The organism is Streptomyces sp. NPDC048420 (assembly GCF_040651535.1).
Lineage (GTDB): Bacteria > Actinomycetota > Actinomycetes > Streptomycetales > Streptomycetaceae > Streptomyces.
In genome coordinates this window covers 282492-397834 of the sequence record NZ_JBEZKG010000010.1, presented here as the reverse complement: position 1 = coordinate 397834, position 115343 = coordinate 282492, and the positions used below count along the sequence as shown (strand labels likewise).

96 protein-coding genes and 1 pseudogene (2 of these 97 cut by a window edge) are annotated in these 115343 nt (G+C 70.5%); 62 read left to right on the top strand and 35 right to left on the bottom strand.

Annotated features, from left to right (window positions below; genetic code table 11):
* From AB0D34_RS21075 to AB0D34_RS21055, 5 genes are all read left to right on the top strand, one after another.
* On the top strand, positions 1–474 hold the 3' end of the coding sequence (locus tag AB0D34_RS21075) for an ABC transporter substrate-binding protein (protein ID WP_362663486.1). 1317 nt of this gene lie to the left of the window's left edge; 474 of the gene's 1791 nt are visible here — the last part of the coding sequence; the start codon falls outside the window, past its left edge; the stop codon is at positions 472–474.
* Positions 475–584: 110 nt separating this feature from the next.
* Positions 585–1583, top strand: coding sequence for an ABC transporter permease (locus tag AB0D34_RS21070; protein ID WP_362663484.1), 999 nt, complete (start codon positions 585–587; stop codon positions 1581–1583).
* Entirely contained in the window at positions 1580–2677 is a 1098-nt protein-coding gene (locus AB0D34_RS21065; RefSeq protein ID WP_362663482.1) for an ABC transporter ATP-binding protein, read from the top strand. Before AB0D34_RS21070 ends, AB0D34_RS21065 begins: the two co-directional genes overlap by 4 nt.
* Positions 2674–3876, top strand: a complete 1203-nt coding sequence (locus tag AB0D34_RS21060) for a dipeptide ABC transporter ATP-binding protein (protein ID WP_362663480.1) — start codon at positions 2674–2676, stop codon at positions 3874–3876. Before AB0D34_RS21065 ends, AB0D34_RS21060 begins: the two co-directional genes overlap by 4 nt.
* Positions 3877–4092: 216 nt before the next feature.
* The gene (locus AB0D34_RS21055; RefSeq protein WP_362663478.1) at positions 4093–4749 is read left to right on the top strand and encodes a trimeric intracellular cation channel family protein; all 657 of its coding nucleotides are present in this window, start codon (positions 4093–4095) and stop codon (positions 4747–4749) included.
* Here the strand turns inward: AB0D34_RS21055 and AB0D34_RS21050 are convergent.
* The 5 genes from AB0D34_RS21050 to AB0D34_RS21030 form a co-directional block, all read right to left on the bottom strand.
* On the bottom strand, positions 4658–5878 hold the full coding sequence (locus tag AB0D34_RS21050) for an alpha/beta hydrolase-fold protein (protein ID WP_362663476.1): 1221 nt from the start codon (positions 5876–5878) through the stop codon (positions 4658–4660). The two genes, AB0D34_RS21055 and AB0D34_RS21050, sit on opposite strands and share 92 nt — an antisense overlap.
* Positions 5879–5956: 78 nt before the next feature.
* A complete protein-coding gene (locus tag AB0D34_RS21045; RefSeq protein WP_362663474.1) occupies positions 5957–7384 on the bottom strand; it encodes a LuxR C-terminal-related transcriptional regulator in 1428 nt (475 codons plus the stop codon).
* A 282-nt stretch (positions 7385–7666) separates the two neighbouring features.
* A complete protein-coding gene (locus AB0D34_RS21040; RefSeq protein ID WP_362663472.1) occupies positions 7667–8890 on the bottom strand; it encodes an MFS transporter in 1224 nt (407 codons plus the stop codon).
* A gap of 22 nt (positions 8891–8912) precedes the next feature.
* Entirely contained in the window at positions 8913–10247 is a 1335-nt protein-coding gene (locus tag AB0D34_RS21035; protein ID WP_362663470.1) for a peptide ligase PGM1-related protein, read from the bottom strand.
* Between the two features lie 17 nt (positions 10248–10264).
* Entirely contained in the window at positions 10265–12208 is a 1944-nt protein-coding gene (locus tag AB0D34_RS21030; protein WP_362663468.1) for an anthranilate synthase family protein, read from the bottom strand.
* A gap of 277 nt (positions 12209–12485) precedes the next feature.
* Here AB0D34_RS21030 and AB0D34_RS21025 point away from each other — a divergent pair.
* The 6 genes and pseudogenes from AB0D34_RS21025 to AB0D34_RS21000 form a co-directional block, all read left to right on the top strand.
* Positions 12486–13640, top strand: a pseudogene (locus tag AB0D34_RS21025) (malic enzyme-like NAD(P)-binding protein); the annotation flags it as partial.
* A 164-nt stretch (positions 13641–13804) separates the two neighbouring features.
* Entirely contained in the window at positions 13805–14971 is a 1167-nt protein-coding gene (locus AB0D34_RS21020) for a 3-deoxy-7-phosphoheptulonate synthase (protein ID WP_362663522.1), read from the top strand.
* 58 nt (positions 14972–15029) lie between these two features.
* Entirely contained in the window at positions 15030–15653 is a 624-nt protein-coding gene (locus AB0D34_RS21015) for an isochorismatase family protein (protein WP_362663466.1), read from the top strand.
* Between the two features lie 25 nt (positions 15654–15678).
* Entirely contained in the window at positions 15679–16533 is an 855-nt protein-coding gene (locus AB0D34_RS21010; RefSeq protein WP_362663464.1) for a thioesterase family protein, read from the top strand.
* 24 nt (positions 16534–16557) lie between these two features.
* Positions 16558–17529, top strand: a complete 972-nt coding sequence (locus tag AB0D34_RS21005; RefSeq protein WP_362663462.1) for a YafY family protein — start codon at positions 16558–16560, stop codon at positions 17527–17529.
* A 114-nt stretch (positions 17530–17643) separates the two neighbouring features.
* The gene (locus AB0D34_RS21000) at positions 17644–18111 is read left to right on the top strand and encodes a hypothetical protein (RefSeq protein WP_362663460.1); all 468 of its coding nucleotides are present in this window, start codon (positions 17644–17646) and stop codon (positions 18109–18111) included.
* 45 nt (positions 18112–18156) lie between these two features.
* Here the strand turns inward: AB0D34_RS21000 and AB0D34_RS20995 are convergent, their stop codons facing one another.
* A complete protein-coding gene (locus AB0D34_RS20995; protein ID WP_362663458.1) occupies positions 18157–18783 on the bottom strand; it encodes a TetR family transcriptional regulator in 627 nt (208 codons plus the stop codon).
* Between the two features lie 145 nt (positions 18784–18928).
* Here AB0D34_RS20995 and AB0D34_RS20990 point away from each other — a divergent pair, with 145 nt between their 5' ends.
* From AB0D34_RS20990 to AB0D34_RS20975, 4 genes are all read left to right on the top strand, one after another.
* Positions 18929–19093, top strand: coding sequence for a hypothetical protein (locus tag AB0D34_RS20990; RefSeq protein WP_362663456.1), 165 nt, complete (start codon positions 18929–18931; stop codon positions 19091–19093).
* Between the two features lie 35 nt (positions 19094–19128).
* Positions 19129–19401: a DUF4190 domain-containing protein gene (locus tag AB0D34_RS20985; RefSeq protein WP_362663454.1), complete on the top strand. Its 273-nt coding sequence runs from the start codon at positions 19129–19131 to the stop codon at positions 19399–19401.
* Positions 19402–19479: 78 nt separating this feature from the next.
* Entirely contained in the window at positions 19480–20649 is a 1170-nt protein-coding gene (locus AB0D34_RS20980; protein WP_362663452.1) for a cysteine desulfurase family protein, read from the top strand.
* A gap of 26 nt (positions 20650–20675) precedes the next feature.
* Complete coding sequence (locus AB0D34_RS20975) at positions 20676–21053, top strand: DUF1304 family protein (protein ID WP_362663450.1); 378 nt, start codon at positions 20676–20678, stop codon at positions 21051–21053.
* A gap of 16 nt (positions 21054–21069) precedes the next feature.
* Here AB0D34_RS20975 and AB0D34_RS20970 read toward each other — a convergent pair whose 3' ends face one another.
* Complete coding sequence (locus tag AB0D34_RS20970) at positions 21070–21741, bottom strand: N-acetylmuramoyl-L-alanine amidase (protein WP_362663448.1); 672 nt, start codon at positions 21739–21741, stop codon at positions 21070–21072.
* 60 nt (positions 21742–21801) lie between these two features.
* Between AB0D34_RS20970 and mnmA the strand changes: the two genes are divergently transcribed.
* Positions 21802–22926: a tRNA 2-thiouridine(34) synthase MnmA gene (gene mnmA, locus AB0D34_RS20965; protein ID WP_362663446.1), complete on the top strand. Its 1125-nt coding sequence runs from the start codon at positions 21802–21804 to the stop codon at positions 22924–22926.
* A gap of 438 nt (positions 22927–23364) precedes the next feature.
* On the opposite strand, the gene AB0D34_RS20960 is transcribed toward mnmA, so the two are convergent.
* Together AB0D34_RS20960 and AB0D34_RS20955 are read right to left on the bottom strand one after the other, a co-directional pair.
* Positions 23365–24147 carry an alpha/beta hydrolase gene (locus AB0D34_RS20960; protein WP_362663444.1) on the bottom strand — a complete coding sequence of 261 codons (783 nt, stop codon included), beginning with the start codon at positions 24145–24147 and terminating at the stop codon, positions 23365–23367.
* A gap of 37 nt (positions 24148–24184) precedes the next feature.
* Complete coding sequence (locus AB0D34_RS20955; protein WP_362663442.1) at positions 24185–24514, bottom strand: DUF427 domain-containing protein; 330 nt, start codon at positions 24512–24514, stop codon at positions 24185–24187.
* A 50-nt stretch (positions 24515–24564) separates the two neighbouring features.
* Here AB0D34_RS20955 and AB0D34_RS20950 point away from each other — a divergent pair, with 50 nt between their 5' ends.
* The 9 genes from AB0D34_RS20950 (at position 24565) to gatB (ending at position 35282) form a co-directional block, all read left to right on the top strand.
* Positions 24565–25104 carry a TIGR00730 family Rossman fold protein gene (locus AB0D34_RS20950; protein ID WP_362663440.1) on the top strand — a complete coding sequence of 180 codons (540 nt, stop codon included), beginning with the start codon at positions 24565–24567 and terminating at the stop codon, positions 25102–25104.
* Positions 25105–25127: 23 nt separating this feature from the next.
* The gene (locus AB0D34_RS20945) at positions 25128–25817 is read left to right on the top strand and encodes an SDR family oxidoreductase (protein WP_362663438.1); all 690 of its coding nucleotides are present in this window, start codon (positions 25128–25130) and stop codon (positions 25815–25817) included.
* 50 nt (positions 25818–25867) lie between these two features.
* Positions 25868–26869: a methionine synthase gene (locus AB0D34_RS20940; RefSeq protein WP_362663436.1), complete on the top strand. Its 1002-nt coding sequence runs from the start codon at positions 25868–25870 to the stop codon at positions 26867–26869.
* 15 nt (positions 26870–26884) lie between these two features.
* Positions 26885–29077, top strand: coding sequence for an NAD-dependent DNA ligase LigA (gene ligA, locus AB0D34_RS20935; protein WP_362663434.1), 2193 nt, complete (start codon positions 26885–26887; stop codon positions 29075–29077).
* Between the two features lie 272 nt (positions 29078–29349).
* The gene (locus AB0D34_RS20930; RefSeq protein WP_362663432.1) at positions 29350–31584 is read left to right on the top strand and encodes a bifunctional diguanylate cyclase/phosphodiesterase; all 2235 of its coding nucleotides are present in this window, start codon (positions 29350–29352) and stop codon (positions 31582–31584) included.
* 135 nt (positions 31585–31719) lie between these two features.
* Positions 31720–32016 (top strand): Asp-tRNA(Asn)/Glu-tRNA(Gln) amidotransferase subunit GatC, encoded by a 297-nt coding sequence (gatC, locus tag AB0D34_RS20925; protein WP_007384860.1) that lies wholly within the window; start codon positions 31720–31722, stop codon positions 32014–32016.
* A gap of 6 nt (positions 32017–32022) precedes the next feature.
* Positions 32023–33516, top strand: coding sequence for an Asp-tRNA(Asn)/Glu-tRNA(Gln) amidotransferase subunit GatA (gatA, locus tag AB0D34_RS20920; protein WP_362663430.1), 1494 nt, complete (start codon positions 32023–32025; stop codon positions 33514–33516).
* Positions 33513–33752: a hypothetical protein gene (locus AB0D34_RS20915; RefSeq protein ID WP_031051298.1), complete on the top strand. Its 240-nt coding sequence runs from the start codon at positions 33513–33515 to the stop codon at positions 33750–33752. Before gatA ends, AB0D34_RS20915 begins: the two co-directional genes overlap by 4 nt.
* A gap of 15 nt (positions 33753–33767) precedes the next feature.
* Positions 33768–35282 carry an Asp-tRNA(Asn)/Glu-tRNA(Gln) amidotransferase subunit GatB gene (gene gatB / locus AB0D34_RS20910; protein ID WP_362663428.1) on the top strand — a complete coding sequence of 505 codons (1515 nt, stop codon included), beginning with the start codon at positions 33768–33770 and terminating at the stop codon, positions 35280–35282.
* Between the two features lie 51 nt (positions 35283–35333).
* Here the strand turns inward: gatB and AB0D34_RS20905 are convergent, their stop codons facing one another.
* The gene (locus AB0D34_RS20905; RefSeq protein ID WP_362663426.1) at positions 35334–36140 is read right to left on the bottom strand and encodes a methyltransferase domain-containing protein; all 807 of its coding nucleotides are present in this window, start codon (positions 36138–36140) and stop codon (positions 35334–35336) included.
* Between the two features lie 139 nt (positions 36141–36279).
* Between AB0D34_RS20905 and AB0D34_RS20900 the strand changes: the two genes are divergently transcribed.
* The 7 genes from AB0D34_RS20900 to AB0D34_RS20870 all read left to right on the top strand — a co-directional run bounded on the left by AB0D34_RS20900 (position 36280) and on the right by AB0D34_RS20870 (position 44020).
* Complete coding sequence (locus tag AB0D34_RS20900) at positions 36280–36585, top strand: hypothetical protein (RefSeq protein WP_362663424.1); 306 nt, start codon at positions 36280–36282, stop codon at positions 36583–36585.
* Between the two features lie 191 nt (positions 36586–36776).
* Complete coding sequence (locus AB0D34_RS20895) at positions 36777–39020, top strand: MMPL family transporter (protein ID WP_362663422.1); 2244 nt, start codon at positions 36777–36779, stop codon at positions 39018–39020.
* Positions 38998–39570 carry a GNAT family protein gene (locus tag AB0D34_RS20890; RefSeq protein WP_362663420.1) on the top strand — a complete coding sequence of 191 codons (573 nt, stop codon included), beginning with the start codon at positions 38998–39000 and terminating at the stop codon, positions 39568–39570. Before AB0D34_RS20895 ends, AB0D34_RS20890 begins: the two co-directional genes overlap by 23 nt.
* Before the next feature lie 35 nt (positions 39571–39605).
* Positions 39606–40193: a hypothetical protein gene (locus AB0D34_RS20885; protein WP_362663418.1), complete on the top strand. Its 588-nt coding sequence runs from the start codon at positions 39606–39608 to the stop codon at positions 40191–40193.
* Positions 40194–40389: 196 nt separating this feature from the next.
* Positions 40390–40578, top strand: a complete 189-nt coding sequence (locus AB0D34_RS20880; RefSeq protein ID WP_362663416.1) for a hypothetical protein — start codon at positions 40390–40392, stop codon at positions 40576–40578.
* 140 nt (positions 40579–40718) lie between these two features.
* Positions 40719–43778, top strand: a complete 3060-nt coding sequence (locus AB0D34_RS20875) for an AAA family ATPase (RefSeq protein WP_362663520.1) — start codon at positions 40719–40721, stop codon at positions 43776–43778.
* Between the two features lie 35 nt (positions 43779–43813).
* Entirely contained in the window at positions 43814–44020 is a 207-nt protein-coding gene (locus AB0D34_RS20870; protein WP_362663414.1) for a DUF6191 domain-containing protein, read from the top strand.
* Here AB0D34_RS20870 and AB0D34_RS20865 read toward each other — a convergent pair.
* On the bottom strand, positions 44013–45197 hold the full coding sequence (locus tag AB0D34_RS20865; RefSeq protein ID WP_362663412.1) for a PQQ-dependent sugar dehydrogenase: 1185 nt from the start codon (positions 45195–45197) through the stop codon (positions 44013–44015). The two genes, AB0D34_RS20870 and AB0D34_RS20865, sit on opposite strands and share 8 nt — an antisense overlap.
* Positions 45198–45319: 122 nt before the next feature.
* Entirely contained in the window at positions 45320–46318 is a 999-nt protein-coding gene (locus AB0D34_RS20860) for an aldo/keto reductase (protein WP_362663410.1), read from the bottom strand.
* Positions 46319–46392: 74 nt separating this feature from the next.
* Here AB0D34_RS20860 and AB0D34_RS20855 point away from each other — a divergent pair, with 74 nt between their 5' ends.
* The 6 genes from AB0D34_RS20855 to serA all read left to right on the top strand — a co-directional run bounded on the left by AB0D34_RS20855 (position 46393) and on the right by serA (position 56311).
* On the top strand, positions 46393–47355 hold the full coding sequence (locus tag AB0D34_RS20855) for a 2-hydroxyacid dehydrogenase (protein ID WP_362663408.1): 963 nt from the start codon (positions 46393–46395) through the stop codon (positions 47353–47355).
* 431 nt (positions 47356–47786) lie between these two features.
* On the top strand, positions 47787–50774 hold the full coding sequence (locus tag AB0D34_RS20850) for an EAL domain-containing protein (RefSeq protein ID WP_362663406.1): 2988 nt from the start codon (positions 47787–47789) through the stop codon (positions 50772–50774).
* A gap of 207 nt (positions 50775–50981) precedes the next feature.
* A complete protein-coding gene (locus AB0D34_RS20845; protein ID WP_362663404.1) occupies positions 50982–52826 on the top strand; it encodes an acetolactate synthase large subunit in 1845 nt (614 codons plus the stop codon).
* Positions 52827–52847: 21 nt separating this feature from the next.
* Positions 52848–53375: an acetolactate synthase small subunit gene (gene ilvN, locus AB0D34_RS20840; RefSeq protein ID WP_257540274.1), complete on the top strand. Its 528-nt coding sequence runs from the start codon at positions 52848–52850 to the stop codon at positions 53373–53375.
* Positions 53376–53492: 117 nt separating this feature from the next.
* Entirely contained in the window at positions 53493–54491 is a 999-nt protein-coding gene (gene ilvC, locus AB0D34_RS20835) for a ketol-acid reductoisomerase (RefSeq protein WP_362663402.1), read from the top strand.
* A gap of 230 nt (positions 54492–54721) precedes the next feature.
* The gene (gene serA / locus AB0D34_RS20830) at positions 54722–56311 is read left to right on the top strand and encodes a phosphoglycerate dehydrogenase (RefSeq protein ID WP_362663400.1); all 1590 of its coding nucleotides are present in this window, start codon (positions 54722–54724) and stop codon (positions 56309–56311) included.
* An 8-nt stretch (positions 56312–56319) separates the two neighbouring features.
* On the opposite strand, the gene AB0D34_RS20825 is transcribed toward serA, so the two are convergent.
* Positions 56320–57849 (bottom strand): MFS transporter, encoded by a 1530-nt coding sequence (locus tag AB0D34_RS20825; protein ID WP_362663398.1) that lies wholly within the window; start codon positions 57847–57849, stop codon positions 56320–56322.
* 76 nt (positions 57850–57925) lie between these two features.
* On the opposite strand from AB0D34_RS20825, the gene AB0D34_RS20820 reads away from it, so the two are divergent.
* The gene (locus AB0D34_RS20820) at positions 57926–58507 is read left to right on the top strand and encodes a TetR/AcrR family transcriptional regulator (RefSeq protein ID WP_362663396.1); all 582 of its coding nucleotides are present in this window, start codon (positions 57926–57928) and stop codon (positions 58505–58507) included.
* On the opposite strand, the gene AB0D34_RS20815 is transcribed toward AB0D34_RS20820, so the two are convergent.
* From AB0D34_RS20815 to AB0D34_RS20790, 6 genes are all read right to left on the bottom strand, one after another.
* Complete coding sequence (locus tag AB0D34_RS20815) at positions 58482–59168, bottom strand: dipeptide/oligopeptide/nickel ABC transporter ATP-binding protein (protein WP_362663394.1); 687 nt, start codon at positions 59166–59168, stop codon at positions 58482–58484. The genes AB0D34_RS20820 and AB0D34_RS20815 overlap by 26 nt on opposite strands.
* Complete coding sequence (locus tag AB0D34_RS20810) at positions 59165–60085, bottom strand: ABC transporter ATP-binding protein (protein WP_362663392.1); 921 nt, start codon at positions 60083–60085, stop codon at positions 59165–59167. The genes AB0D34_RS20815 and AB0D34_RS20810 overlap by 4 nt, the downstream gene beginning before the upstream one ends.
* Positions 60075–61805, bottom strand: coding sequence for an ABC transporter permease subunit (locus tag AB0D34_RS20805; RefSeq protein ID WP_362663391.1), 1731 nt, complete (start codon positions 61803–61805; stop codon positions 60075–60077). Before AB0D34_RS20805 ends, AB0D34_RS20810 begins: the two co-directional genes overlap by 11 nt.
* Positions 61802–63292, bottom strand: coding sequence for an ABC transporter substrate-binding protein (locus AB0D34_RS20800; protein ID WP_362663389.1), 1491 nt, complete (start codon positions 63290–63292; stop codon positions 61802–61804). The genes AB0D34_RS20805 and AB0D34_RS20800 overlap by 4 nt, the downstream gene beginning before the upstream one ends.
* A 102-nt stretch (positions 63293–63394) precedes the next feature.
* Positions 63395–64027, bottom strand: coding sequence for an HAD family hydrolase (locus AB0D34_RS20795; protein WP_362663387.1), 633 nt, complete (start codon positions 64025–64027; stop codon positions 63395–63397).
* Positions 64028–64086: 59 nt separating this feature from the next.
* The gene (locus tag AB0D34_RS20790; protein WP_362663385.1) at positions 64087–65877 is read right to left on the bottom strand and encodes a helix-turn-helix domain-containing protein; all 1791 of its coding nucleotides are present in this window, start codon (positions 65875–65877) and stop codon (positions 64087–64089) included.
* A 145-nt stretch (positions 65878–66022) separates the two neighbouring features.
* Between AB0D34_RS20790 and AB0D34_RS20785 the strand changes: the two genes are divergently transcribed.
* The 3 genes from AB0D34_RS20785 to AB0D34_RS20775 all read left to right on the top strand — a co-directional run bounded on the left by AB0D34_RS20785 (position 66023) and on the right by AB0D34_RS20775 (position 69207).
* Positions 66023–66949, top strand: coding sequence for a proline dehydrogenase family protein (locus tag AB0D34_RS20785; protein WP_362663383.1), 927 nt, complete (start codon positions 66023–66025; stop codon positions 66947–66949).
* A 198-nt stretch (positions 66950–67147) separates the two neighbouring features.
* A complete protein-coding gene (gene pruA / locus AB0D34_RS20780) occupies positions 67148–68779 on the top strand; it encodes an L-glutamate gamma-semialdehyde dehydrogenase (protein WP_362663381.1) in 1632 nt (543 codons plus the stop codon).
* Positions 68780–69075: 296 nt separating this feature from the next.
* Entirely contained in the window at positions 69076–69207 is a 132-nt protein-coding gene (locus AB0D34_RS20775; protein ID WP_107056436.1) for a hypothetical protein, read from the top strand.
* 75 nt (positions 69208–69282) lie between these two features.
* Here AB0D34_RS20775 and AB0D34_RS20770 read toward each other — a convergent pair whose 3' ends face one another.
* Positions 69283–70839: a metallophosphoesterase family protein gene (locus AB0D34_RS20770; RefSeq protein ID WP_362663378.1), complete on the bottom strand. Its 1557-nt coding sequence runs from the start codon at positions 70837–70839 to the stop codon at positions 69283–69285.
* 142 nt (positions 70840–70981) lie between these two features.
* Between AB0D34_RS20770 and AB0D34_RS20765 the strand changes: the two genes are divergently transcribed.
* The 9 genes from AB0D34_RS20765 to cimA all read left to right on the top strand — a co-directional run bounded on the left by AB0D34_RS20765 (position 70982) and on the right by cimA (position 82513).
* Positions 70982–72025: a 3-isopropylmalate dehydrogenase gene (locus AB0D34_RS20765; RefSeq protein ID WP_362663377.1), complete on the top strand. Its 1044-nt coding sequence runs from the start codon at positions 70982–70984 to the stop codon at positions 72023–72025.
* A 255-nt stretch (positions 72026–72280) separates the two neighbouring features.
* Entirely contained in the window at positions 72281–73369 is a 1089-nt protein-coding gene (locus AB0D34_RS20760) for a branched-chain amino acid aminotransferase (protein ID WP_362663375.1), read from the top strand.
* Between the two features lie 122 nt (positions 73370–73491).
* Complete coding sequence (locus AB0D34_RS20755) at positions 73492–74562, top strand: hypothetical protein (RefSeq protein ID WP_362663373.1); 1071 nt, start codon at positions 73492–73494, stop codon at positions 74560–74562.
* Between the two features lie 14 nt (positions 74563–74576).
* Positions 74577–75899 carry a lysine 2,3-aminomutase gene (locus AB0D34_RS20750; RefSeq protein WP_362663371.1) on the top strand — a complete coding sequence of 441 codons (1323 nt, stop codon included), beginning with the start codon at positions 74577–74579 and terminating at the stop codon, positions 75897–75899.
* 3 nt (positions 75900–75902) lie between these two features.
* Positions 75903–76085, top strand: a complete 183-nt coding sequence (locus AB0D34_RS20745; protein WP_362663369.1) for a hypothetical protein — start codon at positions 75903–75905, stop codon at positions 76083–76085.
* Between the two features lie 156 nt (positions 76086–76241).
* Positions 76242–77276 (top strand): protein TolB, encoded by a 1035-nt coding sequence (locus tag AB0D34_RS20740; protein WP_362663367.1) that lies wholly within the window; start codon positions 76242–76244, stop codon positions 77274–77276.
* Positions 77276–79306, top strand: a complete 2031-nt coding sequence (locus AB0D34_RS20735; RefSeq protein WP_362663365.1) for a hypothetical protein — start codon at positions 77276–77278, stop codon at positions 79304–79306. Before AB0D34_RS20740 ends, AB0D34_RS20735 begins: the two co-directional genes overlap by 1 nt.
* Before the next feature lie 26 nt (positions 79307–79332).
* Positions 79333–80598, top strand: coding sequence for a hypothetical protein (locus AB0D34_RS20730; protein ID WP_362663363.1), 1266 nt, complete (start codon positions 79333–79335; stop codon positions 80596–80598).
* A 310-nt stretch (positions 80599–80908) separates the two neighbouring features.
* Positions 80909–82513: a citramalate synthase gene (gene cimA, locus AB0D34_RS20725; protein ID WP_362663361.1), complete on the top strand. Its 1605-nt coding sequence runs from the start codon at positions 80909–80911 to the stop codon at positions 82511–82513.
* Between the two features lie 4 nt (positions 82514–82517).
* Here cimA and AB0D34_RS20720 read toward each other — a convergent pair whose 3' ends face one another.
* Positions 82518–83006, bottom strand: a complete 489-nt coding sequence (locus tag AB0D34_RS20720; protein ID WP_362663359.1) for a hypothetical protein — start codon at positions 83004–83006, stop codon at positions 82518–82520.
* A 182-nt stretch (positions 83007–83188) separates the two neighbouring features.
* Between AB0D34_RS20720 and AB0D34_RS20715 the strand changes: the two genes are divergently transcribed.
* Both AB0D34_RS20715 and AB0D34_RS20710 read left to right on the top strand, forming a co-directional pair.
* Complete coding sequence (locus tag AB0D34_RS20715; protein WP_362663357.1) at positions 83189–86188, top strand: glycoside hydrolase family 3 N-terminal domain-containing protein; 3000 nt, start codon at positions 83189–83191, stop codon at positions 86186–86188.
* A 38-nt stretch (positions 86189–86226) separates the two neighbouring features.
* On the top strand, positions 86227–87597 hold the full coding sequence (locus AB0D34_RS20710) for a hypothetical protein (protein ID WP_362663355.1): 1371 nt from the start codon (positions 86227–86229) through the stop codon (positions 87595–87597).
* A gap of 217 nt (positions 87598–87814) precedes the next feature.
* Here AB0D34_RS20710 and AB0D34_RS20705 read toward each other — a convergent pair whose 3' ends face one another.
* Positions 87815–88597, bottom strand: a complete 783-nt coding sequence (locus tag AB0D34_RS20705) for a serine protease (protein WP_362663354.1) — start codon at positions 88595–88597, stop codon at positions 87815–87817.
* 144 nt (positions 88598–88741) lie between these two features.
* Entirely contained in the window at positions 88742–89173 is a 432-nt protein-coding gene (locus tag AB0D34_RS20700; RefSeq protein ID WP_362663352.1) for a MarR family transcriptional regulator, read from the bottom strand.
* Positions 89174–89234: 61 nt separating this feature from the next.
* On the opposite strand from AB0D34_RS20700, the gene AB0D34_RS20695 reads away from it, so the two are divergent.
* Together AB0D34_RS20695 and AB0D34_RS20690 are read left to right on the top strand one after the other, a co-directional pair.
* A complete protein-coding gene (locus AB0D34_RS20695) occupies positions 89235–90293 on the top strand; it encodes an FUSC family protein (protein WP_362663350.1) in 1059 nt (352 codons plus the stop codon).
* A gap of 55 nt (positions 90294–90348) precedes the next feature.
* Positions 90349–90912: a YdeI/OmpD-associated family protein gene (locus AB0D34_RS20690; RefSeq protein WP_362663348.1), complete on the top strand. Its 564-nt coding sequence runs from the start codon at positions 90349–90351 to the stop codon at positions 90910–90912.
* A gap of 36 nt (positions 90913–90948) precedes the next feature.
* Here AB0D34_RS20690 and AB0D34_RS20685 read toward each other — a convergent pair whose 3' ends face one another.
* A complete protein-coding gene (locus tag AB0D34_RS20685) occupies positions 90949–91503 on the bottom strand; it encodes a YceI family protein (protein WP_362663346.1) in 555 nt (184 codons plus the stop codon).
* Positions 91504–91637: 134 nt separating this feature from the next.
* On the opposite strand from AB0D34_RS20685, the gene AB0D34_RS20680 reads away from it, so the two are divergent.
* The 3 genes from AB0D34_RS20680 (at position 91638) to AB0D34_RS20670 (ending at position 95954) form a co-directional block, all read left to right on the top strand.
* The gene (locus AB0D34_RS20680; protein WP_362663344.1) at positions 91638–93962 is read left to right on the top strand and encodes a polysaccharide lyase 8 family protein; all 2325 of its coding nucleotides are present in this window, start codon (positions 91638–91640) and stop codon (positions 93960–93962) included.
* A gap of 232 nt (positions 93963–94194) precedes the next feature.
* Complete coding sequence (locus AB0D34_RS20675) at positions 94195–95727, top strand: acyl-CoA carboxylase subunit beta (RefSeq protein ID WP_362663518.1); 1533 nt, start codon at positions 94195–94197, stop codon at positions 95725–95727.
* A gap of 35 nt (positions 95728–95762) precedes the next feature.
* Complete coding sequence (locus AB0D34_RS20670; RefSeq protein WP_020121024.1) at positions 95763–95954, top strand: acyl-CoA carboxylase subunit epsilon; 192 nt, start codon at positions 95763–95765, stop codon at positions 95952–95954.
* 75 nt (positions 95955–96029) lie between these two features.
* On the opposite strand, the gene AB0D34_RS20665 is transcribed toward AB0D34_RS20670, so the two are convergent.
* From AB0D34_RS20665 to AB0D34_RS20625, 9 genes are all read right to left on the bottom strand, one after another.
* Positions 96030–99053, bottom strand: a complete 3024-nt coding sequence (locus AB0D34_RS20665) for an NACHT domain-containing protein (RefSeq protein WP_362663342.1) — start codon at positions 99051–99053, stop codon at positions 96030–96032.
* A gap of 83 nt (positions 99054–99136) precedes the next feature.
* Positions 99137–99718 (bottom strand): ATP/GTP-binding protein, encoded by a 582-nt coding sequence (locus AB0D34_RS20660; RefSeq protein ID WP_009314218.1) that lies wholly within the window; start codon positions 99716–99718, stop codon positions 99137–99139.
* A complete protein-coding gene (locus AB0D34_RS20655) occupies positions 99699–100286 on the bottom strand; it encodes a DUF742 domain-containing protein (RefSeq protein ID WP_362663341.1) in 588 nt (195 codons plus the stop codon). Before AB0D34_RS20655 ends, AB0D34_RS20660 begins: the two co-directional genes overlap by 20 nt.
* A gap of 101 nt (positions 100287–100387) precedes the next feature.
* Positions 100388–100801 (bottom strand): roadblock/LC7 domain-containing protein, encoded by a 414-nt coding sequence (locus tag AB0D34_RS20650; protein ID WP_007384910.1) that lies wholly within the window; start codon positions 100799–100801, stop codon positions 100388–100390.
* Between the two features lie 10 nt (positions 100802–100811).
* Positions 100812–104096, bottom strand: a complete 3285-nt coding sequence (locus tag AB0D34_RS20645) for a nitrate- and nitrite sensing domain-containing protein (protein WP_362663339.1) — start codon at positions 104094–104096, stop codon at positions 100812–100814.
* A 380-nt stretch (positions 104097–104476) separates the two neighbouring features.
* On the bottom strand, positions 104477–105052 hold the full coding sequence (locus AB0D34_RS20640; protein ID WP_007384912.1) for an ATP/GTP-binding protein: 576 nt from the start codon (positions 105050–105052) through the stop codon (positions 104477–104479).
* Positions 105033–105431: a DUF742 domain-containing protein gene (locus tag AB0D34_RS20635; protein WP_003973454.1), complete on the bottom strand. Its 399-nt coding sequence runs from the start codon at positions 105429–105431 to the stop codon at positions 105033–105035. Before AB0D34_RS20635 ends, AB0D34_RS20640 begins: the two co-directional genes overlap by 20 nt.
* 111 nt (positions 105432–105542) lie before the next feature.
* Entirely contained in the window at positions 105543–105956 is a 414-nt protein-coding gene (locus AB0D34_RS20630; protein ID WP_003993189.1) for a roadblock/LC7 domain-containing protein, read from the bottom strand.
* A gap of 9 nt (positions 105957–105965) precedes the next feature.
* Positions 105966–109808, bottom strand: a complete 3843-nt coding sequence (locus tag AB0D34_RS20625) for a nitrate- and nitrite sensing domain-containing protein (protein WP_362663337.1) — start codon at positions 109806–109808, stop codon at positions 105966–105968.
* A gap of 550 nt (positions 109809–110358) precedes the next feature.
* Here AB0D34_RS20625 and AB0D34_RS20620 point away from each other — a divergent pair.
* A complete protein-coding gene (locus AB0D34_RS20620; protein WP_362663335.1) occupies positions 110359–110544 on the top strand; it encodes a hypothetical protein in 186 nt (61 codons plus the stop codon).
* A 65-nt stretch (positions 110545–110609) separates the two neighbouring features.
* Here AB0D34_RS20620 and AB0D34_RS20615 read toward each other — a convergent pair whose 3' ends face one another.
* On the bottom strand, positions 110610–111281 hold the full coding sequence (locus AB0D34_RS20615) for a hypothetical protein (protein ID WP_362663333.1): 672 nt from the start codon (positions 111279–111281) through the stop codon (positions 110610–110612).
* 350 nt (positions 111282–111631) lie between these two features.
* On the bottom strand, positions 111632–112003 hold the full coding sequence (locus tag AB0D34_RS20610; protein ID WP_362663331.1) for a peptidase inhibitor family I36 protein: 372 nt from the start codon (positions 112001–112003) through the stop codon (positions 111632–111634).
* Positions 112004–112325: 322 nt separating this feature from the next.
* On the opposite strand from AB0D34_RS20610, the gene AB0D34_RS20605 reads away from it, so the two are divergent.
* The 3 genes from AB0D34_RS20605 to AB0D34_RS20595 all read left to right on the top strand — a co-directional run.
* Entirely contained in the window at positions 112326–113111 is a 786-nt protein-coding gene (locus AB0D34_RS20605; RefSeq protein WP_362663329.1) for a fumarylacetoacetate hydrolase family protein, read from the top strand.
* Positions 113095–114579 (top strand): glutamate--tRNA ligase, encoded by a 1485-nt coding sequence (gene gltX / locus AB0D34_RS20600; protein ID WP_362663327.1) that lies wholly within the window; start codon positions 113095–113097, stop codon positions 114577–114579. Before AB0D34_RS20605 ends, gltX begins: the two co-directional genes overlap by 17 nt.
* Before the next feature lie 118 nt (positions 114580–114697).
* On the top strand, positions 114698–115343 hold the 5' portion of the coding sequence (locus AB0D34_RS20595) for a DUF4241 domain-containing protein (RefSeq protein WP_362663325.1). 32 nt of this gene lie beyond the right edge of the window; the window shows 646 of its 678 coding nt (coding positions 1–646); its start codon is at positions 114698–114700; its stop codon lies beyond the right edge, outside the window.

Genomic DNA, 115343 nt, shown 5'->3' with positions numbered 1-115343 from the left:
ACGGCCACGTCCCTGCAGGCGTCGCTGAAGAAGGTCGGGATCACCGCCGACATCTACCAGTACGACGGTTCGCAGAGCTCCGGCATCATCGGCAGCCCCTCGAACGTCGAGAAGAAGAAGCTCGGCATCATCATCATGGGCTGGGGGCCGGACTTCCCGTCGGTCCAGGGCTACGGCATTCCGCTGTGGAGCAGCAAGTACATCCTGCAGAGCGGTAACAACAACTTCGCCATGATCAACGACAAGTCGATCGACGGCCTGTTCGACCAGTACAACGCCGAACTGGACGACGCGAAGAAGACGCAGATCGCCACGGAGATCAACCACAAGGTCAGCGAGGGCGCCTACTACCTGCCCTTCACCTTCGAGCGGCTCCTCAACTGGCGCTCCTCGCGGCTGGCCAACGTGTACACGACGGACGCGTACAGCGGCTACTACGACTTCGTCAACCTCGGTCTGAAGTCCACGAAGTAATCCCGGCACACCCGCCGAACGGCACGAAAGGCAGGTGAAGGCCGGCGCGGCGTGACCGTGGGCCGCCGGAAGACCTCCGGCGGCCCCTGGTTCGCAGCGGGCCGTTAGCTGTGCTCGCTTATCTCCTCAGGCGGCTCTTCGCCGCCGCAGTGATGCTGGTGGTCATCATTCTGGTGGTCTTCAGCATCTTCTTCCTCGTCCCCAAGTGGGCGGGCGTGGACATCGCCACGAGCTTCGTGGGCAAGCAGGCCGACCCCGCGGCGGTGGAGGCGGTGCGGACGAAGCTGGGTCTCAGCGACCCGGTGTTCGTGCAAGTGTGGCACTTCTTCAAGGGCATCTTCGTGGGCCGCACCTATGCGGCCGGCGGCGACGTCACTCACTGCTCCGCGCCGTGCTTCGGTTACTCCTTCCGCAGCGAGCAGGCCGTCTGGCCGGTGCTCACCGACCGCTTCCCGGTGACCCTGGGTCTCGCGCTCGGTGCCGCCGTGCTGTGGCTGATCCTCGGTGTCTCGGCAGGTGTGCTCTCCGCCCTCAAGCGGGGCAGCATCTGGGACCGCGGTGCGATGGTCGTCGCCCTCAGCGGTGTCTCCCTGCCCATCTACTTCACGGGTCTGCTCTCACTGGCGATCTTCAGCTATGGACTGGGCTGGATCGACGGCCAGTACGTGCCTCTCAGTGACAGCTTCACCGGCTGGCTGGGCGGCATGATCCTCCCCTGGATCACCCTGGCGTTCCTGTACGCGGCGATGTACGCGCGCATCACCAGAGCCACCATGCTCGAGATCCTCGGTGAGGACTACATCCGTACCGCCCGGGCAAAGGGCCTCAAGGAGCAGGTCGTCATCCGCAAGCACGCCATGCGCTCCACGCTGACGCCCATCCTGACCATGCTCGGCATGGACCTCGGCGCCCTCATCGGCGGCGCGATCCTGACCGAGACGACGTTCAGCCTTCCCGGCCTCGGCCAGGCCGTGCTGAACGGCATCAAGAACCAGGACCTGCCCATCATCCTGGGCGTCACCCTGATCACTTCTCTCGCGGTGCTGATCGCCAACCTCGTGGTGGACGTCCTGTACGCCGTGATCGACCCCCGAGTGAGGCTCTCATGACCGAACTCAGCAAGACCGGAGCGGCTGTGGGCGAGCCTACGAGCGCTTCGCCCGCGCCGACCGCCTTCCTGGAAGTACGCGACCTCAAGGTGCACTTCCCGACCGACGACGGCCTGGTCAAGTCCGTCGACGGGCTCTCCTTCAAGCTGGAGAAGGGCAAGACCCTCGGCATCGTGGGCGAGTCGGGCTCCGGCAAGTCGGTGACCTCGCTGGGCATCATGGGCCTGCACACCGCCGGCCAGTACGGCAAGCGCAAGGCCCAGATCTCCGGTGAGATCTGGCTGGACGGCACCGAACTGCTGACCGCCGACCCGGACGAGGTACGCAAGCTGCGTGGCCGCGAGATGGCGATGATCTTCCAGGACCCGCTGTCCGCGCTGCACCCGTACTACACGATCGGTCAGCAGATCGTGGAGGCGTACCGGATCCACCACGACGTGGACAAGAAGACCGCGAAGAAGCGCGCGATCGAGATGCTCGACCGAGTCGGCATCCCGCAGCCGGACAAACGGGTCGACAGCCACCCGCACGAGTTCTCCGGCGGTATGCGCCAGCGCGCGATGATCGCGATGGCGCTGGTCAACAACCCCGAGCTGCTCATCGCGGACGAGCCGACGACCGCCCTGGACGTGACCGTGCAGGCGCAGATCCTCGACCTCCTGCGCGACCTGCAGAAGGAGTTCGGCTCGGCGATCATCGTCATCACCCACGACCTGGGCGTCGTCGCCGAACTCGCGGACGACATCCTGGTGATGTACGGCGGCCGTTGCGTCGAGCGCGGCCCGGCCGAGAAGGTGTTCTACGAGCCGCGCCACCCCTACACCTGGGGTCTGCTCGGTTCGATGCCCCGCCTGGACCGCGAGCAGCAGGAGCGTCTGATCCCGGTCAAGGGCTCCCCGCCCTCCCTGATCAACATCCCGTCCGGCTGCGCCTTCAACCCGCGGTGCCCGTATGCCGACATCCCCAAGGACAACGTGACCCGCACGGTCCGCCCCGAGCTGACCGAGGTCGGCAGCCAGCACTGGGCCGCCTGCCACATGAGCACGGAGCAGCGGGAGCGTATCTGGACCGAAGAGATTGCGCCGAAGCTGTGAGTAACGAGAAAGCCGGGACGAAACCCGCGCAGAGCGAGACCAACCCCGCCAACGGCGAGGTGCTGCTGAAGGTCACCGGCCTGCAGAAGCACTTCCCGATCAGGAAGGGGCTGCTCCAGCGGCAGGTGGGCGCGGTGCACGCCGTCGACGGCCTCGACTTCGAGGTGTGCTCGGGCGAGACCCTGGGCGTGGTGGGCGAGTCGGGCTGCGGCAAGTCGACCATGGGCCGGCTGATCACGCGGCTGCTCGAACCGACCGGCGGCAAGGTCGAGTTCGAGGGCAGGGACGTCACGCATCTCGGTGTGGGCGGCATGCGTCCGCTGCGCCGCGACGTCCAGATGATCTTCCAGGACCCGTACTCCTCGCTGAACCCGCGCCACACCATCGGCACGATCATCGGGGCTCCCTTCAAGCTGCAGGGCGTCGAGCCCGAGGGCGGCATCAAGAAGGAGGTCCAGCGGCTGCTGTCCGTCGTGGGCCTGAACCCCGAGCACTACAACCGTTATCCGCACGAGTTCTCCGGCGGCCAGCGGCAGCGCATCGGCATCGCCCGCGCGCTGGCGCTCAAGCCCAAGCTGGTGGTGGCGGACGAGCCGGTCTCCGCGCTGGACGTGTCGATCCAGGCCCAGGTCGTGAACCTGCTGGACGACCTCCAGGAAGAGCTCGGCCTGACGTACGTGATCATCGCGCACGACCTTTCGGTGGTGCGGCACGTCTCGGACCGGATCGCGGTGATGTACCTCGGCAAGATCGTCGAGCTGGCCGACCGCGAGGCGCTGTACAAGGCGCCGATGCACCCGTACACCAAGGCGCTCATGTCGGCGGTGCCGATCCCGGACCCGAGGCGCAGGAACGCCAAGAGCGAGCGCATCCTGCTCAAGGGTGACGTGCCCTCGCCGATCTCCCCGCCGAGCGGCTGCCGCTTCCACACGCGCTGCTGGAAGGCGACGGAGATCTGCAAGACCGTGGAGCCGCCACTGATCGAACTCCGCCCCGGCCAGCGCGTGGCCTGCCACCACCCGGAGAACTTCGAGGACCAGGCCCCCCAGGACACCGTGCTCCTGACGGTGGCCAAGGAGGCGGCGGAGCTGGTCGCCGACGAGGTACTGGCCGAGTCGGCGGAGACGTCGGCGGCGGTGGCGGCGGAGGTGGCCGCGCCGGAACCGGAATCCACTGGTCAGGAGTCAACTGACAAGTAATGCATGACAGGTTGGCAACGTCATGTACATGTCCGAACGGGAGAGTGAAGAGTCGTCCGTGTCCGACTTGTCGGTACACGCCCGAAAGGGCCGGCACGGCACCTTGAGACTCTCCCGTTCGGCACGCTCAGGGACAGCAGCTGGGGACCTGTTCCGGACCCGGCTCTCCACGACGGGCAAACCCGCCCTGTAGCAGCCCCTGCGCAAGAATGCGGTGTGCTCCAGCAACTGTTCAGCCCCTCCGTCCAGCACACGCTCGACCTCGTCGGCATCTTCGTCTTCGCCATCTCCGGCGCGCTGCTGGCCGTCCGCAAGAACTTCGACATCTTCGGCATCGCCGTGCTCGCCGAGGTCACCGCGCTGGGCGGAGGGCTGTTCCGGGACCTGATCATCGGCGCGGTTCCGCCCGCCGCCTTCACGGACCTCGGGTACTTCCTCACCCCGCTGCTCGCCGCCCTCCTCGTCTTCTTCCTGCACCCGCACGTGGAGCGCATCCAGGTCGGCGTGAACGTCTTCGACGCGGCGGGCCTCGGCCTGTTCTGCGTCGCCGGGACGACGAAGGCGTACGAGTACGGGCTCGGCCTCACCCAGTCCGCCACCCTCGGCCTCGCCACCGCCGTCGGCGGCGGTGTCCTCAGGGACGTGCTCGCCAACGAGGTGCCCTCGCTGCTGCGCTGGGACCGCGACCTGTACGCGGTCCCGGCGATCGTCGGCGCCACCATGGTCGTCCTGTGCATCCGCTACGACGCCCTCACCCCGTTCACCAGCGGACTGGCGGCGCTCACGGCTTTCGTACTGCGCCTGCTCGCGATGCGGTTCCACTGGCGAGCTCCGCGGGCGTGGAACCGGCGCTCGACCGTGCGTGAGGAGTAGCGCCCGCCCGGCCGTGCAGCAGCCCCATCTCCTCGGTCAGCCAGACGAAGGAGGGCACCACCTGCGGCCGCCACAGCGCCATGTTGTGCCCGCCCGCGCTCTTCGGGATGTAGACCGTGTGCACGGTCGTCGGCGCCTTCGCGATCTGTTCGAGGCCCATGGCCGCCTCATAGCCGTCGCCCGGCTGACCGGACTCGTAGAGCGCGATCGCGGGCGGGGTGCGGGCCTCGCGCAGCAGCAGGTAGGGGTTGTTGGCGCGGCGCAGGGCGGGGGTCTCGGAGGCCAGCGAGTTGCGTTCGCCGATCGGGTCGTTGTACCCGGACATGCTGACCGCGGCCCGGTAGCGGTCGGGGTGGGCGACGGCGAGCTTGGTCGCGCAGTGCCCGCCCGCCGAGTACCCGGCAACCGCCCAGCCCGCGGGACCGGCCTGGGCGCGGAAGTTGTCGGTGACCATCTTGGGCACGTCGACGCTGAGCCAGGTGTCGGCGTTGACCGTGCCGGTGATGTTGGCGCACCCGGTGTCCACCCCGGCCAGCAGGTTCATGCGCGGGGCGACCAGGATGAACGGGGCCACCCGGCCGCTCCGCATGAGCGGTGCCAGCTGGTTCACCGCGTGCAGCGAGCCGAACCAGGCCTTCGCGGAACCCGGGTAGCCCGACAGCAGCTCCACCACGGGGAACTTGTGGTGCCGGTAGGCGGGCTTGCCGTACTGCGGTGGCAGCCAGGCGTAGACCTCGGCGTTCACCCCCGAGACCCGGCCCTTGAGCTGGGTCACCCGCACGCCCTTCATGCCGGGTCCGGAGGCGTTCGTGAAGTGCTGCTTCACCTTGGGCAGCCGTTTCAGCGAGATGCCGCCGGTGCCGTCGGCGCCCAGGTTCGCGGCCTGCTGGACGTGGTCGCCGGTGCCGAGCAGGTCGGCCCAGTTGTCGTACAGGTTGTTCTGGTTGTTGACCAGGACGAAGACGAGGGCGACGGCGGTGCCCTGGGCGAACAGCACCATCAGCAGCCGGCCCGTGGTGCGCAGGGCCTGCGGCCCTCTGATCCGCGACCACAGGGCGAGCGGAAGCGCGACGGCGACGACGGACAGCACGATCAGCGTGTAGAGGAACGCGGTCCCGGTGAGGCTCATGTCCCTACAGAGGGGCGGACGACGGGATCGGTTTACGGATGTGTACGGACACTTACCTGGAAATTGCCCTGGTCTCACCTACAGGCGAGTGTGGCGGGCGAGTTCGACGCGGGAGCCGATGGCCAGCTTCCGGAAGATGTTGCGCAGGTGGTAGTTGACGGTGTGCGGTGAGCGGCGGAGGCGGAAGGCGACCTGCTGGTTGGTCAGGCCCTCGCTGACCAGTCGGGCCACCGCTAGTTCCACGTCGGTAAGAGTCTCCGGCGGCGCGACTTCCGCGGGGCGGTCCGGGGACGGGGGACGACGTGACCGGGTGTCGAGGAGCTTCGCGAGGTCTTCGGCGGCGGTCGTCCTGGCCCAGTGGTCGCCATGTTCGGTCGCCGCCCGGACCAGCCCGTCCGGATCGCCCCGGAGCAGGCTGTCGACGTGCAGCGCTGCCGTGGCGAGGGTGGGAACGCCCGGGTTGCGCTCGGCCAGGCGCCGGGCGGTCGTGGCGGCGAGCGTGGCCCAGCGGATGTCGCCCGCCGCGAGGGCGGTACGTACGAACCAGGCGGCGGCGTCGGGGTGGCGTACGAAGAGGGCGGCGCGCTGGTCCGGTGTCGCGTAGTGGCGGTTCATCGGCTGCAGCGCCCCATGTGCCCCGTGCCGGGCGGCGGTGAGCTGGAGTTCGACCCAGTCGTAGGCCGTGGAGGGAACGTGCCCGGCCGAGGTGCCGAGTGCCTCGCGGTAGCGGCGGACGTACGTGGTCGCGCCGTTGATGTCACCGAACCGCAGGGCGAACTGACCGAGCGCGGCAAGCAGAGGTGGTACGTAGAGTCGGGCGCCGCGGCCCACGGCTGTCGCCAGGGCTTGGTGGGCCTCGTCGCGGGCCTCCGCCAGTCGGCCCTGGTGGCTGAGCAGCCGTGTTCTCAAGTGCGCGAAGACCAGGTCCACACCGTCGTCGTTCAGTGCGCCGACGTCCGCCCTCGCGGCCTGCACGACCCGCTCGGCCTCTTCGCAGGCACCCGCGTCGACGAGCCGTTCGGCCAGCATCATCTGGAGGTAGGCCCGCCAGAGCGGCGACGGCATCTGAGGTGCGGTGGCCGCGGCGGCCCGTACGAGGCGCAGCCCTTCCGCGACGCGCCCGTCGGAGAACACCGCATCGGACAACACCGCGGCGGCGGCCGGCACTTCGGCGCCTGCGTCGATCCGCCCGCCGTGGGCGCTCAGGACGGCCTCGGCGTGCCTGCGCCCCTCGGCGGCGTTCTGGAAGTACCGGCCGAACATCCGGCCGGCGGTGACGGCGCCATGCACCGAGGGCGGCGCCTCGGTGCCGAGGATGTCCTCGGCCGTGGCGAGCGCGTGCGGCACGTCACCGCCCGCCATCCGCAACTCGACCAGCAGACAGCTCAACCGGGCAGTCAGGTCCGTCGGAAGTCCCAGAGTGAGTGCTGTTTCGACGAGTTCCACCGCTCGCTCGACGGAACCGATCGACGCCAACGCCCGTACGAGTCCCAGAGGTTCGGTCACAACGGCCCGCAACAAGGCGGTGAGCTGGTCGACGCTGCCTTGTGAGGCGAGCAGAGACGCGGAACTCAGGAGTGTCGAGTTCCCGTTCCTTAATTCCAACGACAATGGGTTCACACCGCTTTCCCGCGCTGGTTCACCATTTCTTCCGGAACCGGTCCATGCCCCGGACATCGCAGGGATTCTATCGGCGTGTAACCATTGATCCGTAAACGGTGTATGAAATGGCTGCGCTGAGCGTTCTTCGGCCGAAAGTAGTGGGTGCGGCTTGCGGGCGGGGCTCGGTCATGCGATACGGGGGCGGCGTTCGGCCAGCGCGCTGACGAGGGTGAGCACGAGAGTGAGTGCCGCACCGCTGAGGACGGCGGCCGCGGGCTCCGCGTGGGCGAGGACCGCGGCGGCCAGCGAGGCGGTGAGGCTGTAACCGACGCCTTGTACCGCGTACATGACGGAGTAGCCGGCCGCGAGCATCGAGGACGGCACGCGCTCGCGCAGGGACAGGTTCCGGGTGACCATGACCCCTGACTTGAAGGCGCCGGCCAGCAGCAGGGCGACGGCCGTTCCGACGAGGCCCGGCAGTACCGCGATCAGCGCGACGAACGTCGCCATCACGACCAGCAGCACCAGACTCTGCGCCCGTGCTCCGCCCGGCCACTGCCGCGCTCCGTACAGCAGGCCACCCACGACGCTGGCGACGGAGAAGGCTGTCAGCAGTGGTCCCGACCAGGTCACGGGCAGGCCGCGGGACTCCAGCAGGGCCGGCAGCACCAGTTCGGCCGTGGCCAGCAGCGCCATGGCGGCGGCGCTGGTGAGGTAAACCGGCCAGCCTGCGGCCAACGCCCGGCTGCGTGAGGGTGGTTCGCCGGTGGCGTGCCCGGCCGGGTCCACCTCCGTCGTGTCCAGCCGCGGCAGAGCTCGTACACCGAGCGCGGCCAGGGCCGCGCAGCAGGCCGCCAGGAGCAGCGGGGCGCCCGGGGCCGCGCCCAGCGCCAGGAAGGCCACCGCGGCCGGTGCGACAGCCCAGACGCCCTGGGTGAGTGTGGTCTCGATGCTCAGCGCCCGCGCCACCGCCTCCTCCGGTACGGCGCCCACGAGCAGCGCGCGCAGCCCGCCGGCGTGCGCGGCGGGAGCCGCTCCGGCGAGGAACGCCAGGACGATCGTGAGCGGCTGGGGCGCCGTGGCGCAGAACGCCAGCCCCGCGAAGGCGGCGGCGCCCACCAGGAGACCGGCGGCGAGCTCCCGGCCGAGGCGCGCCCCGGTCAGCCGGGCGCCGAGCACCGGGGCACCGACGACCTCGCCGACGACGTACGCTCCGCCGAGCACCGCGCCCAGCGCGTACCCGCCCGGGGTCTCGCGCACCAGGAAGACCAGTGCCAGCGGTGCCATCGCGACGGGCAGTTTGGCCGCCAAGGTGACCAGCAGCCAGGGCCGCACCCCGGGCCGGGCGAACAACGCCCGGTAGTTCAGGGGCCTTTCGCCGTCCTGCTGCCGTTTCGTACTCTCCCTCACGGTCGCTCCCGTGCCGTCGTCGTCACTCACTCGCGTCCCCGAACAGCGCGTCCACTTCCTGCTCCAGCCGCCGAACGGCGGTCTCGTCCTCGGCGATCAGGCAGCTTCCGCCGAAGCCGCCGGTGCGACCGTTGTCGTGGACCGTGACCACGACGCCGGTGCGGCGGGCCGGGTCGTAGGCGAGGCCCGCGCCGACGAGCTTGTCCAGGGTCGTGCGGAAGTCGGGGAAGGCCACGCGGCGCTTCTCGATCAGGACGCGTTCGCGGGCATAGTCCTCGCCCACGAGTTCCTCGCCGATGCGGTGGATGTGCGCGGAGCCGACGACGCGCCCGTTGATCTCGTTGACGAGGATCCGCTCGTCGGGCGTGACGATGGCATCCACGCTGAGGCTACCCCGGTAACCGATCCTGTGAAGGGTCTCGGACAGCCGCCGGGAGTCGTCGAGGAAGGAGGCGAAGGCCGCCAGCCGCTGCGAAGGCGCGGGCACGATCAGCCCGTTGATCACCGGCTTCATGCGCATCTCGCCGTGGCCGACGAGCCGGACGGCATCGTCGGTGACCAGCAGCTCGGAGTAGATGGCCGGCGATTCGGGTGTGTAGTGCTCCAGCACCACCCGGCCCCGGTGCGGGCCGGTGTAGTGCGCCCAGCGCCGGTCCAGGTGGTCGGTGAGGGCGGCCCGGTCGGTGATCAACTCGGTGCCGGTCGCGCCGATGGGGCGGATGCCCGGAACGGGGCTGACGATCTCGTTGCCGATGCCGCCCACGTGGAAGTCCTGCTTGACGATGACCGGTTGACCGTCGTCCAGCGCCTGCCACAGGAACTCCTCGGCCTCCGACCGGTCGTCGGTGACCGTGCCGTACGGCACCGGAATGCCGTGGCCGACCGCCAGCGCGCGGAAGGCGGCCTTGCTGTTTAGCAGCGCGGTGCCGCTCTGGGCGGCGAAGGGGAAGCCGGGCGTGTGCGCGTCGAGGCCGAGGGTGCGGGCCAGCCGGACGCTGACCCGGTCGAAGTGGAAGGGCAGCACGGTGCGCACATCGTGCTCGCGCACGGCGATGCGCAGCCGGTCGACGAACTCGGGGTCCTCGAGCCGGTCCCGGGAGAGCACGTCCTCGCCCAGACGGCCGACGGGAGGGACGACGACGGTCCAGGAGGCGCGGTCGATGCCCTTCAGGCGGGCGACGTAGGAGAGGAACTCCTCGTCCAGCTCGACCGGGAGGACGAACACGTCGCCGGGATCGGCGAGCCAGATCATGCGCTGCGCCTGGCCGGCCACGTAGCGCCGGTACTCGGGGGGCAGGGTCCCCAGGTCACCGATCATCTCGTCGGTGCGCTGGTTGCTCACGATCAGTTTCGGCACGGGGTCTCCCTGGGGGATCAGGCGCTCTGGGCGGCGGCCGGGACAGTGAGCAGGTCGGTCACCGACGCGTGCAGCACGTCGAAGCCGTGGGTGCTCAGGACGGATTCGGGGTGGAACTGCAGCGAGTGGAAGTGCGAGCCGCGCAGGGCGTGCACCTCGTTCGTCGACGCGTCCCGGCTGGCCTCGACGGGCTGCGCGTCCGGGCCCGGCGGGGTGAAGAGGTCGTGGTCGGCGAGTGCGGCAAAGCTGTTGTAGAACCCGACGCGGCGGCGTCGGCCGAACAGGTCGATGACCCGCTGCCGGCCCTGGTGCGGGCGGGGTTTGCGGACCAGCCGCAGGCCGAGTTCACCGGCGAGCACCTGGTGGCCGAGGCAGACGGAGAGGAAGGGGCGGCCCGCGTCCAGGAGTCCACGGGTGAGGGTGCGCAGGGCGGCGATCTTCGGATCGGTCAGGGCGCGGGGGTCGCCGGGACCGGGTCCGACGACCACGAGTTCGTACCGATCGGGTTCCTCGGTGCCGACCACCTCGTCCCAGCGGCGTATGCGGGGTGTCAGGCCGAGGGCGGCGAGCTGGTGACCGAGCATCGCGGTGAAGGTGTCCTCCGCGTCGACGAGCAGCACGTCACCCCGCACCGGGCCGGGTCGGTCGTCGCGCCGGGCCAGCCAGAAGGAGGCGAGGTGGGCGTTCCGGCGGGCAAGGGTGGCGTGGACACGGGGGTCGGCGGCCCAGTCGGGGAGGGCGGTCCGGGCCGCCACACCGCTCCGGTCATGTCCTTCGGCGCCCTGGATCGCCGCCAGCAGGCCCGCGGCCTTGGCGTGTGTCTCGGCGACCTCCGCCTCCGGGTCGGAGTGACGTACAAGGGTGGCGCCCACGCCGATGCGTACCCGGCCGGCGGCATCGATCTGCGCGGTGCGGATCAGGATGGTGGAGTCGAGGCAGCGCCCGCCTGCCGCGTCCCTGCCCACCAGCGCCAGTACGCCGCTGTAGTGGCCGCGGCCGGACGGCTCGTAGCGGCTGATCACCTCGCAGGCGCTCTCCAGCGGGCTGCCGGTCACCGTCGGCGCGAACAGTGTCTCGCGCAGGACGTCGGGCACGGGCCGGGTGCTGTGCCCCTTGATGAGGTACTCGGTGTGGGCGAGTCGGGCCATCGGTTTCAGGTAGGGGCCCTCGACGTGGCCGCCCAGCTCGCAGATCCGGCCCATCATCTTCAGCTCCTCGTCCACCACCATGAGCAGCTCGTCGGTCTCCTTGCGGTCCGCCAGGAACGACAGCAGACCGGGCACGGTCGGGCCGTCGGGCGGGTAGCGGTAGGTGCCGCTGATGGGGTTCATCACCACTTCCCCGCCTGCGGCGCTGACATGTCGTTCCGGGGAGGCGCCGACGAAGGTGCGGTCGCCCGCCTTGACGAGGAACGTCCAGTAGGTGCCGCGCTCCTGGAGCAGCAGTCGGCGGAACACGGACAGCGCCGCCCGCGGTCCGAAGGAGTCGATCTCGGCGACGAAGGGCCGCTCGATGACGAAGTTGGCGCCCCGGCCGCGGCCGATCTCCTCGGTCAGCACGGTCCGCACGAGGTCGGCGTAGGCCGCGTCGTCCAGGGCGAATCCGGCGTCACGGAGGGTGAGCCGGTCATCGGGCAACAGCCGCAGCGCATCGGCGAGGCCGACGGTCTCCTGGTCGGTGATCCGCAGCGCGAGCAGCGGCGCCCCGTCGTCGGGAGCGGCGAAACCGCGCTCGGCGAGCTGTCGGAACGGGACGAGGGCCAGCAGCTCGTGCCGTGCGCCGGTATTGCGGACGGATCCCGTTGCGGCCTCGAGCGGCAGGTCGGCCAGGGAAGCCGACTCGGTCACCTCGCCCACGACCACCTCCACCCGGTGGGGCGCACCGCTCTCCGGTCGGTGCAGCAGTGCGTAGGAAGGGGGCTCACGGCCGGGGACGAGCAGCGTGCCGAGCAGACCGGTCATGGCAACTCCTTGGAATTCAGGTCCATTTCTCAGGCAGCGGAAAAATTCTGGCAAAGAGAAAGAAAAAGACGGTGAGGGGGAGGTGCCGACGAGGATTCCGTACGCCCCGTTCCCTATGCAACTACTTGAACGGGTGGGCCTGTTGCGGCTGCCTCGGGAAGCGGGTGCGCGGCAGAAGCGGAATGGAGGCCGGCCCACTCTGTCGAGTAGTTCCGCGTGTCCCCCGAGCGCGGCTAGCGTCGAATGCGATCACCCGCTCCCCGAGGAAGGGACGCTCGTGTCGCTCGCACACCGAACCCGCGCCGGACAGCTCGGCGAGGCCGAGATATTCCGGGCCCATCTGGGCGGAAAGATCAGGACCCATGTCCCGCTGACCCCGCTCGACGCCCATGCGCTGTCCGCGATCTCCACTCCCGGGGTCGCCCACGTCAGCCGGGCCATCGCCGAGGACGGTCGGTTGGCCGCCCGGTACACCTGGGCGCACCGCCTGGTAGCGGTCGTCAGCGACGGCACCGCGGTCCTGGGGCTGGGCGACGTCGGGCCGGCGGCTGCCCTGCCGGTGATGGAGGGCAAGGCGGCGCTCTTCAAGGCACTGGGCGGGCTGGACTCCATCCCGCTGGTGCTGGACACCCAGGACGTGGACGAGATCGTGGAGACGCTCGCCCGACTGCGCCCGTCCTTCGGGGCGGTCAATCTGGAGGACGTGGCCGCGCCCCGCTGCTTCGAGCTGGAGCGGGCGCTCGACGAGGCACTGGACTGCCCGGTGATGCACAACGACCAGCACGGCACGGCCATCGTGGTGCTGGCGGCACTGCGCGGCTCCGCCGAACTGCTCGGCAAGCCAGTCGACTCGATGCGGGTGGTGGTGTCCGGGGCCGGAGCCGCGGGCACCGCCTGTGCGCGGATGCTGGTGGCCGCGGGCGTCGGCGAGGTGACGGTCCTGGACTCGCGGGGTGTCGTCCACCGGGACCGACCGGGGCTGACCCCGGCGAAGGCCCGGCTGGCCGAGCTGACCGACCGATCCGGTGTGCGCGGCGGGTTGGCGGATGTCCTGCCGGGCGCCGATGTCTTCGTCGGGGTGTCGTCGGCGGCCGTGCCGGAGGAGCTGATCGCCGCCATGGCGCCCGGCGCGGTGGTCTTCGCCCTGTCCAACCCGACCCCGGAGATCGCGCCGGAGCTCGCCGCCCGGCACGCGGCCGTGGTCGCCACCGGCCGCAGCGACCACCCCAACCAGATCAGCAATCTGCTGGCCTGCCCCGGCATATTCCGCGGCGCCCTCGACTCGGGCGCCTCCCGCATCACCGAGCCGATGATGCTGGCCGCCGCCGACGCGATCGTCGCACTTGCCGCGGAGGACCTGGCCGCGGACCGGGTGGTCCCGCATGTCCTCGATCCCCGGGTGGCGCCCGAGGTCGCGGCGGCGGTGGCCGCCGTGGCGGACGACGCCACGGCGGAGGCCGGGCCGCGCACCCTTGGGCGGGAACGCCCCGGTCACGCCCCGTTCTCCCCTTCGCACCACCAGGAGCATCAGTGATCAGCCCGGCCGGCACGTTCGCCGCACCCGATCTGTTCCGGTCGCCGCCGACCGAGCACGAGATGGCCCGCTACCTGCGTCTGCCCGCCGGGCAGCAGCCGGACTGGGGGGACGCCTGGCTCGTCGAGAAGGTACGGGCGGATCTGGCCGCCCTGCCCGGTCTCGTCGGCTGGGACGAGGTACGGCGGTTGCGGGCGCTGCTCGCCGAGGCCGCGGCCGGCCGGTTGCTCATCGTGCAGGCCGGTGACTGCGCGGAAGACCCCGCCGAGTGCACCGCTGAGGTCGTCGACCGCAAGGTCGGACTCCTGGACGCGCTCGCCGGTGTCGTCAGGATGAGGACCGGGCTGCCGGTCCTACGGGTGGGACGGATCGCCGGGCAGTTCGCCAAGCCGCGCTCGCGCCCCACCGAACTGGTCGACGGTGTCGAACTGCCCGTCTTCCGGGGCCTCGTGGTCAACGACACCAAACCCGAGCCGATGGCCCGCCGTGCCGACCCACTGCGCCTGATCACCGGCTACCGGGCCGCCGCCGTGGCGATGCACCGGTTGCGCCGGCAGTCCGGTACCTGGACCCCGCTGCCGGAGCCGGGGGTGTGGACGAGTCACGAGGCGCTGCTGCTCGACTACGAGCTACCGTCGCTGCGCCGCTCCGACGACGGTCGGCAGCTGCTCACCTCCACGCACTGGCCGTGGATCGGCGAGCGCACCCGCGACCCGGCGGGCGCCCATGTGCGGCTGCTCGCCGATGTCGTCAACCCCGTCGCCTGCAAGGTCGGCCCGAACTGCACGCCGGCGCAACTGCTGGAGCTGTGCGCCGCCCTCGACCCGGACCGCGAACCGGGCCGGCTCACCCTCATCGCCCGCTTCGGCGCGGGCCGGCTCGCCGACGGACTGACCGACCTGGTTTCGGCCGTACGGCAGGCCGGGCATCCGGTGATCTGGCTGTGCGACCCACTGCACGGCAACACGGTGACCACCCCGGGCGGTGTCAAGACACGGCTGCTGACCGCCGTACTGCGGGAGGTCGGTGAGTTCCTCACGGCGGTGCGCCGGGGCGGGGGCACGGCCGGCGGACTCCATCTGGAAGCGACGCCCGACCCGGTGGCCGAATGCGCCGCCGACGACGAGGACATGGCCGGTGTCGGCCGCAGCGGCACGTACACCACCTTGTGCGATCCCCGGCTCAACCCGGGACAGGCCCTCTCCGTCGCCGCGGCCTGGCGCTCCTGACCGCAACTCCCTTTCCTGAGAGGCCCCCTTGAGTATCAGCCCGATCCCGTCGTACCCCATGCCCACGGAGCGCGACCTGCCGGAGAGCCTGGTGCCGTGGACCCCGGACCCCGAGCGCGCCGTCCTCCTCGTCCACGACATGCAGGAGTACTTCCTGCGACCCTTCGCCCCCGACCTCCCTCCGGCCGACGAACTCCTGCACAACTGCGGCCTGTTGCGCACCCGCTGTGCCCAACTCGGGGTGCCGGTCGCCTACACGGCCCAGCCGGGCGACATGAGCGACACCGACCGCGGGCTGCTGAAGGACTTCTGGGGCTCCGGCATGCGCGCGGAGCCTGAGGACCGCCGGATCGTCGAGCCCCTGGCGCCGCACTCCTGCGACCACGTCTTCACCAAGTGGCGCTACAGCGCGCTGTTCCGCTCGGGTCTGCTGGACCTGCTGCGCGAGACCGGTCGCGACCAGCTGATCCTGTGTGGGGTGTACGCCCACGTGGGCGTCCTGATGACGGCGGTGGACGCCTTCTCGAACGACGTGCAGCCGTTCCTCATCGCCGACGCGGTCGCCGACTTCTCCCTCGACCGGCACCGGCTGGCCCTCACCTACGCCGCGCACAATTGCGCAGCCGTCACCACCACGCGGGACGTGCTGCTGGCTCTGGGCGCCTCCAAAGCTACCGCTTAGTAGTTGGTTGTTGTACCGTTCAGCCATGCCAGAAGCAGCCTCCGCCACACGCGCCACGATCGGGGACAGCGAGTTCGACCGGGACACCGCGGTCACCCGCCGCGCACCCGGCGTCTACGACATCGACCTCTCCGCGGGCTGGACCATCATCAGCGCCGTCAACGGCGGCTATCTGCTGGCGGTCCTGGGCCGCGCTCTCGCGGACGCGCTGCCGCACGCCGACCCGTTCACGATCTCCGCGCACTACCTCACCGCGTCCCAGCCCGGACCCGCGGTGATCCGAACGGACGTGGTCCGCACCGGCCGCACCCTCTCCACCGGCCAGGCCTCGCTCTTCCAGTACGACGAGCAGGGCGCCGAGGTCGAACGCATCCGCGTCCTCGCCTCCTACGGCGACCTCGACTCGCTCCCCGAGGACGTCCGTACGACGGCGAAGCCGCCCGTGTTCCCGCCGATGGACCAGTGCTTCGGCCCCGAGGACGGCCCTGCGCCGGTGGACGGCAGCTCGGCCATCACCGAGCGGCTGATGCTCAAGCTGGACCCCTCGACCCTGGGCTGGGCCCTCGGCGCCCCGTCCGGCAAGGGGGAGATGCGCTCGTGGTTCGGCCTCGCCGACGGCCGCGACGCCGACCCCTTCTCACTCCTCCTGGCGGTGGACGCGCTACCGCCGACCGCGTTCGAGATCGGCCTGAAGGGCTGGGTCCCGACGGTCGAACTGACGGTGCACGTCAGGTCCCGCCCGGCCCCCGGCCCCCTGCGCGTCTCCATCACCACCCGCAATCTCGCCGGCGGCTTCCTGGAGGAGGACGCGGAGGTCTGGGACAGCGAGGACCGGCTGGTCGCACAGTCGCGGCAGCTGGCGCGGGTCAGGCTGGGCTGAGGGCGGTCCTGGGATCCTGGTGGGGTGAAGTCCGACCGCCTCCTGTCGATCCTGCTGCTCCTGCAGACCCGTGGCCGGGTGCCCGCGCACGAGCTCGCCGCCCGTCTCGAGGTGTCGGTGCGCACCATCTACCGGGACGTGGAGGCGCTGTCCGCCTCCGGCGTCCCCGTCTACGCCGAGCGCGGGCGGCACGGCGGCATCGAACTGCTCGCCGGCTTCCGTACCGATGTCACGGGCCTGACCGTCGACGAGTCCCGCGCGCTGTTCGTCCTGGCGGCCCAGGGCGCCCACGCGGCCCTGGGCCTGGACTCCGCCCTCGGCTCGGCCCTGCGCAAGGTGATGGCCGCGCTGCCCGCCCCGCACCGCCCGGCCGCCGAGGTGGCCTCCCGCCGCATCCTGGTCGACGCCACCCGCTGGAAGAGCGGTCCCCAGCGGTCCGTGGACCTGGCGACCCTTCAGGACGCGGTCTTCGCCGACCGCCGGCTGCGGCTGCGCTACCGGCACAGCGGGGAGCGGGAGACCCGGACGTACACCGTCGACCCGTACGGCCTCGTCGCCAAGGCGGGCATCTGGTACCTGGTCGCCGACCGGCGCGGTCTGCCCCGGCTGTTCCGCGCCGACCGGGTGCACTCCGCGACAGTCCTGGCGCAGCCGGTCGGGCGCCGGGCAGGCCTTGAACTCGCCGACGTCTGGGAGGTGTTGCGCCGCCAGGTCGAGGAGCGTCCCGGCGGCATCGACGTCACCGTGCGGGTCCGCCGCGACCGACTCGACCTGTTCCTGCGCCTGATGGCGCCGTACCTCGCCGAACTCCCCGAGGACGACGGCGAGAACGCATGGGTGACGGCCCGGCTGTCGCTCGGCGAGGTCGGCGAGGCCCGCCAACTCCTGCAGTTCTCCGACCGGGTGGAGGTCCTCGCGCCGCCCGAGGTGCGCGAGGAGGTGGCGCGCGCGGCCGCCTCTGTCACGGGCCTGTACAGGTCGGATCGGCTCCTTTAGGGGGCCTTTGCCTTGCGCACAGGCGGGGGACAGTGCGGACTCAAGGAAGCCCTATGCGCCGTTGCGAGAGTTCCCGACCTCAGGACTTCCTCATCTTCCCTGGAGTTGTCTCTCATGAAGCGTGTGCGTCTGCTCCCCGCCGTGGCCCTGTTGGCGCTCTCGCCCCTCGCCCTGGTGGCCTGCGGCTCGGGCGACTCGTGGTCGACCTCGGACAGCGGCAACTCGGGTCAGCCGCAGACCTGCCAGGCACCCACCGGCAACGCCTCCGGTAGGCCGAGCGGTGCCCCCACCGGTACCGCCTCCGGTAGGCCGAGCGGTGCCCCCACCGGTACCGCCTCCGGTAGGCCGAGCGGTGCCCCCACCGGCAACATGACCGCCCGGCCGTCGGGCGCCCCCAGCGGCAACCCCTCGGGCATGCCGAGCGGCGGGCCCGGCGGCGGTCAAGGCGGTCAGGGCGGCCCCGGTGGCGGCATGGGCGGTGGCTGCGGCGGCCCAGGCGGCGGCGCGGGCGGTACGGCCCCGAGCGGTGCTCCCAGCGGTGCTCCCAGCGGTGCGCCGAGCGCGGCGGCCACGAAGAGCTGACCCGGCGTAGGGCGCCGTAGGACTTCGTACGGCATGGGCGTTCGGCTAGTCCAGCCAGTGTTGGCGGCCGACGCTGATGAGCCGCATCTGCCGCTCCGCCACCTGGCAGACCCGATCGCGTTCCTCCTCGTCGGCCTCCAGGGCCTCCAGGAACAGCGAGGCCGTGATCAGCATCTGGTCGACGTACAGGTTGGCCAGCATGAGCAGGTCGTCCTCGCTCCAGCCCTCGGACACCGGGTCCTTGGCCAGTTCGTCCTTCACCTCCTGCCCGAACCGGGCCAGTTGGTCCCGGATGGCCTCCCGGACCGGCTGGACCCCGCCATGCCGTTCGCGGGCGATGAAGCGGACGTGAGCGGGGTACGCGTCCACATGACCGGCGATCAGCCCGATGGCGCGCTTGATGCGCTGGTCGTGGTCGTCGGCCGAGGCCACCGTCGTGCGGATCATCGGGTGCAGGCTGCCCAGCGCCTCCTCGACCAGCGCCACGCCGAGGTCCGCGATGGAGCGGAAGTGCCGGTAGAAGGCGGTCGGAGCGACGCCGACGGCGCGGGTGACCTCGCGCAGGCCCAGGCTGCTCAGGCTCTGCTCCTCCAGCAGACCGAGCGCCGCGTCCAGGAGCGACTGCCGGGTCTTCTGCTTCTGTGCCTGCCGGATACCGAGGGTGTGACTCATGTCATCCAGTTAACAACTGTTCTCCGTAATTGGAAAGCCGTGGCACACGCTAGACTCTGGAGTCAGTGAACAACTGTAACCACAACTGTTCACCCAAACGTAACGACCCACGTAACGACAGCCGTATCGGAGGGGGATCCGTCCCATGCTGTTCCTCGTCGCCGCACTCATGCTGCTCGGCGTCGTCCTGGGCACCGTCGCCCACGCGCCGATCACCTTCACCGCCGTCGCCGCCGCCGTGATCGCCGTCTGGCTGGGCGTCTTCGCGCTCCGCGAGCGCCACGCCCGCCGCCACACTCCGTCCCACTGACTCCCGCCGCACCGTCCCCAGGAGCACTGATCACCATGCAGCTCACCGCGCAGGCCACCCCCGCCACCCGCAGCGGCGCCCGTGACGCCGACGGCATGGCCGTGGCGTCCTTCGTCCTCGGCCTCCTCGGCCTTCTCGTCCTCAACGTCTTCCTCGGCCCCATCGCCATCGTCCTGGCCTCGGTGGCCCTGTGGCGCGGTACCGCCCGCCGCGGCCGCGCGTACCTGGGCCTCGGTCTCGGCGTGGCCGACCTGCTGGTCCTGGTCGCGTTCATGCAGCTGGACAGCACCGTGTCCTGGAACCTCTGAGCCCCGCCGCAGCGCCCGCACCGCAGGTCGGTCCTGGCCCGAGGCCGCCCGGGCACGCCCCGTAGAATCGGCGTCACCATGGCATACCTCGACCACGCCGCGACCACCCCGATGCTTCCCGAGGCGGTCGAGGCACTCAGCGCCCACCTCGGCGCCACCGGCAACGCCTCTTCCCTCCACGCATCCGGCCGCAAGGCCCGCCGCACGGTCGAGGAATCCCGCGAGACCCTCGCGGAGGCGCTCGGCGCCCGCCCCAGCGAGATCGTCTTCACCTCCGGCGGCACGGAGGCCGACAACCTCGCCGTGAAGGGCCTGTACTGGTCCCGGCGCGACGCGGACCCCGCAAGGACGCGGGTTCTCGCGAGCCCCGTCGAACACCACGCCGTCCTCGACGCCGTCCACTGGCTCGGCGAACACGAGGGCGCCACCGTCGAGTACCTCCCCGTCGACCCGTACGGCCGGGTCCACCCCGACGCCCTGCGCGAGGCCATCGCCCGCAACCCCGGCGACGTCGCCCTGGCCACGGTCATGTGGGCCAACAACGAGATCGGCACGATCCTGCCGGTCCGCGAACTCGCCGACGTCGCCGCCGAGTTCGGCGTCCCGCTGCACGCCGACGCGGTCCAGGCCTTCGGCCAGGTCCCGGTCGACTTCGCCGCCTCCGGCCTCGCCGCGATGACCGTCTCCGGCCACAAGATCGGCGGCCCGTACGGCATCGGCGCGCTGATCCTCGGCCGTGAGTGGACCCCGGTCCCCGTCCTGCACGGCGGCGGCCAGGAGCGCCATGTCCGCTCCGGCACCCTCGACGTCCCCGCCATCGCCTCCTTCGCGGTGGCCGGCCACCTCGCCGCCGAACAGCGCGAATGGTTCGCCTCGGAGATCGGCACCCTGCGCGACGCCCTGGTCGAGGCGGTCCGTACGGCGGTCCCGGACGCGATCCTCGGCGGCGACCCGGCACCGGGCGGCCGCCTTCCGGCCAACGCCCACTTCACCTTCCCGGGCTGCGAGGGCGACTCCCTGCTCCTGCTCCTGGACGCCCAGGGCATCGAGTGCTCCACCGGATCCGCCTGCACCGCCGGTGTCGCCCAGCCCAGCCACGTCCTGCTGGCCACCGGCACCGACCCCGACCTCGCCCGCGGCACCCTGCGCTTCTCCCTCGGCCACACCTCCACCGAGGCGGACGTCGAGGCGGTCGCCAAGGCCATAGGTCCGGCGGTGGAACGAGCCCGCGCGGCGGGGCTGACGTGAGGGCCCCGTAGCGGGACACTCCGGGCGTGAACCTCGTCTCGCAGGTCCTCGCCCTGCTCGCGGCCCTGACCCATCTCGTCGTCGGCACCCTGGAACGCTTCTTCTACGACCGCACGGCCGTCCGCGTCTTCCTCACCACCTCCCCCGCCGACGCCCCCGAGGTCACCCTGTGGCGCTCGGGCGTCGCCGTCTACAACATCCTGCTCGGCCTCGGCCTGATCGCCGGGGTCGTCACGCTCCACGCCGGTGAACCCACGGCAGGCCGCACTCTGATCCTCTCCTTCTGCGCGTTCCTCATCGCCTCGGCACTCGCCTTCGCCGCGTCGTTCCCGAGACTGTGGCGCGGTGCGCTCGGCCAGGGGCTGCCGCCGGCCCTCGCCCTGCTGGCGGCGGCAGCCTGGTGACGAAGCCGCCGGAAGTTCATACCTGGGCGGGGGCACTCCGCGCCCTGCGCACCAGCTTCATGTACCGGTCCCAGTCCCAGTGCTTGCCCGGGTCGGTGTGATCCGTCCCCGGCACCTCCACATGGCCGATGATGTGCTCGCGGTCGACGGGTATGTCGTACCGCGTGCATATCCCCGCGGTGAGCCGCGCCGAGGCCTCGTACATCTTGTCCGTGAAGTCCTCGGGACGGTCCACGAAACCCTCGTGCTCGATGCCGACACTGCGTTCGTTGTAGGCGCGGTTGCCCGCGTGGTACGCCACGTCCAGCTCGCGGATCATCTGCGTGACATGCCCGTCCTTGCGGACGATGTAGTGCGCGGCGGCCTGGTGCCCCGGATCCTGGAAGGCCTTCACCGCGCTGTCGAAACTGCCCTGGGTGACATGGATGATCACCATGTCTATGCCGTAGTCGTCGGGCCGGTCCGCGCGCCGCCAGTTCGCGTCGGACGCCGCCACCCACTGCGCACCGCGGAAGTCCACCGCGCCCTCGACGCGCGGTTTCTCCACCCCCGGAGCCCGCCACCACAACCGCGCCAGCTCGTCGCGGGCCAGCACGGCCGAGCCCACCGCGGCCGCCGTCCCTCCGACGATCAGAGCACGGCGACCGATGCGCCGGTCGCCGTCCTCGGATGCCTGTTTCTCCCCCATGCGATCGTCAACGGATACTCGTGGGCTTCGGTTCCCGCGCCCCCGTACTCTTGAAGGGTTATGACTGACACCACGCCTCGCCCTCTTCGTGTACTCGCCGCCATGTCCGGAGGAGTGGACTCCGCCGTCGCCGCCGCCCGCGCCGCCGAAGCCGGCCATGACGTGACCGGCGTCCACCTCGCGCTCTCCGCGAACCCGCAATCGTTCCGCACGGGCGCGCGTGGCTGTTGCACCATCGAGGACTCCCGCGACGCCCGCCGCGCCGCCGACGTCATCGGCATCCCGTTCTACGTCTGGGACCTCGCCGACCGCTTCCGCGAGGACGTCGTCGAGGACTTCGTCGCCGAGTACGAGGCCGGCCGCACCCCCAACCCCTGCCTGCGCTGCAACGAGAAGATCAAGTTCGCCGCGCTCCTCGACAAGGCGCTCGCGCTGGGCTTCGACGCGGTGTGCACGGGGCACTACGCGAAGGTGCTGGTGGGGGAGGACGGCTCCCGGGAGCTGCACCGCGCCTCCGACATGGCGAAGGACCAGTCGTACGTCCTCGGCGTCCTGGACGAGAAGCAGCTGGCGCACGCCCTGTTCCCGCTCGGCGACACCGTCACCACCAAGGACGAGATCCGCGCCGAGGCCGAGCGCCGCGGCCTCGCGGTCGCCAAGAAGCCCGACTCCCACGACATCTGCTTCATCGCCGACGGCGACACCCAGGGCTTCCTCGCCTCCCGCCTCGGCAGGGCGGAGGGCGACATCGTCGACGAGTCCGGCGCGAAGATCGGCACCCACGAGGGCGCGTACGGCTTCACCATCGGCCAGCGCAAGGGGCTTCGGATCGGCACCCCGGCCGCCGACGGCAAGCCGCGCTACGTCCTCGACATCTCGCCGGTGAACAACACGGTGACGGTCGGCCCGGCCGCCGCGCTCGACGTGACCGCCCTGAGCGCCATCAAGCCCCGCTGGTGCGGCGCCGCCCCCGTGGGCGCCGGCACCTACACCGCCCAGCTCCGCGCCCACGGCGGCGAGACCGAGGTCACAGCAGAGCTGGTGGACGGCGAGTTGCGCGTGTCGTTCACGGAACCCGTCCGCGGAGTGGCCCCCGGCCAGGCGATCGTCCTGTACGACGACACACGCGTGGTGGGCTCGGCGACGATCGCGTCCACGGTGCGGGTGGCGGCGGGCGTGGCCTGAACCGCCGGTTGGCGGTCGGCGGTCGGGGATCCGTGGGTGGCGTTCGGCGGGTGGCAGGGGGCCGGCTTGCGGGCCGGGACCGGCGTGTGGGCTGGGTGACGCGGCCACGCGCGCGTGCCCGTGGGATCAACGTGCGGGTGTCCGGCGGTGCGTACCCGCGCACCGAACCGCGGCGCTGTGCTCGCGGGCGCGCACAGGAGACTCATGGGCGTGTGCCGCGTAGGGCCGCGCGATGTACGTCCGGAGGGTGAGCACCCGTGCGGGTCACGGGATCGCACTGCTGTGGCCGGGGCCTCGCCGGGGTGCGTGACGGGGCCGCAGGCGTGCACGTGGGCCGGCGGGCCACGTGTGTGTGCGTGTCGGACGGGCCACGCGTGTGTGTATCGGACGGGGCCGCGGGCGCGTGCGTGTCCGACGGGCCTCGCGCGCACTCGGCCGTCACATCGCGAAGAACTCCGCCAGCACCGGTGCGAGGGCGACCGGGTCCACCATGTGGGTCTGGCCCTCCAGGACGCGGTACGAGCCGTTCGGGGCCGTTTCCGCGACCGCTCTGGTGCCCGCGCGCATCCACTCGGGGCTCGCGCCGCCCGCCACGGCCAGTACCGGGACCGTGATCGAGGCCAGGCGGTCCCGGGGGACGAGGCCACCTGCCATGACCGCGTTGTCGTAGGCGAGCGTCGGTGCGACGGACTCCATTCCGGGCCACATGGGGGACTGTCGGGCGCCCTGGATCATCTCCTCGGCCATGCCGGTGAGCCGCAGGAAGAGCTGCACCGCGTCCCCACGCCGACCCTCGGAGAGCGCGGCCGTCAACTGCTCGGTGTACTCGGCGTTCTGCTCGGCGCCGCCGTCCAGGAAGTCGGCGTACGGCGTCTCGTAGACGGCGACCCGGCGCACCGGGAGCCCGCTTGCCGCGGCCTCCAGGACCAGCGCGCCGCCCGACGAGATGCCGCACAGGCACGCCTCGCCGCCCGCCGCCTCGATGAGCGCGGCGAGGTCCTCGACCTCACGGGCCACCGCGTAGGGGGCCGTGTCGCCGCTCTCACCGCGGCCCCGGCGGTCGTACACGAGGACGCTGTACCGCTCCGACAGCGGCACGGCCAGGGGTGCGACCGTGCCGCCCGTGGACATCGCGCCGCTGACGAGGATGACCGCCGGGCCCTGCCCGGTCTGTTCGTACGCGATCGACGTGCCGTCGCGCGAGAGGGTCTTCTTGTCCATGTCTGAGGAGACTGCCGCAGAACACGGGATTCATCGGTCAGGACACGTCGACCTCGACCTCGTAGAAGCAGAGGTGGTCCTTGATCTCGGCGACGGCTGGCTTCGGCTCGGGGTAGGACCACACCAGGTCGGGCGCGTCCGGCACGGACCAGTAGGACGCGGTGCCCTTGAACGGACAGTAGGTGTGGGTGTCGGAGGGGGTCAGGAGGTCGAGTCGTACGTCCTCGGCGGGGAGGTAGTACCGGACGGGACAGCCCGTCTCCCTGAGGACCAGCGGTCGGTCGCTCTCCGCCAGGACCTGGTCGCCGTGCACCACGCGCACGTGCCGGTCGACCTGCTCGATGGTGATCGTGTGTCCTTCAGCCATACCGGAAAAGCGCTCGCGGACCCCCGGTTCTTCCCGCGTACGGTGACCTCATGCGAATCTGCGTCTTCCTCTCCGCCGCCGACCTCGACGACCGTTACACGCGCCCCGCGCGGGAGTTCGCGAAGCTGCTGGGCAAGGGCGGCCACACGCTCGTGTGGGGCGGCTCCGACGTCGGGTTGATGAAGGTCGTCGCGGACGGTGTGCAGGAGGCGGGCGGACGGCTCGTCGGGGTCTCGGTGGAGTTCCTGGCCGCCAAGGTCCGTCCGGGCGTCGACGAGATGGTGATCGCGAAGGACCTCGCCGAGCGCAAGAAGCTGCTGCTGGAGAAGGCCGACGCCGTGGTCATCATGGTGGGCGGCACCGGCACCCTCGACGAGGCGACCGAGATCCTGGAGCTGAAGAAGCACGGGCACACCGAGAAGCCGGTGGTGCTGTTGAACACGGCGGGTTTCTACGACGGGTTGAAGGAGCAGTTCCGCCGCATGGAGACGGAGGGCTTCCTGCCCCGTCCGCTCACCGACCTGGTGTTCTTCGCGGAGGAGCCGGTGGGGGCGCTGGCGTACCTGGAGGAGTCGCTCGGTACGCCGTGACGGCGTGATGCGAGCATGGCGGCATGGCTACACATGTGATCACCGGAGCGGGCTCCGGCATCGGCGCGGCGGTGGCCCGGCGTCTGCACGCGCGCGGGGACGAACTCGTGCTGCACGCGCGTGACGCGGGCCGTGCCAAGGAGCTGGCGGCGGTGTTCCCCGGGGCGCGGACGCTGGTCGGTGACCTGGCCGACCCGGACAAGCTGAGCTGGGCGTTCTCCCACCAGTCGCTGCCGGACCGGGTGGACTCCCTGCTGCACATCGCGGGCGTGGTCGACCTCGGTTCGGTCGGCGACCTGACGCCGAAGTCCTGGCGTCACCAGTTGAACGTCAACCTGATCGCCCCGGCCGAGCTGACCCGCCACTTCCTGCCCCAACTCCGGGCGGCCCGCGGCCACGTGGTGTTCGTGAACTCGGGCGCGGGACTGAACGCCCACGCCGACTGGTCCGCGTACGCGGCCTCCAAGCACGGCCTGAAGGCCCTCGCGGACTCCCTCCGCCACGAGGAGCACGGCAACGGTGTCCGGGTCACGTCGGTCTATCCCGGCCGCACGGCCAGCCCCATGCAGGCGAAGGTCCACCAGCAGGAGGGCAAGGAGTACGACCCGTCGCAGTGGATCGACCCGGAGTCGGTGGCGACGACGATCCTTACGGCGATCGATTTGCCGAGGGACGCGGAGATCAATGACCTGACGGTGCGTCCGGGGCGGTGACCTCTCCGGCGCGGGCGAGAGCCGCCCGGTCACCTACGTAGGCTTCACACGTGACCGCAGACATCCGCTTCGCCCCCGCCACCGGCATCGGCTCCCTCCCCGGCGGCGACGCCCGGGAGGCCGCCAGGACCGCCACCGGCTCCTTCGAGGACTTCCCGTTCCTGCCCGAGCTCCCCGCCCGCGGCCCCGGCGCCGACATGCTCGGCCGTACCGCCGGAATGCTCGTCGAGCTGTACGCGCGCGTGGAGCCCAGCGGATGGCGGATCGGGGACCGGCCGGGGCGGGACACCAAGCGGGCCCGGTCCTGGCTGGGGGAGGACCTCGACGCGCTGGAGGAGTTCACCCAGGGGTATGAGGGTCAGCTGAAGGTCCAGGCCGTCGGCCCGTGGACGCTCGCCGCCGCGCTGGAGCTGAGGAACGGCGAGGTCGCCCTCTCCGACCCCGGCGCCTGCAGGGACCTCGCCGCCTCACTCGCCGAGGGGCTGCGTCTGCACCTGGAGGAGGTCCACAGGCGGGCCCCCGGCGCGCAGATCGTGCTCCAGCTCGACGAGCCCTCCCTCATCGCCGTACTGCGAGGCCAGGTCAAGTCCGCGAGCGGCTACCGCACCCACCGCGCCGTCGACCGGCAGCTCGTCGAGGCCACCCTGCGCGATGTCGTCGGGGTTCACGCGGGCGGCCCCGTCGTGGTCCACTCGTGCGCACCGGACGTCCCCTTCGCCCTGCTGCGGAGGGCGGGCGCGGCGGCGATCTCCTTCGACTTCTCGCTCCTCACCGAGCGTGACGACGACGCGATCGGCGAGGCGGTGGAAGGGGGGACGAGGCTCTTCGCCGGTGTCGTGCCCGGCACGGACACGGCATTGTCAGACCCTGCCGGTAGCGTCATGGGTGTCAGGACGCTGTGGCGCAGGCTGGGGCTGCATCCGGGACTTCTCGCGGAGGCGGTCACGGTCACTCCGTCGTGCGGACTCGCGGGGGCCTCCCCGGGGTACGCGCGCAAGGCTCTCGCCCACTGCGTCCAGGCGGCGAGATCCCTCGCGGACAACCCAGAGTAACGGGAGGACAACACGGTGGCCGGCGACAAGCAAGCGGAGACGACGGTGCCCTCGGAGGCACGGGAGAAGCACGCGCAGCTCGCTGAGCAGATCGAGGAGCACCGCTTCCGGTACTACGTGAACGACGCGCCGGTCATCAGCGACGCGGACTTCGACAAGCTCCTGCGCTCCCTCGAAGCCCTGGAGGAGGAGTACCCCGAGCTGCGCACCCCCGACTCGCCGACCCAGAAGGTCGCGGGAGCGTACGAGACCGAGTTCACGTCCGTCCAACACCGCTCGCGCATGCTCTCGCTGGACAACGCCTTCAGCGACGAGGAGTTGGCGGCCTGGGCCGAGCGCGTCGCCAAGGACGTCGGCACCACCGACTACCACCTGCTGTGCGAGCTCAAGGTCGACGGCCTCGCGGTCAACCTCACCTACGAGCACGGCCGCCTCACCCGCGCGGCGACCCGTGGCGACGGCCGCACCGGCGAGGACATCACGCCCAACGTCCGCACCATCGCCGAGATCCCGGACCGTCTCTCCGGCGACAAGGTCCCCGCCCTCGTGGAGATCCGCGGCGAGGTCTACTTCCCGATGGAGAAGTTCGAGGAGCTCAACGCCCGTCTGGTCGAGGCCGGCGACAAGCCCTTCGCCAACCCGCGCAACGCGGCGGCCGGTTCACTGCGCCAGAAGGACCCGCGCGTCACCGCCACCCGCCCCCTCCACATGGTCGTGCACGGCATCGGCGCCCTGGAGGGCTTCGACGGCATGACCCGCCTCTCCCAGGGCTACGACCTCCTCAAGTCCTGGGGCCTGCCCACCGCCAAGCACAACAAGGTGGTCGACGGCCTCGACGGCGTACGGGAGTTCATCGCGTACTTCGGCGAGAACCGCCACTCCGTGGAGCACGAGATCGACGGCGCCGTCGTCAAGCTCGACGAGATCCCCCTCCAGGGAAGGCTCGGCTCCACCTCCCGCGCCCCGCGCTGGGCGATCGCGTACAAGTACGCGCCCGAGGAGGTCAACACCAAGCTCATCAACATCCGCGTGGGCGTGGGCCGTACGGGCCGGGTCACGCCGTACGCCCAGGTGGAGCCGGTGACGGTGGCCGGCTCCGAGGTCGAGTTCGCCACCCTGCACAACCAGGACGTCGTCAAGCTGAAGGGCGTCCTCATCGGCGACACCGTGGTGCTGCGCAAGGCCGGTGACGTCATCCCCGAGATCCTCGGCCCGGTCGTCGACCTGCGCGACGGCAGCGAGCGCGAGTTCGTGATGCCGGCCGAGTGCCCCGAGTGCGGCACCGCCCTGCGGCCCATGAAGGAGGGCGACGTCGACCTGCGCTGCCCCAACGCCCGTACCTGCCCCGCCCAGCTGCGTGAACGCCTGTTCTACCTCGCGGGCCGCAAGTCGCTGGACATCGAGCACTTCGGGTACGTCGCCGCGGCCGCGCTCACCAAGCCGCTGGAGCCCTCGGACCCGCCGCTGACCGACGAGGGCGACCTGTTCGACCTCACCATCGAACAGCTGCTGCCCATCAAGGCGTACGTCCTCGACCAGGACAGCGGTCTGCCCAAGCGCGACCCGAAGACCGGCGAGGAGAAGATCGCCACGGTCTTCGCCAACCAGCAGGGCGAACCGAAGAAGAACGCGGTGGCCATGCTGGAGAACATCGCGGCCGCCAAGGAGCGCCCGCTCGCCCGCGTCCTGACCGGTCTGTCGATCCGCCATGTCGGCCCGGTCGCAGCCGAGGCCCTCGCGCGCAACTTCCGCTCGATCGAGCGCATTGAGCAGGCGAGCGAGGAGGAGTTGGCGGCCACCGACGGCGTCGGCTCGATCATCGCGAAGTCCCTCAAGGAGTGGTTCGCGGAGGACTGGCACCAGGAGATCCTGCGCAAGTGGAAGGCTGCGGGCGTGCGCATGGAGGAGGAGGGCTCCGGGGAGGACGAGGGCCCGCGTCCCCTCGAAGGGCTCACCGTCGTCGTCACCGGCACCCTGGAGCGCTTCACCCGCGACGGAGCCAAAGAGGCGCTGCAGACCCGTGGGGCGAAAGTGACCGGTTCGGTTTCGAAGAAGACGTCTTTCGTCGTTGTGGGTGACAATCCAGGTTCGAAGTACGACAAGGCGATGCAACTCAAGGTGCCCGTTCTGAACGAGGACGGCTTCGACGTCCTGTTGGAGCAAGGCCCCGAGGCAGCCACGGATGTGGCGCTTCCCACTGAGGAGTAGTGAGGAGCGGCGGTTGAAGGCCACCCGTTCGGCGCATACCAGATGCATACGGGTGGCCGGGGCGCATTCGGGCAACCGTCGACGACCTCTGCCCGTGGAAGCCTTCTGCGGCCTACTGTTGAGATGTGCGCCTGCCGTGCCCAGCTGCGGTTGGGGCATCCCCTTGCTCCTGATGAGCAAGGGGAAGGGTTTCCAACGCGGCGCCGTCGAGAGGTTTTGTCGGGCGAACGGGCCGCGTGGCGTGGGCACCGCCGGCTGTGAGAGGGACGGGAATGGAACCGACCGAGAGCGCCGCCCCGGACTCACGGCTGCGCCGGTTCACCGACGCATGGCGGGCGAGCCGGTGGACCGAACGGCCTTCGGACCACATGGGCGCCGAGGGACGCACCGCGGGGCAGTACACCGCGGTCGGCGGGCCGGGTACCGCCCAGCTCACCGCCGAGCCCGGCCCCGGCCTGCCGGGCTCCGACCCTGACCGACATCTGACCTGGCCCGCCCTGCCCGCGGCGGTCGTCGCGGCGGCCGGGTTCGTCCTGGGCGCGGGCTTCTACCGGGCCTTCACCGGCGGCCACGCCCTCTTCCCGTCCGGCACCGTCGGCTGGTCGCTGGCCGTGCTGACCGGCGTCATCGTCGGCCACCTGGTCGCCCTCGGCCGGGCCCGCTGGTGGGGCGGCACCGGCTCGGGCGCCGCCCTCACCCTCGCCGTCCTGCTGCTGTACGGCTGGGTGCCGGCCGGGATGGTCAGCCTCACCGTCGTCCTGCTGGTCGGCATAGCCAGACGCCACCGCTGGCGGCAGGGCGTCCTGCACGGCGCGGTGGACATCCTCGGCATAGCCACCGGCGCCGTGGTCCTCGCCGTGTCCGGGCAGTCGCCGTCCGTCGAGACCCCCTGGAACCCCGACACCTGGAGCTTCTACACCGGGCCCGAGGTGGTGCTGGTCGCCGCCGCCTATCTCGCGGTCACCCGCGTCCTCGGCTGGTACCTGCACTCCTCACGCCACGCCGGTCTGCCCACCATGGCGCGCACCGCCCTGGTCAGACAGGGCCTGGTCGCGGTCGCGCTGCTCGGCATCGCCCCGCTGGTCTGCGTGGTCGCCGCCGCCAAGCCCGTGCTGCTCCCGCTGTTCGCGATCCCGCTCATCGCCCTCGACTCCACCCTGTGGATGGCCCGGGCCCGGGCCGAGGAGCAGCTGCGCGACCCGCTGACCGGACTGCCCAACCGGCAGTGGCTCCTGGAGCGCATCTGGACCGCCCTGGACGACGCCGAGCGCATCGGCGCCCGGTCCGCCCTGATGCTCATCGACCTCGACCGCTTCCGCTCGGTCAACGACACCCTGGGCCATCTCGCCGGTGACCGGCTGCTCCTGCAGATCGCCGACCGGCTGCGGATCGCGCTGCCGCGCGGTGCGGAGGCCGCGCGGCTCGGCGGGGACGAGTTCGCCGTCTTACTACCGGTCGCCGACTCCACGACCTCCGCGACCCGGGTCGCCCGCAACCTGGTCGCGGCCCTCAGCTCCCCGCTCGACCTCGACGGGCTCACCCTCGTCCTGGAGGCCAGCGCCGGGGTCGCCGTCTTCCCCGACCACGCCGTGGACGCCGAGGGGCTGCTGCGCCGGGCGGACGTGGCGATGTACCAGGCCAAGCGGGACCGTACGGGCGTAGAGGTGTACGAGTCCAAGCGGGACTCCAACACCCCCGACCGCCTCGGCCTCCTGGGCGATCTGCGCCGGGCCCTGGACGCGCACGAGGTGCAGCTGCACTACCAGCCCAAGGTCCGCTTCGACGGCCAGGTCGCGGGACTTGAGGCACTGGTCCGCTGGGTGCACCCGGAGCGCGGGAAGGTGCCGCCGGACGAGTTCATCGCGATCGCCGAGTCGTCCGGGCTGATGCCCCACCTCACCGAGTACGTCCTGGACACGGCCCTCGCGCAGGTCGCCGAGTGGCGGGCGCAGGGCCTGTACGTCCCGGTCGCGGTCAACGTCTCCCCGCGTGACGTCCACACCCCGGGCTTCGCCGGCTCGGTGGCCGCACGCCTGGCCCGGCACGGCGTCCCGGCGGGAGCGCTCCAACTGGAGATCACCGAACACGTCCTCCTTGAGGACCCCTCGCGGGCCGCGGACACCCTCGCCGCGCTGACCGGACACGGCGTGAAGATGTCCCTGGACGACTTCGGCACCGGCTACTCCTCCCTGGTCCACCTCCGTCGCCTCCCCGTGAGCGAACTGAAGATCGACCGCTCCTTCGTCGCCAAGCTGGCCGTCGACACCGAGGACGCGGAGATCGTCCGCTGCACGGTCGACCTCGCCCACTCCCTGGGCCTCCTCGTCGTGGCGGAGGGCGTCGAGGACGACGAGACCTGGGAGCGCCTGCGCGACATGGGCTGCGACGCCGTACAGGGCTGGCTGGTCGCGGCGGCGATGCCACCGGAGGAGACGACGGCGTGGCTGCGGGCACGGGGGTCGCGGGGCTGGCAGCGGCCTAGGGCAGCGCTGCCGGCGGCGGAGTGACCTCCTCAGGCATCTTTTGGTGCGGTATGGGGGCAGGCCGTTGCCGTCGGCTGCGGGAAACCGTTTAACGGCCATCCGGCCGTGACCCATAGGATTGGCCCCAAACCACACACACTCACCCCAGAGGATCGCTGCATGCCTGGCATCACGCGCGAGGAGGTCGCCCACCTCGCACGGCTGGCGCGTCTGGAGCTGAAGCCCGAAGAGCTCGAGCACTTCGCGGGACAGCTGGACGACATCATCGGCGCGGTCGCACGCGTCAGCGAGGTCGCCGACCAAGACGTACCGCCGACCTCGCACCCGCTCCCGCTGACGAACGTCATGCGGGCGGACGAGGTCCGTCCGTCGCTCACCCCCGAGCAGGCGCTCTCCGGCGCCCCGGCCCAGGAGCAGCAGCGTTTCAAGGTGCCGCAGATCCTGGGGGAGGACTAAGAAGTCATGACGGACATCATCAAGCTCACCGCCGCCGAGACCGCCGCGAAGATCGCCTCCGGCGAGCTCACCGCGGTCCAGGTCACCGAGGCCCACCTGGCCCGTATCGAGGCCGTCGACGAGAAGGTCCACGCCTTCCTGCACGTCGACCGCGAGGGCGCCCTCGCGCAGGCCCGCGCCGTCGACGAGAAGCGGGCCAAGGGCGACAAGCTCGGCCCGCTCGCCGGCGTCCCGCTCGCGCTGAAGGACATCTTCACCACCGAGGGCATCCCGACGACCGTCGGCTCCAAGATCCTCGAGGGCTGGATCCCGCCGTACGACGCGACCCTCACCAAGAAGCTGAAGGCCGCCGACGTCGTCATCCTCGGCAAGACCAACATGGACGAGTTCGCCATGGGGTCCTCCACCGAGAACAGCGCATACGGCCCGACCGGCAACCCCTGGGACCTCACCCGGATCCCCGGCGGCTCCGGCGGCGGTTCCTCCGCCGCGCTCGCCGCCCACATGGCGCCCCTCGCCATCGGCACCGACACCGGCGGCTCGATCCGCCAGCCGGCCGCCGTCACCGGCACGGTCGGTGTGAAGCCGACGTACGGAGCGGTCTCCCGCTACGGCATGGTGGCGTTCTCCAGCTCCCTCGACCAGGGCGGCCCCTGCGCCCGTACGGTCCTGGACGCGGCGCTCCTGCACGAGGTCATCGCCGGACACGACCCGCTGGACTCGACGTCGATCGACGCGCCGGTCCCGCCGGTCGTCGAGGCCGCCCGCAACGGCAGCGTGGCCGGCATGCGCGTCGGCGTGGTGAAGCAGTTCCGCGGCGAGGGCTACCAGGCCGGTGTCATCCAGCGCTTCGACGAGTCGGTCGCCCTCCTCAGGGAGCTGGGCGCCGAGATCGTCGAGCTGGACTGCCCGTCCTTCGACCTGGCGCTGTCGGCGTACTACCTGATCGCGCCCTCGGAGTGCTCGTCCAACCTCGCCCGCTTCGACGGCCTGCGCTACGGCCTGCGGACCGGCGACGACGGCTCGAACTCCGCCGAGGCCGTCACCTCGATCACCCGTGAGGCGGGCTTCGGCCCCGAGGTCAAGCGCCGCATCATGCTCGGCACGTACGCCCTGAGCTCCGGCTACTACGACGCGTACTACGGCTCCGCCCAGAAGGTCCGCACGCTCATCACGCGCGACTTCGAGAAGGCCTTCGAGCAGGTGGACGTCATCGTGTCTCCCACGACGCCCACCACCGCCTTCCCGATCGGCGAGCGCGCCGACGACCCGATGGCGATGTACCTGGCCGACCTGTGCACCATCCCGACCAACCTCGCGGGCAACTCGGCCATGTCGCTGCCCTGCGGTCTCGCGCCGGAGGACAACCTCCCGGTCGGACTGCAGATCATCGCCCCGGCCCTGAAGGACGACCGTCTTTACAAGGTCGGCGCCGCCGTCGAGGCCGCCTTCGTGGAAAGGTGGGGGCACCCGCTCCTGGAGGAGGCACCGTCGCTGTGAGCAAGCTGACCAAGGCGAAGGACTTCAAGAAGTCCAAGTCCGGTACGTACCTGTCCATCGCCACCACGGCGTTCGGCGCCATCGGTGTCGCCAAGCGGCTCAAGAAGGCGCGCGCCGAGAGCGACACGCTGGTTCTGATCGACGCCACCGTGGCCGCCGTCGCCGTCGTCACCGGCCTCGCCGTCCTGTACCGCGAGCTGAAGCGGCTGGGCGACGACGACGTCCTGCTGGGCTGAGAGGGAAATCAGACCGTGACCACCACGACCGACCTGGTGTCGTACGAGGACGCACTCGCGTCGTACGACCCCGTCATGGGCCTTGAGGTCCATGTCGAACTCGGCACCAAGACCAAGATGTTCTGCGGCTGTTCGACCGAACTCGGTCAGGACGCCAACACGCAGACCTGTCCCACCTGCCTCGGCCTGCCCGGCGCGCTCCCGGTCGTCAACGCGATCGGCATCGAGTCGGCCATCAAGATCGGTCTCGCGCTGAACTGCGAGATCGCCGAGTGGTGCCGCTTCGCCCGGAAGAACTACTTCTATCCGGACATGCCGAAGAACTTCCAGACCTCCCAGTACGACGAGCCGATCGCCTTCAACGGCTACCTCGACGTCCAGCTGGAGGACGGCGAGACCTTCCGTGTGGAGATCGAGCGCGCCCACATGGAGGAGGACACCGGCAAGTCGACCCACGTGGGCGGCGCGACGGGCCGCATCCACGGCGCCTCGCACTCGCTCCTCGACTACAACCGCGCCGGCATCCCGCTCATTGAGATCGTCACCAAGCCGATCGAGGGCGCGGGCGAGCGGGCTCCCGAGGTCGCCCGGGCGTACGTCCGTGAGCTGCGCGAGGTCATCAAGGCGCTCGGTGTGTCGGAAGCCCGCATGGAGATGGGGCAGATGCGCTGCGACGTGAACCTGTCGCTGCGCCCGAACGGCACCGAGAAGTTCGGCACGCGTTCCGAGACGAAGAACGTCAACTCGCTGCGGTCCGTGGAGCGCGCCGCCCGCTTCGAGATCCAGCGGCACGCGGCCGTGCTGTCGTCCGGCGGGACGATCATCCAGGAGACCCGGCACTTCCACGAGGACACGGGGTCCACGACCTCGGGCCGCGTGAAGGAGGAGGCCGAGGACTACCGGTACTTCCCCGAGCCGGACCTCGTTCCGGTGGCCCCCTCCCGTGAGTGGGTCGAGGAGCTCCGGGCCGGGCTGCCCGAGCTGCCGCTGGCCCGCCGCAACCGGCTCGTCGCCGAGTGGGGCATCACGGCCCTCGACATGCAGGCGATCCTCAACGCCGGCGCGCTCGACCCGATCGTCGCCACGATCGACGCCGGTGCCGACGCGGCCTCCGCCCGCAAGTGGTGGATGGGCGAACTCGCCCGCAGCGCCAACGAGTCCGGCACGGCGCTCGACGAACTGGCCATCACCCCGGCGCAGGTCGCCCGGGTCACCGAGCTCGTCTCCAAGGGCGACCTCAACGACAAGCTGGCCCGCCAGGTCATCGAAGGCGTCCTCGCGGGCGAAGGCACCCCGGACGAGGTCGTCGAGAAGCGCGGTCTGAAGGTCGTGTCGGACGACTCGGCGCTGGGCACCGCCGTCGACGAGGCCATCGCCGGCAACCCGGGCATCGCCGACAAGATCCGCTCCGGCAAGGTCGCCGCGGCCGGCGCCCTGGTCGGCGCGGTCATGAAGGCGACCCGCGGTCAGGCCGACGCGGCCCGCGTCAAGGAGCTGATCCTGGAGAAGCTGGGCGTCAGCGAAGGCTGAGCCAGAGCACGGAGTACGGCCCCGGAGGACATGTCCTCCGGGGCCGTACGGTTACTTACGGCGTCCTACGAGCCGTACGAAACCCAGCGCCCGGCCCTGGTCGGCGCGCACTGCCTCGCCCACCTGTCGGGCCATCGTGCGATGGAACTCCTCCGGGCTTTCCTCGGCGACGACCTCGCACCACAACAGCCAGTCCTTCCAGCCGTCCGGCTGCCAGTCGGCCGTCTCGACCTCGACGGCCCCGCTGCGGGTCCACTGGCGGCGCCACCAGTCGGTGGAGTGGAAGCACCACCAGTCGGGCGCCCAGTACTCCTTGAGATGTTCCGGCGGTTCGACGCCCTCGATCTCCTCCCGCACCGCCGGTACGACGATCCCGATCCGCCCGCCCGGCTTCAACAGCCTGGTCAGCGTGGGCAGATAGAGGTCGTTGGTGCCGAAGTACTGGTAGGCGTCGATGCTCACGATCGCGTCGAAGCTGCCCTCGGCGAACGGCAGATCGTGCGCCTCGGTGTGCACGGGCAGCACCCGGTCGGCGAAACCGGCCTCGGCGATGCGCTCGGCGTTCTCGTCGGGTTTGACCCACAGGTCGGCGGCGGTGACCTGGACGTCGTACTCCCTGGCCAGGAAGACCGAGGTCATCGCCCGGCCGCAGCCCAGGTCCAGCACGCGCGCGCAGGGGCGCAGGGTGTCCAGGCCCAGGGCGGGCGCGAGCCACTCCAGCAGCCACAGCGCGTTCGGGCCCATCTGGTTCTCGATGACCCAGCGGGCGTCGTAGCTGTTGCTGCGGGGGTAGCGGGCCTGGGTCAGCCGCTGGGTGAGGTCCTCATCCGAAGTCCTCTGGGTGATGTCGTCTGGCATCGGTGAACGGGCTCCTTGAGTCCGGAAACGCGGAAAGGGATACGGAGGAGCTCGGTCGGACGCTCAAACAACGCACCTGCTTCGGCTGGGGGCGGACAGGCCCGGGGATTCTCGGTGGGACACGCTACGCTCGCCCGCCATGAACGGTCCTGCGAATTCCAAGCCGTCCGACATACAGGAGGAGTACGACGACCAGGTGCTGGACGCCCGGCGGGCCCGCTGGACGGCATCCGGCACCGGCGCCCTGCTCGCTCTCGCCGGCCTGGCCGCGTCGGCGCTCCGGCTGAGCGGCCCCGCCCCCGCACTGGTCCCGGCCGCCTACGGTTTCGGCGCCACCGTCTGTGCGCTCGCGGCGCTCCTCGGCTCCCGCGGTCGCACCCGCAGAGCCCTGTGGCTGCTGATCGTGGGCGTGATGGTGATGGCGCTGGGCGACCAGTTCGACTGATGTGACAGAGTGACCGTTACTGTCCTGTGATCTGCCTCCCACTCTTGTGAATAACCGCACGATCGCCATAAACGATCACTTTTGCCTGCGAGAGTGGTCCACGCATTGCTCATGCGTTCTTTGCGGGCTGTTCACCTCATGAACGACTGTTCCCGGTCAAAGATCCACAATTCATCCCTGGGAGCAGCTTCGTGGCAGCCCTCGCGCGCTGGTGTGTCCGACAACGGCTCGTCGTCGTTCTCCTGTGGCTCCTCGCCCTGGGCGGAGTGAGCACGGCCGCAGCGCTCACGGGCTCCGCGTACTCCAACGACTACGAGGTCCCCGGTACCGAGTCCGGCCGCGCCACCGCACTGCTCCAGGAAGGCTTCCCGAACCTCGGCGGGGACACCGACACCGTCGTCTGGCACGTGACCTCGGGCTCGGTCCGGGACGCCGACGTCGAGCAGACGATGACCACGACCATGGACAGGATCGCGGACCTGCCCGGAGTGGCCGCCGTGGCCAGTCCGTACGACTCCGCGGGCGCCGGCCGGATCAGCGCTGACGGGCATACCGCGTACGCCACGGTGACCTTCGCCCACTCCGCCGAGGACATCGACGCGTCCGAGGCGAAGGCCGTGGTGGACACCGCCAAGGACGCCGAGGCCGACGGGCTCCAGGTGGAGCTGGGCGGCAGCGCCGTCGCCCTCACCGAGTCCTCGGGCGGACATCTCGCCGAGGTCGTCGGCGTGCTCGTCGCCGCCCTCGTGCTGTTCCTGGCCTTCGGCTCGCTCGCCGCCTCGCTGCTGCCCATCGCCACCGCACTGGTCGGCGTGGGCACCGCGTACGCCGGGATCGGGCTGCTCGGGCACGCCATGACCGTCGCCGACTTCGCGCCCATGCTCGGCATGCTGATCGGGCTCGGCGTCGGCATCGACTACGCGCTCTTCATCGTCACGCGGCACCGACGCGGGCTGAAACGTGGGCTGGCCGTCGCCGAGTCCATCGAGAACGCCGTCACCACCACCGGGCGCGCGGTCGTCTTCGCCGGTGCCACCGTTTGCATCGCCCTGCTGGGCATGCTGATCCTCCGGCTCGGCTTCCTCAACGGCGTCGCGATCGCCGCCTCCCTGACCGTCGTCCTCACGGTCGCGGCCTCCGTGACGCTGCTGCCCGCGCTGCTCTCCCTCATCGGCATGCGCGCCCTGAGCCGGCGCGAGCGCCGCCGCCTCGCCGAGCACGGGCCCGAGCCCGAACTCCCCACCGGGTTCGCCCACCGCTGGTCCGCCTTCGTGGAACGGCATCCCAAACTCCTCGGCGCCATCGCCCTGGTCGTCATCACCGTCCTTGCCCTGCCCACCCTGGGCCTGCGCCTCGGCACCTCCGACCAGGGCAACGACCCGAGCTCCTCGACCACCCGACAGGCCTATGACCTCCTGGCCGAGGGCTTCGGGCCCGGCGTCAACGGCCCGCTGACGCTGGTGACCCCGGTCGACGGTGCCGAGGACAAACTCCTGCTCGACAACCTCGACGCCACCATCCGCACCACCGAGGGCATCGCGTCCACCACTCCGGTCACCTACGACACCGGCGGTGACCTCGCCTACTTCACGATCGTCCCCGAGTCGGCCCCGCAGTCCCGGCAGACCAGTGACCTCGTCGACCGGCTGCGCACCGAGGTGCTGCCGCGCGCCGAGACCGGCACCTCCCTCGACATCCACGTCGGCGGGATGACGGCGTCGTACGACGACTTCGCGGACGTCATCGTGGGCAAGCTGCCCCTGTTCGTCGGTGTCGTCATCGGCTTGGGCTGTCTGCTGCTCCTGCTCGCCTTCCGCTCCGTCGGCATCCCGCTGAAGGCCGCCGCGATGAACGTCGCCGCCGTGGCCGCCGCCTTCGGTGTCGTCGTGGCGATCTTCCAGTGGGGCTGGGGGAGCGAGCTGCTCGGCCTTGGCCGTGCCGGGCCGATCGAACCCTTCCTGCCCGTGATCATGGTCTCGGTCCTCTTCGGGCTCTCCATGGACTACCAGGTCTTCCTGGTCAGCCGGATGTACGAGGAGTGGCTGGAGACCGGCGACAACCGGCGGGCCGTGCGCGTCGGCCTCGCCGAGACCAGCCGGGTGATCAACTCGGCTGCGGTCATCATGATCTCCGTCTTCCTCGCCTTCGTCCTCAGCGGCGACCGCGTGATCGCCATGTTCGGCATCGCACTCGCCGCCGCCGTCGCCCTCGACGCCTTCGTCCTGCGCACGCTCCTCGTCCCCGCCCTCATGCACCTCCTCGGCGGCGCCAACTGGTGGCTGCCGGACTGGCTGGACCGCCGGATGCCCCGCATCAGCATCGAGCCCCCCGAGTGCCGCGCCGCGCATGAGAGGCTCACCGATGTCGTGGAGCAGGACGTCGTGGAGCAGATGAAGAGGGAGCGGGACGAGGATGTACGCGATATCGCTGGGTGAGGACGCCGAGCTGCGGCCGCTGGAGCCTTGGCACGCGGAGGAGTTCTTCGCGCACCTGGAACGCGGCAGGGAGTTCATCAACCGGTTCATTCCCTTCGGGGAGACGGCCATCGACGTCCCCTCCGCGCGGGACATGCTCCAGCGATACGCCGACCTGCGCGCCGCCGACAACGCCTCCCTGCATGGGCTGTGGCTGGAAGGCAAGCTCGTCGGCGGGGTGCTCTTCCTGAACTTCGACGCGGAGAACGCCAACTGCGAGGTCGGCTGCTGGCTGGAACCCGCCGGCACCGGACGCGGCCTGGTCACGCGGGCGATGCGCGTGCTCCTCGACTTCGCGTTCGAGCAACGCGGCATGCACCGGGTGGAGTGGATCGCGGCCGTGGACAACCAGGCCAGCCTGAACGTGGCCCGGCGCCTGGGAATGACCAAGGAAGGCGTACGGCGGGCGAGCTATCCCCATCACGGGGTCCGGCTCGACCTCGAGGTGTGGTCGCTTCTCGCCCCCGAGTATCGTGCCGCAGACGCGCCTCCCGCTCACAACGATCATTAAGACGCCTCTCAGACAGGATCCGTACGGTGCCCGACATGGGAACGAAGACAGCTGACGAGACCGGTGCCGAGACGGGCACCGAGGCCACGACCGACGAGGAGAAGGTGAGCGTCGCCAAGACCGACGAGGTGACGGAGGCGGAGGCCGTCCCGGCCGACGAGACCGCTGCCGACGAGATCGACGACGAGGACGACCTGCCCGAGGCCGCCCAGGAGGACGGCCCCACCGGGGTCGGCCAGGGCGCGGGCGCCGTCGTCTCCGCCGCGCTCGGCCTCGTTTCGCTGACCGGCAGCTGGGTTGGCACCGTGGCGTCCGCGCGGCAGTCGCTCGTCGGCCAGCTGCACGCGCAGACGGCGCCGTCCTCCGACGTCTCCAAGCTTCTCGACGAGGGCTACGGCGACGCCTGGCACGCCACCGCGATGTGGGGCGGGATCTTCGCGCTGATCGCGCTGATCGTGGGTGTCGGCGTGCTGGTCCGGCCCGCTTTCGGCGCCCCCGGCAAGCCGCAGGCCGTGTGGATCAAGTCCGTCGCCTGGGGCGGCGTCGCGCTTGGTGTGGTCGGCCTGCTCCTGGCCGTCCTCAAGTACACCGACGTGCTGCTGGGGCTGCCCTCCGTCAGCTGAACAACCGCAGGTCACGAGGGGTCTTAGGGCATCCGTAGGTACCTTACGGAGCCCCTGAGGCCCCTCCTGCGCGTCTAAGGCCCCTCCGGGCCCCCAAGATGCGGAACCCTCCCGATGTGGCGGACCCCCCTCGGAGACGAAGGTAGAGGCATCGCAGAAAGCGAAGCCCGAAACCGACTCCGACAAGGACGACACCATGTACTCCGCATACGAGATCTCGCAGTACCGCTCCGCCGAACTCATCCGCCAGGCCGAACACGAGCGGCTCGTCCGTGAGACCCTGCGCGGCCGCCGTGCCGCCCGCCGTGAAGCCGCCGCACGCACCGCGGAGAGCGATTCGGATACCGGCCGCCCTTGGCGGCACCGGTTCCTCCGCACGGCGTGAGCGCCGGGGGCAGGGAGGACGGCCGTACGGCTCTGCCCGTCCCCGCGGTCACCACCGCGGCCGTCCTCCCGGCAACCGGGGCCCGTCGGGAAGCCGGGCCCGCCCCGAAAACGGGTGCCGTCCTGTCGGACCCGCGTGTCATGCTCGGGCCCGTGGAGACCAGGTCCGTCAGTCCCGTGTTCGTCGGCCGCGCCGAAGAGCTGAACAGCCTGAACGAAGCGCTCGCCCGTGCTGCCGCGGGCGAGCCTCAGGCGTTGCTGCTCGGCGGGGAGGCAGGCGTCGGCAAGACCCGGCTCGTCGAGGAGTTCGCCACCGCCGCCTGTCGGCAGGGCGCAGTCGTCGCCCTCGGTGGCTGCGTCGAGATCGGCGCCGACGGACTGCCCTTCGCGCCCTTCTCCACCGCCCTGCGCGCCCTGCGCCGCGCCCTGCCCGCCGAACTGGCCGCCGCGGCCGCGGGACAGGAGGAGGAACTGGCCCGGCTGCTGCCCGAGGTCGGCGAGGCGCTCCCCGTCCGGGGCGCCGGCCGGCACGACGAGGAGAGCCTGGCCCGTCTCTTCGAGCTCACCGCCCGCCTCCTGGAGCGAGTCGCCGCCGAGCGCACCGTGGTCGTCGCCCTGGAGGATCTCCACTGGGCCGACGCCTCCACCCGCCACCTGCTGGCCTACCTCTTCCGCACCCTGCGCACCGGCCGCCTGGTCCTCCTCGCCACCTACCGCGCCGACGACATCCACCGCCGCCACCCACTGCGCCCCCTGCTCGCCGAACTCGACCGCCTGCGCACGGTCCGCCGCATCGAACTCGGCCGCTTCAACCGGGACGAGGTCAGCCGCCAGATAGCCGGAATCCTCGCCACCGAACCGGACCCCGCCCAGGTCGACGACATCTTCGAACGCTCCGACGGCAACGCCTTCTTCGTCGAGGAACTCGCCGTCTGCGCCACCGAGGGCTGCGGCACCGGCCTCACCGACTCGCTGCGCGATCTGCTCCTGGTCCGCGTCGAGGGGCTGCCCGAAAGCACCCAGCGAGTCGCCCGGGTCGCCGCCGAGGGCGGCTCCACCGTGGAGTACCGGCTGCTCGCCGCTGTCACCCGGCTCACCGAGGACGACCTCATCGAGGCCCTGCGGGTCGCCGTGAACGCCAACATCCTCATCCCGGCGCCCGACGGCGACGGCTACCGCTTCCGGCACTCCCTGGTCCGCGAGGCCGTCGCCGACGACCTGCTGCCCGGCGAACGCTCCCGCCTCAACCGCCGCTACGCCGAAGCCCTGGAGGACGACCCCACGCTCGTCCCCGCCGACGAACGGGTCATGCGGCTGGCCAGTTACTGGTACCACGCCCATGACGCTGCCAAGGCCCTGCCCGCCGTCCTGGACGCCTCCGTCACCGCCCGCCGCCGGCACGCCTACGCCGAACAACTCAGGCTCCTGGAACGCGCGATGGAGCTGTGGGACACCGCCCCCGAGGACGTCCGGGCCGCCCTGCGCCCCGTCGACTACACCGAGGTCTACCCTCCCTGCGGCTGCGACCCCGCCACCACCCCGCTGCGCTACCTCGACCTGATGGCCGAGGCCGCCGTCGCAGGCCGGCTGGGCGGCGAACGCGAACGCGCCCTGAAGATCACCAAGCGGGCGCTGAACATCCTGGAGGACGACGGGGACCCACTGCGCAAGGCCTGGTTCTGGGTGCAGCGCTCTCATCTGATCCAGGCACAGGCCCGCGGAGACGGCTGGGCCGAACTCGCCACCGCCGAGGACCTGGTCCGCGGTCTGCCGCCGTCCGAGGTGCACGCCGAGGTCCTGGCCAACGTCGCCCACTGGTCCATGGTCCACGTCCCCGGCCCGGACGCCGTCTCGGCCGCCGAACGTGCCGTGGAGTACGCGCGCATGGTCGGCGCCCGCGAGACCGAGATGAACGCCCGCCTCACCTACGCGGGCCTCGTCGTCGAATCCGGCGGCGTCGAGACCGGACTCGCCGAGATGTTCGAGATCCTGCGCCAGACGCTCGACGACGGCCTCTCCACCGTCGCCAGCCGGGTCTACGTGAATCTCCCGAACGCCTTCGAAGCCATCGGGCGCTCCCGGGAAGCCGTGCCCCTCCTGGAGGCGGGACTCGACTACGCACGGAAGTTCGGCCTGTCCGACAAGGAGGCCTGGATCTGGGGCAACCTCGCCGAGTCCCTCTACTCGCTGGGCCGCTGGGACCAGGCAGCCGAAGCCGCCACCAAGGCCGAACTCGTCGGCCGCAGCGCCAAACCCCGCGGCTTCCACGCCGCGACCCGGGCTGCGCTCGCCCTCGCCCGCGGCAACCTGACCGAAGCAGCCGGCCAACTGGCCGCGGCACGCGGCTACTTCGGCACCCATGACCGGGCTCCGCAGCATGAACTCCCCCTCTCCGACATCACCATCGGCATCGCCGCCGGCGAAGGCCGTCTCCTGGACGCCCGCGCCGAACTCGAACGCGTCCTGGACGCCGGCTTCCCACCCGGCACCCAGCGCTATGTCTGGCCCCTGCTCCTCACCGCCGCCGGCATGGAGGCGGACGCCCTCGGCCTGCCCGTTGCCGAACAGGACCGGCCGAAGATCCTCGACCGCATCCGGGACGCCGCCAGGCCCCTCGCCACGAACGCGCCCGTCTGGCTGGCCCACGAACGCTGGGTCCGCGCCGAACTGCTGCGCGCCGAGACCAGGGCCACCCCCGACGACTGGTACGAGGTCGTCGCCGCCTTCGAGCCCCTGGAACGCCCCTACGACCTCGCTCGCGTCCGCCACCGGCTCGCCCAGGCCCTGCTCTCGGCACCCGGCGGCGCCGAGCAGCCGGACCGGGACCGGGCCACCGAACTCCTGCGCCTCGCGCATGCCGCCGCCGATCATCTCGGCGCCCGGCCCCTCGCCGACGCGGTCACCCTGTTGGCCCAGCGCGCCCGCCTCACCCTGACCACGGCACCCGCACCCGACCGGGACGACCCGGTCCGCTCCCTCGGCCTCACGGGTCGCGAACGCGACGTGCTGCGTCTGGTCGCCCTCGGCCGCACCAACCGCCAGATCGCCGAGGAACTCTTCATCTCCCCGAAGACGGCCAGCGTCCATGTCTCGAACATCCTTGCCAAGCTCTGCGTCTCCGGCAGGGGAGAGGCGGCGGCGGTGGCCCATCGCCTGGGGCTGTTCCCGGCGGAGGCTCTCCACGCGCCCGTCACGGACTGAGGCGTACGGTGTGGGAGACCGGCAGGGGAGGCCGCATGTTCAACATGTTCGAAGAACTGTTCGCACCCGGCCGTAAACACACCCACGACGAGCAGAACCGGCTGGAGCTGACTCGCGAGGACGTCGGCGACGGCGACCCAGGACGCGGACCGATAGACCTCACGTCCGGGAAGGTCGTCGTCCGACTGCCCAGGCCGGGCGAGGACACGGGCGAGGACGAGCAGGAGCGTCCGGCTAGCTGACCTGTATCTCCAGGATCTTGTCGTCGCCCTCCTTGGGGTCGCCTCGGCCGTCGGTATTGCTGGTGACGAGCCACAGCTTGTCGCCGCCCGCGGAGACCACCGTGCGCAGCCGGCCGTACTCGCCGTTCAGGAAGGCCTGCGGGTCGGCGGAGGCCTCCGTGCCCTTCAACGGGATGCGCCACAGGCGCTGGCCCTTCAGTCCAGCCATCCAGATGGAGCCCTCGGCGTAGGCGGTGCCGCTGGGGGAGGCGTCGTCGGTGTGCCACTGGTCTATCGGGTTCTGGAACTTCTTGTCGCCGGACTTGCCCTCGGCGTCCGGCCAGCCGTAGTTGCCGCCGGGCTTGATCGCGTTCAGTTCGTCCCAGGTGTCCTGGCCGAACTCCGAGGCGAACAGCCGCTGTTTGGAGTCCCAGGCGAGACCCTGCACATTGCGGTGGCCGTAGGAGTACACGGGGGAGTCCGGGAACGGGTTGCCCGAGGCCGGGTCGCCCTCCGGGGTCATGCGAAGGATCTTGCCGCCGAGGGACTTGGTGTCCTGGGACAGGCCGGTGTTGCCGCTCTCGCCCGTGCCCGCGTAGAGCATGCCGTCCGGGCCGAACGAGATCCGGCCGCCGTTGTGGATGTAGCCCTTCGGGATGCCCTTGAACACGGTGTCGGGGGCGCCCAACTGCTCGCCGGAGGTTTTCTGCTCGTCGTAGACCATCCGCACGATGCGGTTGTCCGAGGCCGAGGTGAAGTAGGCGTAGACCATGTGGTCGGACGCGTAGTCCGGGGACAGGGCGATGCCCAGGAGGCCGCCCTCACCGGCCGCGGAGACCCCGGACACCTGGCCCAGCTCCGTCTTCTTCCCGCTCTTCCCGTCGACCCGGATGATCGTGCCGTCGTCCCGCGAGGAGACCAGCAGGTCGCCGTCGGGAAGCGGGGCGAGGCCCCACGGGGTCCTGAGATCCTCGGCGACCGTGCGCAGCACCTTCACCGAGCCCTTCGCCGGTGGGGTCGCCTCGGCAGCCTGCTGGGTGGGGGAGGACCCCGAGGCCGTACTGCTCGACGAAGCGCCGTCACCGCCGCCCGGCGAATCACTCCCGCCACCGCCTCCGCCGTCGGAGGAGCAGCCGGCCGTCAGCAGGAGCGTGGTCGCGGCCAGCACGGCCGTCACAGCTCGACGATGCACGATCATGGTCCCTTCGAAGCGGCGGGTTCTACCTGTCATACACCGCTCGTGCCTCACAGGTTCCCGATCTTCCGGACCCGATGCGTGGAGGGGCGGTGGAGTGAGGGGTGCCGCGGGGGAACGACCCGTCAGTCCCACGAGCCCTGGGCCGTCGGTAGCTCCGCCACCTCGGTGAGGTCCTGCTCGGTCAGTCGTAGCGTGGCCGCCGCCGCGTTCTCCGTCACCCATCGCTCCTGTTTGGTGCCCGGGACCGGGACCACGTGGTCGCCCTGTGCCAGCACCCAGGCCAGCGCCACCTGGGCCGGGGTGACCTCCTCGCCGTATCGGGACGCGATGCGCCGCAGGCCGGAGACGATGGGCTGGTTCGCGGCCGTCATCTCGGCGGTGAAGCGGGGGTGGCGGGCGCGGACGTCGTCCGGTTCGAAGCCCTCGCCGGGGGTGAGGGTGCCGGTCAGGAAGCCGTTGCCCAGCGGCATCGCCGCGAGGAAACCGATGCCGCGCGCCGCGCACCACGGCAGCAGCGTCCCCAGCGCCTCCGGCGACCACACCGACAGCTCCGCCTCCACCGCGCTCACCGGGAAGACCTGCTGGACCCGCCGCAACTGCCGGATCGTCGCGTCGTACAGCCGGGTCCCGGAGCGTCGGCCGCCCCGCGCCCCCATCGCGCACAGCCCCAACGACCGTACTTTTCCGGCCTGTACGAGCTCCGCCATCGCCCCCCAGGTCTCCTCGACCGGGACCTCGGGGTCCTCGCGGTGCAGTTGGTAGAGGTCGATCACATCGGTCTGGAGGCGCCGAAGCGAGGCGTCGCAGGCCCGTTTCACATAGCCGGGGCGGCCGTTGGCCACGATGTGCTGCTCGCCCACCAGCAGACCGACCTTGGTGGACACGAACGCGTCCTCGCGCCGCTCCTTCAACGCCCGCCCCAGCAACAGCTCGTTGGTGAACGGGCCGTACATGTCGGCCGTGTCCAGCAGCGTCGAGCCCAGATCGAGCGCCCGGTGCACGGCCCTGAGCGACTCGTCGCCCCGCTGCCGCGACCCGCTGTAGGCCCAGCTCATCGGCATGCACCCGAGTCCGACGGCTCCCACCGCGAGCGCCGCCGCGCCGATCGTCCTGCGCTCCACCTGCTCGTGACCCTCCCTCTTCCGGCCCCCAACCTAACCTCTGGGCTCTCAGACGCCTGACATAGCCTCCTTGCATGACTGCTGACGTGTGGCTTCCCATCCCGCCGGACGAGATCGCGGGGCTCCCCGAAGGGCCCGACTATCTGTTCTGGGACGGGGGTGACGACGGCGACCAGGAGTACCCCGGTGACCCGGCGGACTGTGCCGTCTACGTCGTGCCGTACATGAAGCGGCAGCCGGTGAAGGTCCGGCCGCTGCCGCACATGACCGGCCTCCGTCTCGTCCAGACGCTCACGGCCGGTGTCGACGACGTCCTGCCGCGGCTGTCCGACATCGTGCCGGGTGTGCTGCTGTGCAACGCGCGCGGTGTGCACGAGGCCAGCACCGCCGAACTCGCCCTCACCCTGACCCTCGCCTCGCTGCGTGGGATCCCCGAGTTCGTCCGCGCCCAGCAACAGGAGTCCTGGCAGGGCACGTTCCACCCGGCGCTCGCCGACAAGAACGTCCTCGTCGTCGGCTACGGCTCGATCGGGGCGGCCATCGAGGACCGGCTCGTTCCGTTCGAGGTCGCGCGGGTGGCGCGCGTCGCGCGCTCCGCGCGCACCACGGAGCGCGGGCCCGTGCACGCGTTCACCGAACTGCCCGCCCTGCTCCCGGAGGCGGACGTCGTCATCCTGTCCACACCGCTGAACGACACCACCCGCGGCCTGGTGAACGCCGACTTCCTCGCCCGCATGAAGGACGGCGCCCTCCTGGTGAACGTCGCCCGCGGCCCCGTCGTCGACACCAAGGCACTGCTCGCCGAACTGGAGACCGGCCGCATCACCGCGGCCCTCGACGTCACCGATCCCGAACCACTGCCCCACGGGCACCCGTTGTGGCAGGCGCCGGGCGTGCTCATCAGTCCTCATGTCGGGGGACCCACCTCCGCGTTCCTGCCGCGCGCCAAGCGGCTGCTGGTGGATCAGCTGACCCGTTTCGTGAACCAGGAGCCGTTGCGCAACGTGATTCTCACGACGGGCGCAACCAGCGCGTGACCCTCAGGGAGCGCGCTGTCGGGCGCGGGCGCGCAACAGGCGTGTAATCCGTTTCCGGTACCCTCCGCAACCTTTCGGACGCGGTCCGTGCCCACAACCCCCCTTGACGTCACGGAGCGTAGAGGGACTATGTCCCTGAGTGACGAGACTGGTGTATCGTCCCGACAGGGGCTGCGCCGCGCACCGTTCGGCGCCGGGGATCGACATTGCAGACTGTGAGGGGGGCGACGGGCGATGCACGGCCTATGGGCGAGCGATCCGACGCGGCGGGGCCGCCGACGGCGACCCTGGCACACAGCCGCGCGCAGACGCGGTCACCACACCGGTCACGGCGGCCACCACAGCCATCACCAGCGCAGGCACAGCAGCCGCAGGAGGCATGCGCACCCGGACCCCCGGGACCCCGGAGCGGCTCGGACCGGGCGGGCCCGGTGAGCTCGCCCCCGTCTCCCACGACCACCCTCGACGGAGCACTGCGGGCCCGCCCCGCGCCGGGGGCGCCGCCCTCCCGGCCGCCGGCCTCCCGTGGCGGGTCGAGCCTGGTCCGCCAACTCCTCCTCGCCCTGGTGTGCGCCGGATACGCCATGGGTTCCGCGCTCGGCTGGGGCTCGCACGAAGCCGCCCTGATCATGGGCGACTTCGGGCTGAGCGCCGCGGCCGGCACCGCCGCCGTGTCCTGCTTCTTCTACGCCCGCACCCGCCGGGTCCGCTTTCGACCCGCCTGGCTGCTCTTCGGGCTCTCCTCGACGATGGCGTCCGCCGGCAACCTCATCTGGGGGTGGTACGAGGTCGTCCTGGGCCGGGACGTACCCAACCCCAGCTACGCCGACCTGTTCTTCCTCTGTTTCGCGCCACCGGCCATCGTGGGTCTCCTGGTCCTCGCCAAGCGCCCGGTGACGAAGGCAGGCTGGGTCTGCCTCAGCCTCGACGCCTGGCTGATCGGCGGCTCGCTGCTCACGCTCTCGTGGAGCCTCGCCCTCGCCCAGGCGGCGAAGTCCGAGGGGCCGAGCGTCGCGCACACCGCGCTGTCGCTGGCGTACCCGCTGCTGGACATCGCCCTCGTCAGCATGGTCCTCGCGCTGCACTTCCGGCGCTCGGCGGTCAACCGCACCGCGGTGAACACCGCGATCGGCGCGCTCGCCCTGACCGTGATGTGCGACGCCCTGTTCACCTCGCCGCTGCTCCACAACAGCTACCGCTCGGGCCAGTTGCTGGACGCGGGCTGGTTCGCCGGTTCCCTGCTCCTCGCCTACGCCCCCTGGGCAACACCCCGGCACCCCGAGGGTGTCCGGCAGCACCCGGCCGGGCACACGCGTGTGGTGCACGAGCACCTGCCCAGGTCGCGCGCCGGGGGCCAGCACCACGCCCCGGCGCAGGGCGGCGACCACGGTCGGTATCCGGCCACCCGTCCCATCACCGGGTCGCTGGCCGCCCTCACGCCGTACCTCGCCGCCGCCGTCTGCACCCTGGGGATCCTCTACAACGTCCTCAACGGCCGCAGCGTGGACCGCGTGGTGCTGCTCACCGGCGGCACCGTCGTGCTCGCCCTCGTGGTGCGCCAGGGGATCATGCTGCTCGACAACATCACCCTCACCCAGGAACTCGCGCAGAAGGAGAACCACTTCCGCTCCCTGGTGCAGGGCTCCAGCGACGTCATCATGATCGCCGCACCCAACGGCATCCTCCGGTACGTCTCCCCGGCCGCGGGCGGGGTCTACGGCCGCTCCGCCGAGGAACTCGTGGGCACGGAACTGGCCGGTCTCATCCACCCGGAGGACCTGGGCTGCGTGGTGCACGAGGTGCGCCGCTTCCTCGCCGCCAGCCCTCTCGAAGAACCCACCACCCGCATCGAGTGCCGCTTCCGGTCCGGCGACGGCGGCTGGCTGAACGTCGAGTCCACCGTCAACCGCCACCAGGACGGACTCATCTTCAACAGCCGGGACGTGACCGAAAGAGTGCGCCTGCAGGCGCAGCTCCAGCACAACGCCGAGCACGACCCGCTGACCGACCTGCCCAACCGCGCCCTGTTCACCCGGCGCGTCCAGCAGGCCCTGTCCGGCCGCCGTTCCTCAGACCGCGGCACGGCCGTCCTCTTCATCGACCTGGACGGCTTCAAGGCCGTCAACGACACGATCGGGCACCAGGCCGGGGACGAGCTGCTCGTCCAGGCCGCCCGCAGACTGCAGGACGCGGTGCGGTACGGGGACACCGCCTCCCGGCTCGGCGGGGACGAGTTCGCCGCCCTGATCGTCGGGGACGGCACCCGCGACCGCACCGCCCGCGAGGGCCACATCCTGGAGCTCGCCGACCGCCTCAGGATCACGCTCTCGCAGCCCTACCTCATCGACGGCAACGATGTCCGGGTCGCCGCCTCCATCGGCGTCGCCTTCGCCGAACCGGGCCTCGGAGCGGGCGAGATCCTGCGCAACGCGGACCTCGCGATGTACCGCGCCAAGGCGGGCGGCAAGGGCCGGGTCGAGCTGTACGCACCCCAGATGCAGCAGGACGTCGTACGGAAGGCGGAGCTGGCCACGCGCCTGCGTGCCGCGTTGCACGACGGCGAGTTCGCCCTGTTGCACCAGCCCGTGGTGTCCCTGGAGGACGGCCGGATCACGTCGGTGACCGCACAGGCCCGATGGCGGTCCTCGCAAGGGGTGCTGTTCACGCCCGCCGAGTTCCTGCGGGTGGCCGAGGACAGCGACCGGACTCAGGAGCTGGGCCGCTGGATCCTGGAGGAGGCCGTGGAGCAGGCGGCAGAGCGGGCCGCGAACGGGCTGACCGTACCCGTGGCGGTCCGGATGAACGCCCAGCGGCTGCTGGACCGCTCACTGCCCCTGGGCTCCGTCGAGGCGCTGCTGACCCGGCACGGGCTGCCGTCGGGCTCCCTGGTCATCGAGCTCTCCGACGCCGACCCACGGGTCTCCCTGGACGAACTGGAGCGCCGGCTGACCGCGATCCGGCGCGTCGGTGTCCGGATCGCCCTGGACGGCTTCGGCAGCGGTTACGCGGCGATCACCGCGCTGCGCAGACTCCCCGTCGACGTGCTGAAGCTCGACCGCAGTCTGGTCGAGGGCGTCGTGGAGTCCGCCAGGCTGCACAAGATCACCAGCGGGCTGCTCAGAATCGCCGGAGACCTCGGGCTCCAGTCCGTGGCCGACGGGGTGGACCTTCCCGAGCAGGTGGTCGCCCTGCGCGCGATGGGCTGCACCCATGGACAGGGCATGGCGTTCTCGGGACCGCTCGACGAGTACCGGCTGCGCCGGGCCCTGGCCTCGGGGCACTACCCGGTGCCGCACGGCCCGGCGGAGCCTGCGTTCGCCGGGGGCGGTTCGGGGGTGTACACCGGAAGCATGACTGCCGTACTCGGTGGTGGGACGACCCTCCGCTCACATAATGAGACCCCTGTCCCACCCACTTGACAGTGAGTGCGTGCCGGGGGGAGGGTCAGTCTCATGCGCACCCGAATTCTCGTACTTGGAAAGCGCGTCGGCTGACGCTGAGCCACAGACCGCTCAGCGATCCCCACCCGGCGCGCTCCCCTCGCTTGCCTTATGGCACGAGGGGTTTTTTGTTGCCCAGCCTCCCCACCCCAGCTTCACACCCTCAGCATCGAGAAGAGAATGACGATGACCGAGCAGGCCACCGGGGCCCATCCGCAGCCGCGGCCCCGATCCGGAGGACAGCAGTCCGCCCCCGAGCACGTCACGGGCGCGCAGTCCCTCATCCGCTCTCTCGAGGAGGTCGGCGCCGAGACGGTATTCGGTATCCCCGGCGGTGCCATCCTTCCGGCCTACGACCCGCTGATGGACTCCACCCGGGTGCGGCATGTCCTGGTCCGTCATGAGCAGGGCGCGGGGCACGCGGCCACCGGTTACGCGCAGGCCACCGGCAAGGTCGGCGTCTGCATGGCGACCTCCGGCCCCGGTGCCACCAACCTGGTCACCCCGATCGCGGACGCCCACATGGACTCGGTGCCGCTCGTGGCGATCACCGGCCAGGTGGCCTCCAAGGCGATCGGCACGGACGCCTTCCAGGAGGCGGACATCGTCGGCATCACCATGCCGATCACCAAGCACAACTTCCTCGTCACCAAGGCCGAGGACATCCCGCGGGTCATCGCGCAGGCCTTCCACATCGCCTCCACCGGACGTCCGGGCCCGGTCCTGGTCGACATCGCCAAGGATGCCCTGCAGGCGAAGACGACGTTCTCCTGGCCGCCGGTCATGGACCTGCCCGGCTACCGCCCGGTGACCAAGCCGCACGCCAAGCAGATCCGCGAGGGCGCCAAGCTGATCACCCAGGCGAAGCGGCCCGTCCTCTACGTCGGCGGCGGTGTCATCAAGTCCGGCGCCACCGCCGAGCTGAAGGTCCTCGCAGAACTCACCGGAGCCCCCGTCACCACCACCCTGATGGGGCTCGGCGCATTCCCCGACAGCCACCCGCTGCACGTGGGAATGCCGGGCATGCACGGTTCGGTCACCGCCGTCACCGCGCTGCAGAAGGCCGACCTGATCGTCGCCCTCGGTACCCGTTTCGACGACCGCGTCACCGGCAAGCTGGACAGCTTTGCCCCGCACGCCAAGATCGTCCACGCCGACATCGACCCGGCCGAGATCGGCAAGAACCGCGCCGCCGACGTGCCGATCGTCGGGGACGCCCGCGAGGTCATCGCCGACCTGATCCAGGCCGTCCAGAAGGAGCACAGCGAGGGCCACCAGGGCGACTACAGCGCCTGGTGGAAGGACCTGAACCGCTGGCGCGAGACCTACCCGCTCGGCTACGACCTGCCCGCCGACGGCTCGCTCTCCCCGCAGCAGGTCATCGAGCGGATCGGGCAGCTCGCCCCCGAGGGCACGATCTTCGCCGCGGGCGTCGGCCAGCACCAGATGTGGTCCGCGCACTTCATCCAGTACGAGAAGCCCGCCACCTGGCTGAACTCCGGCGGCGCCGGAACCATGGGCTACGCGGTCCCGGCCGCGATGGGCGCCAAGGCCGGAGCACCGGGCAACACCGTCTGGGCGATCGACGGCGACGGCTGCTTCCAGATGACCAACCAGGAGCTCACCACCTGCGCTCTGAACAACATCCCGATCAAGGTCGCCATCATCAACAACGGCGCCCTCGGGATGGTCCGCCAGTGGCAGACCCTCTTCTACAACCAGCGCTACTCCAACACCGTGCTGCACAGCGGTCCGGAGGACATCAACCCGGACGCGAAGGGCACGCGCGTGCCGGACTTCGTGAAGCTGTCCGAGGCGATGGGCTGCGTCGGCCTGCGCTGTGAGCGCCCGGAGGACCTGGACAAGGTCATCGCGGAGGCGAACTCCATCAACGACCGTCCCGTCGTCGTCGACTTCATCGTCCACGAGGACGCGATGGTCTGGCCGATGGTCGCCGCCGGCACCTCCAACGACGAGATCATGGCCGCCCGGGACGTCCGCCCCGACTTCGGCGACAACGAAGACGACTGAGAGCCGTAAAGGAAGCAGATCATGTCCAAGCACACGCTCTCCGTCCTGGTGGAGAACACCCCGGGCATCCTGGCCCGGATCGCCGCCCTCTTCTCCCGCCGCGGCTTCAACATCGACTCGCTCGCGGTCGGTGTCACCGAGCACCCCGAGATCTCCCGCATCACCATCGTGGTCAACGTGATCGAGGAACTGCCCCTCGAACAGGTGACCAAGCAGCTCAACAAGCTCGTCAACGTGCTGAAGATCGTCGAGCTGGAACCCGGCTCGGCCGTTCAGCGCGAACTCGTTCTGGTGAAGGTGCGCGCCGACAACGAGACGCGCTCCCAGATCGTCGAGATCGTCCAGCTGTTCCGCGCCAAGACCGTCGACGTCTCCCCGGAGGCCGTCACCATCGAGGCCACCGGGAGCAGCGACAAGCTGTCCGCCATGCTGAAGATGCTGGAGCCCTTCGGCATCAAGGAGCTGGTCCAGTCCGGCACGATCGCGATCGGCCGCGGCGCCCGTTCGATCACGGACCGCTCGCTGCGCGCCCTCGACCGCAGCGCGTAAAGCTGTAGTGGTGTGCGGGCGGTCGTAGGCCGCCCGTATACCGAGACCCCGAAACTTCATCTCAGCCCGCCGTCATACGGTGGGACGCAACACCTGCACACAAGGAGAGAACCCAAAGTGGCCGAGCTGTTCTACGACGCCGACGCCGACCTGTCCATCATCCAGGGCCGCAAGGTCGCGGTCATCGGTTACGGCAGCCAGGGCCACGCCCACGCGCTGTCGCTCCGTGACTCGGGTGTCGACGTGCGTGTCGGTCTGCACGAGGGCTCCAAGTCCAAGGCCAAGGCCGAGGAGCAGGGCCTGCGCGTGGTGACGCCCTCCGAGGCCGCCGCCGAGGCCGACGTCATCATGATCCTGGTCCCGGACCCGATCCAGGCCCAGGTCTACGAGGAGTCCATCAAGGACAACCTGAAGGACGGCGACGCGCTGTTCTTCGGCCACGGCCTGAACATCCGCTTCGACTTCATCAAGCCCCCGGCGGGCGTCGACGTCTGCATGGTCGCCCCCAAGGGCCCGGGCCACCTCGTGCGCCGCCAGTACGAGGAGGGCCGCGGCGTTCCGTGTATCGCGGCCGTCGAGCAGGACGCGACCGGTAACGCCTTCGCGCTCGCGCTGTCGTACGCCAAGGGCATCGGCGGCACCCGCGCCGGCGTCATCAAGACGACCTTCACCGAGGAGACCGAGACCGACCTGTTCGGTGAGCAGGCCGTTCTCTGCGGTGGTACGGCCGCGCTGGTCAAGGCCGGTTTCGAGACGCTGACCGAGGCCGGCTACCAGCCGGAGATCGCGTACTTCGAGTGCCTGCACGAGCTGAAGCTCATCGTCGACCTCATGTACGAGGGCGGCCTGGAGAAGATGCGCTGGTCGATCTCCGAGACCGCCGAGTGGGGCGACTACGTCACCGGCCCGCGGATCATCACGGACGCCACCAAGGCCGAGATGAAGAAGGTCCTCGCCGAGATCCAGGACGGCACCTTCGCGCGTGAGTGGATGGCCGAGTACCACGGCGGTCTGAAGAAGTACAACGAGTACAAGACCGCCGACTCCGAGCACCTGCTGGAGACCACCGGCAAGCAGCTCCGCAAGCTGATGAGCTGGGTCGACGAGGAGGCGTAAGCCTCAGACGGCAGGGCCGGAGCGTGCCGCTTCGGCCCTGTTGTCCAACCCGTCGCATCACGGAAGGGTGATCCTTCCGCAGAGGCGCAGGACGACCGTCTTCGCGCCACTAGACTGCCGTACTACATACGCGTCAGGCCCACAGTGTCGTGCGTCTTCCACGCGGCCAGTACCCTCCACCGCCTGCGGCCGTCGGGACGGCCGTCCGCATTGGACTTGTGAGGACTCACGTGAGCTCGAAACCTGTCGTACTCATCGCTGAAGAGCTGTCGCCCGCCACCGTGGACGCGCTTGGCCCGGACTTCGAGATCCGGCACTGCAACGGCGCCGACCGGGCCGAGCTGCTGCCCGCCATCGCCGAGGTCGACGCGATCCTGATCCGCTCCGCCACCAAGGTGGACGCCGAGGCGATCGCCGCCGCGAACAAACTGAAGGTCGTCGCACGAGCCGGCGTCGGCCTGGACAACGTCGACGTCTCCGCCGCCACCAAGGCCGGCGTGATGGTCGTCAACGCCCCTACCTCGAACATCGTGACCGCCGCCGAGCTGGCCTGCGGTCTCCTCGTCGCCACCGCCCGCCACATCCCGCAGGCCAACGCCGCGCTGAAGAACGGCGAGTGGAAGCGCAGCAAGTACACGGGCGTGGAGCTGGCCGAGAAGACCCTCGGTGTCGTCGGCCTCGGCCGTATCGGCGCGCTCGTCGCTCAGCGCATGTCCGGGTTCGGGATGAAGGTCGTCGCCTACGACCCCTACATCCAGCCCGCCCGCGCCGCCCAGATGGGCGTCAAGGTGCTGTCCCTGGACGAGCTGCTGGAGGTCTCCGACTTCATCACCGTCCACCTGCCGAAGACCCCCGAGACCGTCGGCCTCATCGGCGACGAGGCGCTGCGCAAGGTCAAGCCGAGCGTGCGGATCGTCAACGCGGCCCGTGGTGGCATCGTCGACGAGGAGGCGCTGTACTCGGCGCTGAAGGAGGGCCGGGTCGCCGGTGCCGGCCTCGACGTGTACGCGAAAGAGCCCTGCACGGACTCCCCGCTCTTCGAGTTCGACCAGGTCGTCGCCACCCCGCACCTCGGTGCCTCCACCGACGAGGCGCAGGAGAAGGCCGGTATCGCCGTCGCCCGCTCGGTGCGGCTCGCGCTCGCCGGCGAGCTCGTGCCGGACGCGGTGAACGTCCAGGGCGGCGTCATCGCCGAGGACGTCAAGCCGGGCCTCCCGCTCGCCGAGCGCCTCGGCCGGATCTTCACCGCGCTCGCCGGTGAGGTCGCCGTCCGCCTCGACGTCGAGGTGTACGGCGAGATCACCCAGCACGACGTGAAGGTGCTGGAGCTCAGCGCCCTCAAGGGTGTCTTCGAGGACGTCGTCGACGAGACCGTGTCGTACGTCAACGCCCCGCTGTTCGCGCAGGAGCGCGGTGTCGAGGTGCGGCTGACGACGAGCTCGGAGTCGAGCGACCACCGCAATGTCGTCACCGTGCGCGGCACGCTGGGCAACGGCGAGGAGGTGTCGGTGTCCGGCACGCTGGCCGGGCCGAAGCACCTCCAGAAGATCGTGGCCGTCGGTGAGTACGACGTCGACCTCGCGCTCGCCGACCACATGGTCGTCCTCAACTACGAGGACCGGCCGGGTGTGGTGGGCACGGTCGGGCGGATCTTCGGTGAAGCCGGGATCAACATCGCGGGTATGCAGGTGTCGCGTGCGGTCGCCGGTGGGGAGGCGCTGGCGGTGCTGACTGTCGATGACACGGTTCCCGCCGGGGTGCTGACCGAGGTGGCCGAGGAGATCGGGGCGACCTCCGCCCGCGCGGTGAACCTGGTCTGACATCTGTCTCAGACGCCGGACGGGCTGAGGGAACTCGGCTCGTCCGGCGTTTTGCTGTGCACCGGGATTTGCCGAAGCGTCAGCGCCGCCAACCCCGCCGCTCCCACCAGCAGCACCGCCCCCGCGATCGCCGCGCCCTGCATCCCGCTGGTGAACGCCTCCCTGGCCGTCGTCGCCAGGCCCGGGACCCGGTCGGCCACCGCCAGCGCCCCGCCCAGTGTCTCGCGGGCCACGTCCGGAGCCGAACCCGGCATCTCGTGGCGGTAGATCGCCGTACCGATCGAGCCGAGGACCGCCATGCCCAGCGCGCCGCCGAACTCGGTGCCCGTCTCCAGCAGGGAGGACGCCGAGCCCGCCCGCTCCGCCGGGGCCGCGCCGAGGGCGAGGTCCGTCATCTGGGAGATCACCATGACGATTCCGGAGGCGAGCACACCGCAGGCGGTCAGGACCAGCCACATCGAGTCCGTACCGGCGAGGGCGAGGAGGCCGTATCCGCAGGCCGCGATCGCGAAGCCGGCCGTGACGACGTGGGCGCGGTGCACGCCCTTCTGGACCAGTGCGGTCGTCACCGGGGCCACCATGCCGATCGGCACCGAGGGGAGCAGTGCCCACAGGGCCGCCTCCAGGGCGCTCTTGCCGAGGACCGACTGGAGGTACTGGGTGGTGAAGACGGCGGAGCCCATCATCGCGAAGGCGGAGACGAGGTTGAGGACGACCGCGGGGGCGAAACCGTGGGCGCGGAACAGGGCCGGGGAGATCATCGGGTTCGCGGTCGTGCGCTGGCGGTGGACGAAGAGGGCCGCGAACAGCAGGCCGACGGTGATCGAGACGACGTAACGGACGTTCCAGCCCTCGGACGGGATCTCCTTCAGGCCGTAGACGACGGGCAGCACCGCGGCCAGCGACAGCGGGACGCTCGGCCAGTCGAAGCGACCGGGTGCGGGGTCCTTCGACTCGGGCAGCAGGAGCGGGCCCAGGATCAGCAGCAGCGCCATCGCGGGCAGGTTGACCAGGAAGACCGAGCCCCACCAGAAGTACTCGACCAGGATCCCGCTCATCACCGAGCCGAGGGCGATGCCGGCCGTCATCATGCCGGACCAGATGCCGATCGCCTTCGCGCGCTGGCCGGCGTCGGTGAACATCGTGCGGATCAGCGCCATCGTCGAGGGCATCAGGGTGGCGCCGCCGATGCCGAGGCCCGCGCGGGCGGCGATGAGCATCTCGGCGCTGTGCGCGTACGCCGCCGCCAGGGAGGCCCCGCTGAACGCGACCGCGCCGATCAGCAGGAGCCTGCGGCGGCCGATGCGGTCGCCGAGGGAGCCCATCGTCATCAGCAGACCGGCCAGGACGAAGGCGTAGATGTCGAAGATCCACAGCTGCTGGGTGCCGCTCGGCTCCACGTCCGCGCCGATCGCCGGGATTGCGAAGTAGAGGACCGAGACGTCCATCGAGACCAGGAGCAGCGGAAGCATCAGGACGGCGAGGGCCGTCCATTCACGGCGGCCGGCCAGGGAACCGGCGGGAGTCGGGTTCGTCATGACGGCGACTGTACGAGCGTATTAAACAGTTGTCTATGACGTTTGTATAAATCGCTTGTCTAGATAGGCTGAGCGCATGGGACACCGTGAGGATCTGCTCGAAGGCGCGAAGCGCTGCCTGCTGGAGAAGGGGTTCGTGCGCACGACGGCGCGCGACATCGTGAAGGAGTCGGGGACGAACCTCGCGTCGATCGGCTACCACTACGGGTCGAAGGACGCGTTGCTCACGCAGGCGTTCGTGGAGCTGGTCCAGGAGTGGGGAGAGGCCTTCGATCCGGCCGGGGCGCGGGACGCGGAGGCCGGGGGCTCGCTGGAGCGGTTCCGCGGTGTGTGGACGCGGATGCTGGAGAACATGGACGCCTCGCGACCGGTGTGGGCCGCGAGCCTGGAGATCGCCACGCAGGGAGAACGGGTGCCCGAACTGCGGAAGATGATGGTCGAGGCCCAGATCGAGGGTCGCTCCGGGCTGGTCGCCATGTTCACGGGCCTGGAGGAGTCCACGCTCGACGAGCGGACCGTTCGCACCCTCGGCGGCTTCTACCAGGCACTTCTCAACGGGCTGATGGTGCAGTGGCTCTTCGACCCGGCGAGTGCTGCCACGGCCGACGACCTCACCGAGGGCCTGCGCCGCGTCATCGAGGGCGCCACGAAGGGCTGACGATCCGCCCGTCCCGCATCTCCAGCACCCGGTCCGCGACATGCCGTACGACCGCCCGGTCGTGGCAGATGAACAGGTAGCCGAGACCCAGTTCGTCCTGGAGGTCGGCGAGGAGGTTGAGGATCCCGGCCCGCACGGAGGGGTCCAGTGCCGACACCGGCTCGTCCAGGACCAGTAGCCGCGGCTCGCAGGCCAACGCCCGTGCGATGCCCACGCGTTGGCACTGGCCGCCGGAGAGTTCGTGCGGGCGGCGGTCGCCGTACGACGGGTCCAGGCCCACCCGGTCGAGGAGTTCGGCGACCTGGGCGGGTGCGGGCTTCAGCCCCCTGATCCTCAGTGGTTCCGCGACCGCGTCCCGGATGCGGTGGCGGGGGCTCAGGGAGCCGTACGGGTCCTGGAAGACGGGCTGCATCCGGGGGCGGAGGGGGCGGAGTTCGCGTTCGGTGAGGGTGGTCAACTCCCGTCCCTCGAACAGGACTTCACCGCCGAAGGGGCGGCGCAGCTGGAGGACGGCGTGCGCGGTGGACGACTTGCCGCATCCCGAGGGCCCGTCCAGCGCGAGGGTCTCACCGGGTGCCACCGTGAAGGACACGTGATCCACCGCGGTGACCGCGCCGTAGCGGACGACCAGGTCGCGGACGTCGAGAAGGGGCGTGCTCACACTTTCTCCCCGTGGTGGCAGGCGAGCAGTCGGTCGTCCACCTGTCGCGGTTCCGGTTCCTCGTGGTGGCACTCGTCCGTCGCCAGGGGGCAGCGCGGGGCGAAGGCGCAGCCCGGCGGGAGGGCGTGCGGGGCCGGGGGCGAGCCGGGGAGGGTGACGAGACGGCCTCCACGTGCGTTCTCCGGGAGGGACGCGAGCAGTCCCGCGGTGTACGGCGCCCTGGGGTGCGCCAGTACCCCGGATGCCGGTCCCGTCTCCACCGCGCGGCCGGCGTACATCACCAGCACCCGGTGCGCGTGCCGCCGTACCGCGTCCATGTCGTGGGTGACCAGGACCAGGGCCGTGCCCCTCGACTCCCGTTGTTCGGCGAGGAGTTGGAGGACCAGCTCGCGGTGGTCGGTGTCCAGGGCGGTGGTCGGTTCGTCGGCGACCAGGATGTCCGGCTCGTTGACGGTGGCCATCGCGACGACCGCGCGTTGGCGCATCCCGCCGGAGTACTCGTGCGGGTGGGCGCGGGCCCGGCGGGCGGCGTCGGGGATGCCGACCCGGTCCAGGGCGGCCACCGCGAGGGCACGCGCCTCCCGGCGGCCCACGCGCCGCACCGACCGTACGGCGGCGACGAGTTGGTCGCCGACCGGATGGACCGGGGAGAGCGCCGAGAGGGCGTCCTGCGGGACCAGGGCGATCCGGCGGCCGCGGGCACCCGACAGGTCGGGGCGGACCGTGCCCGTCGTCCTGGCCTCCCTCGGCAGCATGCCGAGCAGCGCCCGTGCCGTCAGGCTCTTGCCCGCGCCCGACTCGCCCACCAGGGCGAACACCTCGCGCGCCCGGATGTCGAAGGAGACCCCGCGCACGGCTTCGGCGCCGGCGAAGGAGATCCGCAGATCCCGTACCGACAGCAGTACCTCAGACTCCAACTCCGTCCTCCTGCCGTGTACTTCCGCGGACACGTCCCTGTGTGTACGACGCCCCCGACACCGCTAGACCCGCCAGCAGGGTCAGTGCCACGGCCGGGGCGAGCGCGGCCCACGGGGCGCGCTCCACATAGGCGCGGGACTCGTCGAGGAGCAGACCCCATTCGGGGGCGGGGGGTTGGGCGCCCAGGCCGAGGAAGCCCAGCGAGGCGAGCGCGAGGGCGATGCCGGGGAGGCGGAGCAGGGCGTGGCGGGCGACCGGGGCGGCGACCGAGGGCAGGACGTGCCGGGTCAGGATCCACAACGGCGATGCGCCGATGGCCCGTTGGGCGGTGAGGAAGGCGGAGGCCCGGACTTCCTGGACCAGGGCCGCCGCGTGCGCGGACAGCGCGGGCCAGGAGATCAGGGCGACCGCGAGGGCCGCGCCGCCCGTGCCGGGGCCGGTGGCCGCCGCGACCAGGATGCCGACGATCACCGGGGGCAGGGCGTTGGCGATGTCCGCCGCGCCCGCCGCGACTCCGGGCAGGAAACCCAGCACGAGCGCCGTCACCAGGCCGAACAGGCAGATCGCGGCCGCCGTGCCGACGGTGGAGGCGGCGCCGTGGCCGAGCCGGGCGAGCACATCGCGGCCGAGCGCGTCGGTGCCGAGGGGGTGCGCCCAGGAAGGCGCGACGAGGCGGGCGGTCGTGTCCACGGTGTACGGATCGCGCAGCAGGCCCCAGCCGATCGTCACGGCCAGGACCGCGAACAGGGCCGCCGGTACGGCCGGATGGGCGCGGACCGGGCGGGGCGGGGGCAGCGTCAGACCGGCGTCCCGCAGGGCGGGGCCCAGCAGCCGACGCCGTACGAGCGCCGCCGCCGCGCCCGCGACCAGGCCGAGCAGCAGCAGGGCCAGGACCGAGCCCTGGAGCAGTGGCAGGTCCTGCGAACGGGCCGCGCCGAGCGCCGTACGCCCGATGCCGGGCACCGCGAACACCAGCTCCACGGCCACCGCACCGCCCGCCAGACCGACCGCGGCCATGCCGAACTGCGGTACCAGCGGCGGCAGTACGCGCCGGAGGGCGGCGGCCGAGATCCTCGTACGGCTCACTCCCGCCCCGCGCCACAGCTCCACCCACCGCTCGTCGAGCACCGCGGGCAGCGCGTCCGCGACCAGACGGCCGAGCAGTCCGCCCGCCGGGACGCCCAGGGCGAGCGCGGGCAGGATCAGGTACTGAGGGCCCGCCCAGCCGGATGTGGGCAGCCACCCGAGCCACACCCCGAAGACCAGCAGGAACACGGTGGCCAGCAGGAACTCGGGCAGGGCGGCGAACATCGCGGCGGCGGCACCGGCCGAGCCCCGCCCCCGGATCAGGACCGGTGCCACCAGCGCGGCGGACAGCAGCACCGCCACGCCGAGTGCCGCGCCCATCAGCGCCAGGGACACCTGGACGCCGGCGAGCACGGACGGCAGGACGTCGTAGCCCGACACCCAGGACGTGCCGAGGTCGCCGTGGAGCAGGTCCGCGGCCCAACTCCCCAGCAGATGCAGGGGACCGGCGCCCAGGCCGAGGTCCTCACGGATCGCCGACAGGGCCTCCTCGGTGGCCTCCTGCTCGGCCGACCGGGCGCGCAGCACGGTGAGCGCCGGGTCCCGGTGGGAGAGCCAGGGCAGCAGACCCACGGCGGTGACGACCGCGAGCAGGCTCAGCAGCCGGGTCGCCCCGGCGGACGTGGGCCTCACTTCACGTAGGTGTCGGCCGTGACCAGCTCACGCTCGCGCGGGTCGTGCGCGGCACCGACGACACCGGCCGCGTCGCCCTGGATGACCCGCTCGTGGAGCATCGGGACGGCCGCGTCCCGGGCGAGTACGGCGGCCTCGGCCTCGACGACGGCCTGGCGACGGGTGTCGCCGACCTGGGCGTCGGCCGCCTTCCTCAGGGCCTTGTCGACCTTCGGGTCGGACAGGTGCGAGAGGTTGAAGGTGCCGTCGGAGGCGAAGTCGCTGTAGAGGTAGGCGGCCGGGTCACCGGAGTCGAGGACGGTGGCGCGGGAGAGGACGAAGGCGTCGAACTCGCCCGTGAGCGCGTCGGATTCGATGTTCGCGTACTCGCGGACGTCCAGCTTCACCTTGAACCCGGCCTTCTGGAGCTGCTGTTGCAGCGCGGCCGCGACCTCCGGCAGCTCGGCCCGGTCGGTGTAGGTGCCGATGGTGACGGTCCGGCCGGCGGGAGCGCCCGCCGTGGTGCGCTGTGGCGCGGACCGCAGTTCGGCGGCCCACGGCAGTGCGGGCCCGAGCAGCCCCTCGGCGACATCCGCCCGTCCTTCGTACACGCCCTCGACGAGCGCCTTCGCGTCGACGGCCTCGCGGGCGGCGGCGCGCAGCGAGGCGTCCTTGAAGGTGCCCTTCGCGGTGTTCAGGTAGAGCGTGTTGGTGCGTGGCATCGGGACCTCGGTGATCAGGTCCTGGTCGAGGACGGCGGCCTGCGAGACCGGGATCGCCTCGACGATGTCGGCCTCGCCGCTGCGCAGGGCGGCCGCGCGGGCGGTGCCGTCGGGCACGAACGTCACGTCGATTCCGGGGGACTTGGCCTTGGCGCCCCAGTAGCCGTCGTAGCGGTCGAGGGTGGCGGAGGAGGTGCCGTTGACCTTCGTCAGCTCGAAGGGGCCGGTGCCGGCGCCGACCGGGTTCACCGTCTTCCCGGTGTACGCCTTCGCGGCGAGGACCGACAGCTGCGGGGAGCTGAGCCGCTGCGGGACCAGGGGGTCGTCGGTCGCGGTGGTGACGCTGACGGTGTCCGCGTCCACGGCCTTCGCGGTCAGCTCGACGCCGTCCAGGATGCGGGGCTTGGGGGCGGCGGTGGCGGCGGTGGTGAGGGACCGTACGACGGCCTCGGCGTCGAGCTTCGTGCCGTCGTGGAAGGTGACGCCGTCGCGTATCTCGAAGGTCCAAGTCCGGCCCGACTGCTGCCACTTGGTGGCCAGAGACGGGTGGGCGTCACCGTTCGCGTCGAGCTTGACCAGGGTCTCCGCGGCCGACCAGCGCGACAGCTTGAACGCGTCGTCGGAGAGCGGGGAGAGGGCGGAGCGCGGGGGTTGCATCATGGCGACGCGGATGCGCTTGCCGCCGTCGCCGGCGTTGTCGCCCTCGGCGGAGGTGTCCGAGAAGCAGCCGGTGAGCAGGGTGGACGCCAGAGCGGCCGGAATGAGGTGGCGGGCGGGCAGGCGCACGGGGCCCTCCGGGCAAAGGGGTGGTCAAGTGGGCGAGTGCGCTGACCGTAGCATGATGACAATCGTTTTCAATAATCTGGGTGGGGTCGGTGTACCGGAGGCTCAGACGCTGGTCACGTGCCGGATCGCGGTCGCGGTGTCCGGAGTGGTGAACGTGGGCCGGTAGTCCTCCACCGTCCACGGCCGGCCGCCCGAGACCCACACGCTCCGCGCTCCGACCCCCAGCGCGCCGCGGATGTCGGCGGGTGCCGAGTCGCCGATCATCCAGGAGCCGTCGAGCGGGGCTCCGGTGACCGCGGCCGCCGCGTGGAAGATCTCCGGCTCGGGTTTCTTGCAGCCGAGGGTCTCGGAGATCACCCAGCCGTGGACGAGCCGGTCGAGGCCGGAGTTGCGGATCTTCGCCTCCTGCTGGACGGTCCGCCCGTTGGTGACGATCACGCAGGACCAGCCGCCGGCGCGGGCCCCGACGAGAGCTTCGCGGACCGGGTCGGACAGCGTGATCCGGTCGGCCGCGCCCCGGTCGAGAAAGGTCCGCACGTCGACATCGCCGTAGCGCTCGGTCATCGCTCGCGCGACCTCCTGGCGCGGTGTGTATCCACTCGCGTCGGTGGTCATGAGCCATTCCAAGTCCCCCTCGGGCAGGCGGTGTTCGGCGAGGAAGGCGGCCGCGGCCGCACGGAAGGCGGCGTCGCGGTCGACGAGGGTGTTGTCGAGGTCGATCATGAGCAGGGGCATGGTAGGTCTCCGGTCTCCGGGCTCCGGGCTCCGGGGGGATGGTCGACTTTCTCCTGGACCTACAGTCGTGCCCCCTTCAGCGCCATGTGCAGCAACAACCGGTCCTCGCCGTCGTCCAGGTCCAGGCCGGTGAGCTGTTCGACGCGGGAGAGGCGGTAGTAGAGGGTCTGACGGTGGATGCCCAACTCCGCTGCGGTGCGGCCGGCTTGGCCCGCGCAGTCGAGGTAGATCTCGGCGGTGCGGGCGAGTTCGCGGTGGGCGGGGGAGAGAAGGGGGCGTACGGCGGGGTCGTGGGCCGTCTCCGGGGGCAGCGCGGTCAGGAGGCGGTACGGCCCGATGCGCGACCACTCCGCCACCGGCCCGAACCCCGGTTCCGCGAGGGCGGCCCGAGCCGCGGCCGACGCCTCCTGCCAGGCGGGGGCCAGCTCGGCGAGACCGAGGCGCGCGGTGGCGATCCCGGCGGCCATGGCGCCCCGGGCGGCCGCCGTGGCGCGTGCCGCGCCTGTGGCTGCGGTACCGGGCGCGGTGCCTGAGCCTGCCGTGGTCCGGGCCGCGCCTGTGGCTGCGGTACCGGGCGCGGTGCCTGAGCCTGCTGTGGTCCGGGCCGCGCCTGTGGCTGCGGTACCGGGCGCGGTGCCTGAGCCTGCCGTGGTCCGGGCCGCGCCTGTGGCTGCGGTACCGGGCGCTGAGCCTGAGCCCGCCGTGGCCCGGGCCGAGCCCGTGGTGCCGGGGGCCGGCCCGGTGCTGCTGTCGCTCTCCGGCCGGTTGCCGCTGCTCCGTGCGCCGCCCGGTTGGCTGGCGCCGTTCCCGTCCGCCCTGATGCCCGGTTGGCTGCCGCCGTTCCCGTCCGCCCTGACGCCCGGTCGGCTGCCGCCGTTCCCGTCCGCCCCGACGCCCGGTCCGCTGTCACCACTCCCGTCCGCCCTGCCGTCGTCCGGTCCGCTGCCCTTGTTCTCGACCGGCCGGCCGCCGAGGGTCGTGCCCGACCCACCCGCGCCTGTCTCGCCTCCGCGACCCGTCTCGCCGTGGGCCCCGCCTCCGCGACCGTGTCCGCTCCCCGTCTCGCCGTGGGTACCCCCGCCGGCCTTCATGTCCCGCGCCCGCTCCAGCAACCGTGTCGCCGCCGAGTTCGCCGGGGTCAGGGTGTCCGTCGCGCGCAGCCGTACCAGTACGGCCAGGGACTGGGCCGAGGTGCCCCACGGCACCGTGCACAGGGCCGTCGCGTGGGGGACCGTACGGGCCGACGGGGCGTCGTCGGGGTCGGCGCAGGGCCAGGGGGCGACGCAGACCACGGCGTACGGGCCGTCGCCGCGGGAGCCGAGTGCCGTGCGCAGGGCCGCCACCGCCATGTCGCCCTGCCAGCCGCGTTCGGCGGTCAGTACGGCCCGCAGCTCGCGGCTGAGGTCGGCCCCGTGCTGCGCCTCGTCCGCGAGCAGCGCGCCGATCCGGGCCGTCACGCGCATGGCGGCGTCCAGCTGCGGGTCGGTCGGACCGGGGTCGGAGTCCAGGAGCCAGACGTAACCGAGGACGACCCCCCGATGCCGTACGGGGAGACAGATCCGTCCCCGGTAGACCCCTGCCTCCGGGGTTGGCGGAATCCGCACCGGGCCGGTCGCGCGTGTGATGCCGAAGCCCTCGAACCAGGTCCGGACCGCGGCCGTCGAACGCCGGGTCAGGATCGAGCGGGTGCGGACGGGGTCGAGGGCCGACGGATCGAGGTCGCCCTCACTGTCGTACGCACCGAAGGCGATCAGCTCGAAGTCGCGGTTCTCCAGGGTCGCGGGTACGCCCAGGAGCTCCGAAATCTCGTCGACCAGCTCCTGGTAGTCACCTTTGTGGTCCCCTGTCATTCGGTCATTCTCGCGCAAAAACACCTCGCTTCATACATCTGTCTGAGATCTGCGGCACGGATGCGTGACAGCTGTCGATGGTCGACGATCGGAGGGATCCTTAGGTTTCACGGTGGTTCTATCTGCTGGTTTGTGGAGGTGCCCCGTGCTGGGTCCCGTGATTCTTGCCGCGTCGCGCAGCGACCGGATGCGACGCCTGATCTCGGCGGCCCCGGTCACCAGGCAGGTCGTCGACCGCTTCATCCCCGGTGAGACGGTCGACGAGATCGTGCCGATCGTCCAGGAGCTCACGGCCAAGGGCCTGGAGCTGACCATGGACGTGGTCGGTGAGGACATCACCACGCCCGAGCAGGCGGAGGCCGCCCGGGACGCGTACCTCGCGCTGGTCGACCGGCTCAAGTCCCTCGAACTGGGGACCAGGGCCGAGATGTCCGTGAAGCTGTCGATGTTCGGCCAGGCGCTGCCCGGCGGGCACGAGCTGGCGCTCGCGAACGTCCGGCCCGTCGTCGAGGCGGCCGCCGCCATCGGTACGACCGTCACGCTCGACGCCGAGGACCACACCACCCTCGACTCGATGTTCGCCATCCACGAGGAGCTGCGGAAGGACTTCCCGCAGACCGGCTGTGTGATCCAGGCGTACCTCTTCCGCACCGAGGCCGACGCCCACCGGCTCGCCGAGGCCGGCAGCCGGGTGCGACTCGTCAAGGGCGCGTACAAGGAGCCCGCCGAGGTGGCCTACCAGCAGAAACACGAGATCGACAAGGCGTACGTCCGGGTCCTGCGCATCCTCATGGAGGGTGAGGGCTACCCGATGGTCGGCTCCCACGACCCGCGCCTGATCTCCATCGCCCAGGAACTCGCCCGGCAGGCGGGCCGCAAGCCCGACGAGTACGAGTTCCAGATGCTCTACGGCATCCGCGGCGACGAACACCTGCGCCTGGCCGCCGAGGGCCACCGCATGCGCGTCTACACGGCCTACGGCACCGACTGGTACGGCTACTTCATGAGGCGGCTGGCGGAGAAGCCGGCGAACCTGCGCTTCTTCGCCCGCAGCTTGATCACCCGAGGTTGAGAAGTGACGCACACGCGAAGGTCTTTCTGCCGGGGGTCCGGCCCGCGGCGGACCCGCAAGCGGATGCCGTGTCCCCCGGGAAGGCGCAGCATGCGACGGCTGGCGGAGAAGCCGGCGAACCTGCGCTTCTTCGCCCGCAGCCTGGTCAGCAAGGGCTGATCCCGAACACCCGCTCAAGCACAAGGAGTTACGGAAACCATGGACGCTGTGACCCAGGTCCCCACCCCCGTCAACGAGCCGGTGCACGGCTATGCCCCCGGTTCCCCCGAGCGGGCCCGACTGGAGGTGAAGCTCAAGGAGCTGGCCGAGAACCCGGTCGACCTGCCGATGACCATCGGCGGCGAGAAGCGCCTCGGTGGCGGTGAGGCCTTCCAGGTCGTGCAGCCGCACAACCACAAGGCCGTGCTGGGCACCTACCGCAACGCCACCCAGCAGGACGCCCAGGACGCGATCGACGCGGCCCTCGCCGCCGCGCCCGGCTGGCGCGCGATGTCCTTCGACGACCGCGCCGCGATCATCCTGCGCGCCGCCGAACTGCTCTCCGGACCCTGGCGCGAGACGCTGGCCGCGTCCACCATGCTCGGCCAGTCCAAGACCGCCCAGCAGGCCGAGATCGACACGCCCTGCGAGCTGATCGACTTCTGGCGCTTCAACGTCAAGTACGCCCGTGACCTGCTCGCCGAGCAGCCGCCGGCCAACGCCCCGGGCGTCTGGAACCGTCTCGACCACCGCCCGCTCGAAGGCTTCGTCTACGCGATCACGCCGTTCAACTTCACGGCGATCGCGGGCAACCTGCCCACCGCTCCCGCGCTCATGGGCAACGTGGTGGTCTGGAAGCCGTCCCCCACCCAGACCCACGCGGCCGTCCTCCTCATGCAGCTGCTGGAGGAGGCTGGACTGCCCAAGGGTGTCATCAACCTCGTCACCGGCGACGGCATCGAGGTCTCCAAGGTCGCCCTGGAGCACCGGGACCTCGCCGGCATCCACTTCACCGGTTCGACGAAGACCTTCCAGCACCTGTGGAAGACGGTCGGCGCGAACATCGAGAAGTACCGCACCTACCCGCGCCTGGTCGGCGAGACCGGCGGCAAGGACTTCGTCGTCGCCCACCCGAGCGCCGACCGCGCCGTCCTCAAGACCGCCCTGACCCGCGGTGCCTTCGAGTACCAGGGCCAGAAGTGTTCGGCGACCTCCCGGGCGTACGTCCCGGCGTCGATCTGGAACAGCGGTTTCCGCGAGGAGTTCGCCGCCGAGGTCGACGGCATCGCCATGGGTGACGTCACCGACCTCTCCAACTTCATCGGCGCGGTCATCGACGAGCGCGCCTTCGCCAAGAACAAGGCCGCCATCGACCGCGCCCAGTCCGACCCCACCTGCACGATCGTCGCGGGCGGCTCCTACGACGACTCGGTCGGCTGGTTCGTCCGCCCGACCGTCGTCGAGTGCACGGACCCCGCGAACGAGGTCTTCACCACCGAGTACTTCGGCCCCTTCCTCGCGGTGTACGTCTACGAGGACGAGAAGTACGAGGAGATGCTGACCCAGATGGAGTCGGCCTCCGACTACGCCCTGACGGGCTCGGTGATCTCGTCCGACCGCGCGGCGGCCGCGTACACGATGGAGAAGCTGCGCTACGCGGCCGGCAACTTCTACATCAACGACAAGTCGACCGGTGCCGTCGTCGGCCAGCAGCCCTTCGGCGGCGGCCGCGCCTCCGGCACCAACGACAAGGCCGGCGCCCCGCAGAACCTCCAGCGCTGGACCCTGACCCGCGCCATCAAGGAGACGCTGGTCGCGCCGACCGAGTACGGGTACCCGCACATGGGCTGAGTCCACCGTCAGCCGTTGGATGGGGCCGGGCTGTCTGCCCGGCCCCATCCGGTTGTGAAACCGCAGGTCAGCGCCGTGTGATCCACTCCACCGTCTCAGATAGTAGGAAGTCCGAGTAATTGTGGAGACAGACCGGCCGTCCTCCCTTAGCTTTGTAGGAGCCGAACGTCTCGCTCGATCAAGCGAATGGCGGTCGTGAGCCGGGCCCGTGCAGGCAACCCCTGCGGCCCATCGCTCCCCGCCCCTTCCGGCGTCTCGTAATCCCCTTCCCAGGTATTCGAAGGAGTCGATTCCTCATGGCCGAGACGACCGCCCGCCGTCGAGTCCGTCACATCTCCCGTACGAGCGAGTCCGACCGCAAGAACGCCGCCGCCGCCCTGCAGCGTGCCCTCGACCGCCGTGACAACGGCGGCTCGACCGGTCACTGACGCGGCCCGTTCCACACTGACGTAACCGTTCAAGAGCCGGGAGCCGCACCCGCACGAGGTGTGGCGCGGGGCCTGTCAGGCTCCGCGCCGCACCTCGAAACGGTCCACGCGCTTGCCGTCCTGCGCGAGCGCCGACACCGTCAGCCGCGGCCGCGCCCCGCTCTCCGCATCCACCGAGAGCAGTGAGAAGCCGCGGTAGCGCACCCGCGACCACTCCACCGTCTCCTTGCGGGTCTGCTGGGACTTCGTCCACTGGAAGGTCTCGACGGACTCGTGGTCATGGACGCGCCCCTCGTAGCTCTCCTTCACTCCCGCGGGGAAGCCGTACAGGTCACGGCCGCCGCCGCCCGCCGTGACATAGACGATCCCGTCCCGCGTCGGGTCCGTGGCCCCGCCGACCGGCACCGAACGGCCGACCTTGCCCGCACGGATCGCGTCCGTCCGCTCGTACACGTGGTTGTGCCCGTTGATCACCAGATCCACCTGGTGCTTCTCGAACAGCGGCAGCCAGGTGGCGCGTACCCCGCCGTCGGAGGCGTGCGAGGACGTCGAGTACGCGCAGTGGTGGAAGTAGACGACGACGAAGTCGATCCCCTTCGTCGCGCGCAGCTCACCGAGTGTCCTCTCCAGCCACTTCGTCTGCTTGCCGTCCGTGTAGCCGAAGTTGGCCTGGATCTCGTACGACACGTCGTTCGCGTCCAGCGCCACGACGCCGACGTTGCCGTAGGTGAAGGAGTAGACGCCCGGCGCCGAGCGCGGGTCGAAGCCGCTGTCCGGGAGGGTCCAGCGGGCGAGCTGGCCGCCGTAGCCGTCGGGGGAGTACCAGGCCTCCATGTCGTGGTTGCCGGTCGTCACCATCCACGGCACGCTCCGCGCGACCTCCTCGTTCTGCTTGAGGAACAGGTCCCAGAAGCCCGGGTCGTAGCCGTCGGACTTCAGGCCCCGGCCGTTGCCGTCGGCGTAGCAGATGTCGCCGGCGTGGAGGTGGAAGGCGGGCTTCTGGCGCAGCAGGAGGTTGTCGTTGGCGGCCGCGGCCGTGCCGACCCCCTGGTCGCCGAAGGCCGTGAACACGAACTTCTCCGGGCTCGCCGGGGCCGTCCGGAAACTGGTGATGGTCGAGCGGTGGCTCGCGTCCGCCGGGTCGAAGCCGTCGTGGCCGACTCCGTAGTAGTAGGTCGTGCCGGGGCGCAGTCCGTCCAGGGCCGCGTGCAGGTAGTACTGGTCGAGGGCGAGGCGTACGCCGCTCTGGCCGGGGGTGTGCAGGTCGCGGAGCTCGGCCTCGATCTTCCGGCTCAGGTCGTCGGGGGCCGGGCCGACGCGGACGTAGGGCTTGCGCACCGCGAGCGGGACCTGCCAGGAGATCCGCATCTGGGTCTTCGGGTCGGCGCCGAAGGCGAGGTGGCGGCCGAAGGGGGAGACGGCGGAGCCGTGCACGGTGGCCGTGGTGGAGGGGGTGGCGGTGGCCGTGGACGATCCGTCGGGGGAGCAGCCGGTCAGCAGACCGCCCGCCACCGCGCCCGCGGTCACCAGCGTGCGGCGCCGGGAGAGCTTCGTCCGCAGGTACTCGTGCTGCTCGGCCATGCTCATCCGGCGCGCGAGCTGGGGCGGAATGCCGAAGTCGGGAAGGTCCATGGTGGTGAACTTCCCAGCGGACCCCAACGGCCGCCATACCTGCGGGTGAACGACAGGAGAAGGGCTGACGCCCGACACCGCGTCCCTGTCCGTATCGCGGACAGTCTGTGTCATCCCATGGGACGAGGAGTAGGGTTCCCGCATGTCTCGCAGCATCAATCTCGCAGTGATTCCCGGTGACGGCATCGGCCAGGAGGTCGTGGCCGAAGGTCTGAAGGTCCTCTCCGCCGTCCTTCCGCAGGATGTGAAGCTGGAGACGAAGGACTACGACTTCGGCGCCCAGCGCTACCACGCCACCGGTGAGACCCTCACCGACGCCGACGTGGCCGCCCTGAAGAAGCACGACGCGATCCTCCTCGGCGCCATCGGCGACCCGAGTGTCCCCTCCGGTGTCCTGGAGCGCGGCTTCCTGCTCAAGCTCCGCTTCCTCTTCGACCACCACGTCAACCTGCGGCCCTCGAAGCTGCTGCCGGGTGTGGAGACGCCGCTCAAGGGCGAGCCCGCCATCGACTTCGTCGTGGTCCGCGAGGGCACCGAGGGCCCCTACACCGGCAACGGCGGCACCATCCGCAAGGGCACCCCGCACGAGGTCGCCACCGAGGTCTCCGTGAACACGGCCTTCGGTGTCGAGCGGGTCGTGCGGGACGCGTTCGCCCGCGCCCAGGCCCGTCCCCGCAAGAAGCTCACGCTGGTCCACAAGAACAACGTGCTGTCCTTCGCGGGTCACCTGTGGACGAACGTCTTCAACAAGGTGGCGGAGGAGTTCCCCGAGGTCACCACCGACTACATCCACGTCGACGCGGCCACCATCTACCTGGTCACCGACCCGGCCCGGTTCGACGTGATCGTCACCGACAACCTCTTCGGCGACATCATCACCGACCTCGCCGCGGCCGTCTCCGGCGGCATCGGCGTCGCGGCCTCCGGCAACATCAACCCGTCCGGGGAGTTCCCGTCGATGTTCGAGCCGGTCCACGGCTCGGCCCCGGACATCGCAGGCCAGGGCAAGGCCGACCCCACCGCCACGGTCCTGTCCGTCGCGCTGCTCCTGCGTCACCTCGGCTTCGAGGCCGAGGCCGCCCGGATCGACGAGGCGGTCTCCGCCGACCTCGCCGAGCGCGCCGGCAAGCCCGCCCGCAGCACGTCGGAGATCGGCGACGCGCTGGCCGTACGAGTAGCCGGCTGACCGGGCGGGCCACTCGAAAAGCATTCGAAGCCGCCGGGTCACTCGCACCCGGCGGCTTTCGCATGTCCCCCGCCGGGTGTCACCATCATCCCCTGGGTCGCATTTCACGCCGTTTTCTTCCTCGGCCCCCCGCTTGCGATAATCGAACGCGGAGCCGCGGAATGAGGGAATGCTCGGACGTCCTAACACTGGTCACTGACAGTAAAGGGCGTGAGCGCGGCCCGTCACTACACAACCGGTGAAGGACAACCACTCATGACGACGCCCACGATCGAGCTCAAGCCCTCGGCCTCGCCACTTTCCGACGCGGAACGCGAGGCGATCCTGGCGAACCCCGGCTTCGGCCGCCACTTCACCGACCACATGGTGGTCATCAAGTGGACCGAGGGCCGCGGCTGGCACGACGGTCAGCTCGTTCCGTACGCGCCGATCTCCCTCGACCCGGCGACCATGGTCCTGCACTACGCGCAGGAGATCTTCGAAGGCCTCAAGGCGTACCGCCAGCCCGACGGCTCCATCGCCACCTTCCGGCCCGAGAAGAACGCCGAGCGCTTCCAGCGGTCCGCGCACCGGCTCGGCATGCCGGAGCTGCCGGTCGAGACGTTCATCGAGGCCTGTGACGCGCTCGTGCGGCAGGACGAGGCCTGGGTCCCGGCACACGGCGGCGAGGAGTCCCTCTACCTGCGCCCCTTCATGATCGCCACCGAGGTCGGCCTGGGCGTCAAGCCGGCCAACGAGTACCTCTTCATGGTCATCGCCTCCCCGGCCGGCGCGTACTTCCCGGGTGGCGTCAAGCCGGTCACCATCTGGCTCTCCGAGAACCGCGTCCGCGCGGTCCCCGGCGGCACCGGTGACGCCAAGACCGGCGGCAACTACGCGGCCTCCCTCCTCGCCCAGGCCGAGGCCGCCGCCAAGGGCTGCGACCAGGTCTGCTACCTCGACGCGGTCGAGCACACCTGGGTCGAGGAGCTCGGCGGCATGAACCTGTACTTCGTGTACGGCGACCGGATCGTGACCCCCACCCTCACCGGCTCGATCCTGGAGGGCGTCACCCGCGACTCCCTGCTCGCCGTCGCCCGCGACCTCGGCTACACGTCCGAGGAGGGCCGCGTCTCCGTCGACCAGTGGCAGCGCGACTCCGAGAACGGCACCCTGACCGAGGTCTTCGCCTGCGGTACGGCCGCCGTGATCACCCCCGTCGGCACGGTCAAGCGCGAGGGCGCCGAGTGGCGCCAGTCCGGCGGCGAGCCCGGCGAGGTCACCCTGAAGCTCCGCCAGGCCCTCCTGGACATCCAGCGCGGCACGGCAGAGGACAAGCACGGCTGGATGCACCAGCTGGGCTGAGCCGACCGCTGTCCGGGCTCCGGCCGTCCGTTCGACGCGTATCGCCTCCCCCGCGCGGGTATCCACTGATTCCGCGGGGGGAGCGCGCCCTCCCCTGCGCACACACACCAGGGGGTACAGGGGTGAACGGACGCTCGCCGATACCCCGGCTGCGCTGGCTGGCCCGCACCTTGCGCACCCCGCGGCGCCCGCAGAGCCTCACCGTGCTCGTCCTGCTGGCGGCCTGCGCGGCCGTGCTGCTGTGGTTCGCCCGGAGCGTGGGCAAATACGGCGAGAACCTCGCCCTCAACCTCGGTACCGACCTCGTCGGCGTCGTCATCACCGTCTTCGTGATCGGCCCGCTGATCTCCCGGGCCCAGGAGGGCCGGGTCCGCGAGCACACCCGCCTGGACTACGAGTGGTTCAGCGGCCAGGTCCACGGCGCCACCTCCAGCGTCAAGGTCCTCGACACCTTCTCCAACCTCTTCGGCCCGCAATTCTCCGAGCGGCTCTTCCGCGGGATCAAGACCGCCACCGCGCACGGCACCCGGGTCCAGATCCTGCTCCTGGACCCCGACTCCCTCGCGGTGATCCTGCGCGGCCGGGAACTCGGCGAGCGCAGCGCCGACATCCGCCGGGACATCCTGCGCAACCTGCGCACCCTCCACCGGTTCGCGCAGCGCCTCGACGAGAACTCCCGCCCCCTGCTCGAAGTACGGCTGTGCTCCACCTCGCCCGGTGTCACCCTGTACCGATGGGACGAGCGGTGCCTGGTCTCCTTCCTCACCGTGGGCCGGCTCTCCGGGGAGGGCGTCCAGCTGGAGGTCGCGGTGCGCTCACCGCTCGGCACCTTCGTGGAGCAGCGGTTCGACGAGCTGTGGCAGCAGAGCAGGCGGATGGAACGGTTCACCCATCTGCCGGTCACCCTGGTCGACGCGGCCGCCGCGCGCCGGGAGTTCAGCTGCCGGTTCGTCCTCGTCGACGACTGTCTGTACGTCGCGGGCGCCGACCTCGTCACCTATCTGGCCCGGCACCGCCTCGACGAACTCTCCGCGTACAGCGAGGGCCTGACCCACGACGAGGCCCACCAGGTGGTCGTCGTGGACGACGAGAGCGAGCTGCACACGCGGCTCATCCAGCACTTCGTGGAGAAGTACGATGCGTCGGCGACCGCCTTCGTCGAGTTGCGGCCGCCGGTCCTGATCACGGAATAGAGGGCCCTGGCTCCATGAGTTCAACGCACCACCTCGCTCCCTCCCAGGGGGGCACCCGATTCCGCGCCTTCACACCCCGTGACCTGGACGGACTGCTCCAGCGTGTCTCCCTGACGGCCGATCAGCACCTCGCCCTGCGCGCGGTGTCGGCGGTCCTGCCGTTCCGTACGAACTCCTACGTCGTCGACGAGCTCATCGACTGGACGGCGGCGCCCGACGACCCGGTCTTCCGGCTCACCTTCCCGCAGGAAGGGATGCTGCCCGGCCCCGAACTGCGCCGCATGAAGGACCTGTTGGCCAGGCAGGCGCCCAAGTCCGAGATCCTGCGCGCCGCGCACGAGATCCGGATGAAGCTCAACCCGCACCCCTCCGGCCAGCTCGACGCCAACGTCCCCGTGCACGAGGGGCAGCGCCTGACCGGGCTCCAGCACAAGTACCCCGAGACCGTGCTGATCTTCCCGCGCCAGGGCCAGACCTGCCACGCCTACTGCACGTACTGCTTCCGCTGGCCGCAGTTCGTCGGCGAGGCCGAACTGCGCATCGCGACCGACGACATCGGGACGACGTCCTCGTATCTGCGGGCCCATCCCGAGGTCACCAGCGCCCTCATCACCGGCGGCGATCCACTGGTCATGAGCACGGACGTGCTGCGCCGCTACGTCGAACCGCTCCTGGAGATCGACACGGTCCGCTCGATCCGGATCGGCACCAAGTCCCTCGCCTTCTGGCCGTACCGCTTCACCCGCGACCGCGACGCGGACGATCTGCTGCGCCTGTTCGAGAAGGTCGTCGCGAGTGGCCGTCACCTCGCCCTGATGGCCCACTTCACGCATCCGCAGGAGCTGCGCCCGCCCGTCGTACGGCAGGCCATGCGCCGGGTCCGCGACACCGGCGCCGTGATCCGCTGCCAGGGCCCGCTGGTCGCCGGCATCAACGACAGCGCCGAGGCCTGGGCCGAACTCTGGGACGAGACGACCACGCTCGGAGCGGTGCCGTACTACCAGTTCGTCGAGCGGGACACCGGCCCCCAGGGCTACTTCGGCGTCCCCCTGGCCCGCGGCCACGAGATCTTCCGTGACGCCTACGCCCGCGTCTCGGGCCTCGCCCGTACGGTCCGAGGCCCGGTGATGTCGGCGATGCCGGGCAAGGTGTGCGTGGACGGTGTGGCCGAGATCGCCGGCGAGAAGGTCTTCGTCCTGCACCTGATCCAGGCCCGCGACCCGTCCCTGGTCGACCGGCCCTTCTTCGCGGCCTACGACGAGGGAGCGACCTGGTTCACCGATCTGAAACCGGCGTTCGGGGCGGAGCGGTTCCTGCCGGGGCTGGAGGTGGGGTGAGCGATGGACCCCGCACCGACCCAGCCCGCGCTCACCGTCGCCTGGCTGCTGGTCGCGGTTCTTCTGAAGGTCACTCAGGGGGAGCGTGTGAGCGCGGCCCTGCCCTCGGCCGCTGTCGAGGGGCGATTGAAGACGTCGACCTGGCGATCGGGCTGCGCGGGCCGGCTGCGGGCCCTCCGGGGATGATTCTCGGCCACGTACGGGAGTACCTCGACGAGAGTCTCCTCGCGGACGCGTGACCTACCGCCCGGGTTGTACGCAATAAGGCCGATTGACCCTGTGGTGATGGGTGCGTTTGCCTCGAAAGGACCACAAGCGTCCACGGGGACCACAGGGGGGAACATGGCCAGAGCCAGAGGTGTGTCCGCAGTTTCCTTAGGAACGGCGCTGCTGCTCGCACTCACCGCCACGCACGCCGTCGCCGCGCCCCGAACGGAGCGCGTCAGCACCGCCGCCGACGGCACCCAGGGCGACGGTGCCTCCAGCGCCGCCGTCACCACGCCCGACGGACGCTTCGTGGCGTTCCGCTCGTCGGCGACCAACCTCGTGCCCGAGGGCATCACCCACCCGGGCACCTACGCGTACGTCCGCGACCTGCGCACCGGCCACCTCACGAAGATCGAGGCCGCGCTCAGCACGCCCCGGCTGAGCGCCGACGGCCGCTGGGCCACGTACATCGACTGGGGCACCCGCAAGATCAACGTCTTCCTGACCGACCTGACCACGGGTACGAGAACCCGGGTCGGGGGTGACTCCCAGGACAGCGCGGCCTCCCCGGAGATCAGCGCGAACGGCCGCTACATCGCCTACCAGTGGTCCGGGCACCCGCAGTTCCCGACCCGCATCGACCTCCACGACCGGGTCACCGGCACCACCGAGACCGTGAGCGAGGGCCCCGCCGACTCCACCCGGGACATGGCCAACCCCTCCCTCAGCGGAGACGGCCGCCTCGTCGCCTACCAGGACGACGGCACCGGTGACGTCTGGGTCGCCGACCGCACCACCAAAACCCGGACCGAGGCCGACGACGGGACACCCTCGACCGTGGTGCAGCTGAGCGTCAACGGCCGTGTCCTGGTGATGGATTCGGCGGACGGCTCGTACACCAGGGACCTGCGCACCGGGAAGGTCCGGCACTTCCCCGGCGCCGAGATCCGCGCCGTCAGCCCCGACGGGCGCCGGCTCCTGCTCCAGGACGGCCAGTCGAACCTCTGGCTGCTCCACGGCGGACACCGCGTCCTCGTCGGCCACGGCAGCGCCGCCGACGGATCGGTCTCCTCGGGCGGCCGCTCGGTCTTCTACTCCACGCAGGACACGGACGTCGTCCACGGTGACACCAATGGCGTGTACGACGTCTTCCAGTGGAGGTCGCGCTGATGTCCCGCCTCTCAAGCGCCCTGCTGGGGGCGGTAGTCGTCGTATCCCTGGCCGGCACCACCGCGCACGCGCAGTCCGGCCCGGAAAAGCCGCGCACCCAACGCGTGAGCACCGCCGCCGACGGCAGCCAGGCCGACGGACCGTCGAGCGGGGCCGCGATCAGCGCCGACGGCCACCATGTCGCGTTCACGTCCACCGCGGCGAGTTTCGGCTGCGCACGCTTCACCCCGTGCCTGCTGGTGAAGGACGTGACCGACGGCGGGGTCACCAAGATCGACCTCGGCGGCGGCTATCTGTACAGCTCGCCGATGCCGAGCGCCGACGGCGGCCGTATCGCGTTCTCCGCCGGCACCCGCTTCACGGCCCCCTACCTGTACGACCGCGCCACCGGCCGTGCGGAGAAGCTGTGGCCCCAGGACCCGCCCGGTTTCAACGAGTTGGGCCGCGCCCAGTCGATCAGCTCCGACGGCACGCACATCGCGTACACCGTCGGCAACCGCCACGGCCCGGAGAACACACGGCTGTTGTACGTCCGCGACACGGCCACCGGCACCGACGAGCTGATCTCGCCGGCCGAGGAGGGTTCGAAGCGCGGCGCCTCGGTGAGCGGTGACGGCCGAAGGGTCGCCTACCAGGTCGAGGGGACGAGCGAGGACGACGTCAACGACGTGTTCGTCAGGGACCGGGACACGGGTGAGCGGATCCAGGTCGACGCGGGCCTCGGCCAGGGCTCGCTGGTCAGTATCACCGCGGACGGCCGCCGCGTCCTCTTCGAGGCCGAGGGCTGGCTGTACGCCTACGACCTCCGCGCGGGCGAGGCGCGGCGCGTGGTCGAGGGGAGTGTCTCCGCGGCCACGGCGGACGGCCGGTACGCCGTCGTCGCGGGCGAGGACGGCATTCGGGTCCGCGATCTGCGGACGGGCCTGCGCGGGGCCGCCCTCCCGCACGCCGCCCTGGTCATGCCGGACGCCCTGGCGGACAAGGGGCGTGTGGTGGCCTTCAGTTCGGACGCGTCCCACCTGGTGCCGGGGGACACCAACCGGGAGTCGGACGTCTTCGTCTTCTCGGGCAGGCTCCGCGGCAACCCGGCCCCGATGCCGTCCGTCACCGAGCGGATCAGCAGGACGGGCGGAGCCTCGTACGACCCGGTGATGGGGGAGAACAAGGTCGTCTCCTTCACGTCGGACGGCGATGTCTTCATCAACACGCCCGTGGGCGTCTCCCAGGTCAACTCCACCGGGCAGAAGCCGTCCGCCGAGGGATCGCCCTGCTACAGCGGGCGCATGGTCGGCTACACGGGCCCCTACGACCCCGACGGCGGTCCGGGCATCCACGTCCGCAACCGCTCGGTCGGCAAGCTCACCAGCCTCGGCTCCTACCAGGGCGTCCGCTTCACCTGGATGGGACAGCCCGTGGTGGACCCCACCTGCCAGTGGCTCACCTACGCGGCGACCCTGCCCGCCACCGACACCGACCCGGACCCACAGCCCCGGATCTACCGCTTCAGGTTCAACGGCGGTGACACCGCGGTCGTCAGCGCGCCCACGGGCGAGGCGGCGGGAAACCCGTCGATCAACTACGACGGCAGGTACATCGCCTTCGAGCAGGGCGACGCCGTCTACGTCCGTGACCTGGACACCGGCGCCCTGGAGAAGGCCGGCGAGCACGCCACGGCGCCCTCGCTCAGTGCGGACGGCCGCAAGGTCGCCTACCAGCAGGGGCGGTACGCCGTGGTCCACGACCTCGACACCGGTGCCACCACCCGGGTCCGGGGCGCCCAGCCCTCGCTCGCCGGGACCGGCACGGCCCTCGCGTACACCTCGGGCCGTTCCGTGTACCTGCTCGAACTCGCCACAGAGAAGCGCCAGTTGGTCAGCGTCGACCGCTGGGGCGGCCGCAACGACCTCCCGGCCTCACACCCCTCCGCCAACGCCGACGGCACGGTCGTCGCCTTCGAGTCGGCGTCACCCGATCTGGTGGCGGGCGACACCGACGGGGTGTCGGACGTGTTCCTGCGGACAGTGCAATGACAGTGACCGACCACGGGGGAACGAATATGCGTACGAGAACGCACCGCACCGCACTCACCGCCGCGCTCGCCGCCGGCCTGATCACCCTGTCCGCCGCCACCGCGTCCGCCGCGCCGCCGCCCGGCACCGAGCGGATCACACTGTCGGCGACGGGGAAGCAGATCGAGAAGGGCACCGGCGGCCCGATCCTCAGTGCCGACGGGCGCTATGTCGCGTTCGTCTCGGACGACCCGGAGGTGGTGCCGGGCGACACCAACGGCGCGAGGGACGTGTTCGTCCGGGACCTGCGCCGGGGGACCGTCGAGCGGGTCAACGTGGCCTCGGACGGGACACAGGCGGTCGGCGGCGGCAGCTCCCGGGCGCAGATCAGCGCCGACGGCCGGTACGTCGCCTTCATGTCCTCGGCGAAGAACCTCGACGAGTGGCCCGCACCCGACCAGTACGTGAACGACGTCTACGTCCACGACCGGCGCACCGGCCGCACGGAACGGGTCAGCGCCGCCCCCGACGGCGGCACGGCCCAGACCTACGACAACTTCGACATGTCCGCCGACGGCCGGTACTTCGCCTTCGACGCCTCGTCGCGGCAGATGGAGGGGGCCGCGAACAACCAGGTCCTCGGCTACGTCGTCGACCGCCGCACCGGTACCGTGCGGCGGGTCAGCGACCACATCCCGTCGGACTGGTACGTCTTCAGCATCGACCTCAGCGCCGACGGGAGTCACCTGACCTATGTGCAGCGGCATCCCCGCGGCGGGCGTCACGAGCTGTGGCTGGTCGACCTGCGCAGCGGCGAACAGAAACTGGTGAACGCCGCGTCCGACGGCAGTCCGACCAACGGCTCACCGCTGGGCGCCTCGCTCTCCGCGGACGGCACCCTCCTCGCGTACGCCTCCTTCGACGAGAGCACGGTCCCCGGGGCACCGCAGTACACCTGGGAGCTGTACCTGTACGACACCCGGACCGGGAAGACCCGGTGGGTCACCCACCACGGCGAGGGGGGCCTCGCCTACGGCCTCCTCAGCCCCGACGGCCGTCGGCTGGCCTACAGCACCAGGACCCCCCTGGGCGACGAACCGGTCATCGAGAACGTCCACGTCCAGGAGCTGCGGACCGGCCGGACCGAACTCGTCACCCGCACGCTCGCCGGCGGACCGCTGACCGAGGGATACGCCTCAGCCAGCACGTTCAGCCGCAACGGTCGGCTGCTCTCCTTCTACTCCTCGTCGTCCGAGTTCGTCCCCGGCGACACCAACGGCACCGGCGACGGCTTCCTGCGGCACCTGCGATGACCAGCACAGTGTTCGCATCCTGAGACGGAGGGTGAGCACGGGGGCGGTCTGTGCCAGACTGCCCCCGTGCTCTCGTTCGCCATGATTATTGGCAGCAGGCGCGCCGGTCCGCAGTGACCGCCACGTACGACCAGGTACGGGTGGACACCGTCGTCCTCGACCCGCGCGCAGACCTCTCGCACCCGCGAGGGGTTTTTCGCTTTTTCTGGCCCACCCGCAGCCGGAGGCGAGAGCGCGAGGGAGTATGTGGGGGCGGTGGAGCCGGTCATTCCGGTACGACCGAGATCCAATCCTCAGGAGCCTTGAGACCATGACCGCAACCAGCGAGCTCGACGATCAGTTCCACGTCTTCGACACCACCCTGCGCGACGGCGCCCAGCGGGAGGGCATCAACCTCACCGTCGCGGACAAGCTGGCCATCGCACGGCACCTGGACGACTTCGGCGTGGGCTTCATCGAGGGCGGCTGGCCCGGCGCCAACCCGCGGGACACCGAGTTCTTCGCCCGCGCCCGTCAGGAGATCGACTTCAAGCACGCTCAGCTGGTGGCCTTCGGCGCGACGCGCAGGGCAGGGGGCAAGGCCTCCGAGGACCCGCAGGTCAAGGCCCTCCTGGACTCCGGCGCTGACGTGATCACCCTGGTCGCCAAGTCGCACGACCGCCATGTCGAACTGGCGCTCAGGACGACGCTGGACGAGAACCTGGAGATGGTCCGCGACACCGTCTCCTTCCTGAAGGAGCAGGGCCGCCGGGTCTTCGTCGACTGCGAGCACTTCTTCGACGGCTACCGCGCGAACCCCGAGTACGCGAAGGCCGTCGTACGGGCCGCCTCGGAGGCCGGCGCCTCCGTCGTCATCCTCTGCGACACCAACGGCGGCATGCTCCCGGCCCAGGTCCAGGCGGTGGTGGCGACGGTGCTGGCCGACACCGGCGCCCGCCTCGGCATCCACACCCAGGACGACACCGGCTGCGCGGTCGCCAACACCCTCGCCGCCGTGGACGCGGGCGCGACCCACGTCCAGTGCACGGCGAACGGCTACGGCGAGCGCGTCGGCAACGCCAACCTGTTCCCGGTGGTCGCGGCCCTGGAGCTGAAGTACGGCAAGAAGGTGCTGCCGGAGGGGCGCCTGCGCGAGATGACCCGCATCTCCCACGCCATCGCCGAGGTCGTCAACCTCACCCCCTCCACCCACCAGCCCTACGTCGGCGTGTCGGCCTTCGCCCACAAGGCCGGCCTGCACGCCTCCGCGATCAAGGTCGACCCGGACCTCTACCAGCACATCGACCCCGAGACGGTCGGCAACACCATGCGGATGCTCGTCTCCGACATGGCGGGCCGCGCCTCGATCGAGCTCAAGGGCAAGGAACTCGGCATCGACCTGGGCGGCGACCGCGAGCTGGTCGGCCGGGTGGTGGAACGGGTCAAGGAGCGCGAGCTCAAGGGCTACACGTACGAGGCGGCGGACGCCTCGTTCGAGCTGTTGCTGCGCGGCGAGGTCGAGGGCAAGCCCCTGAAGTACTTCTCCGTCGAGTCCTGGCGCGCGATCGTCGAGGACCGCCCCGACGGCACCCACGCCAACGAGGCCACGGTCAAGCTCTTCGCCAAGGGCGAGCGCATCGTCGCCACGGCGGAGGGCAACGGCCCGGTCAACGCCCTGGACCGGACCCTGCGCGTGGCCCTCGAGAAGATCTACCCCCAGCTCGCCAAGCTGGACCTCGTCGACTACAAGGTCCGCATCCTCGAAGGCGTCCACGGCACCCAGTCCACCACCCGCGTCCTGATCTCCACCTCGGACGGCTCCGGCGAGTGGTCCACGGTCGGCGTCGCGGAGAACGTGATCGCGGCATCGTGGCAGGCGCTGGAGGACGCGTACACGTACGGCCTGCTGCGGGCCGGGGTGGAGCCCGCGGAGTAGTCGCTCAACACGAGCCCTCGGCGAGCTCCTCGAACTCGCCGAGGCTCATGGCCCGGTCGTCGGCCCAGACCTGGCCGGGCGCGAGCGTGGCCAGGTCCCTCGCGCGGAAGGTGACGCTGCCGGTGTACTCGTAGGTGGACTCCCCCTTGCCGAAGCCGAGTTCGTAGGTGTACGCCGACACCGGGCGCTGTGGTCCGATGGCCTGGGCGTGCCATGCGGCCGGTGGGGAGAACAGCGGGAACTCGGCGTCGGCGGCGCGCAGCTTGCCGGGCACCCGCCAGCCGGAAAGGACGTCGCCGGACTCGTCCTCGTCCGGCGCCCCGGAGAGCGACACTCCGTGGACCGGATCGTCGCCGCACGGTCGGATCACGGCTTGCGCCCGGCCCTCGCCGTCCACCCGCACCGCGACCAACGGCAGAATCTCCGCCCCGCATCCACTCAGCAGCCCTATGGCGACGACCGCACCGGCCACCGCGAAGACACCCCGTCTCATCACCCCAGCACACCAGCGAAGGCACCGCCGTACGACCACCGTTGTGCACCGGTCACGTTGCGGTACGACAACCCGCCCGGGACGCGATGGCCGACGTGGCGTCTTGACGGATGCACGAGCCCTCAGTTCACTCACGCCGTGAGCCAAGTCCTGTGTGAAAGCTGAGAGCCGAGGGAAGGTCCATGCGAAGAACCGCCCTGCTCGTCTCCGCCGCGTTGCTCACCTCACTGCTGCCCCTGGCCGTCGCCCGGGCGGCCGACGATCCGCCCCCGCTCCCCGTCGACCGCTTCGAAGGCGAAGTCCCCTTCGCGAGCCCCCCGGAGAACGGCATCTTCACCTGGGGCAGCGACACCGACGATCCCCCGACGCTCCGGATCGCACCCCGGGACGACGCCCCCGAGGGCGACAAGGTCCTCGTCGGCACCTACGACATCAGCGGTTACGGCGGCTTCACCCACGACTTCGCCTTCGCCGAACCCGCCCACGACTGGTCCGCCCACACGGGCATCCGCTTCTGGTGGGACGGCCAGGACAACGGCAGGAAGATCGCGTTCGAGCTCAAGGACGGCGGCGCCAACGGCGAGGCCTCCGAGCTGTGGACGACCTCCTTCACCGACGACTTCACCGGCTGGAAGCAGATCGAGATCCCCTTCACCGACTTCGCCTACCGCACCGACTACCAGCCCGTCGGCGGCATCGACCACGTCCTGGGACTGACGCAGATGTGGGGATACGCCGTCACCCTCCCCGTCGGTGCTCCGGGACAGTTCGCCATGGACGGCGTCGAGTTGTACGGCAAGGCCGACCAGTCGTTGCGCGCGAACGTCACCACCGGCTCCGCCGTGTATCCGGTCGAGGAGGGCGGCACGGCCGCCATCGAGGTCACCGTCGCCACCACCGGGTCCGCCCCGATCGACGAGCCCGTGACGGTCGCCTACGAGACGACCGGCGGCACGGCCTCGGACGCCGACTACACCGCTCTCAAGGGCGAGTTCACCTTCCCTGCGGGGACCGCCTCCGGCACCACCCGCACCCTCAAGGTCGCCACCCACAAGGACAAGGCCGCCGAGAACGCCGAGACCATCCCGCTCAAGCTCACTGTCACCGGCGCCAAGGCCCCCGCCGAGACCCCGCAGGTCGTCATCGACGCGCACGGACTGCCGTATCTGAACGCCAGGTTGCCGGTGCGGCAGCGCGTCGCCGACCTCCTCTCCCGGATGTCCCTGACCGAGAAGGCCGGCCAGATGACCCAGGCCGAGCGCGGCGCCGTGGGGACCGGGGCCGACATCGCCGCCCACGACCTCGGCTCGCTGCTCTCCGGCGGCGGCTCCACCCCCACGCCCAACACCGCTGCGGCCTGGGCGAGGATGATCGACGCCTTCCAACTCCGGGCACAGGCAACCCGGTTCCAGATCCCCCTCGTCTACGGCGTCGACGCGGTCCACGGCCACAACAACCTGGTCGGCGCCACCGTCCTGCCGCACAACATCGGCATCGGGGCCACCCGCGATCCCCAACTCGCCCAGCAGGCAGGCGCCGTGACCGCCGCCGAGGTCCGTGCCACCGGCATCCCCTGGGACTTCGCGCCCTGTCTCTGCGTCACCCGGGACGAACGCTGGGGCCGCTCCTACGAGTCCTTCGGTGAGGACCCGGCGCTCGTCGAGTCCATGGAGACCGTCGTCCAGGGCCTCCAGGGGGCCAGGAACGGCGAGGACCTCGACCGGAACGACAAGGTCCTCGCCACCGCGAAGCACTTCGTCGGCGACGGCGGCACCGCGTACGGCTCCTCCACGACAGGGACGTACACCATCGACCAGGGCGTCACGACGGTCACCCGGCAACAGCTCGACGCCGTCCACCTGGCGCCGTACAGGACCGCCGTGGACCGTGGCGTGGGCACGGTCATGCCGTCGTACTCCTCACTCGATGTCGTCGGCGACGGACTCGGGCCGGTCAAGATGCACGCCCGCGGCGACATGATCAACGGAGTCCTCAAGCAGAGGCTCGGCTTCGACGGCTTCGTCATCAGCGACTGGAACGGCATCGACCAGATCCCCGGTGACTACGCCAGTGACGTCCGTACGTCCGTCAACGCCGGCGTCGACATGGTCATGGCCCCGTACGCCTACAAGGACTTCCACACCGCGCTCGTCGCGGAGGTGCGGGCCGGGCGCGTCAGCGAGCAGCGGATCGACGACGCCGTGGCGCGCATCCTCACGCAGAAGTTCCGGCTCGGCCTCTTCGAGAAGCCGTACGCCGACACGAGCGGCGCCTCGAAGATCGGTTCCGCCAGGCACCGGGCCGTGGCGCGGGAGGCGGCCGCCGAGTCGCAGGTGCTGCTGAAGAACAGCGGCGGACTCCTGCCGCTCAAGAAGTCGCAGAAGGTGTACGTCGCCGGGTCCAACGCCGACGACATCGGCAACCAGTCCGGCGGCTGGACCGTCACCTGGCAGGGCTCCTCCGGCGACATCACCCCCGGCACCACGATCCTCGAAGCGATGCGGAGGAACTCCTCGTCACTGACGTACTCCAAGGACGCGTCCGCGCCGTTGAGCGGCTACGACGTCGGCGTGGTCGTCGTCGGGGAGACCCCGTACGCCGAGGGCGTCGGAGACGTCGGCAACGGCCACGACCTCCAGCTGTCCGCCGCCGACCAGGCAGCCGTCGACAAGGTGTGCGCGGCCATGAAGTGCGCGGTGCTGATCGTCTCCGGGCGGCCGCAGCTCGTCGGCGACCGGCTCGGCGGGATCGACGCCCTGGTCGCCTCCTGGCTGCCGGGTACGGAGGGCGACGGGGTCGCGGACGTCCTGTACGGCAAGCGCGCCTTCACCGGCCAACTCCCGGTCACCTGGCCGAAGTCGGAGGCCCAGCTGCCGATCAACGTCGGCGACCCGACGTACGACCCGCAGTTCCCGTACGGCTGGGGCCTGACCACGCTCACCAAGGTCCCGGACGGCGGAGCGGCCACGCTCAAGGCGCTCGGCGCCGCGGCCAGGGCCGCCGAACGGGCCGGAGCCGACACGACGGGCCGCGCACTCGTCACGAAGGCACGGCTGATCGTCCAGCAAAAGGACGTCACCGCGGCCTTCGCCAAGCCCTTCGCCGCCGCCGATCACCTACTGCTGACCGGCCGCTACGGAGAGGCGGTGGCCAAGCTGACGGAGGCATACAAATCCGCATGAGAAGGTCGGTTTCGGGCGGCTTCGGGTAGCGTCGAAGTATGAAGGCCAGTGTGCAGGCCGTCGTACGGACCCGAAGCCTTCCGGGGCTGCTTCTCGCCCTGGTGGTCGCGGCCCTGGCCGCCCTGTCCGTGGCCACCCCGCCCGCCACCGCCACGACGACCGCCACCAGCGTCTCGGCGATCGGCCAGGCCCTCCGCGAGAACCCCGTCTACGTCGATCCGGCCGCCGCGGCCCAGCTGTCCGCCAAGGATGCGGACGCCCTGGCGGACCGGATCACGAAGGCGGACAGGCCGCTGTTCGTCGCGGTGCTGCCCGCCGACTTCCCGAAGCAGGACCTCTTCACGAAACTGCGCACCGCGACCGGCATCACCGGCCTGTACGCGGTCCGCCTGGGTGACACCTTCGACGCCCGGGCCGACTCCTCGGTCCTGCCGAACGCGGCCGTTCGGAACCTGGTCACCACCGTCGAGGGCGAGGACACGCGCACCCAGCTGACCGACTTCACCGCCGCCGCGCTCACCAACATGGGCGGCTCGGCCCCGTCGACCTGGCGGTCCGCGGACGACGGCGGCGGCGTCTCGTCCACGGCACTGATCACGGTCGGCGCGGTGCTCGTGGCCGGTGGTGCGGGGGCGTACACGCTGGTGCGGCGCAACCGGCGCCGGCACACGGAGGAGCAGCGGGCCGCGCTGGAGAAGCTGCGGGTGGTGGTGGACGAGGACATCACGGCCTTCGGCGAGGAACTCGACCGACTGGACTTCCACCCGGCCGAGGCGGGCGCCGACGACGCGATGCGCGCGGACTACGAGCACGCCCTCGACGCCTACGAGCAGGCGAAGTCGCTCATGGCGTCCGCGACGAGACCCGAGGACGTACGGGCGGTCACCCAGGCCCTGGAGGACGGCCGCTTCTCGCTGGCCCGGCTCGCCGCCCGCCGCGAGGTCCGGCCGCTGCCCGAGCGCCGGGTCCCCTGCTTCTTCGACCCCCGCCACGGCCCCTCCGTCACCGACGCCACCTGGACCCCGCCGGGCGGGGCCGCGCGCGAGGTGCCGGTCTGCGCGGCCGACGCCACCCGCCTGGCCGACGGCCGCGACCCGGTGATGCGCGAGGTCGACACCGACCAGGGCCGCCGCCCCTACTGGGACGCGGGCCCGGCCTACGGCCCCTGGGCCGGCGGCTACTTCGGCGGCGGCATCCTCCCCGGCCTGCTCTTCGGCACGGTCCTCGGCAGCATGATGGCCACACCCGCGTACGCGGCCGACTACGGCTCCGGTTACGGCGACTTCGGCGGTGGAGGCTACGAGGGCGGCGACCTGTCCGGCGCGGACTTCGACTCCGGGGATTTCGGTGACTTCGGCGGCGGGGGCGACTTCGGCGGTGGGGGTGACTTCGGGGGTGGCGGGTTCTGAGGGGTTCAGGTATTCAACCCCTCCGGCGTTGTTGTATTTCAGCCCCTCCGGCGTTTGAGGAGCGGGGGTCCGGGGGCTGGCCCCCGGAACGGGGGTCGAAGGGGGCGGCGCCCCCTGGGGACGGGACGGGTAGGGGCGGCGGGGGCGAAAACCGCAGGCCCGGCACCCAGCACACCGGACCCGCGGAAGACCGTACGCCTACGAAGAACCCCTCACCTCACAGCGAAGCCGCCGCGGAAGCGATCGCCGAGGCGAACGTGGACACCTCGGAGTAGACACCCGGCGCGTTCGGCCGCGCACACCCGATACCCCAGCTCACGATGCCGACCTGGATCCACGCGTTCGCGGAGTCCCGCCGGAACATCGGCCCACCGGAGTCCCCCTGGCAGGTGTCGACCCCACCGGACGCGTACCCGGCACAGATCTCGTCGCTCGCGACCAGCCCGCTGTACCCGCTGTAGGACCGGCAGGTCGCGTCACTCACGAACGGCACGTTCGCCTTCAGCAGGTACCGCTGCTGCGCCCCGCCCTCGCTGGCCGAACCCCATCCGGCGACGGTGAAGGTGCCGGTGTTGTACTGCGTCGTCGTCGCGATCTTCAGCGTGGGCAGGTTGATCGGCGCGGCCAGCTTGATGAGCGCCCAGTCCTTGCCGTTGCCGTTGTAGCCGGGCGCCCGGTACACGTACGTCGACCTGACCTGCACCCGCCCGGTGGTGGACTGCAGGTCCACGACCCCGGCGGTGGCGGTGATGCTGGTGTTCGCGCCGGTCCCGTTCACACAGTGCGCGGCGGTGAGCACGATCTGCTGGGTGTACAGCGCCCCGCCGCAGCCCATGGAGAGCCGCACCATGAACGGGAACTCGCCCTGCGCGGCACGGGTTCCGCCGACGACGGGCGCGGGGGCGGCCTGCGCGGACGAGAGGGGCTGGAGGCTGGCGATCGCGAGCGCGGCGGCTCCGACCGCCAGACATCTCTTGAGGGCCGTGAGGAGTTTCTTCAAGGTGATGCCTTCCAGGGTGGGGGGTGGCTTTGACGAGCTCATGCCAAACTGGAGCCCCAAAGAACGCCCAAGTTCTGACATGGGCCGGTCAAATCTGTTGATGGATTATGGGAACCCTGTGAAGTGGCGCACAAGGGGGCTGATTCAGCCAAGCGTCTCCGTGTCGGCGACCCGCTCCATCAACTCCGCGGCCAACTCCAGAACCCCGCGCTCCGTGGGGCTCAACGACGCCAACGCCCTCGCCAGCCAGGCGTCCCGCTCGGCCATGTCCCGCTCCAGGGCCGACCGCCCAGCGTCCGTGACGGACAGCACGGACCGGCGCCGGTCCGCGGTCCCGGCCTCGCGCGCCAGCAGCCCTTCCGCCTCCAGCTCAGCGAAGACCCGGGTCAGCGACTGCGGCCGCTGTCGCAGCGCAGCCGCGACCTCGCCGGGGGTGGCCGCGCCGTTGCGGTGCAGATGCCCGAGCACCTCAAGGCGGCCGGGGGAGAGACTCCCGTCACCGCGCTCCTGCCGGAGCCGCCGGTTCAGTCGCACGAGGCCACGACGGATGCGGGCGGCGGAGGAGAGGTGATTCATGGGCGAGATATTACGCGAGAACTTACTATCTGGATGCGAGAATAGCCCTATTCTCGCCACTGTGACGGCAAAACTGATACGCAACGCGTACGAAGCGGCCTTGACGATGACGGCCGTCCTGCTCTGCTGGGCCGTCGCCCTCCGCCTGGAGACGGCGGCCGGACTGCACACCGACGTCCTCGTTCTCGCGGTCGCCCTGACCCTCACCCTGGCCGGAACCCAGCGCACCGCGGACACCCGGCGCCGTCTGACCGCGCTGGCCCTGCTGCCCGCTACGGCGGCGGTGTCGATCGGCGTGGGCCGGCTGATCGCCGCGCACCACGTCGTCGGCGCGGCGGTGTTCACGGCCGGGATGGCGGCCCCCGTCTGGATCCGCCGCTACGGCCGGGCCGCCACGAAGGCGGGCACCCTGATGACCCTGCCGTTCATCGCGCTGCTGGTCGTCCCCGGCCCCACGCTGCCGCCCAAGGCGCAGAGCGGGCTGGTGACTTGGGGCTGGGCGGCGCTGATCGGGGTGGTGGCGGTGTGCTGCGTATGGCTCGTGCAGGGGCTGGGGGACCGTTACGGCCCCTGGCGCCCGGACCCCGACCCACCGCAACCGGCGCTCAGCCGCCCGTCCCGTCTCCATCCCCGCCCGAGTACCCGTATGGCCTTGCAGATGGCGGCCGCTATCGCCGCCGCCTTCGTCACCGGCCGGCTCCTCTTCGACGACCACTGGCCCTGGGTGGTCCTGACGGCGTACGTCGTCGCGAGCGGCAACCGCGGCCGAACGGACGTCGTGCGCAAGGGGATCGAGCGTCTCGCGGGAGCCGCGGCGGGCACCCTGTCGGCGGCCGGGGTCACCGCCGTCGGGGTCACCGGCCGGACCTCGGTGGCCCTGATGTTCACGGTCCTGACGATCGCCCTGTGGCTGCGTCCCCTCAACTACGCCTACTGGGCGGCCGGAATGGCCACCGCCCTCTCCCTCCTCCTCGGGTACTTCGGCCAGGACGCGACAACCCTCCTGCCCACCCGCCTCGCGGCGATCGCGGTCGGCGCGGCGCTCACGGTGACATCGGCGTGGTGGCTGCTGCCGGTGCGGGGACGGCGGCCGACGGCGGCGGGACGACCCACTCGGTGAGCGGAGCCCCCCGAGTAGGGCGGAAACCGTCCCACTTCCCGCTTACGTTGACCTCATGACCGACCCCACCCCGACCCTCGCCTTCGAGTCGGCCGCCCACCTCGACGCCTGGCTGGCCGCCCACCCGGCCCAGCGCACCGGCCTCTGGGTGAAGGTCGCGAAGAAGGGTTCCGGTGTCGCTTCCGTGACCGCCGCCGAGGTCAACGACCTTGCGCTGTGCCACGGTTGGATCACCGGGCAGCGCAAGGGTCTCGACGCCACGCACTATCTGCAGCGGATCACTCCGCGCCGCCCCGGCAGCCTCTGGTCGATGGTGAACGTGCGGCGGGTCGCGGAACTGGCCGACGAGGGCCGGATGCGCCCCGCGGGCCTCGCCGAGGTGTCCGCAGCGAAGGCCGACGGGCGTTGGGAGGCGGCGTACGAATCGCAGGGCAGCGCGACGGTTCCGGCGGAGCTGCTCGCCGCGTTGGAGCGGGACCCGAGAGCCGGGGAGGTCTTCGAGGCGCTCAACAGGACCGACCGCTACCTCCTGATGCTCGGCCTCCTGCGCGCCCGGACCCCACAGCGCCGCACCGCTCAAGTCGCCTCGATCCTCGCGCAGTTGCAGAAGCGCCGGTGAGCCCGGACAGGCCTCACCGGCGCCGTCGCCGAAGGCTCACGCGTTCTTGATCGCGGAGATGTCGAAGTTCAGCTTGATCTTGTCGGAGATCAGGACACCGCCCGTCTCCAGGGCCGCGTTCCAGGTCAGGCCCCACTCGGAGCGCTTGATCTCGGCCTTGCCCTCGAAGCCGACGCGCTCGTTGCCGAAGGGGTCCTTCGCGGAGCCGTTGAACTCGAGGTCGATGGTGAGCGGCTTGGTGGTGCCGAGGATCGTCAGGTCGCCGGTGATGCGGTAGTCCTCGTCCCCGAGCGCCTCCGCCTTGGTGGAGCGGAACGTCATCGTCGGGAACTCCTCGATCGTGAAGAAGTCCGCGCTCTTGAGGTGCCCGTCACGGTCCGCCGACCCGGTGTCGATGCTGTCCATCTTGACGTCGATGGTGGCCGTCGACGCGGACGGGTCGCCGCCGTCCAGGTGCAGCGAGCCGCTGAACTCGTCGAACTTGCCCTTGACGTTGGTGACCATGGCGTGCCGGACGGTGAAGCCGATCGTGGAGTGCGCGGTGTCGATCGTGTAGTCGCCGGTCAGTGCGGTCAGGTCGGTGTTCGCCATGACGGAGCTCCTTGGAGTGGGGATGTTGAATCTTGAACTACTCAACGGGAACGACCGTAGACCTATTCCGTTGCCGTTTCAACATCATCCGCAAAGTGTTGGCTTGGTGACACTGTGGTGGTAGATGCCCCGGTATGAAACCGCAGCGCAGAGCCCCCACACCTCCCACCCGCAGAGCCGTCTTATTCGCGGCAGCCCTCCTGGCCACGGCCGCCCCACCCGCCCGCGCCACCGCCGACCCCTACGACACCCTCCGCCGACGCTGGCTCGACATCGCCCTCGGCAGCGGCTACGACCCGGCGTCGCAGCCGTACGCCGCCCGCCTCGCCGAGACCGGCGAACTCGCCCGCGGTTTCCGGGCCGGCATGACCCCCACCGCGACCTCCCTCTGGCCCGGCTTCCCCTACGACCCCCCGTCCGGCATCACCCAGAGCTACGGCCGCCTGTGGGTGATGACCCGGGCCTTCCTCCAGCCCGGCACCGGCTCCACCGGCGACGAGACCCTCCTCGCGGAGGTCCTGCGCGGCCTCGACCACCTCTCCGCCACCGTCTACAACCCCACCACCACCCGCTACGGCAACTGGTGGGAATGGCAGATCGGCAGCCCACGCCTCCTCATGGACCTCACGGCGGCCCTGTACGACCACCTCACCGACGCCCAGCGGGCGGCAGCCTGCGCCGCCGTCGACCACTTCGTCCCCGACGCGACGCTCACCGACTACTCCGGCACCTCCACCGGCGCCAACCGCGTCGACCTGTGCCGCTCGGTCGCCCTGCGCGGCATCCTGGGGCGCGCGGACGCGAAGATCTCCCTCGCCCGGGACGCGCTCTCACCCGTCTTCCCGTACGTCACGAAGGACGACGGCCTCTACGCCGACGGCTCCTTCGTCCAGCACACCTGGGTCGCCTACTCCGGAACCTACGGCCAGGTCCTGCTCGACGGCCTCGGCCGCCTCTTCGCCCTCCTCGCCGGCTCCCCGTGGGAGGTGACCGACCCGAACCGGCAGATCGTCCTCGACAGCGTCGAGCGCGCCTACGCCCCGCTGATCCACGACGGATTGGTGATGGACAGCGTCAACGGCCGTGCCATCAGCCGCGGTTACCTCGAGAGCGACGACCGGCACGTCCTGCGCGGCGACCACTTCCACGGCCAGGCGATCATCGCCGCCATCGCCCTCCTGTCGGGCGGCGCGAGCACCGCGGAACGGGAGCGCTGGTACGGCCGTATCAAGGGGTGGATCGAACGGGACACCGTCACACCGATCCTGACGGCCCCTCAGTTCGACGTGGCCGACCTCGCCCGACTGCACGCCGTGGCCGGGTCACCGGTCCCGGCGGCCCCCGAACCCGTCGGCCACCGTCTCTTCGCCGCCATGGACCGGGCCGTCCACCGCCGCCCCGGGTTCGTCGCGAACATCGCCATGGCGAGCGACCGTATCGCCGCCTACGAGTGCGGCAACGGCGAGAACCCGCGCGGCTGGCACACCGGCGCCGGAATGCTCTCGTGGTGGGCCGCCGACCCGGGCCAGTACACCGACTGGTACTGGCCCACCGTCGACTGGTACCGCCTCCCCGGCACCACCGTCTCCACCAGACGGCTCCCCGACAAGGCCGGCGGCGAGTGGGGCGAGCCCAAGCCGGACGTCCGCTGGGTCGGCGGCACCACCGACGGCGAGTACGCGGCGGTCGGCCAGCACCTCAAAGGCCTGGAGTCGACGCTGGAGGCCCGGAAGTCCTGGTTCTGCGTCGAGGACGCGGTGATCTGCCTCGGCGCCGGGATCACCTGCGCCGACGGGGTCCCTGTCGAGACGGTCGTGGACAACCGCAACCTGGGGGAGGGCGGCACGCAGTCCTTCGTACGGGGACCCGGCTGGGCCCACCTCGACGGCCACGGCGGCTGGGTGCTGCCCACCGGCGAACTCCGCACCCTCCGCGAGGACCGCACCGGCGCCTGGTCCGACATCAACACCGGCGGTACGACCGAGCGGCGCACCCGGCGCTGGCAGACCCTCTGGTTCGACCACGGCACCGATCCCGAGGACGCCTCGTACACCTATGTCCTCATGCCCGGGGCCGCCCGGCACACCGTCGCCGCCCGCGCCGCCGACCGCCAGTGGCTGTCGGTCCTCGCCAACGACAGCGCCTGCCAGGCAGTCCGCGTCGACCGGCTCGGCCTGACCGCCGCGAACTTCTGGCGGGCGGGCACGGCGGGCCCGCTCACCGTGTCGGCCGGGGCGAGCGTGCTGGTCCGGCGCACGGGCCGTACCGCTACGCTCTGCGTCGGCGAGCCACCCCGTACGGGCGAACCCCTGGAGGTCGTCTGGAACCGTCCGGTGCGCTCGGTCGTACGCGCCGACGACACGGTCGAAGTGCTTGCCACGGGCCGTCTGCTGCACCTGCGTGTCACTCCGGGGATGGCATGTGCGACACATGAATGTGAGGTGGCTCTCACCCCCTGACTTTGTGCGACCCCTACAAGCGTCAGGCCCCCTGAGCAGTCGGAACGCCTGCATGGCTCCGGGGTTCTGTTCAGTGGCACCAGGAAAACGGGCCGGAGACTGTACGGAGTCGACGGCTCGCATTCCTTGCGGGTCTTCGTAAGGTCGCTACATGACCGTTTTGGATGAGGCGCCGGGTGAGTCGACGACGGGTGAGCCGACGACGGGTGAGCCGACGGACGCGCGTGGGCGAGTGGCCGAGCTGCACGAGATCCGTGCCACTGCCCTGGCCGGCCCCGGCGAGAAGGCGACCGAGGCGCAGCACGCCAAGGGCAAGCTGACCGCACGGGAGCGCATCGAGCTGCTCCTCGACCCGGGTTCCTTCCAGGAGGTCGAACAGCTGCGCCGGCACCGGGCGACCGGGTTCGGCCTGGAGGCCAAGAAGCCGTACACCGACGGTGTGATCACCGGCTGGGGCACGGTGGAGGGCCGTACGGTCTTCGTCTACGCCCATGACTTCCGGATCTTCGGCGGTGCGCTGGGCGAGGCCCACGCCACGAAGATCCACAAGATCATGGACATGGCCATCGCGGCCGGCGCGCCCCTGGTGTCGTTGAACGACGGTGCGGGCGCCCGTATCCAGGAGGGTGTCTCGGCTCTCGCGGGCTACGGCGGCATCTTCCAGCGCAACACCAAGGCCTCCGGCGTCATCCCGCAGATCTCGGTGATGCTCGGCCCGTGCGCGGGCGGCGCGGCCTACAGCCCCGCCCTGACCGACTTCGTCTTCATGGTCCGCGAGACCTCGCAGATGTTCATCACCGGACCGGACGTGGTGAAGGCGGTGACCGGCGAGGAGATCACCCAGAACGGCCTCGGCGGCGCCGACGTGCACGCCGAGACCTCCGGTGTCTGCCACTTCGCCTACGACGACGAGGAGACGTGCCTCGCCGAGGTGCGCTACCTGCTGTCGATGCTCCCGCAGAACAACCGGGAGAACCCGCCGCGGGTGGAGTCCAGCGACGCGGCCGACCGGCGCGGTGACGTGCTGCTCGACCTGGTCCCGGCGGACGGCAACCGCCCGTACGACATGGCCAAGGTCATCGAGGAGATCGTCGACGACGGCGACTACCTGGAGATCCATGAGCGCTGGGCCCGCAACATCATCTGCGCCCTGGCCCGGCTCGACGGCCAGGTCGTCGGCATCGTGGCCAACCAGCCCTCCTCGCTGGCCGGTGTCCTGGACATCGAGGCATCGGAAAAAGCTGCGCGCTTTGTCCAGATGTGTGACGCTTTTAACATCCCGATCGTCACTTTCCTGGACGTCCCCGGGTTCCTTCCGGGTGTCGACCAGGAGCACGGCGGCATCATCCGCCACGGCGCCAAGCTGCTGTACGCGTACTGCAACGCCACCGTGCCGAGGATCTCCCTGATCCTGCGCAAGGCGTACGGAGGGGCCTACATCGTCATGGACAGCCAGTCCATCGGTGCCGACCTGACCTACGCCTGGCCGACGAACGAGATCGCCGTGATGGGTGCCGAAGGTGCCGCGGGCGTCATCTTCCGGCGTCAGATCGCCGCGGCCGAGGACCCCGAGGCCATGCGGGCCCGCATGGTCAAGGAGTACAAGTCCGAGCTCATGCACCCCTACTACGCGGCCGAGCGCGGCCTGGTCGACGACGTCATCGACCCGGCGGAGACCCGCGAGATCCTCATCAGGTCCCTCGCGATGCTCCACTCCAAGCACGCCGACCTGCCCTCCCGTAAGCACGGCAACCCTCCGCAGTAATCCGGCGGAAACCTCTCTCACGGAGACTGTGACCTATGAGCACCCCTGACATCCGCGTCGAGAAGGGCCACGCCGAGCCCGAGGAAGTCGCCGCCATCACGGCGATCCTCCTGGCCCGCGCCGCCGCCCAGCCCTCCGAGACCCCGGCCCACCGAGGCCGCCCCAAGGCCGGCTGGCGCCGCCTGGAGCGCGAGGGCGGCTTCCGCGCCCCGCACAGCTGGCACTGAGCGCTTCGCGATGTGACGTACGGCCCCGTTCTCTCCGTTGGGGGAGGGCGGGGCCGTACACGTCGGTATCGACGGTCACTCGATCTGGACGTCCACACCGGACAGGTTCAGGGCGCCCGGATCGGCGGGCAGAACGCACTCGTCCAGGTCGAGAGTGCCCTTGCGTGGCATGAGGGGAAGCGGTGTCGCCAGCCATGCGGCCACGTCGACACGTACGAGAGCCAGGTGATCGAGCTTCGGCAGCGTGGACAGGGCCTCGATACCGCCTGGCAGGCAAGTTTCGTAGGCCGACAGATAGACGAACTTGATGTTGGGGTGGCCGCTGACGAAGGTCAGATCAGTGGTCGGATCCGCTCCGTACAGCGCGAGATACTTGAGGCCGGGCGGAAGCTTCGGGGTTGCTCGTTTTGCGAGGTCCCGGAGAGTGATCCCCAGGTAGTCCAGCCGTTCCAGCCCGGCCAGTACCTCCAGCCCCTCCATCGGCCCTGCGGCCAAGAGGGAAAGCATGGTCAGGGCGGGTTGGGCCGTGAGCGGTGACACGTCGGCGCCGACGGGTATCTGGAACATGCTCAGTGTGTCGAGCGGTGGGAGCCTCTCCAGCTCCGTGAAGTCCGCGCACGGGTAGTCAACGGTCAGCTTGGAGAGTGACGACAGCCGGGAGACGGCGTGCCACTGGGCGGAGTGCGTCAGAATCACGCTGAATTCGTCCAGTGGCACTGCCGACAGAACCGCATCCGCGTAGGCGTCGGCATCGAAGTAGCCCCAGGCCGAGATGAGTTCCTGCCGGACGTCATGACGATCGTCGTCGACGTACCCGGACAGCAGCTTCAGCGCCTCCGGCCCGCCTATGAGCGCGGCCGTACGCACGGTCTGCACCGCGGCTTTCTCCGTCAACCCCCCGAGCGACCGGGGAAGTCTTCGCAACAGACTCGTCCCCACCGCTGCCAGTGCCGGAGGATCGGTTTCCCGGCGAGCCGGCAGCAGGGCCCCCACCGCTGTGTCCAACCGCTCTGCCAACCCGTCGGAGACCTCCAGCACCGTCTCCTGACAAGCCGCCGCCAGCAGCCGCAACCGTCGCGCATGCCGGGGCTCCTCCTCGGCCCGATCCAGCAGTCCCCCGAGCAGCTCCTCCCGCTGAGGCCGGTTCGCATGCCCCGCCGCCATCACGATCGTCTCGCGCCAGATGTCGAGGTGTGCCCGCCCGACCAGGTTCCCGATCCGGTCCTCCTCGGCCGCCTCCGCGGCAGCCAGGTACTCCTGGAAGGTCCGGTGCACGAAGTCCAGCCGTCCCACGGCGGGGGAGCGCAGCAATCCCGAGCGGTCCCGCAGCTGCTCCAGCACCCGCGCCCCGTCGGCCTCGTCCAGGTGCCGCATCCCTGCCAGTTTCCGGCCGACGTACCCGCCCGCCCGCTCCAGCGAGATCTCACTGCGGTTGTTGTCGGACAGCCGCCACGCCAGATCCCGCAGCAGCACCAGCTTGTCCCCGAGGCTCAGCCGGCTGTCCACAGCGCTGGGGACGTTGCGTTCCGTGTCCCGGTCGTGGACCAGGGTGTGCAGGGCGCTGCGGTACAACTCCATACGGTCGCGCGGGAGTTGGCTGCCCCGGTTCAGGTGCATCGCGCACAGCATGGACGCCAGCAGGGGCGTGCCCGCCAGGGACTGGAGATGCGGACGGTCCTTCAGACTGTTGAGCAACGACTGCTCGTACTGCGGGAGTTCCCCCACCGCGCACGGCAACTCCTCGCCCAGTTCCCGCACCGCCTGATGCCACTGCCGTACGAAGGCCGCGAGGTCCGGCGGAGTCATCCGGTCCAGGTGCAGCGGCGTGAACTCCTCGCGCCGCAGCCAGTCCGCCCCCGCGGCGGCAGGGCGCGAGGTCACGACCACCCGGACGTCCCCGTACGCGGCCAGCAGCCTGCGCAGCCATTCCCGTACGCCTCTGCGCTCGCCGTCGAGCAGTTCGTCGACGCCGTCGATCAGCAGCAGTGCCGTGCCGCCCGCCAGCTGGCGCTCCACCCACGCCCTGGGCATCACCCCGGTGAGATGGCCGGCCACCGAGTCCAGCATCGCCTCCGGCGTCGGCAGGGGCCGCCCGCTGTACTCGCGCAGCTTCACGAACACCGGTGTCAGACCGTTCCAGCCGGCCAGCTCCCCGGTGAAGGCGCCCCGCGACGCCGTGATGGCCAGCCACCGCTGCAGTGTGGTCTTCCCTGAGCCCGCCTCGCCGCGCAGCAGAATCCGCGTGGAGCCGCCCAGCGCGGCCTCCACGCGCATCCCGGCCTCCGACCGGCCGCCGTCCTCCCAGTCGCTCATATCGGGCCGCAGCAACGGCAGAGAACGCCCGCGGGCCCGCCGCCGGCCCCCGTCGTCGCCGGTGGCCCTGAGGCTCACGTACGCCACGGACAACCGCGCCTGCGCCGCCGCCCGGTCCGACGTACGGCGGAACAGCTCCACCTCGTCCAGCGAGGTGCTGACCAGTTCCAGGTACCGGCGCCGGAACTCCGCGTCCCGGTCGGTGCCCTCGGGGGCGAACAGGGAACGGTCCGGGAGGCGCTCCAGGATGCGGGCGATCTCCGTGCCCAGGGACGTCGTCCGCGCCAGCAGTTCGCCGAGCGCCCGCTCCTCGAACACCGGCAGACCTCGCACGATCCGCACGTAGTACTCGCAGCACTCCGCGAACAGCACCTCGTACAGACGGCCCTCGGCCTCGCCCAGGCCCGTCGGAGCCGCCACCGACCGCATCACCCGGCGCACCACCTCGGCCGGGTTCACGTCGGCCGACAGAAGCGCCCCGTCCGACAGGTCCGCAGCGGCGAACGTGTCGCACACCCCGTCCAGCACAGCCTGCCGGCCGCCCTCGTCCAGCCCCCGGAACTCCCGCTCCAGAAACGGCGCGAGCCGGTCGAACACGGCGTCCGCGATCTCCTCGAACTGCCGCTCGACGCTCCGCTGCAACCGCATCCCGGGCACCCGCAGCCGGATCAGTTCGGCCATGCCCAGCCGGCGCTCCTGCTCCCGTCGCTTCCCGCCGAGCCAGGCCTGGGCCGCCGCCCGGGCCACGGTCGTCCCCAGCCGTAACGCGGCCACCTCAGCGCTCACGTGCGTACCCCCTCCACCGAACGACTCACGGCCCCCACCCCTCCCGCAGGGAGGAACGAGGGCCGTGGAAGAACCTGAAAAACCTACCGCAGCCGCGCCATCAGCGCATGCTCCACCAGCGTGATCAGCGCCGACTTCGCGTCCGCCCGATGCCGCGCGTCCGTCGTGATGATCGGCGTGTCCGGACCGATCTGCAGCGCTTCCCGGACCTCGTCCGGGTTGTACGGCTGCTGGCCGTCGAAGCCGTTCAGGGCGATCACAAAGGGAAGGCCCGAGTTCTCGAAGTAGTCGACAGCCGGGAAGCAGTCAGCAAGGCGCCTCGTGTCGACGAGGACGATCGCGCCGATGGCGCCGCGGACCAGGTCGTCCCACATGAACCAGAAGCGGTCCTGACCGGGCGTACCGAAGAGGTACAGGATCAGGTCCTGGTCCAGGGTGATGCGGCCGAAGTCCATGGCGACCGTGGTGGTCGTCTTGTCCCCGGTGTGGGTGAGGTCGTCGATTCCGGCTGACGCGGACGTCATGACGGCCTCGGTACGCAGCGGGTTGATCTCCGAGACGGCCCCGACGAACGTGGTCTTGCCCACGCCGAAGCCACCCGCCACCACGATCTTCGCCGAGGTGGTGGAGCGGGAAGGACCGCCGCTAGAGCTTGCGAAGTCCACTGAGCACCCTTTCGAGCAGTGTCACGTCTGGCTGGCCGCCGGCGCTCTCGTCGCCGCCGGGCTGATGGATGGCGACCAGGCCCGCCTCCGCCAAGTCGGCGACGAGGATCCTGGCCACGCCGAGAGGGATCGTCAGGAGCGCGGAGATTTCCGCCACCGACTTGATTTCCCGGCAGAGGTTGCAGATCCGCTGATGCTCGGGCAACTGGCCCTGCATCTGGTGCGGCTGCGCGGTGGTGTGCACCAGCGCCTCGATGGCGAGCTGGTAGCGCGGGCGAGTCCGGCCGCCGGTCATGGCGTACGGACGCACCAGGGGGTTGTTCGACGCCCCAGCGGGCGCCGGCTCAGAGCGTCGCTGCGGCTGCACGGGCTGGATGCGCGGGGCCGGCGGCTGGTCGTACGGCGAAGGACCGGGACCCTGCGGGCCCTGGGGCGCGTACGGCTGCTGGCGCCGTTGGCTGGGTGCGGAGGGGAAGTTGTAGCGGTTCGGGTTCTGGGAACCGTCGTTCTGACCCTGGCCAGGGCCGTACGACCAATTGCCAGATGAACCACCTGGGGGTGTTGCCACTTTCTCTCCTCCTCCGACTGTGCCGGGGCACCCATCACGCTGTGTGGAGCCGCGTCCCGAAACCTTACGGCCCCGGGACGCCAAAACGCACCGTCTGTCTGTCAGTTGAGCAGGCTGCCCTGGAGCTCTGCACGCAGATCGGGCGTCAGGACCGAACCGGCACGGTCCACCAGAAGAGCCATCTCGTACCCGATGAGGCCGATGTCCGCCTCCGGATGTGCGAGAACCGCGAGCGACGAACCGTCGGATACGGACATGATGAAGAGGAATCCCCGCTCCATCTCCACAACCGTCTGGTTCACCGCGCCACCCTCGAAGATGCGCGAGGCACCCGCGGTCAGCGAGGTCAGACCGGAGGCGACGGCCGCAAGCTGGTCGGCACGGTCGCGCGGAAAGCCTTCGGACATCGCCAGAAGGAGTCCGTCGGCGGAGACCACCACGGTGTGGGACACCCCCGGGGTGTTGTCCACGAAGTTGGTGATCAACCAGTTCAGGTTCTGCGCCGCCTGGCTCATCGGGCTCACACTAACGCTCCTGGTTGTAGGTGCTGTCAGAACCGAAGCCCTGACCGTTCGTTTCACTGCCTGCGTTGCGGCCCCGCTGTACACCGCGACGCAGGTTGCTCAGCCTGCCCCGGACGTCCTCGGGAGCCCGGGAGACCGATGGGCCTCCCTGGGGGGTGGCTTCGGCGGCTCCCTCGACCAGGTTGGCCTTGGGTACCCGCCGCGGCAGGCCGGAGGAGGTGACCCCGCCCGCCTTGGGCTTCCGGAGCTGGGAGGCCTGCTGCCACCGCTCGTCGTTGGACGAGCGCCAGATGTCGCCGCCGTTGCTCTCCGGCGCGGAGGCCGGCGGCTCCTGGGTCGCGTGCCGCGTGCCGTTCGAGCCGTTCGCGCCACTCCCGGTGGAGCCACGGCGGGGGAGCCCCGCGTCGGTCAGTTCATGACCCACGGTGGCGGGGGCCGGCCCCGGACGCTCGAAGCCTACGCGCTCACGCTCACTCACGTCAGCGGCCTGCGCAGATTCCGCTTCCGGAGCGTACTGGTCCGGGTAGCCGTTCCGGTAACCGTCCGACTGCGGCCAGTCATCCTGGTAGCGGCGCTCCTCGAAGCCCGAGAAGGTCTCCGGGGCAGCCGCGTGCACCGCCGCGGGCTCCTCCTGGACCGGCTCCGCATAGGAGGGCTCCGGGTAGCCGCCGTTCGGCGAGAAGGTGTCGTTCTGCGGCCGGCCGCCGTTCTGCGCGAAGTACGGCTCCTCGTACGCCGGGCGCTCGGGCTCCTCGTACGACGTCTGCCGCTGCTCCTGGTACGGCGTCTGCTGAGCCTCCTCGTACGACGACTGCTGGTCGTAGGAGGCGGGCTGCTGCTCCGGGAAGCCGGTGCGGCCGTTGTCGAAACCGGTCTGCGGGGTGTTCCGGGGAGCGTCGAAGGCGTCGGTGTACGACGGGTCCGGGCCCTGCAGGGCGGCGGGCTGGTCGTGGCTCTGGGCCTCCAGGGCCGCGCGGCGCTCCTCGCGCATCAGGGAGCGGCCGACCGGGTCCAGCTCGCGTATGTCGTCCGGGACCTCGGAGTAGCGGCTGTCGTCGAAGCCGAGCTCCGCGGCCGTACGCATCGGCAGGCCGTTGTTGAAGTTCTCGCCCTGGAACTGCTGCTCCGGGATGATCTGCGAGACGGTGAACTCGTCGGCGGCCGGCTGCTGCTCGCCGCCACCGCCGTGGGTGATCGCGTCGGGCAGCATGACCAGGGACGTCGTACCGGCCTGCTCGCCCGAGGGACGCAGCTGGACGCGGATGCCGTGCCGGTCGGACAGCCGGCCGACCACGAACAGGCCCATGCGCTGGGAGATCGCGGCGTCCACGGTCGGCGGGTTGGCCAGCTTGTGGTTGATGTCCGCGAAGTCCTCGGCGGTGAGGCCGATGCCCTTGTCGTGGATCTCGATCATGATGCGGCCGTCGGGGAGACGGGTCGCGGTGACGCGAACCTTGGTCTGCGGGGAGGAGAACGTCGTCGCGTTCTCCAGCAGCTCGGCGAGCAGGTGCACGAGGTCGGTGACCGCGCGGCCGTGGATCTCGGCCTCCGGGACGCCGGACAGCTCGATGCGCTCGTACTGCTCCACCTCGGAGGAGGCGGCGCGGAGCACGTCGACCAGCGGGACCGGCTGGTCCCAGCGGCGGCCGGGCTCCTCGCCGGCGAGGACCAGGAGGTTCTCGCCGTTGCGGCGCATACGGGTCGCCAGGTGGTCCAGGCGGAAGAGGTTCTCCAGCTGGTCCGGGTCGGCCTCGTTGTTCTCCAGGTCGGTGATCAGGGTCAGCTGGCCCTCGATCAGCGACTGGTTGCGCCGGGACAGGTTGGTGAAGATCGCGTTGATGTTGCCCCGCAGCAGGGCCTGCTCGGAGGCGAGCCGGACGGCCTCGCGGTGGACCTGGTCGAAGGCGCGGGCGACCTCGCCGATCTCGTCCTTGGTGTTGATCGGGATCGGCGCGACCCGGGTGTCGACCCGGCCGGGATCGGTGCGCGAGAGCTGGTCGACCAGCATCGGCAGGCGCTGTTCGGCGATACCGAAGGCGGCGTTGCGCAGCTGGCGCATGGAGCGGGACATCTGGCGGGCGACCGCACCGGCCAGGATGAAGGCGAGCAGCAGGGCGACCACGACGGCGGCACCCACGATGAACGCGTCACGCTTGGCGTCGTCGGCGATGGTCGCGGCCTCGTTCACCGCGGTGTCGGCCAGGTCCGTCTCGATCTGACGGTAGGCGTTGTACTTGAGGGTGTTGACCGCCCACCAGTTCTCGGCCGTGATGCCGTCCTTGGCGAGCGTCTCACGGGCGCTCTCGTCCATCGACGGCAGCGTGGCGATGGCGGAGACCATCTCGGTGGGGTCGGACGGCGCCGGAACGTAGTTCGGGTTCTTGGCGGCGGCCTCCTTGGCCAGCGCCGCGCCCTCCGTCTGGATCTGCTTCTTCGCGGTGTCGAGCTTCGCCGCGTCCCCCTCGGTGCCACCGCCGACGTACTCCTCGATGGCGACGCCCTCCATGTACGCGTACGAGGAGAGGGCGACCTTCTGGGTGGCGAAACTGCTCAGACCGGGGCCGGGCTTGAGCAGCAGATGCGTGCCGATGGAGCGCTCCAGCGACAGGGCCGACTTGGTGAGCGAGATCGCGTAGAGGGTCCGGCCGTAGCTCGTGACGTTCCCGGTACCCAGTCCGAGATCGTTGGCGAACTCCATCAGAGGGTGCCCGATCAGGGTGTAGCCCTCTTCGGTCTTCACACCGGTCATCTTGGGCGAGGTGTAGGCGGCAGCCCGCAGCGTCTGGAGCTTGGGCTCCTGGGCGCGGAACAGCTTGAGGCGGCGCTGCAGGCCCGGCGTCTGCGGCATGTTCTGCGCGGCCTCGTCGAAGGCGTCGGCGGCCGAGTCCGTCTCCTTGCGGGCGGCGACGACGGCCGGGTCGTCCTGGCCCTTGCCGCTCAGCAGCGGGGCGGCGGTGACGTCCCGCTCGTTGTAGAGAGCGTTGTTGTAGTTCAGGGCGCTCTGTACGAGGCGAGCGGTGTTCTCCGCGTCCTCGGCCTCCCGCCAGGTGTCGATCGAGCTCTTGACCTGGAAGCCGCCCATCACGAGGCCGACGATCACGGGTATGAGCAGGATCGCGTTCAGCCGGGTCGGCACCCGCCAGTTGCGCGGGGAGAAACGGCCGCCGCCGGACTGCGGCGCGGCCGTCGGCTCCGGGCCGGGCACAGGGGTGGGCGCCGCTCCGCGCGGCGGCGGGGTGAAGTTGCCCCGGGCCGACGGCTCGGGACCGTTCTTGCTTCGCCTCACTCGACCAACAACCTCTCGGAGGGGTCGGCACCTTACGTTGTGCCGCAGTCTCTCAGAGCCCAGTGCGCCATCGACTAGTGAGTACGTCTTTGACTATTGGGCAGTTCAGGCATTCCAGCACGACGGCCTGCGCACCTCCAAACATTGGTACGCACGGATTCCGAGTGATGTAAGCCCTAGATAAAACGGTCATAAAGAACGAGCCCCGTCAAAAGACGGGGCTGTTGTGAGCGCAGCGAGACCGGTTGGCAACCACGCGTGGCCGTACCACCCGATTCCTCTGCCGAAACGTTATGAACACCGGGGCCGACCGTGTCAAACACCACAGCCGGCTCCAGTACATCTACGACAACTGCCGTACGGCATCGGGAACTTGAAAGTTACCGCAGTCGCGCCATGAGGGCGTGCTCGACCAGTGTGATCAGGGCACTCTTGGCGTCCGAGCGGTGTCGGGCGTCCGTCGTGATGATCGGTGCGTCCGGGCCGATCTGCAGCGCCTCGCGCACCTCCTCCGGAGCGTACGGCTGGTGCCCGTCGAAGCCGTTGAGGGCCACGACGAAGGGCAGGCCGCTGTTCTCGAAGTAGTCGACCGCGGGGAAGCAGTCGGCGAGCCGACGGGTGTCGACCAGCACCACCGCGCCGATGGCGCCGCGGACCAGGTCGTCCCACATGAACCAGAAGCGGTCCTGGCCCGGCGTACCGAAGAGGTACAGGATCAGGTCCTGGTCGAGCGTGATGCGGCCGAAGTCCATGGCGACCGTGGTGGTCGTCTTGTCCCCGGTGTGGGTCAGGTCGTCGATGCCCGCCGAAGCGGACGTCATCACGGCCTCCGTGCGCAGCGGGTTGATCTCGGAGACCGCTCCGACGAACGTGGTCTTGCCCACGCCGAAGCCACCTGCCACCACGATCTTCGCGGAGGTGGTCGCCCGCCCCGCGTCAGAGCTTGCGAAGTCCACTGAGCACCCTTTCGAGCAGCGTCACATCGGGCGCGCCGCCGTTGTTCTCGTCGCCGCCCGGCTGGTGGATGGCCACCAGTCCGGCCTCGGCGAGGTCCGCGACGAGGATCCTGGCCACGCCGAGCGGCATGGCGAGCAGCGCCGAGACCTCGGCGACCGACTTCACCTCACGGCACAGGTGGCAGATGCGCTGGTGCTCGGGGAGCAGCCCCATGAGCGCCGCCGGGTCGGCCGTGGTGCTGATCAGGGCCTCGATGGCGAGCTGGTAGCGCGGCCGGGTCCGGCCGCCGGTCATCGCGTACGGACGTACCAGCGGCTGGTCGCCCTCATCCTCGTACGGCTCCGCGTACGGATCATGAGAGGCGGTGGGCGGGGTCATGAATCCTCCGGGCGGGACAGCAAGTCGGTCTGGCTAGCCGTCTGGTGAGGCCGGTGGGGGGATTGTGGCGGCCGGACGGTGATTTGGTGAGACGGGTGGATCCGGGGCGGGTCAGTGGAGCAGACTGCCTTGCAGCTCGGCTCGCAGATCCGGCGTGAGCACTGCGCCCGCGCGGTCGACGAGCAGGGCCATCTCGTAGCCGACGAGGCCGATGTCGCATTCCGGGTGCGCGAGGACCGCCAGCGAGGAACCGTCCGAGACGGACATGAGGAAGAGGAATCCCCGTTCCATCTCCACGACGGTCTGGGCCACGCTGCCGCCCTCGAAGATCCGTGAGGCGCCCGCCGTCAGTGAGGTGAGTCCGGACGCGACGGCCGCCAGCTGGTCGGCACGGTCGCGCGGGAAACCCTCGGACATGGCCAGCAGAAGACCGTCGGCGGACACGACGACGGTGTGGGACACCCCGGGGGTGTTGTCCACGAAGTTGGTGATCAACCAGTTGAGGTTCTGTGCCGCCTGGCTCATCGGGCTCAACTAACGCTCCTGCTGGTGAGTGGGGTTCGGGAAGCTGCCCGTCTGGCCGTTACCGCCGACCTGACGACCTTGTGCGATACCCCGACGGAGATTGGTCAGCCGGCCGCGTACGTCGTCAGGCGAACGCGAGACCTGCGGACCGGTTTGGTGCTGTTGCTGCTGAGCGGTACCCGGGACGAGGTTCGCCCTGGGCACCCGGCGCGGCAGACCGGAGGTGGTGACACCGCCCGCGGCCGGCTGGCGCACACGCTCCGCCTGCCGGACGAGGTCGTCGTTCGGCGAGCTGCGCCAGCCCGCGGAGGCCGCGGGCCGTTGCGGAGCAGCGGCCGGGTTCTGGGGGGCCGCCGGAGCCTGCTGGGGCTGCCGCGGGGCCGAGGAGTCGTTGCCGCCGGACGGCTGCCCCTGACCCTGCGGGCCGCCGTGGAACCAGTTGGTCTCCAGCGTGTCGTACAGCGGCGTACGGCCGTCTCCGGGACCCGAGGCCGGCGGCAGCGCCTCCGGCTCCTGGCGCACCGGCCGCTGCTGCGGACGCGGCGGCACGGGCGGCCGGGGGGCGCCGAAGTCGGCACCGTTGGTCTGGGGACGCTCGAACTGGCCCGTGGACGAGGGGTCCTGACGGCCCGGCAGGGAGTGCTGCCCGGTGGAGCTGCCGTCGTAGCCCGGCATCGAGAACTGGCCGGTCGAGCCGCTGTCGTACGCCTGCGGGGTCGCGAACTGCCCGGTCTCCCGGGAGCCGCCGTTCTGCCCGGGCGGCGGCGTGCCGAAGACGTCCGAGCGGACGAACTGGCCCGTGTTCTGCTGGGAGTTCGTGTCCGGGCGGGGGAACTCGCCCGAGTCCTGCGGACCGTTCGCGCCCGGCCGCGGGAACTGGCCGGTGTTCTGCGGCCCGCTCGTACCCGGGCGGGGGAACTGGCCGGTGCTCTGCGGGGCGTCGAAGTCCGGGCGCGGGAACTCCGAGGTGGTCGCCGGACCCGGGAGGTCGTCGATCCGCGGCATGCGGGACGTGGCGGCCGGGTCCTGCTCGTCGTGGCCGCGCGGGACGTCGAGCGAGGCACGCGGCACCGGCGGCTGCGCGTTCTCGTCGCTCCAGCTGGGCGTACGGGGCTGGTTGCCGCCCGGCAGCTCGGCCCGCGGGCCACCGCGGCCCGGCAGCTGCGGCCGACGGCGCCGGCCCTGCTCGGGAGCCTGACCCGGGGCCGGAGACTGCGGCTGCGGGGGTACGGGGCCCCGGCTGCCGAAGGCGTCCTGGCCGCCGAAAGCGTCCTGACCGTTGTAGGCGTCCTGGCCGTTGAAGGCGTCACGGCCGGGGCCGCCGGTGCCCGCGGCCTGCAGGCCCTGCGGGGCACCCGGAGCCTGGCCGCCGAACCCGGCGCCCGCGCCGGCCGGAGCGGGCCGGCCCTGCGGAGGCGTACCCGGACCCTGCGGTCCGCGCGGTCCGCCCGGCGCACCGGGACGACCGCCCTGGCCACTGCCGGGCAACGCGGCCCGCGGTCCCTGACCGGGGTTGAGCCGTCCGCCCGAGGGGGCACCGGCGCCGAGCGCGCCACCGTCCGCACCGCCGCCGAGGGCACCGCCCTGGCCGTTGCCGCCGCCACGGCGGGCCGCGGCCACACCGGCGGCGGCCTGAGCCCCGGCCGGGGAACCGGGGGCGCCCTGACCGGGCTTCGGCTGGGGCTTCTTGCCACCCTGGGCGACATCCACGGGCAGCATGACCAGCGCGGTCGTACCACCGGAGTCGGACGGGCGCAGCTGGATGCGGATGCCGTGTCGCTGGGACAGCCGGCCGACCACGAACAGACCCATGCGGCGGGAGACCGAGACGTCCACGGTGGGCGGCGAGGCGAGCCGCTCGTTGATCGCCGCGAGGTCCTCGGGGGAGAGGCCGATACCGGTGTCGTGGATCTCGATCAGCACCCGGCCGTCGGGAAGGGCGTGACCGGTGACCTTGACCTTGGTCTGCGGGGAGGAGAACGAGGTCGCGTTCTCCAGCAGCTCGGCGAGCAGGTGCACGAGGTCGTTGACCACGCGGCCGGCCACTTCGGTCGTCGGCACCGCGGCCAGCTCGATGCGCTCGTACTGCTCCACCTCGGACGCGGCGGCACGGAGCACGTCGACCAGCGGGACCGGGCGGGTCCAGCGACGGCCGGGCTCTTCACCGGCGAGGACCAGAAGGTTCTCACCGTTACGGCGCATGCGGGTCGCGAGGTGGTCGAGCTTGAAGAGCGAGGACAGCTGGTCCGGGTCGGCCTCGCGGGACTCCAGTTCGGAGATCAGCGACAGCTGACGCTGGATAAGACCCTGGGAGCGGCGCGAGAGGTTGGTGAACATCGCGTTGACGTTGCCCCGCAGCAGGGCCTGCTCGGCGGCGAGGCGGACCGCCTCGCGGTGCACGTCGTCGAAGGCCGCGGCCACGCGGCCGATCTCGTCCCGGGAGTGCACACCGACCGACTCCACGGACGTGTCCACGTCCTGCGGGTCGGACTCGGACAGCTGCTTGACCAGCTCGGGCAGCCGGTCCTGGGCGACCTTGGTGGCGGTCTCCTGGAGGCGGCGCAGCGAGCGGATCATGGACCGGGCGACGACGAACGCGCCGACCAGGGAGACACCGAGGACCAGCAGGATCAGCGCACCGGAGATGATCGCCTCGCGCTCGGACTCGCTGCGCAGTTCGCGAGCCTTCTGCTCCATCTCCTCAAGGAGCGTGTGCTCGATGTTGCCCATCTGCTGGATCTTGGTCGAGCTGTCGTCGACCCAGTCCTTGTACGAGCGCCGGTCCAGGTCGGCAAGGCCCTCCGGCCGGCCGAAGGCACGGCTGGCGTACTGCTCGGAGGCCTCGATGTTCGAGTTGCCGTCCTCGATGGGTTGCAGGAGCTCCTCGGCGTCGTCGTCGCCGTAGATGCTCCGGAAGGTGTTGAGCTCGGACGCCTCGCTGTCGAGCGCGCCCTGGCCGTACAGCCGGTCGGTCTCGGAGAGGTTGCCGAGCGTCTTGTTGGACGCGGGCAGCGCCGCCGCGAGGATCGCGCGCTGGCTGGACGCGTACTCCTTGGCGGAGGAGAAGGCCGCCAGGGCACGCGTGCGCTGGATCATGTCCGGGTTGCTGGTGGCCTCGGCCATGTCCTGGGAGAGGTCCAGCAGGTGGGTGATCAGGCGGTGGTAGGACTCCACCGTCTGGGTGGCGTTGCCCTTGGTGTCGTAGGCGTCGCTGCGGATCGTGCTCAGCGTGTCCAGGTCGCGGACCAGGCCGACGAGGCTGTCGCGGACACCCTGGAGGTTGCCGTCAGTGCCCGCGGTGTCGATGTCCTCGGCGGCGTTGATGAAGTTGGTGGCGGCCCGGTCCGTCTTGTCCCGGTAGCCCTTGACCAGGATGTTGCTCGCCGTGGAGTTGTGCGCCAGCGGGCCGGCCGACTGGTCGCGCTCGTCCTGGAGGGCGGCGGCCAGCTCGGTGGCCTGCTTCGTCATCTCGGTCAGCAGCTTCATGTTGTCCAGCTGCTGGATGTCGTCCATGGAGTCGTTGATCCGCAGCGCGCCCAGCGAGGTGGCCGCCACCACGGGGAGCGCCAGCAGCGACACCAGGCGTGTGGAGATACGCCAGTTGCGCAGGGCTACCCGTGATCCGGGGCCGTTCGGCCCCTTCGGGGGCTTCACCGGTGGCGTGGCCGGGGCCGCCGGGCCCGAGGACGCCGACGTGCCGAGGCGCCCGGGGCCGGAACCACCGTCGCCGGACGGGGCCGAGCCCGGGTTCTGGGCGTGCTGGGGGGAGGAACCGCCGACATTGGGGCCAGTCCCGCCGTGCTGCTCCGGCTCGGCCGAAGCGCTGCCATCCCTCTTGAAACGTCCCTGCACTAGCGTCGCAACCTCTGGACCAGGCGCTCCTCCGCAGAACGGCGGAGCACGGTGTCGGCGTCGTGGGGAGCGCCCTGAATGCGCGCCCCGGGTGGTCGTGAGTGACCGGCGCTGGCTCCCCCTTCTCACCGCCGCTCGGCGCTTCTCTGCGCCCCCTGTGCGCCGGCTCGATATCCGCGGCGGTCCGTGGAATTCCAGCACAGTGCCGGATCTCCAACAAGGTCCATGGGCCAGACCGTGACCTACGTGACACCACGTGAGGGTCGCGTCACCGGGTGTGGAAAGCGTTCTCGTCGATAACGGGCATAAGCCCGCGAGTCGCCCCGTGGGGGCAGGTGTCCCAGTCGCCATGATCAGGAGCGGAATGATGGGTTCAGGGGGTCAATGTCCGTTTCGTTAGGGTGGGTTGAGGCTCGGAATTGTCCGGTTTGCCCATAGGTCAGTGAGCAAACTCACATGCTGATCATGAGGTCTTCGCGGCTTCGGAGGGGAATGGCATGTTTAGCCTGACGCTTTACAAGAGAGACGTATCTGTGAGGTCGAGTACACCGTGAAGACGACGATGATGTTCCGCAACATTGCCAACCCGCGGCGCACGACGCTGGTGCACCTCAAGGACGCCGACGCACTGCAGACCCCGGAGCAGCCGGAGCACTCGCTCGACCTCCCGGCCCAGACCGCCAACCCGCGGCGCACGGTCCTGATGGAGATCCCGGTCTCCGCCGCCGCAGAGTAGTCGACGCGGCACGGCAGTGGACGAGGCCCCCCGGTCGCCGGGGGGCCTTCTTCGTGCCCCGTGCGTCAGGCGTCGGCGAGTATTTTTCTGGCCGCACTCAGCTTCTTCCAGTGAAGCTCACCCAGTTTGTTCAACGCCTGGGCGTCTGCCTTGATCATTTCTTTCTGTATCGAGGACTCGGCGTCGAACCAGACGTCCAGGAGGCCGGTTCTCTCTTTGCATGAGACGTCGGCCACCGCCGTCTTCTTCTCCTTGGCCGACAGCTTTCCTTGACGGAAGGAAGGTGTCGCCAGCGCTGCCATCGGGGAGGCGTAGTCGTATCCCTCCTTCTTCATGCAGGAGGACCATTTGTCGAAGACCGCCCGAACCTGCGGTGTCTTCTGGGAGTTCTCGAAGCTCTCCGTCGAAATGCGGCTCGCCACCTCGGCTCCGGCCTTGTCCTCGTACGGTTTGCGGAAGCTCAGAATCGCTGACCCGAGACAGCCGTGATCCGGTATCTCCTTCCCCTGATACTGCAGCCCCGCGCTCTTCGTCGAATCCTCCGTGGGCGAGGTCTTTCCGTACAGGACCTTGATCTGGTCCTCGGTGAGCCTGGCTTCCGGTACGGATTGCTGCGGCGGCATCCGGTATCCGTAGCGGGCCGCGCTGTCCATGTCCGTTATCCCGTACCGGCGATCCTGTGCGACGGCCGGGGCCGGATTCTTTGTGGGCCGGTAGGTGAGGCCGAAGTCCTTCATACAGTCACGGGCCAGTATCTGCTCGGCCGAACGGATCACCTCGTAGTCGGCGTCGCTGTAGCTGTAGACGGCGATGGGCAGCCGGAAGGTGTAGCCCTTCTGCCCAGGTGACGAGGGACTCGGCTCGGCTTCGGGCGTAGCGGCGGAGGGGGTCGGGGAGCGCTGGGCCGATGGTTCGTGCGAACCGCAGCCGACCAGCAGCGAGAGGGACAGAACAGGGATCGCCAAACGTCTCATGAGTCCAGATGTCTCTTGGAATGTACGACTCGGGCTTCCTGAAAACAGCGGATCCCCGCGCAGGGCCGATCGCTCCGCGCGGGGTCGTGTGCTGTTTCCCTACAGGTGGCGGGTCAGTTCCACTTGTAGCAGTTCGTGCCGTTCCGGCTGAAATCGAAAGAGGCGTTCTCGTTGTACGTCCTGGCGAGCCTGTCGGTGGAGGCCATGGGAGCGAACGTGTCGCAGGCGCCGCCGTAGTTGCTGTAGAAGAAGACCGTGGCGATATGGTCGGGGCTCGCGTTCCAGAACGACGCCGCGTTGTTCTTCACGGCCTGGCCCTTGCCGGCCCCGGAGGACAGGAAGGTGTAACCCGCGAGGTTGGACACACCGTCGTCCGTGAAAGCGGTGTGCGAACCCGACATGCCACTGTTGAAATAGAAGAGGGCGCAGTCGTTGGCCCAGGTGGGACAACCCTCTCTCGCCTCCGCGTGTGCCATCGGAGCCATACCCAAGACCGCCACGGCCGCAGCGGGAACTGCCATTGCCAGAGAAAGGGCCTTACGTGTGGACTTCATGGATTCCCCTCGTTTGTGAATGTGCTGAGTGCCATTCGCAAAGATGACCCTAAAGAGGATGAAGGGATCACGACAAGCGATTTCCGGCCAGTGGCGTGGCCGGGGTGTGATGGGTGCGCGGGGCCCGTACTCCCGCCCCGCCGCCCGGTGCCCGAGGGCCGGGACCGGTTAGCCTGGAGCGTCCACAGTCGGCCGTCGAACCCACCAGCCGGCCAACGCACGCACAGTTCTCAGTGAGGGGCGCCAGGATCCCGTGCGCATCGCCAGATTCTCCATCGACGGGAACGTCGCCTTCGGCGCGGTCGAGGGCGACAGGCCGGACGAACTTGTCCTCGACATCATCAAGGGCATCCCGTTCGCGGACTTCGAGCTCTCCGGTACGAAGGTCCCGCTGAGCAAGGTGCGTCTGCTGCCCCCCGTGCTCCCCAACAAGGTCGTGGCGTACGGCCGTAACTACGCGGACCACGCGAAGGAACTCGGCAACGAGGTCCCGGACGTCCCCTTCGCCTTCTTCAAGCCCTCCACCTCGGTGATCGGCCCCGGCGACCAGATCCAGTACCCGTCCTTCTCCGCGGACGTCCACCACGAGGCCGAACTGGCCGTCGTCATCGGCCGCATGTGCCGCGAGGTCCCGCGCGAGCGGGTCAAGGACGTGATCTTCGGCTACACCTGCGCCAACGACATCACCGCGCGGGACGTCCAGAAGCGCGAGAAGCAGTGGGCCCGGGCCAAGGGCTTCGACACCTCCTGCCCGCTGGGCCCCTGGGTGGAGACGGACCTGGACCTCCAGGCGGCCTCCGACCTGACGATCCAGCTCACCGTCAACGGCGAACAACGCCAACTCGGCCGCACCAGCGAGATGATCCACTCGATCGAGGATCTGATCGTCAACATCTCCGAGGCCATGACGCTGCTCCCCGGCGACGTGATCCTCACGGGCACCCCGGCAGGCGTCGGGCCGCTCACCGTCGGCGACGAGGTCGCCGTCACCATCGAAGGCATCGGCACTCTCACCAACAAGGTTGTCAAGCGTGGCTAGCGCACCCGTCCGCGTACGTTTCTGCCCCTCGCCCACCGGTAACCCCCATGTGGGCCTGGTCCGCACCGCCCTGTTCAACTGGGCCTTCGCCCGGCACCACCAGGGCACGCTCGTCTTCCGCATCGAGGACACCGACGCGGCCCGCGACTCCGAGGAGTCCTACAACCAGCTGCTCGACTCGATGCGCTGGCTGGGCTTCGACTGGGACGAGGGCCCCGAGGTCGGCGGCCCGCACGCGCCGTACCGCCAGTCGCAGCGCATGGACCTCTACAAGGACGTCGCCGCCAAGCTCCTGGACGCCGGCCACGCCTATTACTGCTACTGCTCCCAGGAGGAGCTGGACACCCGCCGCGAGGCCGCCCGCGCCGCCGGCAAGCCGTCCGGCTACGACGGCCACTGCCGCGACCTGAGCGCCGAGCAGGTCGAGGAGTACAAAGCCCAGGGCCGTACCCCCATCGTCCGCTTCCGCATGCCCGACGAGACGATCACCTTCACGGACCTTGTCCGCGGCGAGCTGACGTTCACGCCGGAGAACGTCCCGGACTACGGGATCGTACGGGCCAACGGCGCACCCCTCTACACGCTGGTCAACCCGGTCGACGACGCGCTGATGGAGATCACGCACGTCCTGCGCGGCGAGGACCTGCTGTCCTCCACGCCCCGGCAGATCGCCCTGTACAAGGCGCTGATCGAGCTGGGCGTCGCGAAGTACGTGCCGGCCTTCGGTCACCTGCCGTACGTCATGGGGGAGGGCAACAAGAAGCTCTCCAAGCGCGACCCGCAGGCCTCGCTCAACCTCTACCGGGAGCGCGGCTTCCTGCCCGAGGGTCTGCTCAACTACCTGTCCCTGCTGGGCTGGTCGCTCTCGGCGGACAAGGACATCTTCACCACCGACGAGCTGGTCGCGGCCTTCGACATCGCGGACGTGAACCCCAACCCGGCCCGCTTCGACCTGAAGAAGTGCGAGGCGATCAACGCCGACCACATCCGCCTGCTGGACGTGAAGGACTTCACGGAGCGCTGCGCACCGTGGCTGAAGGCCCCCTTCGCCCCGTGGTCCCCGGAGGACTTCGACGAGGCGAAGTGGCAGGCGATCGCGCCGCACGCGCAGACCCGCCTGAAGGTCCTCTCGGAGATCACGGACAACGTCGACTTCCTCTTCCTCGCCGAGCCGGTCTTCGACGAGCCGAGCTGGGCCAAGGCCATGAAGGAGGGCTCCGACGCCCTGCTCCGCACGGCCCGCGAGAAGCTGGAGTCGGCGGACTGGACCTCGCCGGAGTCCCTGAAGGAAGCGGTCCTGGCGGCCGGCGAGACCCACGGCCTCAAGCTCGGCAAGGCCCAGGCCCCGGTCCGTGTCGCCGTCACCGGCCGCACGGTCGGCCTGCCGCTCTTCGAGTCCCTGGAGGTCCTGGGCAAGGAGACGACGCTGGCCCGCATCGACGCGGCGCTGGCGAAGCTGGCCGCGTAGGGCACGCACGCGTGAGGGGCGGCAACCGGGGTTTCCGGTCGCCGCCCCTCACGCGTCACTGTCAGTGGTGCGCACTACTGTTCCGGCTCACCCGCACAAGATCCGGAAAGGCGCTGCCATGCCGATGTCCCCACGCGACTACACCTGGCTGTTCACGCCGGGCAGCACCTTCGCCTACGAGTCCGGGACCACCGGCGTGATCCACCTGGCCGGGGGAGGGGAGCTCGACCTGCCCACCGGACGGGTCGTCGCCTGCGATCCGTTCGTCTACCTCGGCTCGGGGGACATCGAGCCGTTCACGGTCTCCGTGCCCCCTGGCCGCTACCGCGTGGAGGCGGCCGTCGCGACCCTCGCCCGGCCCGACGAACCCCCGGCCGACGAGCCCCCGGCCGACGAGCCCCACCTGAGGGTGGCGGCCCTCCGCCTGGTCATACGCGACGACCCCACCACGGCCTGGGAGTTGGCCCTGCGCCCCGACCAGGATCCCGCGGAGCTCAAGGACGACGAGTTCTTCGGCTACGGCGTGGACGCCGGGACCGGCTGCTTCTACGACGCCGCGGCCGAGGAGGCATTTCCGGAGGCGCAGGAGGACGAGGGGCCGCTGTGGGACGCCTTCGAGGACGGTGACTGGTCCGGGGGCCCGCACCTGGTCACCTCCCCCTCCACCGGCCACACCCTCGTCGCCGTCACCTCTGGCTGGGGCGACGGCTGCTATCCCACCTGGATCGGACGCTCCGCCTCCGGCGAGGTCACCTGCTTCCTCA

Coding starts and splice junctions, on each gene's coding strand:
- AB0D34_RS21065 (WP_362663482.1), top strand. CDS start 1,580: ATGACCGAACTCAGCAAGACCGGAGCGGCTGTGGGCGAGCCTACGAGC.
- AB0D34_RS21050 (WP_362663476.1), bottom strand. CDS start 5,878: ATGAGCCTCACCGGGACCGCGTTCCTCTACACGCTGATCGTGCTGTCC.
- AB0D34_RS21030 (WP_362663468.1), bottom strand. CDS start 12,208: ATGACCGGTCTGCTCGGCACGCTGCTCGTCCCCGGCCGTGAGCCCCCT.
- AB0D34_RS21020 (WP_362663522.1), top strand. CDS start 13,805: ATGGCCCGCTACCTGCGTCTGCCCGCCGGGCAGCAGCCGGACTGGGGG.
- AB0D34_RS21015 (WP_362663466.1), top strand. CDS start 15,030: ATGCCCACGGAGCGCGACCTGCCGGAGAGCCTGGTGCCGTGGACCCCG.
- AB0D34_RS21010 (WP_362663464.1), top strand. CDS start 15,679: ATGCCAGAAGCAGCCTCCGCCACACGCGCCACGATCGGGGACAGCGAG.
- AB0D34_RS21000 (WP_362663460.1), top strand. CDS start 17,644: ATGAAGCGTGTGCGTCTGCTCCCCGCCGTGGCCCTGTTGGCGCTCTCG.
- AB0D34_RS20995 (WP_362663458.1), bottom strand. CDS start 18,783: ATGAGTCACACCCTCGGTATCCGGCAGGCACAGAAGCAGAAGACCCGG.
- AB0D34_RS20990 (WP_362663456.1), top strand. CDS start 18,929: ATGCTGTTCCTCGTCGCCGCACTCATGCTGCTCGGCGTCGTCCTGGGC.
- AB0D34_RS20985 (WP_362663454.1), top strand. CDS start 19,129: ATGCAGCTCACCGCGCAGGCCACCCCCGCCACCCGCAGCGGCGCCCGT.
- AB0D34_RS20980 (WP_362663452.1), top strand. CDS start 19,480: ATGGCATACCTCGACCACGCCGCGACCACCCCGATGCTTCCCGAGGCG.
- AB0D34_RS20970 (WP_362663448.1), bottom strand. CDS start 21,741: ATGGGGGAGAAACAGGCATCCGAGGACGGCGACCGGCGCATCGGTCGC.
- mnmA (WP_362663446.1), top strand. CDS start 21,802: ATGACTGACACCACGCCTCGCCCTCTTCGTGTACTCGCCGCCATGTCC.
- AB0D34_RS20960 (WP_362663444.1), bottom strand. CDS start 24,147: ATGGACAAGAAGACCCTCTCGCGCGACGGCACGTCGATCGCGTACGAA.
- AB0D34_RS20955 (WP_362663442.1), bottom strand. CDS start 24,514: ATGGCTGAAGGACACACGATCACCATCGAGCAGGTCGACCGGCACGTG.
- AB0D34_RS20950 (WP_362663440.1), top strand. CDS start 24,565: ATGCGAATCTGCGTCTTCCTCTCCGCCGCCGACCTCGACGACCGTTAC.
- AB0D34_RS20945 (WP_362663438.1), top strand. CDS start 25,128: ATGGCTACACATGTGATCACCGGAGCGGGCTCCGGCATCGGCGCGGCG.
- AB0D34_RS20930 (WP_362663432.1), top strand. CDS start 29,350: ATGGAACCGACCGAGAGCGCCGCCCCGGACTCACGGCTGCGCCGGTTC.
- gatC (WP_007384860.1), top strand. CDS start 31,720: ATGCCTGGCATCACGCGCGAGGAGGTCGCCCACCTCGCACGGCTGGCG.
- gatA (WP_362663430.1), top strand. CDS start 32,023: ATGACGGACATCATCAAGCTCACCGCCGCCGAGACCGCCGCGAAGATC.
- AB0D34_RS20905 (WP_362663426.1), bottom strand. CDS start 36,140: ATGCCAGACGACATCACCCAGAGGACTTCGGATGAGGACCTCACCCAG.
- AB0D34_RS20900 (WP_362663424.1), top strand. CDS start 36,280: ATGAACGGTCCTGCGAATTCCAAGCCGTCCGACATACAGGAGGAGTAC.
- AB0D34_RS20890 (WP_362663420.1), top strand. CDS start 38,998: ATGTACGCGATATCGCTGGGTGAGGACGCCGAGCTGCGGCCGCTGGAG.
- AB0D34_RS20885 (WP_362663418.1), top strand. CDS start 39,606: ATGGGAACGAAGACAGCTGACGAGACCGGTGCCGAGACGGGCACCGAG.
- AB0D34_RS20880 (WP_362663416.1), top strand. CDS start 40,390: ATGTACTCCGCATACGAGATCTCGCAGTACCGCTCCGCCGAACTCATC.
- AB0D34_RS20875 (WP_362663520.1), top strand. CDS start 40,719: ATGCTCGGGCCCGTGGAGACCAGGTCCGTCAGTCCCGTGTTCGTCGGC.
- AB0D34_RS20870 (WP_362663414.1), top strand. CDS start 43,814: ATGTTCAACATGTTCGAAGAACTGTTCGCACCCGGCCGTAAACACACC.
- AB0D34_RS20865 (WP_362663412.1), bottom strand. CDS start 45,197: ATGATCGTGCATCGTCGAGCTGTGACGGCCGTGCTGGCCGCGACCACG.
- AB0D34_RS20855 (WP_362663408.1), top strand. CDS start 46,393: ATGACTGCTGACGTGTGGCTTCCCATCCCGCCGGACGAGATCGCGGGG.
- AB0D34_RS20845 (WP_362663404.1), top strand. CDS start 50,982: ATGACCGAGCAGGCCACCGGGGCCCATCCGCAGCCGCGGCCCCGATCC.
- ilvN (WP_257540274.1), top strand. CDS start 52,848: ATGTCCAAGCACACGCTCTCCGTCCTGGTGGAGAACACCCCGGGCATC.
- AB0D34_RS20825 (WP_362663398.1), bottom strand. CDS start 57,849: ATGACGAACCCGACTCCCGCCGGTTCCCTGGCCGGCCGCCGTGAATGG.
- AB0D34_RS20820 (WP_362663396.1), top strand. CDS start 57,926: ATGGGACACCGTGAGGATCTGCTCGAAGGCGCGAAGCGCTGCCTGCTG.
- AB0D34_RS20795 (WP_362663387.1), bottom strand. CDS start 64,027: ATGCCCCTGCTCATGATCGACCTCGACAACACCCTCGTCGACCGCGAC.
- AB0D34_RS20790 (WP_362663385.1), bottom strand. CDS start 65,877: ATGACAGGGGACCACAAAGGTGACTACCAGGAGCTGGTCGACGAGATT.
- pruA (WP_362663381.1), top strand. CDS start 67,148: ATGGACGCTGTGACCCAGGTCCCCACCCCCGTCAACGAGCCGGTGCAC.
- AB0D34_RS20775 (WP_107056436.1), top strand. CDS start 69,076: ATGGCCGAGACGACCGCCCGCCGTCGAGTCCGTCACATCTCCCGTACG.
- AB0D34_RS20770 (WP_362663378.1), bottom strand. CDS start 70,839: ATGGACCTTCCCGACTTCGGCATTCCGCCCCAGCTCGCGCGCCGGATG.
- AB0D34_RS20765 (WP_362663377.1), top strand. CDS start 70,982: ATGTCTCGCAGCATCAATCTCGCAGTGATTCCCGGTGACGGCATCGGC.
- AB0D34_RS20760 (WP_362663375.1), top strand. CDS start 72,281: ATGACGACGCCCACGATCGAGCTCAAGCCCTCGGCCTCGCCACTTTCC.
- AB0D34_RS20750 (WP_362663371.1), top strand. CDS start 74,577: ATGAGTTCAACGCACCACCTCGCTCCCTCCCAGGGGGGCACCCGATTC.
- AB0D34_RS20745 (WP_362663369.1), top strand. CDS start 75,903: ATGGACCCCGCACCGACCCAGCCCGCGCTCACCGTCGCCTGGCTGCTG.
- AB0D34_RS20740 (WP_362663367.1), top strand. CDS start 76,242: ATGGCCAGAGCCAGAGGTGTGTCCGCAGTTTCCTTAGGAACGGCGCTG.
- AB0D34_RS20735 (WP_362663365.1), top strand. CDS start 77,276: ATGTCCCGCCTCTCAAGCGCCCTGCTGGGGGCGGTAGTCGTCGTATCC.
- AB0D34_RS20730 (WP_362663363.1), top strand. CDS start 79,333: ATGCGTACGAGAACGCACCGCACCGCACTCACCGCCGCGCTCGCCGCC.
- cimA (WP_362663361.1), top strand. CDS start 80,909: ATGACCGCAACCAGCGAGCTCGACGATCAGTTCCACGTCTTCGACACC.
- AB0D34_RS20720 (WP_362663359.1), bottom strand. CDS start 83,006: ATGAGACGGGGTGTCTTCGCGGTGGCCGGTGCGGTCGTCGCCATAGGG.
- AB0D34_RS20715 (WP_362663357.1), top strand. CDS start 83,189: ATGCGAAGAACCGCCCTGCTCGTCTCCGCCGCGTTGCTCACCTCACTG.
- AB0D34_RS20710 (WP_362663355.1), top strand. CDS start 86,227: ATGAAGGCCAGTGTGCAGGCCGTCGTACGGACCCGAAGCCTTCCGGGG.
- AB0D34_RS20700 (WP_362663352.1), bottom strand. CDS start 89,173: ATGAATCACCTCTCCTCCGCCGCCCGCATCCGTCGTGGCCTCGTGCGA.
- AB0D34_RS20690 (WP_362663348.1), top strand. CDS start 90,349: ATGACCGACCCCACCCCGACCCTCGCCTTCGAGTCGGCCGCCCACCTC.
- AB0D34_RS20685 (WP_362663346.1), bottom strand. CDS start 91,503: ATGGCGAACACCGACCTGACCGCACTGACCGGCGACTACACGATCGAC.
- AB0D34_RS20680 (WP_362663344.1), top strand. CDS start 91,638: ATGAAACCGCAGCGCAGAGCCCCCACACCTCCCACCCGCAGAGCCGTC.
- AB0D34_RS20670 (WP_020121024.1), top strand. CDS start 95,763: ATGAGCACCCCTGACATCCGCGTCGAGAAGGGCCACGCCGAGCCCGAG.
- AB0D34_RS20650 (WP_007384910.1), bottom strand. CDS start 100,801: ATGAGCCAGGCGGCGCAGAACCTGAACTGGTTGATCACCAACTTCGTG.
- AB0D34_RS20635 (WP_003973454.1), bottom strand. CDS start 105,431: ATGACCCCGCCCACCGCCTCTCATGATCCGTACGCGGAGCCGTACGAG.
- AB0D34_RS20630 (WP_003993189.1), bottom strand. CDS start 105,956: ATGAGCCAGGCGGCACAGAACCTCAACTGGTTGATCACCAACTTCGTG.
- AB0D34_RS20615 (WP_362663333.1), bottom strand. CDS start 111,281: ATGAAGGACTTCGGCCTCACCTACCGGCCCACAAAGAATCCGGCCCCG.
- AB0D34_RS20610 (WP_362663331.1), bottom strand. CDS start 112,003: ATGGCTCCGATGGCACACGCGGAGGCGAGAGAGGGTTGTCCCACCTGG.